The organism is Streptomyces sp. NPDC002888 (assembly GCF_042888465.1).
Taxonomy (GTDB): Bacteria; Actinomycetota; Actinomycetes; order Streptomycetales; family Streptomycetaceae; genus Streptomyces.
In genome coordinates this window covers 1-113075 of sequence record NZ_JBIAPU010000030.1, presented here as the reverse complement: position 1 = coordinate 113075, position 113075 = coordinate 1, and the positions used below count along the sequence as shown (strand labels likewise).

Genomic DNA, 113075 nt, shown 5'->3' with positions numbered 1-113075 from the left:
GTCCGCGACCGGCGCCAGCGCCCCGATCCACAGCTCGGCGGTCACCTCACGCACCCACCCGCGCCGCTCCAGCTCCGCACACAGCAGCTCCTGAGAGCCCTCGGCGCCGGTCGCCGTCTGGACGTAGGCGGGCAGGCCGCGTTCGCCGTACCAGCGGGTGACGGAGGCGAGGGCCTCGTCGAGCGGCAGCCCGGGGTCACCGAGCGGCAGCACCGAGTTGGCCCGCCGGGTGAATCCCTCGGCGGCCCGCAGCTCCCACTCCCCGAGCCGCTCGCTCTCCACCGGCAGCCAGGCCCGCGCGGCGACCCGGGCGAGCTCCTCGTAGGAGGCGGCGGGCCCCCGGCGCCGCGCCGGGGCCGCAGGTACGACCTTGCCCGCGACCAGCGACGACTCCGGGATGAGGACGCTCGCCCCGTTCTTTCGTGTGATCACCAGCACACCGCTGTCCCATGATGTGAGAACACCCACCGTGTCGGTGAACTTCTCCGTTGACGCACCAGGTTCACTCAAGCACCGTACGGAGACTCGTTTACCCACGTCAGCAGCGGTGATACGGACCTCGAGGCGTCCGGTGGCAGAGATTTCCACAGGTCAGTTCACCCCTCCTGTTCGGATCATGCCCAAGAACGGAGATACTAGGGGCGGGCATCGACGACGCCGCGCTCCCGCGCGCCAGGCGGCGGAGCCTATGGAGGCCCGCCGGCGCCCTATCGAGGAGGAACGACAGCGTGACCTACGTCATCGCGCAGCCTTGTGTCGACGTCAAGGACAAGGCGTGCATCGAGGAGTGCCCGGTCGACTGCATCTACGAGGGCCAGCGGTCCTTGTACATCCACCCGGACGAATGCGTCGACTGTGGTGCCTGTGAGCCGGTCTGCCCGGTTGAGGCGATCTTCTACGAGGACGACACTCCCGAGGAGTGGAAGGACTACTACAAGGCGAACGTCGAGTTCTTCGACGAGCTGGGCTCCCCCGGCGGTGCCAGCAAGCTGGGGCTGATCGAGCGCGACCACCCCTTCATCGCCGCGCTGCCGCCGCAGGCCGAGTAGGCCCAGGAAGCGGCCCCGCATGCGCCGCCTCGGTCCCGTACGGCCTGATCGCTCGTGATCACCGCCGTACGGGACCGAGGCGTTTGCCGTACGTACAGAAAGTGAGCCACCCGTGTCCGCAGTCTCCGACCGCCTCCCGACCTTCCCCTGGGACAAGCTGGCGCCGTACAAGACCACGGCCGCCGCCCACCCGGACGGCATCGTCGACCTCTCCGTCGGCACCCCGGTCGACCCGGTGCCCGAGCTGATCCAGAAGGCGCTGATCTCGGCGGCCGACTCCCCGGGTTACCCGACGGTCTGGGGCACGCCCGAACTGCGCGACGCGATCACCGGCTGGGTCGAGCGCCGGCTCGGCGCCCGTGGGGTCACCCACCGCCACGTCCTGCCGATCGTCGGCTCCAAGGAACTGGTCGCCTGGCTCCCCACCCAGCTGGGCCTCGGCCCCGGGGACAAGGTGGCTTACCCGCGCCTGGCCTACCCCACGTACGAGGTCGGCGCCCGCCTCGCCCGAGCCGACTACGAGGTCTACGACGATCCGACGGACCTGGACCCCTCGAACCTCAAGCTCCTCTGGCTGAACTCACCGTCCAACCCCACGGGCAAGGTTCTCTCGAAGGAGGAGCTGACCAGGATCGTCGCCTGGGCCCGCGAACACGGCGTGCTCGTCTTCTCCGACGAGTGCTACCTCGAGCTCGGCTGGGAGGCCGACCCGGTCTCCGTCCTCCACCCGGACGTCAACGGCGGCTCCTACGACGGCCTCGTCTCGGTCCACTCCCTCTCCAAGCGCTCCAACCTGGCGGGCTACCGCGCGGCCTTCCTCGCCGGTGACCCGGCGGTGCTGGCGCCCCTCCTGGAGATCCGCAAGCACGGCGGCATGATGACGTCGGCGCCCACCCAGGCGGCGGTCGTCGCGGCCCTCGGCGACGACGACCACGTCCGCGCCCAACGCGACCGCTACGCCACCCGTCGCACCGCCCTCCGCGCCGCCCTCCTCGCCCACGGCTTCCGCATCGAGCACAGCGAGGCCAGCCTCTACCTCTGGGCCACGAGGAACGAGTCCTGCTGGGACACGGTGGCCCACCTGGCCGCCCTGGGCATCCTGGTGGCACCGGGCGACTTCTACGGCGAGGCAGGCGCCCAGTTCGTACGAGTGGCCCTGACAGCGACGGACGAACGGGTGCGGGCAGCGGTGGAGCGCCTCAAGTGACCCGCAACCGCTGAAACAGGCCCCGACCCCAGCACACGCACCCCAAAAGGCGACGGGGCCCAGGAAGCATCCTGAACCCCGTCGTCCGCGCGAAATGGCGGTCAGCCGCCCAGCGGCAGCCCACCCGGCAGGCCGCCACCCGCACCCTTCGTGAGGGAGCCCGTCGGCAGCCCGCCCTTCGTCGCCGTCGAGGTGGTGTCCCCGAGGACGTCCCCGGCGGAGCCGGCCGCCTCGCCGACCGTCTTCTGCGCGGTCGGCGTCGCCTTCTTCAGGGCCTTGCCACTGGTCTTGCCCGCGGCGGGAACCGCCTTCTTGACCGCCTTGCCGCCGGTGTCGCCCGCGAGCCCGGTGACGTGCTGCGTCGCACCGTCGAGGGTGCTGCCGGCGCTCGCCGCGTCCAGGGCGGTGGCCCCGAGGTTCGGGGTGGCGGGCAGTTCGGGAGCCGCGCTCGCGGAGCCGGCCGCACCGACCCCGGCGGCCGCTCCCGCTGCGACGATCAGCGCGGCACGGGCGATCCGACGGGTCAGGGGGAGGGACATGATGCTCCTTTGACGGAAGAGAACGTTGACGTGTCCGACCTCGGACGCAGTGACTACCGCTCGAACTCCGTGAAGGTTGCGGCGTCCCAACGTAAAGAGTTGGTAATGCGCCGCATGGTCGGCTGCGGATAAAAACGGGCAAAGAACATCCGACGCGAAAATCTGCTGAATCCTTACGGCCCCTTGTTCTCAAGGGTTCCGACGAAGAAGGGGCTGGGCGCGCGACACCCCGTGCACCCCGCCGCCCAGGTAACCCCTCCGGGGGAGGACCCGTACTACTGTGCGGTCACGATCCGCACGGAACCCGCGCCGGCCCCCGCCGACTGCCCCGCCCCGGCCGCATCTTCCGCAGGGGGCGTCCGCCACCGGCTGTCGGTGTTCCCGGCGGTCCACTCCCGGCCGGCGTACGAGACGCGCTCGATGTGCAGCGCGGAGGCGTTGGCCACCGCCCAGTGCGCCAGCTGCCAGCCCCGCTCCCGCGGGCTGCGCCCGGACGCGTCCTTCGGGTCCTCGGGCACCGGCACGGTCACGGTGCGCCCGTCGGTCCTGGCGGTCGGGGCGGTGCTCGCCGTCGGCGTGGGCGAGGCCTTCGCCCCCACCTCGGCGCCGGCCTCCTGCACCGCACCCTGCCCGAAGTCCCGCACGAGCGCCGCGCGCACCGCGTCCGGCCCGTCGGTCGGGGTGGCGCCGGGGCGCCCCGCGCAGGTCAGCGTGGCCGCCGCCTGGCCGGTGAGGGCGGCGGCGAGCAGCGTGGCGTCCGGCTCGTGCTTGGCGTACGCCTCCGGGTAGCCGCTGCGCTGCACACGCTGCGCGGCGACGGTCAGGGGGAGACGGGTGTAGTCGCGGACCTTGGCGAGGTGCTCGTAGAAGATGTCCGCCGAGTAGATCGGGTCCATGATCTCGCTCGGGGTGCCCCAGCCCTGCGAGGGCCGCTGCTGGAACAGTCCCAGGGAGTCGCGGTCGCCGTGGTCGATGTTGCGCAGGCCCGACTCCTGGATCGCGGTGGCGAGCGCGATGGTCACCGCCCGTCGGGGCAAGCCGAGGTTGGTGCCGACCGCCGCTATCGTCGCCGCGTTCACCGCCTGCTCGGGCGAGAACTCGTAGGTCCCGGCGCCCTGGACGGAGACGACCTTGCAGCCCGGATCGCCCGCGCCTCCGGTGACGTACTGCACCGCGAGGTAACCGGCTACCGACGACAGGGCGACGAACGCCGCCCCGTAACGGAGGAGGCGGCCGCGGCGTTTGGGGGAGGGGGACGGCTCTGGCACGCGTACAAGGTACTGGAGAGTACGGTGCCCGCAGAGCAAGGTGAGGACCGTGTGCGCAGGCTTGGCGCGTTAGGGTCGGTGCCATGGCCGACACCACGCTTGACCTCACGCTGGATGCCGCCGCGCTCACCGCGCGTCTCGTCGACTTTCCCTCGGAGAGCGGCAACGAGAAGCCGCTCGCGGACGCTGTCGAGAACGCCCTGCGTGGGCTGCCGCACCTGACGGTGCACCGGTTCGGCAACAACGTGATCGCCCGGACGAACCTGGGGCGGCCCGAGCGTGTGATCCTCGCCGGCCACATCGACACCGTCCCGATCGCGGACAACGTCCCCTCCCGGCTCGACGAGGACGGCGTCCTGTGGGGCTGCGGCACCTGTGACATGAAGGCGGGCGTGGCGGTGCAGCTGCGCATCGCGGCGACGGTCCCGGCCCCCAACCGCGACCTGACCTTCGTCTTCTACGACAACGAGGAGGTCGCCGCCGACCTCAACGGCCTCAAGCACGTCGCCGAGGCCCACCCGCAGTGGCTGGAGGGCGATTTCGCGGTCCTGCTGGAGCCGTCGGACGGCCAGGTGGAGGGCGGCTGCCAGGGCACCCTGCGCGTGCTGCTGAAGACGAAGGGCGAGCGGGCCCACTCCGCGCGCGGCTGGATGGGCTCGAACGCGATCCACGCGGCGTCCCCCATCCTGGCCCGGCTGGCCTCGTACGAGCCGCGTTACCCCGTGATCGACGGCCTGGAGTACCGGGAGGGCCTCAACGCGGTGGGCATCAGCGGCGGAGTGGCCGGGAACGTGATCCCCGACGAGTGCGTGGTGACCGTCAACTTCCGCTACGCGCCCGACCGGACGCCCGAGGAAGCCATCGCGCATGTCGAGGAGGTCTTCGCGGACTGCGGGGTGACCGAGTTCGTCGTGGACGACCACAGCGGGGCCGCCCTGCCCGGACTCTCCCATCCGGCCGCGGCGGCCTTCATCGAGGCGGTGGGCGGCACCCCGCAGCCGAAGTACGGCTGGACGGACGTCTCGCGCTTCTCGGCACTGGGCGTTCCGGCGGTCAACTACGGCCCCGGCAACCCCCACTTGGCGCACAAGCGGGACGAGCGGGTGGACACGGCGAAGATCATTGGGGGGGAGGAGCGCCTGCGCGCCTGGCTGACGGCGTGACGGCGCTTCACGGCAGACATGCGGACGTCCCCCGCACGTAACCCGCGTAGATCTACGCTGAGGTCGAAAGAGGCAAGCGGAGGGAGCTCACATGGCTACCGGTAACCCCGAGGGGAAGAAGCGGCCGCCGGAGGAACAGCGCCTGGGACCGGTCCTCCGGAGACGCGGTCAGGTCACGGCGAGCACGACGGACCAGCGCCTCCTGGACGCGGGCGGCCCGTCGGACTGGGTGCACACGGACCCCTGGCGGGTACTGCGCATCCAGTCGGAGTTCATCGAGGGGTTCGGCACGCTCGCCGAACTCCCCGCCGCGATCAGCGTGTTCGGCTCCGCCCGGACCTCGGTGGAGTCGCCGGAGTACGCGGCGGGCGTCCGCCTGGGCAGCGGCCTGGTCGAGGCGGGCTTCGCGGTCATCACGGGCGGCGGCCCCGGCGCCATGGAGGCCGCCAACAAGGGTGCGAGCGAGGCGGGCGGCATCTCGGTCGGGCTCGGCATCGAGCTCCCCTTCGAGCAGGGGCTCAACCCGTACGTCGACATCGGCCTGAACTTCCGTTACTTCTTCGTGCGAAAAATGATGTTCGTAAAGTACGCACAAGGGTTCGTGGTCCTCCCCGGCGGTCTCGGCACGCTCGACGAACTCTTCGAGGCCCTCACCCTCGTCCAGACCCAGAAGGTGACCCGCTTCCCGATCGTCCTGTTCGGCACCGACTACTGGGGCGGCCTCATCGACTGGCTCAAGAACACCCTGGTCACCCAGGGCAAGGCCTCCGAACAGGACCTCCTCCTGTTCCACGTCACGGACGACGTGGACGAGGCGGTGGCCCTGGTCTCCAAGGAGGCGGGCAGGTAGGCCCCGGTCACGCCAGCCCGCGTCGGGCCACCGCCGGTGGGCGGTGGCCCGCGATCGTCGCGACCATGTCCAGCACCTGACGGGTCTCCGCCACCTCGTGCACGCGGTACACCTGGGCCCCCAGCCACGCCGACACCGCGGTCGTCGCGAGCGTGCCCACCACGCGTTCCTTCACCGGCCGGTCCAGCGTCTCCCCGACGAAGTCCTTGTTCGACAGGGACACGAGCACGGGCCACCCCGTGGCGACCATCTCGTCCAGCCGCCGGGTGGCCTCGAGGCTGTGCCGTGTGTTCTTCCCGAAGTCGTGCCCGGGGTCGATCAGCACCGACTCCCTCGGCACCCCCAGCGACACCGCCCGCTCGGCCAGACCCACCGTCACGCGCAGGATGTCGGCCATCACGTCGTCGTACGTCACCCGGTGCGGCCGAGTCCGCGGCTCCGCGCCGCCCGCGTGGGTGCACACCAGCCCCACCCCGTACCGCGCGGCGACCTCCGCCAGCCGCGGGTCCACCCCGCCCCACGCGTCGTTCAGCAGGTCCGCGCCCGCCTCGCAGACCGCCTCGCCGACCTCGGCCCGCCAGGTGTCCACGCTGATGACGACGTCGGGGAAGCGCCGCCGCACCTGAGCCACGAAGCCGACCGTCCGCCGTGTCTCCTCCTCGGCGGTCACCTCTTCGCCGGGCCCGGCCTTGACCCCGCCGATGTCGATGATCGCGGCCCCCTCCGCCACCGCCTGTTCCACGCGCGCGAGGGCCGGCTCGTCGCGGAACGTGGCCCCCTGGTCGTAGAAGGAATCCGGGGTCCGGTTCACGATCGCCATGATCACCGGCTCGTGCGGCTCGAATTCCCGCCTGCCCAGCCTGAGCATCCCGTGTGCACTCTCCTAGTACGACCTGTGGTTCGTCCTGCTCTTCGCCCGCCTGAGACCCTAACTGTCAGACGCGCATGGCACGATCGGACCCTGACACATTCGCCTTTCGAGCACACAGAGCGTGGGGCCTCAAGCCATGGTTATGTTCCTGTTCCTGGTCGTCGCGCTCGCCGTCGTGGTCGCCGCGGTGACACTCGCCGTGGTGGGCGGCGGCGAGGGTACCGGCCCACTGCCCGAGGCCGCGCCCCAGCGGCTGCACGATCCGCTGCCCGTGGACCGCCCGCTCAACCGCGCCGACGTCGACCACCTCCGCTTCCCCCTCGCCGTCCGCGGCTACCGCATGGACGACGTCGACGACGCGCTCAACCGCCTCGCCGCCGAGCTCGCGGAGAGAGACACCCGCATCTCCGACCTGGAGTCCGCGCTGGCCGGCGCCCAGGCCGCCGCGCCCCACGTCTCCATGGAGAAGCCCGCGCCGGAGGACCACCAGTGAGCGACGGCGCCGCCCTCGCGGGCCCCGACGGCGCGCTGCGCTGCCCCTGGGCACTGTCCACGCCGGACTACGTGACGTACCACGACGAGGAGTGGGGCCGCCCGGTCCACGGCGACGACGCCCTCTACGAACGCCTCAGCCTGGAGGCCTTCCAGTCCGGCCTGTCCTGGATCACCATCCTGCGCCGCCGCTCCGGCTTCCGTACCGCCTTCGCCGACTTCAAGATCGCCTCGGTCGCCGCCTTCACCGACGAGGACCGCGAGCGCCTCCTCGGCGACCCCGGCATCATCCGCAACCGCGCCAAGATCGACGCGACCCTCGCCAACGCGCGCGTCCTGGCCGAGTGGTCCCCGGGCGAACTCGACGAGCTCATCTGGTCGCACGCCCCCGACCCGGCCAACCGCTCGGTTCCGAAGACCCTGGCCGACGTCCCCGCGATCACTCCCGATTCGACGGCCCTCTCCAAGGCCCTGAAGAAGCGGGGCCTGCGGTTCGTGGGCCCCACGACGGCGTACGCCCTGATGCAGGCGTGCGGGCTGGTCGACGACCACTTGGCGACCTGCGTGGCGAGGAGCGCCCCTTAAGGGGCGCGGGGCCGTATCGAATCCGGCTCCGCCGCGTGGGCGCGAACAACCACAACGAACCCGCAGCCCCCAACGGCGCTCCAGCCCCCGAACTCAGCGGCCCAGGTACTTCGGCTTCTCCTTGTTCACAAAGGCCTGCACCGCAATCCCATGGTCCTCCGAGGCCCCCGCCCGAGTCTGCAACTCGTCCTCCTTCTCCAGCGTCTCCGCCAGCGAGTGGGAGAACCCGAACGCCACCGCCTCCTTGATCGCCGCGTAGGCGACCGTCGGCCCGGCGGCAAGCTCGCGCGCGACCTTCTCGGCCTCCGCGCGCAGTTCCGCCGAGGGCACGATCCGGTTGGCGATGCCCAACTCGTACGCCTCCTGCGCAGCAATACTGCGCGGGAAGAGCAGCAGGTCGGTCGCCCGGCCGGGCCCGATCACCCGCGGCAGGGTCCACGAGACGCCCGAGTCGGCGGTCAGCGCCACCCCCGCGAACGACGTGTTGAAGGCAGCCGTGTCCGCCACCACCCGATAGTCCGCAGCGAGCGCGAAACCGAAGCCGGCGCCTGCCGCGACGCCGTTCACCCCGGCGACAACGGGCTTCGCCATCTCCGTCAGCGCCCGCACGACCGGGTTGTAGTGCTCCTTGACCGTGCTCATGACCTGTCCCGAGCCCTCGGCCAGCAGCCCGATGTGCTCCTTGAGGTCCTGACCCACGCAGAACGCCCGGTCCCCGGCAGCCGTCAGCAGCACCGCCCGTACGGCGTCGTCGTCCGCCGCCGCGCGGACCGCGTCGCGGAGGGCGACCTTGGTCGCGACGTTCAGCGCGTTCATCGCCTCGGGGCGGTTCAGCGTGATCGTCGCGAGCCCGTCGTTCACCTCGTAGAGCACGGTGTCGGCCATGGGGTATCCCCTCCGATGTCACGGTTTCGACGTACTGGTCAGTACGTCGTCTGTACGAAGGAACAGCATGGCGGAGTTCGCCGTCCGCAGCCCGGACCGGACGTGTGACCTGCGTCAAAGAGTTCTCGAAGGTTTTTGCTCCGCCGAACTCGGTGCGGCCGCGCAGTATCGCAGTCACATCGCCGAATTGAGTGGTTTTGGTCGCGCGCGTTGCCCAAGCGATGCCGACTGATGTTGGTCATCGGGTCCTGAGATGCGGGATAATGGCCTGGAAGCAATGTGTTCGATGCCGGTGTCGCGTGTCCCCGCTGGACTGCGCGTGCCCTTCGGGGGCCGTCGGCCTTGACGATGAGCTGGTTTCAGGAAGGGGAACGAGCATGGCGGCCATGAAGCCGCGGACGGGCGATGGTCCGCTCGAGGTGACCAAGGAGGGGCGGGGCATCGTCATGCGCGTTCCGCTCGAAGGCGGCGGACGGCTCGTCGTCGAGCTGACTCCCGACGAGGCCGACGCCCTCGGCGACGCCCTCAAGAAGGTTGTCGGCTGACGCGCAAGCGACCATACCCTTTTCAGTGCCCCGGCATCGTATTTCGATGCCGGGGCGGCTGATTTTCGGGACTTCTCGAACGTTTCCGGGGCTTTTCAGCGCCGCGAGGCCCTTATCGCTTGACCGCGCACAGCAGACCGTCACCCACAGGGAGCAGTGACGGCACCAGTTCCTGACTCTCGCGCACCGCGCGCAGCAGCTCCCGGATTCTTATGACCTCCGTGGGCTGCGGGCCGGAGTCCACCGTGCGGCCGTTGGTGAAGACGCCCTCGAAGACGACCAGCCCACCGGGGCGTAGAAGCCGCAACGATTCAGCGAGGTAGTCGAGGAACTCCAGGCGGTCGCCGTCGCAGAAGACCAGGTCGTAGCCCGCGTCCGCGAGCCGGGGCAGTACGTCGAGCGCGCGGCCGGGGATGAAGCGGGCGCGGTTGCTGGCGAAGCCGGACGCGCGGAAGGCCTGCCGGGCGAACTGCTGGTGTTCCGGCTCCGGGTCGACGGTCGTCAGGACGCCGTCCGGCCGCATGCCGTGCAACAGGTGGATGCCGGAGACGCCGGTACCGGTACCGATCTCCGCGACCGCCTTCGCGTCCACGGTGGCGGCGAGCAACCGCAGCGCTGCGCCCGTGCCGGGCGACACCGAGCGCAGCCCTGCCTCGCGGGCCCGGTCACGGGCCCAGTGCAGCGCTTCGTCCTCGGCGACATAGGCGTCGGCGAACGCCCAGCTCGTCTGCCGGTTGGCGGTAATGACCCTCTCCCGTCCCCGTGGTTGCCTGGGCGTGACTGTATCCGTTGCCGTCGGGAACCCGCAGATGGGACCGGGCGTTTAGAAGGGTGGGAGAGACGACGGGGGGACACAGTTGGATCACGACGACGGGCGGGGCGCCGAGCAAGTGCTGACGCAGCCGCATGAGCCGTATCAGCACAGATCAAATTCTCGTAAAACCGCTTATCCGGAGCTAACGGGCGAGGTGGCTATGGTAGGGGCTCCACTGGACACCACCAGAGCCGACAGGGGAGGTGCGGCCGCGCCTGTGGATCGGGGAGGAGTGCTGCGGCGCTTCCTCGGATCGGCAGGTAGGCCGAAATCCGTGAACAACACCGCTGCTGACCACAGCCACGCCGCTGACCAGACCCAGACCGCGACCTTCTCCACCGACGCGGACGGGCAGGCGTGGACTCCGCCCACCTGGGAGGAGATCGTCAGCATGCACAGCGGGCGGGTCTACCGGCTGGCGTACCGCCTCACCGGCAACCAGCACGACGCCGAGGACCTCACCCAGGAGGTCTTCGTCCGCGTCTTCCGCTCCCTGTCGACCTACACGCCGGGGACCTTCGAGGGCTGGCTGCACCGCATCACCACCAACCTCTTCCTCGACATGGTCCGCCGCAAGCAGCGCATCCGCTTCGACGCCCTCGGCGAGGACGCGGCGGAGCGACTGCCCAGCCGCGACCCCTCCCCCCAGCAGGTCTTCAACGACGCGCACTTCGACGCGGACATCCAGCAGGCCCTCGACACCCTCGCGCCCGAGTTCCGCGCCGCGGTCGTCCTGTGCGACATCGAAGGACTTTCGTACGAGGAGATCGCCGCGACCCTCGGCGTCAAGCTGGGCACGGTCCGCTCCCGTATCCACCGCGGCCGCTCCCAGCTGCGCAAGGCCCTGGCGCACCGCTCGCCCGAGGCCCGCGCCGAGCGCCGCTCCTTCGTGCCCCGTGTCCCCGCACTGGGGGGAGGGGGCGCGACCGCGTGAACGGATCACGGCCGAAACCCGGCGAGGGGCACCTCGCGGAACAGCATCTGGGAGACCGGCTCTCCGCCCTGGTGGACGGAGAGCTCGGTCATGACACGCGTGAGCGCGTCCTGGCCCATGTGGCCACCTGCCCGAAGTGCAAGGCGGAGGTCGACGCACAGCGCCGGCTGAAGAACGCCTTCGCGGAGGTCGCCCCGCCCACTCCCTCCGAGAGCTTCCTGGCCCGTCTCCAGGGGCTGCCCGGGGGAGGTGATCCGGACGGCGGTGGCTCGCCGCTCGACGGGGGAGGCTTCGGCGCGTTCTCCGGACAGCCCGAGGCCGGCGGGATCTTCGGAGTGAGACGCAGAGACCATTTCGAGTTCGGCTATGTCCCCGCCCGCGGGCACGGCTCCGTCCTGGCGCCCTCCTCCCCGGACCGCGGCTTCCGCATCCACGCCGTGGGGCGCAACGACGCCGAGCGCTCGCGCGGGATGCGGTTCGCCTTCGTCGCCGCCGGGGCGGTGTCGCTGGCCGCGATCGCGCTGGGCGGCATGACCAGCGGCGTCCCCGCGGACACGGAGGCGCGCGGCGGCTCCGGTGGAAGCAACGTGACGCCTGCGCGGACCCAGGGCACCGGGACCGCGGCGGTGCCCGAGACGGTGCGTCGCCGCGCGGTCGGCCCCCTGCTCGCCCAGGGCGGACAGGGCGGCCAGGGCGAGACCCCGGTGGCCCCGACGGAGGTCTCCGCGCCCCTGCTGCCCGGTGTGCCCTCCCCGGCCCCCGGCCAGCAGCACGAGGGCACGCTGCACGCACTCACCGCACCCGTGGTGGCCGGCGCGGCCGCGATGTCCCCTCTGATACGTCCGCTCACCCCGCCCCCGCCGATCGCCCTGACCGCGTGGACCCCGGCCCCCGAGGCCACGGCCCCTGCCCTGCTCGCCGCACCCGTCCCCGACGCGACCTCCGCTCCCTCGTCGCCCTCCGACCAGGCCCGCTGACCCGGCCCCTGCCGCGACACCCCGGGAACCTGGTTGAATCCAGGGTGAGCTGCGTCCAAGACACTCCGTCGGGCGCGCCGAGCAGATCATCTGCGGCCACCGCCGACGTGCCGTGCCGTGGCCAGCTGTGGGGAGAGCATGAACGAGGACACCTCCGGTGAGGTGACACCGCGAGACCCCTTCGGGGAGCGGGCCGACGACGAAGGCGACTACGAGCTGAGCGAGCCCTCGGCGCGTGTCGGCGCGGGGGCAGGCCTCGCCGCGAGTGATCCGCCGTCGGGTCCTGGCGTTGGTGTTGAGGGGGCCTCCGGTGACGAGGGCGAGGGCGACTACGTGCTGAGTGTGCCCTCGGCGCGCAGGGGCGCAGGCGACGAGCGTGACGCCGATTACGAGTTGACTCGGCCGTCGGTGGGTTCGGTGGGTTCGGAGGGTGGAGCCGAGCCGGTCGTCGGCGAGGAGGGCGACCAGGCGCCGACCGGGTCGCGTGCGGAGGCTGCTGCTGCTGCGGTCGCGTCGGCCGGTTCCGCCGTTGCGTCGGCTGCCGAGCGGCCCAAGCCCCTGCACGACCCCGACCCCTACAGCACCCCGCCGTACGGCGAGCCCGGCCCCTGGGCCTCGGCGCCGCCGGTGCAGCACCCGGCGGCTCCCCCGGCGCAGGGCACGGTGGCAGCATCGGCTGGAATGGTCGACCAGCAGCACGGCACCGGGACGCCGGCGCCCGGCGTCGCTGCCGCGCCCGCCCCGCACACCTCCGCTCCAGCAACCCTCGTCCAGCAGCAGGGCACCGAGACATCGGCGCCCGCTGCCGCTGGCGCGCCTGTCGCGCATCCGTCCGTTCCAGTGGCCCCCGGCCGGCAGCACGGCACCGGGGCACCCGCGCCCGCTGCCGTGCCCGCCCCGCATCCCCCTGTTCCCGTGGCACCCGGCCTTCCGGTGGGTCAGAGCGGCACCCCTGTCACCTCGCCGTCCCCCGCTGTCGTCCCGACTGCCGACGCGTTCGCCCAAGGCGCCCCGGCGTCGGCGGCACCGGACACCGCCGCCGACCCCTGGCAGCGCTACGACCCGTGGTCCGCGACACCGCTCGCCGGTGCCCCCCTCCAGCAGACCGGGGCCGTTGTGCTCAGTCGGGAGCAGCGGCGTAGGCGGGGGAGGAGGGCGCTCGTCGTTGGGGCTGCCGTGTTGGCGCTCGTGGCGGGCGGCATCGGTGGGGTCGTGGGGGCGTATCTGGAGCGCAACGGTGGGGTCGGGAGTGTGGAGTTGCCGCAGGCCGCGGCGGAGCCGGCCGGGCGGGCGCCGGACAGTGTCGCCGGGATCGCCGCGCGGGCGCTGCCCAGCGTGGTGACCCTGCATGTCAGCGGCAGTGAGGAGCAGGGCACCGGGACCGGCTTCGTGCTGGACAGCCGGGGGCACATCCTCACCAACAACCATGTCGTCGAGCCCGCCGGGGACGACGGGAAGATCACCGTCGTCTTCAACGGGGGCGAGACCGCCAAGGCCGAGGTCGTCGGACGCGACAGCGGATACGACCTCGCGGTCGTGAAGGTGACCGGGGTGAAGGGGCTGAAGCCGCTCCCGCTCGGCAACTCCGACAGCGTCCAGGTCGGTGACCCCGTCGTCGCCATCGGCGCCCCCTTCGACCTGGAGGGCACCGTCACCTCCGGCATCATCAGCGCCAAGGAGCGCCCCATCACGGCGGGCGGCGAGACCGGCGACGCGAGCGACGTGTCGTACGTCGACGCCCTGCAGACCGACGCCCCGATCAACCCCGGCAACTCCGGCGGACCCCTGCTCGACTCGCGCGCCCGCGTCATCGGCATCAACTCCGCCATCCGCTCCGCCGACGACGGCTCCGACACGGAAGGCGGCCAGGCCGGCTCCATAGGACTCGGCTTCGCCATACCCGTCAACCAGGGCAAACGCGTCGCCGAGGAGCTGATCAACACCGGCAAGGCGACCCACCCGGTCATCGGCGTCACCCTCGACATGGACTACACCGGCGACGGCGCCCGTATCAACACCAAGGGCCACGACGGCGGCCCCGCGGTCAACGCGGGCGGCCCCGGCGACCGGGCCGGACTCGAGGCGGGCGACGTCGTCACCGAGGTCGACGGCCAGCGCGTCCACTCCGGCGAGGAACTCATCGTCAAGACGCGCGCCCACCGCCCCGGCGACCGCCTGGAGCTGACCGTCGAACGCGACGGCAAGGAGAGGACGGTCTCGCTCGTGCTCGGATCCGCGGGCAGCTGAGCAGCGATTGACAGAAACCTCACAGGTGGCGGCCGAAACACGCCCCGACAAGGCAAACAACGCGAAAAACCGGTCGGCCGCCCACACGTGGACAGCTCGGGACGGTACCGGTCGGACAGGTGCGACAGGTACCGTGGACCCGGCCCGGACATCGCAAGGAGCTTCAGGTGTTCAATGACATAGGACCGCTCGAGCTGATTACGCTCGTTGTCCTTGCCGTGCTCGTCTTCGGTCCGGACAAACTCCCGAAGGTCATCCAGGACGTCACGCGGACGATCCGCAAGATCCGCGAGTTCTCGGAGAGCGCCAAGCAGGACATCCGGACGGAGCTCGGCCCGGAGTTCAAGGACTTCGAGTTCGAGGACCTCAACCCCAAGACGTTCATCCGCAAGCAGATGGACAACGACGAGCTGGGGCTCAAGGAGATCCGCAACGGCTTCGACCTGAAGAAGGAGATGGCCGAGGTCACGGACGCCGTCCACGGCCGCGAGTCGGAGTCGTCGGCCTCCGCCTCGTCCTCCTCGTCCCCTTCCTCCGATTCCTCGCCCGACCGTGTCGACATGTCCAAGAAGCCGGAGGAGCCCGGCAAGGACGACCGCCCGCCCTTCGACGCGGACGCCACCTGAGCGACGTACCCACACCGAAGAGCCGCACGTCAAAGACGTGCGGCTCTTCGCGTACGTGACGCGTTTCATACGGTGTCATGGCCGCGCACGGCGTGAACGCGCTGTCGGAGCGACCCACGCGCCGGGCGGTTGCCCCGCAGCTCGGAGCGGGGTGGATATGCTGCCGAGTTGTTGTGCGGGCCGTACGCGAACCAGCGACGCCGCCCGAAGGGGGGCGGGCCGCTTCGGTCCGACGAGAGCGAGGAGGCGTCCGGGCACATGGAGACGACAAGTCAGGCAGTCGCGCAGGCGCCGGCCGCGGAGGGCGGACAACAGGTCCCCTCCGCCCGGCGCACCGTCGATGGCTACCTGCTGGCGCCCTTCCCGTGGTACGGCCTCGACGAGGCCTTCACGGGGCCGCGCTGGCTGATGCAGGTCGGGACGGCGGCCGACGGGGCCGTGGAACACGGTTCCGTCGGGCACGGTGACGAACCCTCCGTACGCAACGAGTCGACCGCGGAGGACCGGGAGAAGTTCGCGGTCGTGGTGACCGTCGCCGCGAATCCCGTGCGGCGCAGCGCGGACGGTACGGGGCTGCTGGAGGCCACGTCGGTGTCCTCGGCGGCGTGGCTCGCGGGTGTGGGGCTGCTGTCCTTCACCTGGCCCGGGCAGATGGACCACAGCTTGCGGGACGACTGGCTGGAGCAGCAGACGGAGACGGCGTGGGCGCTGGCCGACGACCTGGCCGGGCCGGAGTGGTCGACGCTGTCCCTGCCGGTGGACGGGGTGCCGACGTCGTTCCACTACCGGGAGTCCGAGTTCGGGTGGGTGCTGGCCGGTTCCACCGAGCAGGGCGTGCATGTGGGGGCGTACGGGAGAGGGATGAGCGCGTACGGCCTCGGGTTCGCCATGATCAAGGACATCGCCGCGTACGCGTAGGACTCGCGCACACAGAGGACCGCGTACGCATGGCCGACGCATACGCATAGCCCGTGAAAAGGGGCGCCTCGATTCCCGGCGCCCCATTGCCTCCCGTCACCGCTGTCGTTGTTGCTCCCGTGAAGTGTTCTGCGCGCGGGGGAGGAATCAGTGGCGGCGGGTGAGCCCGTGCTGCGCATCCGCGGGGTGCGCAAGAGCTACCGGGGCCGCCCGGTCCTGCGAGGGGTGTCGCTGGACCTGTTTCCAGGGCAGCTGGTGGGAATCGTGGGCGAGAACGGGGCCGGCAAGAGCACGCTGCTGCGCATTCTGGCCGGGGACCTCGCGGCCGACGGCGGCGCGGTCGAGCGGGTGGACGTGCTGGGCAGTTGCCCGCAGGACGCGGTGCTGCACGGGGCGTTCTCCGTCGAGCAGCACCTGCGGTTCTTCCAGGCCGCATACGGTCTGGACAGCCTGGACAGGGCCTTCGAACTCCTGGAGCAGTTGAACTGCGGCGGCTACCGGGACGAGCGGGTGGAGGCGCTCAGCGGCGGCACCCGCCAGAAACTCAACCTGGTCCTGGCGCTGATGCACGATCCGCGGGTGCTGCTCCTGGACGAGCCGTACCAGGGCTTCGACTGGGAGACGTACCTGCGGTTCTGGGACCTGGCGGCGTCCCTGCGTGACCGGGGCTGCGCGGTCCTGGTGGTCTCCCACCTCGCCTACGACGTCTCCCGTCTGGACGCCCTGTACCGCCTCCGGGAAGGAGCGCTGCACGAGGCGGAGCGGACCGGGGCGGAGAGGGTGCCGGTATGAGGTCCTGGTGCTCCCGCTTCCGTACCGCCCTGCGGTTCGCGCTGGTCGAGCAGGCCCGTAACCGTCTGGCGCTGCTCATGCTCGTGCTGTTCGTCCCGCTGTGGACGGGCCTGGCCTTCACGGTGGTGGCCCGTACCCCGTTGCGGTTCCGGATCCGTTCGGTCGCGCGCTCGGTGGTCATGGACGGCAACATCCTGCTTCAGATCGACGGCGCTCTCCAGGCCCTCTCGCTGGTCGTCGCGTTCATGATGTTCGTCGCCACGGCCCGCTCGGCACTCTTCGACCGGCGTCTGGTGCGCGCCGGGTATCCCCGGTCGGCCCTGGCGCTGGCGAAGTGCGTCTCGCTCGTCCTGGTGGCGGTGCTGGTGGCCGTCTACACCACCGCGTGGATGCACCTGTTCTGGCGTCCGGAGCAGCCCGTCGTGTTCGCCGCGGGGATGTTCACCGGCGCTCTGACCTACGGCGGCATCGGAATCGTGCTGGCGGCCGTGCTGCGCAGCGAGCTGGCCGGCATGTTCCTCGCGATCATGATCAGCTCGATCGATCTGCTGCTGCAGAACCCGCTGATCAACCCGGACGCTGACAGCCCGGTCGTGCGCTTCCTGCCGGCCTATGGAGCGGTGCAGAGCTCGGTGGCGGCCGGTGGCCTGACGGTGGTGCCGTTGAGCTGCCTGCTGCTCGGTGCGGGCTGGGCCGTGGGCATGGCGGCACTGGGCATGGCCGCCTTCGCCGTCCGCACCCGCACCCACCACGCGCGTACGGCCGCGGCGGCCCCGGAGGCGGTGCCGGTGCCGTGACCGTCCCTTCGTGCGCGCAGTCGCGCTGGGCGTGCCTGGTCAGCGACGGCTTCGAGCCCAGGAACTGGATGCTGCTCCTGGCCCCGCTGCTGGGCTGGCACGCCGACGCGTGGCCGGGCGTCGGCTGGGGATTGTTCGCGGCGGTGTTCACCGCGGTGCTGCCCACGCTGATCCTGGGATTCGGCGAGCGCCGCGCGTACTGGGGCGACCGGCACGTACGGCTGCGGCAGGACCGGCTCGTGGCCGCCCCCGGCATCATGGCCTCGGTCCTCACCGGCACCGCCCTGCTCCACGGGCTCGAAGCGCCCGCCGAGGTGACGGCCCTGGTGACGGCGATGCTCGCGGTCCTGTTCGTACTGCTGCTGATCACCTTCTTCTGGAAGGTGTCGGTGCACTCCGCGGTCGCCGCCGGCGCCCTCGCCGTCCTCACATCGGCCTTCGGCCCCTGGATGCTGGTGCTCTCCCCGCTGGTCCCGTTGATCGGCTGGTCCCGTATCCGGTTGCGCTGCCACACCGTCGGCCAGGTGGTCGTCGGAGCGCTCGCCGGCGCGGCGGTCAGCGCCCCTGTCTTCGACCTCCTCCAAGGGCAGGCATGAGTCGGTTCCCGCATCCCAGCCCCGCCGATCTCGTCATGCGCACGGTCGAGGAGCTCGCCGAGCACCCGGACGCCAACGCGACCGTCGGGGTGGTGCTGCACCTGACCGGTGCCGTGCCCGATCCGGCGGGCCTGCGCGAACACGTGGCCGGCCGCCTCACCGGCCTGCCCTGTCTGACGCACCTCCTGTCCGGCGACGGACCGACGGCACGGTGGGTTCCCGCCGCCCCGGACCTGGCCCGGCACATCGGCGAACGGCGCGTCGGCAGTGAACCGGAGGATCTGGAGGCCGCCGTACGGGTCCTGCTGCGCGAGCCCCTGCCCGAGAGGGCGCCGGCCTGGCGCATGGTCCTTCTGCACGGTCACGCCCCGGACGGGTTCGCGCTGCTGTACCTCACCCATCACGCGGTCCAGGACGGTGGCAGCATGGCCGCGGTGATGGAGGCGCTGTTCGGAGATCCACTGGTGTCCGGGCAGCCCTCAGCGGCCGTCGCGCGGGACGTCTCCCGCGCGCCCCGGCCCCGCCTGCGCCACCTCCCGCGCAGCGCGGCGCGGCTGCTCCCCCAGATGCGGGGCCACAAGCTGTGGCAGTCCCCGTCGAGGCCGCTGTCCAGCCGCCGCGACACGCTGTGGACCCGGCTCCCCTCCGCACGGCTGCGCACAGCGGCCCGTGCCGGTGACGCGAGCACCAACGACGTCTGCCTCGCCGCCCTGGCGCACGCGGTCGCGGGATGGGCCGAAACGGCATGGCCCCGCGCCGCCAAGGTGCCGCTCCCGGTCATGATCCCCGTCAACCTGCGCACCCCGAAGGAAGCGACCGCTCCGGGAAACCGGCTGTTCCTGACGCGGGTCGACCTCCCGGGCGGCGCCATGCCCCCGGGAGAACGGCTGGCCCGCACGCGCGCGGTCACCGCGCCCCTGAAGTCCGCCGAGCACAAGGCCCTCCTCCGGGCGGTCCTCACCCACCTCCCTCGGTGGCTCTTCGCTCGCCTCGTGGCCGTGAGCACCGCTCCGAGGCGGCTCACCGTCTGCGTCTCGTACTTCGTGATGCGTCGCCGTCTGCACTACGGCGACGCGGTCGTGCACGGCATCGACGGCGTCATCTGCTGTCCGCCCGGTGTCCCTCTCGCCGTCGTAGTCCTCGCCTACGAGGACGTGGTCAGCGCGTGCTTCCGCATCGACACCGCCCTCCCCGGGGCAGAAAGCCTGCCGACGCGCTGGCGGCAGGCCGTGGCGGACCTGGCGGGCAGCGCGTCGTAGACGAGGCCACCCAAAGACCGGGCCACCCAAAGACCAGGCCACCCAAAGACCGGGCCACCACGGCCCGGGGCCGGTCACATGGTCCGGTCGACGCTCCACAGCGGCAGGCGTTCGAAGAAGGCGACCGCCTCCGCGCGCCACCGTGACCGCCAGCCGGCGGCCACCACGGAAGCCTGTTCCGCGTGACGGCGCATGTCGGCCCGCATCCCGGCCGCCACACCGCGGTTCTCGGCGATCTCTCGGACGGCGGCGACGGTCTCCGGGGTGCACGTCGGGTCCCCGAGGGCGGCCTCCACCACCGTGCGCTCGGTGCCGTCGACGGCGGACAGCAGGGCGCTGACGGTGTAGCTGTGCCTCCCCTCGCGGAGGTCGGTGCCGGTCGGCTTGCCCATGACGGCCGCGTCCCCGAACAGGTCCAGATAGTCGTCGCGCATCTGTCCGCAGATGCCGACGAGCCGCGCGTAGCGGCGCAGTTCCGGCTCGAAGAGTGCCGGGTCTTCACCTGCGGCCAGGAGCCCCAGCTGCAGTGGCGCCAGGAGGCTGTACCGGGCGGATTTGTAATCGGCCACACAGTGCAGGACGTCCTCGTCCGGGGCCGTGCCGCCGAAGTCGCGTTCCAGGTCGATGATCTGGCCCACGTAGGTGTCCGTTGCCGCCCGTGTCTGCACCTCGACCATGGACTGACGCAGCGCGGCGGGCAGCTTGGCGTCCAGGAGCACCCGCAGGGACAGGGCCAGAGCGAGGTCGCCCGCGAGCAGGGTGAGGCCGAGCGATGCCTGGCGGTGGCGGGGGAACCGCTCGCGGTAGGCGTAGTAGGTGGACGGGCCTCCCCGTCGGGTGGGGCTGTCGTCGATGAGGTCGTCGTGGACCAGGGCGTGCGTCTGGAAGAGTTCGATGCTCAGCGCCGCGGCGTCCAGCCCTTCGACCGGCTCGGCGGTCACCAGCCGAGCCGCCTCGTTCAGCAGGACGACCCGCATCCGCTTGCCGCCGCGCAGGGACAGATCCCGCAGCAACTCCACGCACTCCGGCGTGAAACGGCTGAACGTCGGCGCTTCGAGCCCGGCGCTCAGCGTGGCGAAGTACTCCTCGAAGAGCGTGTTGAACCGGCGCTCGTATCCGGCGACGCGCTCCAGCACCTGTTCGGTCATGACGAGGTCCTCCTGGTCGGGGATGGGGGGCACGCTCAGCGTGGCGTCAGGAGGTGTACCGCGTGGCGGTCACCGCGAGATCGCGCAGAGCACGGTCCGCGGCCTCCGGAAAGGCGGCCGCGTCCAGTGCACGCAGCACCTGCTCGTAGCGGGAGGTGATCATCCGCTCGGCGTGCTCCCGAGCGCCGGACGCCTCCAGGACGGCCCGCACCTCGGCCGCCTCACGCTCGCCCAGATCGGGCCGGCCCACCAGTCGGCGCAGCCGCTCTCGCCGGACCGGGTCGGCGCGCTGCAGACCGAGTGCCAGAAGCACGGTCCGTTTGCCTTCCCGCAAGTCGCTCAGGCCCGGCGCGCACCTGCCGTCCGGGCTGCCGAAGACGTCCAGGAGATCGTCCCTGATCTGGAACGCCTCCCCCAGGGGCAGGCCCAGCCGCGTGAAGACGTCCAGGGTGGCCTCTCCGGCCCCGGCGACGGCGGCCCCCAGCTGGAGGGGCCGCTCGACGGTCGCGGTGGCGGTCTTGTAGCGGATGATCTCCAGGGCCGCCTCGATGTCGTCGGCGCTGCGGCCGGTGCCCATCACATCCAGGTACTGGCCGTACATGACCTCTTCCAGCATCGCGTCGTACAGTCCGTGCACCACGCGATGCCGGCCGGTGTCGAGCCGGGCGGTGTGCAGCAACTCCTGTGCCCACATCAGGGCGAGGTTTCCCACCAGCAGCGCGCCGCCCGCGCCGAGGCGCGCGGCGCGCTCGTCGTCGCCGAGCCGCGCGCGCATCGCGCGGTGGACGGCCGGGCGGCCGCGGCGGCTGGCCGAGTCGTCCATGATGTCGTCGTGGATGAGGGCGAACGCCACGAACAGCTCCAGGGACGCCGCCACCCGCAGCACCGCGGCACGGTCGGTGTGTCCGCCCGAGGCGTGCCAGCCCACCACGCACAGCAGCGCCCGGATCCGTTTGCCACCGGAGGCCAGGAAGTCGCGCACGGTGCGCACCACCTCGGGCGGGTGCCCACGGCCGGCTGCCGTCCTGGCCTTACCGGCGAGGAAGTCCTCCAGCACCGCGTCGACCTGCTCGCGCACCGCGCCGAGATCGATCCCGCGTGTCACCCGTGTGCTCTGCATGCCCGGTCAAACGATCAGGACCCGCAGGGAACACGCGATATCTGGTTGAGAACGCCCGGCTCAGAACTTGTTCTTCGGGGTGATCCCCAGCGACAGTCCCGACAGGCCGCGCTGGCGTCCGCCGAGCTTTCCGGCGATCGCAAGCAGTGCCGAGCCCGCCGGGGAGTCCGGGTCCGTCAGGACGACCGGCTTGCCCTCGTCGCCGCCCTCGCGGAGGCGGACGTCGATGGGGATGTTGCCGAGGACGGGGACGGACGTGCCCGTCGTGCGCGTCAGCCCGTCCGCCACCGCCTGGCCGCCGCCCGTGCCGAAGACGTCGACCATCTCGCCGCAGTGCGGGCAGGGCAGGCCGGACATGTTCTCGACGACGCCGACGATCTTCTGGTGGGTCTGGACGGCGATGGAGCCCGCCCGCTCGGCGACCTCGGCGGCGGCCTGCTGCGGGGTCGTCACGACGAGGATCTCGGCGTTCGGAACGAGCTGCGCCACGGAGATCGCGATGTCACCGGTGCCGGGCGGCAGGTCCAGGAGCAGGACGTCCAGGTCGCCCCAGTACACGTCCGCCAGGAACTGCTGGAGCGCGCGGTGCAGCATCGGGCCGCGCCAGACGACCGGGGCGTTGCCCGGGGTGAACATGCCGATCGAGATGACCTTCACGCCGTTCGCGGACGGCGGCATGATCATGTTCTCGACCTGGGTGGGCCGGCCGTCGGCGCCCAGCATGCGGGGCACGGAGTGGCCGTAGATGTCGGCGTCGACCACGCCGACCTTCAGGCCGTCGGCCGCCATCGCCGCCGCCAGGTTCACCGTCACCGACGACTTGCCGACGCCGCCCTTGCCGGAGGCGACCGCGTACACGCGCGTGAGGGAGCCGGGCTTGGCGAAGGGGACCTCGCGCTCGGTCTGGCCGCCGCGCAGGGCGCTCGCCAGCTCCTTGCGCTGCTCGTCGCTCATCACGTCGAGCGTGACGTCGACGCGGGTGACGCCCTCGACCGCGGAGACCGCGTCCGTCACCCGCTGTGTGATCGTCTCGCGCATCGGGCAGCCGGAGACCGTCAGGTACACGGTGACCGCGACCGCTCCGTCCGCCCCGATGTCCACCGACTTGACCATCCCGAGCTCGGTGATGGGTCGGTTGATCTCGGGGTCGTTCACCGTCGCCAGTGCTTCGCGCACCGCGTCTTCCGTAGCCATAGGACGATGGTACGGCGCCGTACCGGGCCGTAGGGAAGGCCGTCAGCGGTCGTCTGCGTCACGTCCGTGCGACCGTTCCGCCGGGAATACGACATGGCCGTCCCGGCGCCCCTCCAGCTCCTTGACGAGATCCTGGAGTTCCGAGCGGATCCAGTCGCGCGTCGCGACCTCCCCGAGCCCGATGCGCAGCGTTGCGATCTCCCGGGTCAGGTACTCGGTGTCCGCGATCGACCGCTCGTTCTGTTTGCGGTCCTGTTCGAGGTTGACGCGGTCGCGGTCGTCCTGCCGGTTCTGCGCGAGGAGGATCAGCGGGGCCGCGTAGGAGGCCTGGAGCGACAGCATCAGCGTCAGGAAGATGAACGGGTACTCGTCGAAGCGCAGGTCGTGCGGCGCGAAGATGTTCCACACCACCCACAGGATGATGACGAACGTCATCCAGACGATGAACCGTCCGGTGCCCAGGAAGCGCGCGATGCGCTCCGACAGCCGGCCGAAGGCCTCCGGGTCCCACTCGGGCACGATCCGGCGGCGCGGGGGGCGCGGCTGGTCGAGGCGGGGCCGCGTACGGTTCGTCGCGGTGGCGCCCGCCGGGGTGCGCTCGCGGGTGCTCTCACGCTCAGGTGCCATCGGTCACACCCCCCTCGTCCAGGTGGAACTCCGTCTCCCGCCAGTCCTCCGGCAGCATGTGGTCCAGTACGTCGTCCACGGTCACCGCGCCCAGCAGCGACCCGGACTCGTCGACGACGGGCGCCGCGACCATGTCGTACGCCGCGAAGAACCCGGCGACCACGGGCAGCGCCGCGTCCGGCTCCAGGGGCTGCAGGTCGTCGTCGATGATCGAGCTGACCAGGGTGTACGGCGGGTCGCGCAGCAGGCGCTGGAAGTGGACCGTGCCGAGGTACTTGCCGGTGGGCGTGTCGTCGGGCGGGCGGCAGACGTAGACCTGGGCGGCGAGCGCGGGGGACAGGTCGGCGTTGCGGACCCGGGCGAGGGCGTCGGCGACGGTCGCGTCGGGCCGCAGCACGATCGGCTCGGTCGTCATCAGACCGCCCGCGGTGTGCTCCTCGTACGACAGCAGGCGCCGCATGTCGGCCGCGTCGCCGGGCTGCATCAGGTTCAGCAGCCGCTCCTGCTCGTCCGTGGGCAGCTCCGAGAGCAGGTCGGCCGCGTCGTCGGGGTCCATGGCCTCCAGGACGTCGGCCGCGCGTTCCTCCTTCAACTTGCCGAGGATCTCGATCTGGTCGTCCTCCGGGAGCTCCTCGAGGACGTCGGCGAGGCGGTCGTCGTCGAGGGCGGCGGCGACCTCGGCGCGGCGCTTGGGGGAGAGGTGGTGCAGCATGTTGGCGAGGTCGGCAGGGCGCAGCTGCTCGAAGGTGGCGAGCAGGCTCTCGGCGCCCTGCCCGTGCTCCTCCAGGGAGAAGCCGGTGACGGCCGACCACTCCACGGTCAGCGTCTCGCCCCTGCCGCGCCGGAACGCGCCGGGCTTGCGGCCCTTGCGCACGAAGACCCGGTCGATCTCCCACTCCCGACGGGCCGGCAGCTGCTGCACGGACAGGTCGAGGACGGTGACCTCCGCACCGGTCTCGACGAGCGTGACGCGCCGGTCGAGGAGTTCGCCGAAGACGAGGCGCTCGGTGGGCCGCTGTTCGAAGCGGCGGACGTTGAGCACCCCGGTGGTGATGACCTGTCCGGACTCGATGCTGGTCACCCGGGTCATGGGCAGGAAGATGCGGCGCCGCGTGGCGAGTTCGACGACCAGTCCGAGCATCCTCGGCGGCTTCCGCCCGACGCGCAGCATGACGACCAGATCGCGGACGCGCCCCACCTGGTCGCCGTTCGGGTCGAAGGCGGCGACACCGGAGAGGTGCGAGACGAAGATCCGGGGGGCGCCGGCTGCCATGGCTGTGCTTCCTTTTCGTACCGCGTTTCGGTGGTTGGGTTCCTTTTCCGTATTGCCTGCTCGGGTGGGCTTCAGGCTAGCCCGTCCCGATCGGAAACGCCCTGGTGGCCGGTCCGGACGGTCTGACTCCGCCGGCACCCGCAGACCCCGGTACGCTGCCGTACGCCGTTCAGGACACCCCCGCAGAGAGGCAGCACCACCTGTGACTGCGATTCCCCAGGGCCGTACTCGCCGGGCCGCACTGGTGGGCGCGATGTGCGCGCTGGTCGTGACGGGAACGGGACTGACGGGCTGCAGCGAGGATCCGGACGCCGGGACGAACGGGGTGGGCAAGCTGCCCGCCGCGCAGATCCAGTCGAAATCCCGGGCCGCCGCGGAGGCGGCCCCGGCGGTGCGCCTGTCGGGAAGCGTGGTCACCAGCGGGCGCACGTACAAGCTCGACATGCAGTTGAAGGCCGACGGCGGCAGTGGCTCGGTCACCGCGCAGGGCGCCGAGTTCCAGCTGCTGCGCATCGGCGAGGAGCTGTACCTGAAGGCCAGCGCGGAGTTCTGGAACCACCAGGACGGCAAGGACGGCAAGGGCGACGCCGACGGTTCGGACACGGCGGCCGCGGGCAAGCTGGGCGGCAAGTACGTGAAGGTGCCGCAGGGCGACCCCTCGTACAAGCGGTTCAGCGGTTTCACGGACAAGGACGTCCTCCTCGACGGTCTGCTGACGCTGCACGGCACGCTGGGGACGGAGGGCCGCCACGAGCAGACGGGCGTCCGCACCATCCGCGTCACCGGGGACAAGGGCTCCGGCGGCACGCTGGACGTGTCCCTGGAGGGCACGCCGTATCCCCTGCTCCTGGTGCGGGCCGGGGGCGCGGGCACCCTGACCTTCTCGGACTGGGGCAAGGACTTCACCCTGACCGAGCCGGGGAAGGACGAGACGGTCGACTACGGCAAGCAACTGCCCACGTCGTGACCGCCTATCCCCGTTTGCGCTTCTTCATCAGCAACCTCACAAGCCCCGCGGGGATCTCTCGACGCGTCGTCGCCGACGTCGGCATCGGGGCCTCGGCGAGAGAGCCGTCGGGCAACGGCAGTGTCCCGCCCGTGGGTTCCAGGCGGAGCACCCGGCACTCGCGCGCCCAACGCTCCGTCATGGCCTCCCCGTCGGGCGCGTTGAGGCGCTTGCCCTTGAGCTCGGCGACGGCGGCCTCCCAGGCCTCGGAGCCCGGCGCGAGCTGAACGACCTTCGCCGTCCAGGACACCAGCCGGCCGCCCTTGTCCTTGCTGCGGACCGTCACCTCGGCCTCGGACCCGTCGGCCAGCCCGGGCAGCGGCTGCTCCTCGGACCCGTCGCCGACCAGGCAGGCCGCGCCCTCGTGCCACACGTGCCACAGCGCACGCGCGGCCGGAGCCCCGGCACCCCGGACCCAGATGAGGCCGGACTTCTTCGTGGCCTCCTCGACGAGGGCCCGGTCGAGCAACGCACTTGTCATGGGCTCAGCCTAACCAGGCGCTCTCAGAGCCAGCCGTTGCGCTTCAGGGTGCGGTGGATGCCCAGGCAGATCACGCCGGTGATCATCATGATCGCCGGGTAGCTGTACCGCCAGTGCGTCTCCGGCATGTAGTCGAAGTTCATGCCGTACACCCCGCACACCATCGTCGGCACGGCGATGATCGCGGCCCAGGACGTGATCTTGCGCATGTCCTCGTTCTGCGCCACGGACGCCTGCGCGAGGTTGGCCTGGAGGATGGAGTTCAGGAGCTCGTCGAAGCCGACGACCTGCTCCTGGACGCGGGCGAGGTGGTCGGCGACGTCCCGGAAGTACTTCTGGATGTCCGGGTCGATCAGCCGCATCGGACGCTCGCTCAGCAGCTGCATGGGCCGCAGCAGCGGCGACACCGCCCGCTTGAACTCCAGGACCTCGCGCTTGAGTTGGTAGATCCGGCCGGCGTCCGTGCCGCGCGGGGTGCCCTTGCGGCCCGGCGAGAACACCTCCGTCTCCACCTCGTCGATGTCGTCCTGCACCGCGTCGGCCACCGCGATGTACCCGTCCACGACGTGGTCGGCGATGGCGTGCAGCACGGCCGAGGGGCCCCTGGCGAGCAGCTCGGGGTCGTCCTGGAGCCGGTGCCGCAGCGCCCGCAGCGAGCCCTGCCCGCCGTGCCGGACGGTGATGAAGAAGTCCCGGCCGGTGAAGCACATGACCTCGCCGGTCTCGACGACCTCGCTGTTGGCGTCGAGCTGGTCGTGCTCCACGTAGTGGATGGTCTTGAACACCGTGAAGAGCGAGTCGTCGTAGCGCTCCAGCTTGGGGCGCTGGTGCGCCTGCACCGCGTCCTCCACGGCGAGCGGGTGCAGCCCGAACTCGCTCGCGATTCCGGCGAATTCGGCCTCGGTCGGCTCGTGCAGGCCGATCCACACGAAGCCGCCGTCGCGGCGCACCTGGCGCATCGCCTCGTGCGGGGTGAGCGGCCTGTCGGTGTGGATGCGGCCACCGTCGCGGTAGACGGCGCAGTCGACGACGGCCGACGGCGTTCCGGGGGCGCGCGTGGTGTCGTAGACGCCGGTGTCCTTGCGCAGGGAGATACGGGACGGGCGGACCACGGCACGCAGGTCGCGGATCATCGACATCGCAGGCTCCTTCGTACGGGCAACGAAAGGCCGCCGGGGGAGACGGGTGGAACTACCCGGAATGGGGACGTCCTGACTGCGGATGTTTGGCACGTCCACAAAGCGGGGAGCACCGCACCGTCGCGGTGGCGAGCTTCGTTACTGCTGCAGATCAGACAGATCAGATAGATCAGGCAAAGCGAAACGAAGTGCTCTTCCGCACGAAGACGCGAGCGTGAAAGGCGGCGATCAGCCGGAGCAGCTGCATCAGTGGCCGGAAGAGCGAGTGGTACTGCCAGGTCGACTTCGATCCATGACAGCCCCACCTCCTCCAGCCGGTCCCTCGTAAGGGAGTCTCAGCGGCGTCGGGACTGATGGCGACGCTTCTGCGTGCTGCCCCGAACCACCGGGCAAGAGTATCAGCAGACAGAAGTGTCAAGGCGTTGCTTTGCCCGCTACTGGCAAGTTCTATGCTCGCGACATGGCTGATGTTCTTCCTCTGGTAGAGGCCCGTTTGCGCACCGCGCTGGGCGAGCCGGACGCGCGCGCCGGGGTCACCTTCCTCGGCACGGACCGGATCGAGCTGCTGCGCTTCCAGGAGGGGGACGTCGTCCGTTACGCCACGCTCGGCATGTCCGCGCAGCCCATGGCGGACCCCACCGCGATGCTCGCCGACCCGGTCAAGGGCCCCCGCGCCGAGCTGGTCCTCTCCGTCCGCGCGGGCCTCGCCGACACCGACAAGGTGCTCCGCCCGCTCGCCGTGCTCGCCGCGTCGCCACAGGTCGAGGGGGTGATCGTGGCCCCCGGTGCGTCTCTCGACGTGGGTGAGCCGCTGTGGCCCGGCGCCCCGTTCACCTCCGTCCTCGTCGCCGAGCCCGGCGGTCTGGTGGAGGACCTGGAGCTCGACGAGCCCCTCGACCCCGTACGGTTCCTGCCGCTGCTCCCGATGACCCCGAACGAGGCCGCGTGGAAGCGCGTGCACGGCGCCCAGGCCCTCCAGGAGCGCTGGCTGACGAACGGGACGGACCTGCGGGATCCGTCCCGCAGGTCCGTACCGCTCGACTGACGCCGCGTGAGCAAGGTCACCAACCGGTGGCCGGAAAGCGTCAGTTGGCGAAGACGGCGATCCCGTCCTCGGTCGCGTGCTTCGGCTCCAGCTCTTCCACGTCGTGCGTGAGGGCCTTCTGCCGTACGACGACCACGACCGCGCCCGCGACCGCGGTGACCGCCGCGACCACGAACGGCATGTGGATGTCGCTCCACTCCTCGATCTTCGGCGCGAAGTACGGCGCGGCCGCCGCGGCGAACCACCGCACGAAGTTGTAGCCCGCGCTCGCCACGGGCCGCGGCGCGTCCGAGACCCCGAGGGCCAGCTCGGTGTAGACGGTGTTGTTCACGCCGATGAAGGCGCCGGACAGGATCGTGCAGACGACGGCGGTCGTGTGGTCGCCGTATCCGAGGACGAGCACGTCGGCGGCGAGCAGCACCAGCGAGCCGCCGAGCACCTTCAGCGAGCCGAACCGCCGCTGCATGCGCGGCGCCACGATCACCGAGAAGACGGCGAGCAGCACACCCCAGGCGAAGAACACCGCACCCGACTTGTACGGGGTCATGTTCAGCACGAACGGCGTGAAGGCCAGCACGGTGAAGAACGTGTAGTTGTAGAAGAACGCCGAGATCGCCGCGGAGGCGAGTCCGCCGTGGCCGAGCGCCTTGACCGGGTCGAGCAGCGAGGTCTTGCGGGCCGGCCTGGGCTGTTCCTTCAGGAACGCCGTGATGCCAAGGAAGCCGACGGCCATCAGGAACGCGGTGCCGAAGAACGGGTAGCGCCAGTTGGCGTCCCCGAGCAGCGCGCCCAGCAGGGGGCCGCACGCCATGCCGAGGCCGAGGGCGGACTCGTACAGCAGGATCGCGGCCGCGCTTCCGCCGGCCGCCGCGCCGACGATCACCGCGAGGGCGGTGGAGACGAAGAGGGCGTTGCCGAGTCCCCAGCCGGCCCGGAAGCCGACGAGTTCGGCGACCGAGCCCGACGTGCCGGCGAGACCCGCGAAGACCACGACGAAGGCGAGGCCGAGCAGCAGGGTCTTCCGGCCGCCGATGCGGCTGGAGACGAAGCCGGTGACCAGCATCGCGATCGCGGTGATCAGGAAGTAGGAGGTGAAGAGCAGGGAGACCTGACTGGGCGTGGCGTTCAGGCCCTGGGCGATGGACGGCAGGATCGGGTCGACGAGTCCGATGCCCATGAACGCGACGACGGACGCGCCGGCCGTCGCCCACACCGACTTGGGCTGCCGCAGGATGCTGCCGGTTGTGGCGTCGGTTCCGGTGTCGGTTCCGGCGTCGGTTCCCGGGTCGAAGGGGTCCATTGCTTCTCCCGTCACGACGAAGTAGTTGGTATATACACACGATAAGTTAGATTGCCTAAATAATGCAAGCTACATGTAGTTTTTCCTGGTGAACGCGTTCCGTCCGGACGGGTGATCGTCCTTGACGTGAGCGTGCCGGGGTAGGACCGTGGGGGCCTATGAGGGGCGAACCCAGTTGCCCGAAGTGTGGTGGCCGGGTCAGGGCTCCCGGACTCTTCGCCGATTCCTGGCAGTGCGATGTGCACGGGACGGTGCATCCGCTGCAGCCCGTGATCCCGCCCAGCGTCGAGGCCCTCAGTGTCGTGGTGCATCGCACGCAGGTGCCCATCTGGATGCCGTGGCCGCTGCCGGTCGGCTGGCTGTTCACGGGCGTGGGCTACGCGGGAGACGACCGCAGCGGCGGCCGTGCCACGGCAGTGGCCTGCTCGGGGCCCGGACCGCTCGGCGGCATGGGCGAGTTGATCCTGGTCGCCGAGGAGCTCGGCGTCGGCCTCGGCGCGCGGTACGCGGGCATGGACGGGCCGGACCCGGGACCGTACATGAACGTCGAGAAGCCACCCCAGGTCAAGGTGCTCGCCGCGGGGCGTCCGACGCCGCTGTGGCATGTCGCCGATGCGCCGGACGACCGCGCGGTGTTCGCGGGGGAGGCGCGCGGGTTGTGGCTGTGGGCGGTGGTGTGGCCCGAGCAGTCGGGGTTGCTGATGTACGACGAGCTGGTGCTGACGGATCTGCGGGACGCGGGCGCGGAGTTGGAGCTGGTGCCGTGCGGGGCGCTGTCGCCGCGCTTGCTCAAACCGTAGAGGGCCGGGTGTGTGGAGGCCGTGGTTGTCTGCGGCCGGTCGTGGATTGATCGCGCCCACGCGGCGGAGCCGCATATGGATACGGCCCCGCGCCCCTCGGGGAGTTGTATGTAGGGGGCGCTACGTGGTTGCGGGTGTGACAGGAAGGGTGAAAATCCGGTTATCCTTGAGCGTCCCCTTCTGTCCCGTCGCCGTTTGGAGTTCGTGTCGTGCGTATCGATCTGCACTGCCACTCCACGGCGTCCGACGGTACGGACACCCCTGCTGAGCTGGTGCGGAATGCGGCCGCTGCCGGGCTGGACGTCGTCGCGCTGACCGACCATGACACGACCCGGGGGTACGCGGAGGCCATCGCCGCGCTGCCGGAGAGGCTCACGCTCGTCACGGGCGCCGAGCTGTCCTGTCGTCTCGACGGCATCAGCATGCACATGTTGGCGTACCTCTTCGACCCGGAGGAGCCCGCTCTGCTCGCCGAGCGCGAGTTGGTGCGGGACGACCGGGTGCCGCGGGCGCGGGGCATGGTGGCCAGGTTGCAGGAGCTGGGTGTGCCGGTCACCTGGGAGCAGGTGGCGCGGATCGCGGGAGACGGTTCGGTCGGGCGCCCGCATGTGGCGACCGCGCTCGTCGAGCTCGGTGTCGTACCGACCGTGAGCGATGCCTTCACCCCGGACTGGCTGGCCGACGGCGGCCGGGCCTACGTCCCGAAGCACGAGACCGACCCCTTCGAGGCGATCCGGCTGGTCAAGGGCGCCGGCGGAGTCGTGGTGTTCGCGCACCCGGCCGCCGCCAAGCGGGGGCGTACGGTGCCGGAGTCGGCGATCGCCGAGATGGCCGCCGCCGGTCTTGACGGCATCGAGGTCGACCACATGGACCACGACGCCGACGCGCGGGCGCGGCTGCGGGGGCTGGCCAAGGAACTGGGGCTCCTGACGACCGGCTCCAGCGACTACCACGGCAGCCGCAAGACGTGCGTGCTCGGTGAGTACACGACGGACCCCGAGGTGTACGGGGAGATCACACGGCGGGCGTTCGGGGCGTTCCCGGTGCCGGGAGCCGGCGGGGTCTGAGGCTCACCTCCGCGCGTCCACGTTCACCTTTACCAGCAAGGCCCCTGTACTGATGTTCGACGTCGCCGTCTTCGGCTCCCTGTTCCTCACCCTCTTCGTCATCATGGATCCCCCCGGGATCACCCCGATCTTCCTCGCGCTCACCGCCGGACGCCCCGGCAAGGTGCAGAAGCGGATGGCGTTCCAGGCCGTCTGTGTCGCGGGCGGCGTGATCACCGTCTTCGGACTGCTCGGGCACCAGATCCTCAACTACCTGCACGTCTCCGTGCCCGCACTGATGATCGCGGGCGGACTCCTGCTCCTGCTGATCGCCCTCGACCTGCTCACCGGCAAGACGGACGAGCCGAAGCAGACCAAGGACGTCAACGTGGCGCTCGTACCGCTGGGCATGCCGCTGCTGGCGGGGCCCGGCGCGATCGTGTCGGTCATCCTCGCCGTGCAGAAGGCCGACAGTGCCGCCATGCAGGTGTCGGTGTGGACGGCGATCCTCGCCATCCATGTCGTGCTGTGGCTGGTGATGCGGTACTCGCTGCTGATCATCCGGGTCATCAAGGACGGCGGGGTCGTCCTGGTGACGCGGCTCGCGGGCATGATGCTCTCCGCGATCGCCGTGCAGCAGATCATCAACGGCGTCACCCAGGTGATCCGGGGCGGCTGAGCCCCGTTCCGGGGGAGACGCGCAGAGCCCCCGTACGGCGTCGGTGCCGTGCGGGGGCTCTGAAGTCTGCCGTGAGGGACCCGTGCGTTACGAGGCCGTGGTCGTGGCCGGGCGGATCCAGAGGCGCTGCCCGATGGCGGCGGCCTGCTGCACGATCCGGTTGACGGAGGCGGCGTCCACGACGGTGCTGTCCACGGGCGTGCCGTCGACGTCGTCGAGTCGCATGATTTCGAAGCGCATGGCTTCTCCCTTCGTCTGGTCATCCTCCTGCGGAGAACTACTGAGGACTGCTGAGAACTGCTGGGGAACGGCTGGTACGACGTTCTGTAGTAGTCAACGGGTTGCGTGTTACAAACATTCCCTACGCTAAGGAAATTTTTCGAACGTCTAACTACCGACCGGTAAGTGAGCTGGGGAGACTGACCGGGACCGGTTGTGTTCGCAGCGTGACCGCCGGGACAATGGAGGTGATGAACGACGACCTGGCGGCCCTCACCGCCCGCATCGACCGCACGAACGAGCTGCTTCAGCGCATGCTCGCCGAGGTGGCCAAGACACCCTCGACCCACGCGATCTTCGTCGACGCGGGATACCTCTACGCTGCCGCGGGCCGACTCATCGCCGGGACCGAGGACCGCCGCGCCTTCGACCTGGACGCCGAGGGCCTGATCGAGGCCCTCATCGACCGGGCGCGCACGATCTTCGCGGACAGCCGGCTGCTGCGGGTCTACTGGTACGACGGGGCGAGACGCCGCATCCACACGGCGGAGCAGCAGTCCATCGCGGAACTGCCTGACGTGAAGGTCCGGCTGGGCAACCTCAACGCCAACAACCAGCAGAAGGGCGTCGACTCCCTGATCCGCACGGACCTCGAGTCCCTCGCACGCCACCGCGCCATCAGCGACGCGGCCCTCCTCGGCGGCGACGAGGACCTCGTCTCGGCGGTGGAGGCGGCGCAGGGGTACGGCGCCCGGGTCCACCTCTGGGGCATCGAGGCGCCCGAGGGCCGCAACCAGGCGGAGCCCCTGCTCTGGGAGGTCGACAGCCAGCGCACCTTCGACCTCGACTTCTTCAAGCCGTACGTGTCACGGCGCACCGCCGCCTCCTACGAGGCGTCCGGCGCAACCCGGCCGACCCGCGAGGACGTGCGCTTCGTGGGTGCGCAGATCGCCGCGAAGTGGCTGTCGGCGCGCGGCAGGGAGGCACTGGTGGAACTGCTGCCCGGCCATCCCTACCTGCCTGGCTCCGTCGACCAGGACCTGCTGGTCGAGGCGGAGGGCATCCTGAGTTACTCACTGCGCGGCCAGGCGGACCTGCGGCGGGCGCTGCGGGACGGGTTCTGGGGGCACTTGCAGACGCAGTACTAGGGCCTGTCCGGCGGATCAGGTCGCAGGGAAAGCGACGGGGCCTTATCCGCGCGGGTGAGCGGGGTCTGGTGCGTCCAGCTGCAAGGCGGAGGAGGGAGTCGACGCGGAGCGTCGGCGAGTGACGACAACGTCGCAGATGGGCGTGCCAGGCCCCGCGTCTGCGGCATGATCCGCCGGGCAGGCCCTAGGGGGCTGTGCCGGCCTTGTCCCAGAAGCCTGCGAGGGCGTGGGCGGTCGGGAGGGGCTGGTCCAGGTTCGGTGAGTGCTCGGCACTCGGTACGACCGTCCGGTGCGCCCTCAGTTGTACGGCCATGTCGTCGAGGACGGTGACCGGCCAGGTGTCGTCGCGAGCGCCGGACAGCACGTGGAACGGCAGCGGTACGGCGGCGAGTTCGGAGACCCGGTTCGGCTCGACGCACAACTGGCGGCCGGTGGCGAGGAGTTGCGCGGGCTTGTGGGCGAGCCAGCGTTGGCGCAGCTGTTCCACACGGCCGTAGCCGCGGGCGGGGCCGCCGACCTCCTCGGGCGGTCCCATGGCCAGGATGGCCTCCCACACCTCGGCCATCGTCATCACGGCGAGCGCGTCGTGCAGCAGTTTCACGCGCTGTTGCTGGGAGTCGGAGATCTGGGCGGGGCCGGAGGCGATGAGGGTGAGCGAGACGAACGGGGAGTGGTCGAGGAGTACGGCGGCGCGGGCGATCTGGCCGCCGAGGGAGTGCCCGACGAGATGCAGTGGGGAGCCGAGGGCGGCGGCCTGCGCGAGCACGTCCCGCGCCAACTCGCCCTGCGCATACGCCGATTCGTCCTCCGCCGGCCCGTCGGACTCGTGCTGCCCCCGTCCGTCCAGGGCGATGCTCCGGTACCCGCGCTCCGCGAGCGGCTCGTGCATCCGGTGGAAGTCCTCCTTGCTGCCGGTGAACCCGGGCAGCAGCAGGGCGACTCCCCTCTGCTCGATACCGGGGACCGCAGGGGCGTCGACGACGGCGAAGTCACCGCGGTCCGTGCGCAGCTGGTAAGCGCGTGCGCCGGGGGGCGGGGCGGAGGCGGTGAACGTGGTCACGGGGTGAGGTTAGCGGAGGGGACGCGTGTCCCGGGTCGGTTGGCGAAGTGGCCGACGGCCGGTGGAATGCCGACGGCCCGGTCCACGTGAGGTGGACCGGGCCGTCGGACGGTGTGCTCAGCTCTCCGCAGCCTCCGCGGTGGCGGTCGCCTTGCGGGTGCGGCGGCGGGGCTTGGCCTCCGTACCCTCGGCCGTCTCCACGGCGGTCTCGGCAGCGGCGGCGGTCTTCCGCGTGCGGCGCGGTTTGGCCTCCGGCTCCTGCGTGGCCTGTGCCGGGATCTCGGCGGCCGTTGTGGTCGCCGGTGCGGCGGCCTTGCGGGTGCGGCGGGGCTTGGCCTCCGTGCCTTCGGCCGTCTCCACGGCGGTCTCGGCAGCGGCGGCGGTCTTCCGCGTGCGGCGAGGCTTGGCCTCGGCGGCCTGCTCCGGCGCCTCCACAGTGGCGGTCGCCTTGCGGGTGCGGCGGGGCTTGGCCTCCGTACCCTCGGCCATCTCCACGGCGGTCTCGGCAGCAGCCGCGGTCTTCCGCGTGCGGCGCGGCTTGGCCTCCGGCTCCTGCGCGGCCTGTGCCGGGATCTCGGCGGCCGTCGTGGTCGCCGTGGTCTCCGGTTCGGCGGCCTTGCGGGTGGTGCGGCGGCGCGGCTTGGCCTCCGTGGCTTCCGCGGTGTCCACGGCCGTCTCCGCAGCGGCGGTTGCCTTACGGGTACGACGGCGCGGTGCGGGCTCCGCCGTCTCCGGGGTGGCCTCTGTCGTGCCTTCGGCGGTGTCCACGGCGGCCTGGGCGACCGTGGCCTTGCGCGTGCGGCGCGGCTTGGCTTCCGTGGCCTCGGCGGTGTCCACGGCGGCTTCGGCAGCGGCCGCGGTCTTCCGCGTGCGGCGCGGCTTGGCCTCGGTGGCCTGCTCCGGTGCCTCCGCGGTGGCGGCTGCCTTACGGGTCCGACGGCGCGGTGCGGGCTCCGCCGTCTCCGGGGTGGCCTCTGTCGTGCCTTCGGCGGTGTCCACGGCGGCTTCGGCGGCAGCCGCGGTCTTCCGTGTGCGGCGCGGCTTGGCTTCCGTGGCCTCGGCGGTGTCCACGGCGGCTTCGGCGGCAGCCGCGGTCTTCCGTGTGCGGCGCGGCTTGGCCTCCGTGGCCTCGGCGGTTTCGGCCGACGTTTCGGCGGCGGGCGTCGCCTTGCGGGTGGTGCGGCGGCGCGGCTTGGCCTCCGTGGTTTCCACGGTGTCGACGGCCGTTTCCGCAGCGGTGGTTGCCGCCGACGGCTCCGTGACGGGGGCCGGCGTCTCGGCCGGGGCGGTCGCAGGCGCCGTAGCCGTTTCCGTCTCCGCGGACCTGCGGGTGCGGCGGCGGCGCGGCTTCGCCGGGGTTTCGGCGGCGTCGAGGGCCGTGCCCTCGGCCGTCGCCACGGCTGCTGCCGCGGCCTCGCCGACCGTCGGCTCCGCGGCCACCGGCGCCTGTTCCACGGCCACCGGCGTCTGCTCGGCCGACGCCCCGCTGCGCGTACGGCGACGGCGGCGCGGGGTGCGGGGCGCGGTCACGCTCTCCGCGGTGGTCCCGCTGTCCGCTGTGGTCTCCACCGGCGTCGCGGTGCCGGCCGGGGCCGACGTCGCGTCCAGCGGGGTGCCGTTGCGGGTGCGACGGCGACGACGCGGCGTACCGGCCGGACGCTCGCGGTCGGCGGTGCGGGACTCGTTGCCCCGGCCGCGGGACTCGCCGCCCCGGCCGCGGGACTCGTTGCCCCGTCCACCGCGACCGCGTCCACCGCGGCCGCCCGGCTCGCCCAGGTCCTCCAGCTCCTCCGCGTCGAGGCCCGCGCGGGTGCGCTCGGCACGCGGCAGGACGCCCTTGGTGCCGGCGGGGATGTTCATCTCCTCGAAGAAGTGCGGGGAGGTGGAGTACGTCTCCGGCGGGTCGTTGAAGTTGAGCTCCAGCGCCTTGTTGATCAGCTGCCAGCGCGGGATGTCGTCCCAGTCGACGAGCGTGATCGCGATGCCCTTGGCGCCCGCACGGCCGGTACGGCCGACGCGGTGCAGGTACGTCTTCTCGTCCTCGGGGGACTGGTAGTTGATGACGTGCGTCACGCCCTCGACGTCGATGCCGCGGGCGGCGACGTCGGTGCAGACGAGCACGTCCACCTTGCCGTTGCGGAACGCCCGCAGGGCCTGCTCGCGGGCACCCTGGCCGAGGTCGCCGTGGACCGCGCCCGAGGCGAAGCCGCGCTGCTGGAGCTGGTCGGCGAGGTCCGCCGCCGTCCGCTTCGTGCGGCAGAACACCATCGCGAGTCCGCGGCCCTCGGCCTGCAGAATGCGCGCGACCATCTCGGGCTTGTCCATGTTGTGCGCGCGGTACACGTGCTGCGCGATGTTCGCGACGGTCACGCCCTCGTCGTCCGGCGCGGTGGCGCGGATGTGCGTGGGCTGCGACATGTACCGGCGGGCGAGACCGATGACCGCGCCCGGCATGGTCGCCGAGAACAGCATGGTCTGGCGCTTCGGCGGAAGCATGTTGATGATCTTCTCGACGTCGGGCAGGAAGCCCAGGTCGAGCATCTCGTCGGCCTCGTCGAGGACGAGCGCCTTGATGTGCTTGAGGTTGAGCTTCTTCTGGCCCGCGAGGTCCAGCAGACGTCCCGGGGTGCCGACGACGACGTCGACGCCCTTCTTGAGGGCCTCGACCTGGGGCTCGTAGGCGCGGCCGCCGTAGATGGCGAGAACGCGCACGTTGCGCACCTTGCCCGCGGTCAGCAGGTCGTTGGTGACCTGCTGGCACAGCTCGCGCGTGGGGACGACGACGAGCGCCTGCGGGGCGTCGGTGAGGGCCTCGGGCTGCGCACGGCCGGCCTCGACATCGGCGGGGACGGTGACGCGCTCGAGAAGCGGGAGGCCGAAGCCCAGCGTCTTGCCGGTGCCGGTCTTGGCCTGGCCGATGACGTCCGTGCCCGACAGGGCCACGGGGAGCGTCATCTCCTGGATGGGGAAGGGGGTGGTGATGCCGACGGCTTCAAGGGCCTCGGCGGTCTCGGGAAGGATTCCGAGCTGTCGGAACGTAGTCAGGGTGCTGCCTCTTCTGTGTGGGCGGTGCGAGGCGAGCGCGGGGGTCGTGTCAGGACCGTGCCGGGGGGGACGTCGGCTGCCATTACGGTCTGGCCGTAAGGGCACGGGACCACGCCGACGCTCTAGCGCTCGAACCGCTGAGGGGTGCCCCTCCGATCGTCGTACGCACAGTGCCGTACGGTCAGGGAGGGCTGTCGGGTCGGAGCCGATCGGGCCACCGACCGGGCATCCTCATACGTGCGGCCCGTCGAATACTCGGCAGGCGCATTACCACCATACCCCGGATTCGCGCATATGCGATGGCCGATTCGGTCACGTAGTCGTCGTCACACCGATTCGCGTAGTCGTGGTCACAGTGATTGACCAGGGACTTCCGAGGCCTGGGGAGCGGACTATTGTGCGCTATATGACGACGCCTGACAACACCTCTGACGCTCCCGCCGAACACACCGCAGTGGCCGCCCAGGACTGGGCGACGGCCTCCGCCGATCCGCAGTACCGGGCCGCGGTCGTCGACCTGCTCGGAGCGCTCGCGTACGGCGAACTCGCGGCGTTCGAGCGGCTGGCGGAGGACGCCAAGCTGGCGCCGACGCTGGAGGACAAGGCGGAGCTGGCGAAGATGGCGTCGGCCGAGTTCCACCACTTCGAGCGGCTGCGGGACCGGCTGGCGGAGATCGGCGAGGAGCCGACGCGGGCGATGGAGCCGTTCGTCGCCGCGTACGACGGCTTCCACAAGCAGACGGCGCCCTCGGACTGGCTGGAGGGGCTCGTCAAGGCGTACGTCGGCGACTCGATCGCCAGCGACTTCTACCGCGAGGTCGCCGCCCGGCTGGACTCCGACAGCCGCTCCCTGGTGCTGGGCGTGCTCGACGACACCGGACACGCCAGCTTCGCCGTCGACCGGGTGCGCTCCGCGATCGACGCCGACCCGCGCGTGGGCGGGCGGCTCGCGCTGTGGGCGCGGCGGCTGATGGGCGAGGCGCTCTCGCAGTCCCAGCGGGTGGTCGCCGACCGGGACGCGCTGTCGACGATGCTCGTGGGCGGCGTCGCGGACGGCTTCGACCTCGCCGAGGTCGGCAAGATGTTCTCCCGGATCACCGAGGCCCACACGAAGCGGATGGCGGCGCTGGGACTCGCGGCCTAGCCGCGTCGCCTGTGCCTACGCCGGCGCCGAGCGCCGGCGGAGTCGCCCCGACGGGCGCAGCAGGAGTGAGAGCGACGCCGTGGCGACGATGGCGGCGCCGGTGAGGTTGAGCAGGAAATTGCCGGGGTCCAACGCGCTGTGCGTGAGGAAGGCGCCGAAGAGGCCCCCGGCGACACCGGTCGCCAGCACCAGTGAGCGAGTGGGCAGACGGTGCGACAGTCGGTGCACCGCCGTCGCTGCCAGGGCAAGACCGATCACAGCGGAGGCGAGCGCTTCCAACAACATCATGGGGGGTCCCTCCCACACGGGCGGCCGTGCAATGCGGTCGTCGTCCGTCTTACCCCTGACCTGCGGAATCCAATCATCACCTGTGGGCGACTTGTGCTCCATCTGTGCGGGAGACGCGAAAAGGGCCCGGCGACTGTCCGTCGCCGGGCCCTCCTCGTGCACGTGCCTAGAGCGCGCCGAAGCCCACCTTGCGCGGGGCCGGCTCGCCGAGCTCGACGTAGGCGAGGCGGTCCGCCGGGACCAGGACCTTGCGGCCGTGCTCGTCCACGAGGCTCAGCAGCGCCGACTTGCCGGCCAGCGCCTCGGAGACCGCCCGCTCGACCTCCTCGGCACTCTGACCGCTCTCCAGAACGATCTCGCGGGGCGCGTGCTGCACGCCGATCTTGACCTCCACGGCTATGTCCCTCCGACGGTCATGAAGTGCGCGACTACCGCGCCGTACGCAGCACACATTAGCCCGGTGAGGGGACGTCCACCCTCCGCGCCGGAACGCCAGGAGCGAACAGCCGACGGGAACAAACCCCCGGTGCGGCCTTCCTCAGTGGTGCTGGTCGATGCCGTGCAGCGGGAAACCCGCGATACCGCGCCAGGCCAGGGACGCCAGCAACTGCACCGCCTGGTCGCGCGGGACGCTGCGGTCGCTGTGCAGCCAGGAGCGGGCCACGACCTGCGCGAGGCCGCCCATACCGGAGGCGAGGAGCATCGACTCCGCGCGCGAGAGACCGGTGTCCTCGGCGATGACGTCGCAGATCGCCTCGGCGCACTCGGTGGTGACCTTGTCGACGCGCTCACGCACCGCGGGCTCGTTCGTCAGGTCCGACTCGAAGACCAGGCGGAAGGCGCCGCCGTCGTCCTCGACGTACGCGAAGTACGCGTCCATCGTCGCCCGCACGCGCTGCTTGTTGTCGCTCGTCGACGCCAGCGCGCCGCGCACCGCCTGGATCAGTGACTCGCAGTGCTGGTCCAGCAGGGCGAGATAGAGGTCGAGCTTGCCCGGGAAGTGCTGATAGAGCACCGGCTTGCTGACCCCGGCCCGCTCCGCGATGTCGTCCATCGCGGCCGCGTGGTAGCCCTGCGCCACGAAAACTTCCTGCGCGGCGCCCAGCAACTGGTTCCGTCGGGCACGGCGCGGCAGGCGCGTGCCTCGCGGGCGTGCTGCCTCTGTCTGCTCGATGGCTGTCACGCCGCCTCCCAAAGTCGTCCACATGCGGTCTGCGCCGCGCCGCCATCGTACTTTTCGGTAACCGCCCTGTGCGCGGTGTGAGCGCAGAATTTCACGGACCGGACGGGGACGAAAGCGGTACAGAGGGTTTCAAGCAGAGGTGGACAGGGCAAAGCGGGCCTCGTTCCTGATCGGCCGGCTTCCGGCGGAGGTCGTCATCGGAGGTCGTCAGCGGTGGTGGTCAGCGGTAGTCGTCCTCGTCGAGGGAGACGACTCGCGCCTGCTCCGCGAGGTCGGCCTCGTTGGCGCGGGCCGGGTCCACGCTCTCGAGGGGGTCGTCGCGGTTCGGTGTGACGTCCGCGTGCTGCTCGGCGGCGTCGTGCTCCGGTGCCTCGACGTCGAACTCCGGGGCGTCTTCGTCCTTGAACTCCTCGAACGTCTCCGGGTCGGTCGGGTCGACGGCCATGGTGGGCTCCCTTCTACGAACGTCCCTGGGAAAAACAGGGGCCACATGCGGGTGCCCTCTGTACGAGCCTAGGAGACACCCGATGCGGACGCTATGCGATGTCCACGCCATCTGTGATGGCGAACACATGAACCACGACGTGATCGTCTCGTAACATTGCCGCATGTCTTCGACCGAGTTGCCCCCCGTATCGGCCACCGTGCTTCCGAGGGTGTCACCCGTCAGGGTCGGAGACGGCGAACGGCTCAGGTCCGTCGCGCTGCCGGGAGTCACCCTGTCGGTGCGGTCGAGGCCACCCGCGCGCGAGGGCCTGCCGCCCGCGCTCTACGTCCACGGCCTCGGCGGTTCCTCGCAGAACTGGTCGGCGCTGATGGAACTGCTCGACGGGGTGGTCGACGGCGAGGCGGTCGACCTGCCGGGCTTCGGCGACTCCCCACCCCCCGACGACGGCGACTACTCGGTCACGGGCCACGCGCGCGCGGTCATCCGCTGTCTCGAGGCCGCCGGACGCGGCCCCGTCCACCTCTTCGGCAACTCGCTCGGCGGCGCGGTCACCACCCGCGTCGCCGCCGCCCGGCCCGACCTCGTCCGGACGCTCACGCTCGTCTCGCCCGCGCTGCCCGAGCTGCGCGTGCAGCGCACCGCGGTGCCCACCGGGCTGCTCGGAGTGCCCGGGGTGGCCGCGTTGTTCACCCGGTTCACCAGGGAGTGGACGGCCGAGCAGCGGGTCCGCGGTGTCATGGCGCTGTGTTACGGAGAACCCGGGCGGGTGTCGGCGGAGGCGTTCGGCTACGCGGTCGAGGAACTGGAGCGGCGGCTGCAACTGCCGTACTTCTGGGACGCGTTGACGCGCTCTGCGCGCGGGCTCGTCAACGCGTACACCCTGGGCGGCCAGCAGGGGCTGTGGCGCCAGGCCGAGCGGGTCCTCGCCCCCACGCTCCTCATCTACGGCGGCAGGGACCAGCTCGTCGGCTTCCGCATGGCCCAGAAGGCCGCCCGCACCTTCCGCGACTCCCGCCTCCTCACCCTGCCGAACGCGGGGCACGTGGCGATGATGGAGTACCCCGAGACGGTGGCGACGGCGTTTCGTGAGCTGCTCGCCGGCACGTCGGACGGGGCCGGTGCCCCGCACGGGGACGGCTCCCGTGCGGCGGCCGAGGCGTCGAGCAGCACGAGCGCGGGGAGCTGAGGCGCGGCGTGGGACGCCACAGTCGACGGGGGCCCGCCCCCAGGAGCGGCTCCAAGGGTGACGGCGCGGACATAGCCGGGCGGGATCGAATACCGGGGCCCGCCGCGGGACGGCAGGAGCCGCCCACGAGCGGGACATCGGGGTACGGCGGGCCGCGGCTGCCGGACGGCACGCCCGCGCACGGCGTGCCGAGATTCGCCGACGGCACCCCCGCCCAGGGCGTCCCGCACGTGCGTGGCGGGCACCCCGAGCAGCGTGAATCCGGGGGCGGCTGGGGTGATTCGAGGCCGCGTTCCGGAGGCGGGGGGCCCGTCATACCCCGTCAGCGTCGGGCAAAGGGGCCGCGGCAGGACTACCTCGACGCCTTCGGCGAGGGCGACGACGCCTTCGCGTCGCGTGACCGGACCTCCGCACTCGCATCGGATCCGTACTCCTCCGCCACCGACTGGGACGCGGCCGTGCGGGCCGGTGAGCGCACCGCCGCCGACGACGCTCCGCCCACCGGCGGGCGCGCTTCGGGAAAGGGCACCAAAGGGCGTACGTTCACCGGCATCGCGGCCGCCGCCGTCACGACCGTGCTGGCCGTCGTCGTGGCGGGGCAGGTCACACAGGGCGGCGACGAGGCCCGGACGCAGTCCGCCACCGACCAGGCCAGGGACGCCCGCGGCTCCACGGCCGGCGTCGACGGGCCGGCCGACCCGTCCGCGTCCCCCAGCGCCACGCTGACGTACGACCAGAAGATGGAGATCACGTACCCGCTCGGCGCCAAGCTCAAGGGCTCGGGGAAGTTCGACGCGGTCCCCGGTTTCGACAAGGCGCCCGGCAAGGGGCAGAAGTACACCTACCGCGTGGACGTGGAACAGGGGCTCGGGCTCGACGGCGAGCTCTTCGCGCAGGCCGTGCAGAAGACGCTCAACGACGACCGGAGCTGGGCGCACAACGGCGCCCGCACCTTCGAGCGGATCTACTCGGGCAAGCCCAACTTCGTGATCACCCTGGCCAGCCCCGGCACCACCGCCGAGTGGTGCGCCAAGTCCAGTCTCGACATCACCGAGGACAACGTCTCGTGCGACTCGGCCCTCACCGAGCGCGTGATGATCAATGCCTATCGATGGGCGCAGGGGTCGACGACGTACGGTGACCAGATTCACGCGTACCGACAGATGCTGATCAACCACGAGGTCGGCCACCGGCTCGGCTACGGCCATGTGACCTGCGACAAGGACGGCGAACTCGCGCCGGTCATGCAACAGCAGACGAAGTTCCTCGACCACAACGGGATCCACTGCAGGCCCAACGCCTGGGCCTTCCCCGGGAGTTGACAGAGGGACGCTGATCTCACATTGACATGCGCAGAAAGTTCGACCATATTTCTGCGCATGTCGCCCCGTCACGCCTCCCTTCGCGCCGCCATCGAGCTGGCGCTCATCGGCGTGACCCCGCTGTGCGTGGCCGACATTCTCTGTAGCTGACGCCCGCCCCTGGCGTTCGCGTCGCGACCTTCACCTCTTCCGTGACTCGGTCACGGTCTTCTCGACGGTTCTTCCGACGGCCTGACGCCCGGGCAGACGTCTGTTCATTTTCGTCTCACTCCTCGTCAATTCGTCTCACCATTCGAGAGGTCGTCTCCGATGCGTCAATCGTCCCTCATAGCGCGCCGCGTGGCCGCGGCATCCGTCAGCCTGGTCGTGGCAGCGGGCGCCGCCGCCTGCGGGCCGGAGGACAACGATGCCAAGGGCAGCAGCGGTGGCGACTCCACGCCCCACAAGGGCGGCACCCTCTCGATCCTGAACTCCAACCCGCAGGTGGACTTCGACCCGGCCCGCCTGTACACCTCCGGCGGCGGCAAGGTGCCCTCCCTCGTCTTCCGTACGCTCACCACACGCAACCGCGAGAACGGTGCGGCCGGCGCCAAGGTCGTCCCGGACCTCGCCACCGACACCGGGCGCCCCAACAAGGACGCGACCGTGTGGACGTACACCCTGAAGGAGGGCCTGAAGTACGAGGACGGCACGCCGATCACCTCGGCCGACATCAAGTACGGCATCGAGCGCTCCTTCGCCGCCGAACTCTCCGGCGGCGCCCCCTACCTGAGGGACTGGCTGGTCGGCGGCGCCGGCTACCAGGGCCCCTACAAGGACAAGGGCGGGCTGGACTCCATCGAGACGCCGGACGCGCGGACCATCGTCTTCCACCTGAACAAGCCCGAGGGCGAGTTCCCGCTCCTGGCGACGCAGACGCAGTTCGCGCCCGTCCCGAAGGCCAAGGACACGGGCACGAAGTACGAGCAGCACCCGATCTCGTCCGGGCCGTACAAGGTCGTCAAGAACGAGAACGACGGTGAGCGGCTCACCCTGGAGCGCAACACGTACTGGTCCGCCTCGACGGACGCCGAGCGCAAGGCGTACCCGGACAAGATCGACGTACGGTCCGGGCTCGACTCGTCCGTGATCAACCAGCGGCTGTCCGCGTCCCAGGGCGCCGACGCCGCCGCCGTCACCACGGACACCAACCTCGGCCCGGCCGAGCTCGCCAAGGTCACCGGGGACAAGGACCTCGCCGCCCGCGTCGGCACCGGGCACTTCGGCTACACCAACTACATCGCGTTCAACCCGAACGTGAAGCCGTTCGACGACATCAGGGTGCGCCAGGCGATCTCGTACGCCATCGACCGGTCGTCCGTGGTCAACGCGGCCGGCGGGTCGTCGCTGGCCGAGGCCGCGACCACCTTCCTGCCGAACCAGAAGTCCTTCGGGTACACGCCGTACGACCTGTTCCCGGCGGGTAGGGCGGGCGACCCGGCGAAGGCCAAGGAACTGCTGGCTCAGGCGGGTCACAAGAACGGGCTCACCGTGACCCTCACCCACTCCAACAGCAAGGACTTCGAGACCAGCCCCGAGATCGCGACCGCCGTCCAGGACGCGCTCAAGAAGGCCGGCATCACCGTCAAGCTGCAGGGTCTGGAGGAGAACGACTACTCCGACAAGATCCACAACGCGAAGACCGAGCCCGGCTTCTTCCTCGCCCACTGGGGTGCCGACTGGCCCTCCGGCGGTCCGTTCCTGGCGCCGATCTTCGACGGCCGACAGATCGTCAAGGACGGCGCGAACTTCAACACGGGCTTCCTCAACGACAAGTCGGTCAATGACGAGATCGACGCGATCAACAAGTTGACGGACCTTGACGAGGCCGCCAAGCGATGGGGTGCACTGGACAAGAAGATCGGTGAGCAGGCGTTGACCGTCCCGCTGTTCCACCCGGTCTACAAGCGGCTGTACGGCAAGGACATCCGCAACATCGTCATCAGCGACTGGGACGGCGTCCTGGACCCCTCGCAGGTCGCGGTGAAGTGACGTCGTGAGCGAGGCACTTCTCGCCACCCAGACCCCCGGGACGGAAACCGCCGTCCCGGGGGCCTCGGGGGCCCGTCAGTTCTGGCGGCGGCTGCGAGCGCAGCGCGCCGCCCTCGTCGCGGCGGCCGTCGGCGCGCTGCTCGTCCTGGTCGCGCTCGCCGCGCCGCTGCTCACGGCGATCGAGGGCCAGGACCCCACCGCCTACCACCCGTCGCTCATCGACTCCGCGCGCGGAGGCGTGCCGGTCGGACCCCTCGGCGGCATCAGCGGCGACCACTGGCTCGGCGTGGAACCGCAGACCGGCCGCGACCTGTTCGCGCGCCTGGTGTACGGCGCGCGGGTCTCGCTCGGGGTCGCGTTGGCGGCGACCGTCGTCCAGGTCACCATCGGTGTCGTGGTCGGTGTCGCCGCCGCGCTCGGCAATCGATGGGTTGATCAACTGCTGAGCCGCATCACCGACATCATCGTGGCCCTGCCGCTGATGATCATGTCGTTGGCGCTGCTCGCCATCGTGCCGTCGAGCTTTCCGCGGCCCGTGCTGGTCGCCCTCGTCATCGGCCTGATCGCCTGGGGCAACATCGCGAAGATCGTGCGCGCGCAGACACTCACCCTCAAGGGCCTCGACTACGTCTCCGCCTCCCGGCTCAGCGGCTGGGGCACCTGGCGGGTCGCCCGCCGCGAACTGCTGCCCGGGCTCGCCGCGCCCGTCATCACCTACGCCGCGATCCTCGTCCCGCAGAACATCACCGTCGAGGCCGCGCTGTCCTTCCTCGGCGTCGGAGTGAAACCGCCGACCCCCTCGTGGGGGCAGATGCTCACCGCCGCCGACGTCTGGTACCAGGCCGCGCCGCAGTACCTGCTGCTGCCGGCGGGTGCCCTGTTCGTGACCGTACTGGCGCTCACCGTCCTCGGTGACGGCGTCCGCACGGCCCTCGACCCGCGCGCGGCCTCCCGGTTGCGCGTCGGAACGGGCCGCAGGCGGGAGACCAAGGCCGACGCCTCGGTCACGAAGGCCGACGCCTCGGTCGCGAAGGCCGACACCTCCGCCCCTGAGGGAGGTGCCTCGTGACCGGCTTCACGGGCTTCGTCCTGCGCCGCGCCCTCGGCATGGTGATCACTCTGTTCGCCATCTCGGTGATCGTCTACGTCGTCTTCTACGTCACCCCCGGCAACGTCGCCCAGATCACCTGCGGCCCGCGCTGCTCACCCGCCCAGGTACAGCAGGTCGCGCAGCAGCTGCACCTCGACGACCCGTTGTACGTGCGCTACTGGCACTTCCTGCAGGGCATCTTCGTCGGCCAGGACTACTCGACGGGCACCTCGGTGCAGCACTGCTCAGCGCCCTGCCTCGGCCTGTCGTACCAGAGCGACCAGCAGGTCACCGAGCTGATCCTGGCGAAGCTGCCGGTCAGTCTGTCGCTGGTGTTCGGCGCGATGGTCGTGTGGCTGGTCCTCGGCGTCGGCACCGGCGTGCTCTCGGCGTGGCGGCGCGGCCGGCTCTCCGAGCGGCTGCTGACCGGCATCACGCTCGCGGGCGTGGCCACGCCCGTCTTCGTCATCGGCCTGGTCCTCATGATCGTCGTCTGCGGCGAACTGGAGCTGCTGCCCTTCCCGCAGTACGTCGCCCTGACCGACGACCCCGAACAGTGGGCGTGGAACCTGCTGCTGCCCTGGCTCTCGCTCGCCCTCATCGAGGCCGCCGCGTTCGCCCGGCTGACCCGGGCGTCGATGCTGGAGACGCTCGCCGAGGACCACATCCGGACCTTCCGGGCGTACGGCGTCGGCGAGCGGTCGATCATCGGGCGGCACGCGCTGCGCGGGGCGTTCGCCCCGGTCATCGCGCTGAACGCCAACAACTTCGGGGGCGCGGTCGGCGGCGCGGTGCTCACCGAGACACTCTTCGGCCTGCCCGGCATCGGACAGGAACTGGTCCACGCCGTCAACGTCGTCGACCTCCCCGTGGTCGTCGGCATGGTCCTGGTCATCGGGTTCTTCGTGGTCGTCGCCAACGCCGTCGCCGACGTGCTGTACGCGGTGGCCGACCGACGGGTGGTGCTGACATGAGTCTCGTCGAAATCACTGATCTCACGGTCGAGTTCGGCGAGCTGCGCGCCGTCGACGGACTGTCCTTCACGCTGGAGCAGGGCGCCGCCCTCGCCCTGGTCGGCGAGTCCGGCTCCGGCAAGTCCACGGTCGCCTCGGCCCTGCTGGGGCTGCACCGCGGTACCGGCGCGCGCGTCGGCGGCTCGGTCCGCGTGGCCGGCACCGACGTGCGGGCCGCGTCCGACGAGGAGTTGCGGCGGCTGCGCGGCGGGAAGGCCGCCATGGTCTTCCAGGACCCGCTGTCGTCCCTCGACCCGTACTACGCCATCGGCGACCAGATCGCCGAGGTGTACCGCGTGCACGCGCGCGCGTCGCGGCGAGCGGCACGCGCGCGTGCGGTCGACGTACTGGACCGGGTGGGCATTGCGGACGCGGTACGGCGATCCCGGTCGCGCCCGCACGAGTTCAGCGGCGGCATGCGTCAGCGGGCCCTGATCGCCATGGCGCTGGCCTGCGAGCCCGACCTGCTCATCGCGGACGAGCCGACGACCGCGCTCGACGTGACCGTCCAGGCCCAGATCCTCGACCTGCTGCACACGCTGCGCGAGGAGAGCGGCATGGGGCTGCTGCTCGTCACCCACGACGTGGGCGTCGCCGCCGAGAGCGTCGACGAGGTGCTGGTCATGCGGCACGGGCGGACGGTCGAGCACGGGCCGGTGAGGGAGGTGCTCGGGACGCCGTCGGAGGCGTATACGCGGGAGCTGCTGGGGGCGGTGCCGCGGGTGGACGCGGCGCGGGTGGCCGGGGTGCCGAAGGGGGCTCAGGAGGCCGAGAGTTCCGCGGGCGCGTTTGGGGAGGTCGTTCTGGAGGCGACCGGGCTCAGGCGTGAGTTCGGGCGCGGGAAGCGGGCGTTCACGGCCGTGGACGACGTTTCGCTGACGATCCACCGGGGCGAGACCCTCGGCATCGTGGGCGAGAGCGGCAGCGGCAAGACGACGCTGGGCCGCATGCTGGTCGGGCTGCTGGAGCCCACGGCCGGGGAGATCCGCCTCGACGGCCGTGCCCGGTCCGGGGTGAACCCGGCCGTGCAGATGGTCTTCCAGGACCCCGTCTCCTCGCTCAACCCCCGCCGCAGCGTGGGCGAGTCGATCGCCGATCCGCTGCGGGCCCGCGGGGAGAAGGACGAGGGGCGCGTACGCGGGCGCGTACGGGAACTGCTGGAGCGCGTCGGGCTCGAAGGGGCGCACTACGACCGCTACCCGCACGAGTTCAGTGGCGGACAGCGTCAGCGCGTCGGTATCGCGCGGGCGCTCGCGGCCGACCCGCGCGTCATCGTGTGCGACGAGCCGGTCTCCGCACTCGATGTCACGACCCAGGCGCAGGTGGTGGCCCTGCTCGCCGAACTGCAGCGCGAACTCGGACTCGCACTCGTCTTCGTCGCGCACGACCTCGCCGTGGTACGCCAGGTCAGCGACCGGGTCGCGGTGATGCGGCGCGGCCGGATCGTCGAGGAGGGCCCCGCCGACGAGGTCTACGAGTCGCCCCGGGACCCGTACACGAAGCAGCTTCTGGCCGCCGTGCCGGCCCTCGACCCGTCCGTCGCGGCCCAGCGCCGGGCGAAGCGCCGGGAGTTGGCGGTGGTGTGAGAGACGGTGAGAGGCATGGCGCGCGCATCTGCGCAGTTCGGAAGTGACGTTTCGAGCAGCCCGGATGTGACTTTTCGTGTGCGGTTGATCTCCTAGCGCGACGGAACGCGACCTGCACGGGAAAGTTACGACCGTTCACCCCTTTTGGTGGCGTGATGGACAACCGTCCGTCGCGCCACCGCCTTGTCCGCATACGTTCTTCCCGCTGCGAGCCGCCGGGTCAACGGCGGCTCCCCTAACGAGAGATCGGGGGTGCACTCGTGCGCATCGGACTGCTTACGGAGGGTGGCTATCCGTATGTGAGCGGTGACGCCGGACTCTGGTGCGACCGGCTCGTGCGCGGGCTCGGGCAGCACGAGTTCGACATCTACGCGCTCAGTCGCAGCGAGCGTCAGGAGGACGAGGGCTGGGTCTCGCTGCCGCCGCACGTCGACCGGGTGCGCACCGCGCCCCTCTGGGCGGCCGAGGACGACGGGGTGGCGTACGGGCGCCGTGCGCGCCGCAGGTTCGCGGAGTCCTACGGCGAGTTGGTTGCCGCGCTGTGCCAGGGGGGCGCCTCGGACTCCTCCGCCGATTCGTCGGGTGCCGAGGCGGACCGTTTCGGCAACGCGCTGTACGGACTTGCCGAACTCGCCCGTGACGAGGGCGGGCTCGTGGGCGCACTCCGGTCCGAAGGCGCCGTGCGCACCCTGGAACGCGGCTGCCGCGCGCCCGGCGCACTGCGCACCACGCGCGAGGCGCGCGTACCTGAGCTGCTCGCCGTCGCCGGACACCTCGAACGCGCCCTGCGCCCCCTCTCGCTCGACTGGTACGAGGACGACGGCCTCGGCGCGGTCGACCTCTGCCATGCCACGTCCGGCGGTGCGGCGGCCCTGCCCGGACTGCTCGCCCGGCACTTCTCGGGCGTACCCCTGCTGGTGACCGAGTACGGGGTGCGGTTGAGGTCGCACTATTTGGCTTCCGGCGCTGTGGCCGGCGGCGCCGGGTCGTCCGGTGGGGCCGGGGCGTCCGGTGGGGCCGGGGCGTCCGGTGGGGCCGGGTCGTCCGGTGGGTTCGGGGGGACCGATGGGGCCGGTGGTTCTGGTGGATCCGGTAGATCCGCTGAATCCGCGCCCGCCGTACGCGCCCTGCTCGCCGCCTTCCACGGCAGGCTGGCCGCCGAGGTGTACCGGCAGGCGGCGTGCATCACCCCCGGCAACGCGCACGCCCGCCGCTGGCAGGAACGCTGTGGCGCCGACCGTGCGAAGCTGCGCACCGTCCACCTGGGCATGGACGCGTCCCGCTTCACGGAGGTCGGCGAGTCACCGGACTCCGCCGACCCGAACACGCTGCTCTGGGTCGGCCGGGTGGAGCCCACCAAGGACCTGGTGTCGCTGCTGCACGCCTTCGCGGAGGCCCGCAAGGAGGAGCCGAAGGCGCGGCTTCGGATCGTCGGCGCCCCCGCCGGAGCCGAGGGCGCGGCCTACCTCGGGCACTGCAAGGCGCTGGCCGCGCAGCTCTTCCCGGACGAGGCGGCGGGCCCGCACGCCGTGGGCGACAACCCGGTGTCCTTCGAGGAGATCGGCGGCCCGGAGGCCCCGACGCTCGCCGAGGCGTACGCGTCCGGTGCGGTGATCGTTCTGTCCAGCGTCGTCGAGGGCTTCCCGATCGGCCTGGTCGAGGCAATGTTCTGCGGCCGGGCGACGGTGTCGACCGACGTCGGCGCGGTCGTGGAGGTCATCGGCGGCACCGGGCTGGTCGTGCCCCCGCGCAACCCGCGGGCGCTCGCCGAGGCGTGCGTGGCGTTGTTGCGCGATCCCGAGCGCCGTGCACGCCTGGGCGCCGCCGCGCGCGCCCGCGCGCTCGAACTGTTCACCGTCGAGCAGAACATCGCGGCATTTCACAGCATTTATCTGGAGATCGTCTCCCGCTGCCCGGTCACCCGCGTCGTCCTCGACGACACCGGCGACCCCCGGCCGTTCGCCGTCCCCGCCGAGGCCCACCTGCCCGGCCGCTGGGCCGACCAGGCATCGCGCGTCACCGCGGGCGGCGCCACGGCCGGGAGCCACGCGGTGGAGGTGACGCGATGAACGGCGGTGCGACGGAGGACGGCGAGGGACTGAGCCGGGCCGGGGTGCCCGCGCGTACTGGGGAGTGGGACGCGGGGGCGGAGGGGGTGGTCGTGGAGGAGACGGCTGTGAGCGAGACGGCTGTGAGCGAGACGGCTGTGAGGGAGACGGCTGTGAGCGAGATGGCTGTGAGGGAGACGGCTGTGAGGAAGGCGGGGGTGGTGGCGTCCGAGGTTGGGGTGAGCGAGGCGACCCCCGCCCGTAAGCCCGACGTCGGTTCGTCCCGCCGTGGCGCCGTCGATCCCGTCAAGGCCCTGATGCACCGCCACCGCGAGCTGTGCGAAAGGGCGGTGGACCCCCTGGAGATCGCCGCCGGCCTGGAGGCGCACGGCGTCACCGACCGGACCGCGGCCCGATTCCGCCACCGGGACGTCTTCTCGCTCGCGGAGGAGATGTACGCGCGCATCCCGCGAGACGGCGAAACACCCCCGTGCCCCCCGGCCCCCGCCGCCGCCCGCCCCCGCGTCGGCCGAGCCCTGCTCACCCTCCTCCCCGGCGCGCTGTGCGCCGCGACGATCGCCGGCGTACGCCTCACCCAGGGGCAGTCGCGCCTGATCGTCGCTGCCGCGGGCGTGCTAGCCGTCGCCCTGGGGCTGCGCGCGGCCCTACGCCGTGGGCCCCTGGGACCCCGACAGGGCACGTACGCCGGTCGGCGCGCCTCCGGCGTCTGGACCTGCTGGCTCCTCGCCTACGCCGCCCTCGGCGACGGCCTGCTCCGCGCCGCCCTCGCCGGAGGCCCCGACGGCCTGCCCACCAGCGTGCCGGACGGCCCCTGGCCACTCGCCACCGTCCCGACGGCCGCCCTCACCCTCGCCTGCGCGCCCGCGGCCTGGACGACCCACCTCTTCGCCGTCCGAGCCCGACGCAAACTGGCCGCCAGCCGCGGCCTGGAGGAGTTCGCCACCTCCGTACGACCGCTGCTGTTCGGCACGTTCGCCCTGTACCTGGGCGCGCTGACGGTCCTGCTCGCCCTCTGCGCGGCGGTCCTGGACGAACCCGCCTCCTACACGTCGGTCCTGACCTTGGGCGCCCTCCTCCTGCTTGCCCGCCTCCTCGCCGTCCACGGCTTCGCCCACGCCCCGGCGGTCGTCCTGGCCGCCACCGTCACGGCCGAGGCGGTCGCCCTCGCCTCTGTCTTCGCGAGCCGCCTGCCCGGCTGCGCCGCCCTGGCCGTCCCCGTAGAGACCCTCGTGGAGGTGTGGGGCCCTGTCGGCGTCCCTGCCCTCGCATGCGGAGCGGCCACCCTCACTCTCCTGATCCATGCGGCCCGCACCCTGACCCGGGCCTCGGCCCACGCCCACGCGGACCGGCCATGGTGACCCGACGGCCGGCTCTCGAGCCGTCGCCGCCCGCCCCGTCGGCAGACAACCGCAACAACCGCGATAACCGCGACACCCATGAACACCTGTAAGGAGACTGCCAGATGACCACCTCCCGACCCGGCGCCACCGGAGCCGCCGGAGCGCAGACCCCGGGAGCCGCACCCACGACGGGAGCCGCACGATGAGGGTCCTGCTGATCGGAGCCAACGGCTACCTCGGCCGCTTCGTCGCCGACCGCCTGCTCGCCGACCCGGCCGTCCAGCTCACCGCGCTCGGCCGCGGCGACGACGCCGACGTCCGTTTCGACCTCGCGTCCGGCAGCCCCGGCGCGCTCACCCGCTTCCTCGACGCGGTCCACCCCGGCGTCGTCGTCAACTGCGCCGGTGCCACCCGCGGCGGCGCCCGCGATCTGACCCGGCACAACACCGTCGCCGTCGCCACCGTCTGCGAGGCCCTGCGCCGCAGCGGCTGTGGCGCCCGTCTGGTGCAGATCGGCTGCGGTGCCGAGTACGGCCCGAGCCAGCCCGGCTCCTCCACCGCCGAGGACGCCGTCCCCCGCCCCGGCGGTCCGTACGGCGTCAGCAAACTCGCCGCCACCGAACTCGTCCTGGGTTCCGGACTGGATGCCGTGGTCCTGCGGGTCTTTTCACCCGCCGGACCTGGCACCCCCGCCGGCTCCCCGCTCGGCCGCCTCGCCGAGGCCATGCGCCGCGCCATTCAGTCCGGCGACGGCGAGCTCAAGCTCGGCGGACTCGGCGCCCAGCGCGACTTCGTCGACGTACGCGACGTCGCCCGCGCCGTGCACGCGGCCTCGCTCTCCGCCGCGCAGGGCGTCATCAACATCGGCTCGGGCCGCGCCGTCCGCCTGCGTGACGCCGCCGCGATCCTCGCCCGCGTCGCCGGGTACGCCGGCGCCCTCCACGAACTCGACGGCCACCACGGCCCCCTGCGATCGACCATCGGGCACCCGCGCTCCGAGTCGGACCACACGGCCCCCGTCGCGTATCCGTACCCCGATGGCTGCGGCAGCTGGCAGCAGGCCGACGTGCGCACCGCGCGCGACCGGCTCGGCTGGCGCCCCCGGATCAATCTCGAGGAGTCCCTCGCCGACATCTGGATGGAGGCGGCATGCCGTATCTGACCAGTTCGGCAGCGGGCGCCGCGAGCACCGACGTCCGCCTCGGCTTCGGCGTCCCCGGCTTCGCACACCCGCTCGTCGCTCCGGCCGAGTGGGGCGAACTCACCCGTCCCGGCACCCCTCTGCACTGGGTGGTCCTGAACGTGGCCGAGGGCCCCGGCGTCCGCCCCGACCCGCACTGTCTGGAGGCGTCCGGGCGGCTCCGCAACGCGGGCGTCCGCGTCCTCGGGCACCTCGACATCGTCCACGGCACCCGCGCCTTCGCCGAGGTGGTCTCCGACGCGCAGCGCTACCTCGACTGGTACCAGGTCGACGGCTTCTTCCTGGACCACTGCCCCGCCGAACGCGACACGCTCCCCGAGATCCGCAGGACGGTGAGCACGCTGCGCACCCTCCGCGACGGCGCCCACATCGTCCTCGGCCACGGCATCCACCCCTACCCGGGCTACGCCGAGAACGCCGACCAGTTGGTGACCTTCACGGGCCCCTGGAGCGACTACCGCTGGTCGCAGGTGGCGGAATGGACCGCCGACTACCCACCCGACCGCTTCTGCCACTTCGTCCACGGCATGCCCCGCGGCCACCTCGACGAGGCGCTGCGCGTCGCCCGCTGGCAGGGCGCGGCGACGATCTACTTCACCGACCGCGGCGGCGACCACACCGACCCCTGGGAGACCATGCCCGGCTACTGGGACGAAATCGTCTCGCGGATCGGAACGGGTGTCTCGGAATGAAGAAGCCCATGGCACTGTTACACGGAGAACAACCGTAGTGATTGACCGACCAACGGAGTCCCCGTGTCGTTGCCACCCCTGGTCGAGCCCGCCGCCGAGCTCACCGTAGACGAGGTCCGCAGGTACTCCCGCCACCTGATCATCCCCGACGTCGGGATGGACGGGCAGAAGCGGCTGAAGAACGCCAAGGTGCTCTGTGTGGGCGCCGGCGGCCTGGGCTCGCCGGCGCTGATGTACCTGGCCGCGGCGGGCGTCGGCACGCTCGGCATCGTGGAGTTCGACGAGGTCGACGAGTCGAACCTGCAGCGCCAGATCATCCACAGCCAGTCCGACATCGGCCGCTCCAAGGCCGCGTCCGCGCGCGATTCCGTCCTGGGCATCAACCCCTACGTGAACGTGGTCCTTCACGAGGAGCGGCTCGAGGCCGACAACGTGATGGACATCTTCAGCCAGTACGACCTGATCGTCGACGGCACGGACAACTTCGCGACCCGTTACCTGGTCAACGACGCGTGCGTGCTGCTGAACAAGCCGTACGTGTGGGGCTCGATCTACCGCTTCGACGGCCAGGCCTCCGTCTTCTGGTCCGAGCACGGTCCCTGCTACCGCTGCCTTTACCCGGAGCCCCCGCCCCCCGGCATGGTCCCCTCCTGCGCCGAGGGCGGCGTCCTGGGCGTGCTGTGCGCGTCCATCGGCTCCATCCAGGTCAACGAGGCCATCAAGCTCCTCGCGGGCATCGGCGAGCCGCTCGTCGGCCGCCTGATGATCTACGACGCCCTGGAGATGCAGTACCGCCAGGTCAAGGTCCGCAAGGACCCGAACTGCGCGGTCTGCGGCGAGAACCCGACCGTCACCGAGCTCATCGACTACGAGGCCTTCTGCGGCGTCGTCTCCGAGGAGGCCCAGGAGGCGGCCGCCGGCTCGACGATCACTCCCAAGCAGCTCAAGGAGTGGATCGACGACGGCGAGAACATCGAGATCATCGACGTCCGCGAGATCAACGAGTACGAGATCGTCTCGATCCCCGGCGCCAAGCTGATCCCGAAGAACGAGTTCCTCATGGGCACCGCCCTGGCGACCCTGCCCCAGGACAAGAAGATCGTCCTGCACTGCAAGACGGGTGTCCGCAGTGCGGAAGTCCTCGCGGTCCTGAAGTCCGCGGGCTTCTCCGACGCCGTCCATGTCGGCGGCGGCGTGATCGGCTGGGTCAACCAGATCGAGCCCGACAAGCCGGTGTACTGAGCCTCGGCTCGTCCCGCTCTCCCGTCGGCGGGGGCTTCGCGCACCACGAGTGCCCGAAGCCCCCGCCGCGGTCATGAGCAGACCTTGCCGTCCTTCGGCACCGTGCCCTTGAGCAGATACGCGTTGACCGTGGAGTCGACACAGTCGCTGCCACTGCCGTAGGCACCGTGTCCCTCGCCCTTCCATGTGAGCACCACACCGACGTCCTTGCCCAGTTCGTCCGCCATCCTGCGGGCGCCCTCGTAGGGCGTCGCCGGGTCGCCGGTGTTGCCGACCACCAGGATCGGCGCCGCACCCGGCGCGCTCACTTCCGGGGTGTCGTACTGCCCGGCCACCGGCCAGTCGTGGCACCAGCCGGCCGTGTCCCAGGCCAGGAAGTCGCCGAAGACGGGCGAGATCTTCTCGAACGCGGGCAGTCGCTTCTTCGTCTCCGCCAAGGTCGGCCGCTGCTTGTCGTCCAGGCACGATATGACCCGCTGCGCATGAGTCGTCGTGCCGTAGCGCCCCGACGCGTCCCGCTCGTTGTAGCCGTCGGCCAGCGTCAGCAGCCCGGAGCCGTCTCCTTCCTCGGCCGACTTCAGGGCGCTGGTCAGGCTCGGCCAGCCGGCCTCGCTGTACAGGGGCAGGACGATGCCGGTGACCGCGAGGGTCTGCGTCAGCTTGCGGCCCGACGACGTCGGCAGCGGCTTGGCGTCGATCCGCTTCAGCAGGTCGGCGATCTTGCGCGTGCCCTGCTGCGGGTCCTGGCCGGTGGACTTCAGGTAGTCGTTCAGCGCGCGCTGGAAGCCCTTGGCCTGGTTCTCGGCGTGGCCCACGGTGTCGGCGCCCGGGTCGACCACCGCGTCGAGGATCAGCCGCCCCACGTTCTGGGGGAACAGGTGGGCGTAGACGCCGCCGAGTTCGGTGCCGTAGGAGATGCCGAAGTAGTGCAGCTTGTTGTCGCCGAGGACCTGGCGCATCAGGTCCATGTCGCGGGCGGTGTCGGTGGTGGACACGTGCGCCATCCGGTCCCCGGCGTCCTTCTGGCAGCCCTTGCCGAAGTCGGTGGCGTCCTGGAAGTACGCCTGCTCCTCGGCCGCGGTGTCCGGAGTGGCGTCGATCTTCTCCTCGGCGGCCTGGATCTCCTTGTCGCCGCGGCAGCGGATCCCGCCCCGGGCGCCGACACCGCGTGGGTCCCAGCTGACCAGGTCGTACCGCTCGTGCAGCTGGGAGACCGTCGACGCGTACGACGGCATCGAGGAGACGCCGGAGCCGCCGGGGCCGCCGAAGTTGAACAGCAGTGAGCCGACGCGGTCGTCGCCCCGGGCCTTGGTGCGGATCAGCGCGAGTTCGATCGTCCTGCCGTCCGGCTTCGCCCAGTCCAGCGGTACCTTCAGCTCCGCGCACTGCCAGCCGCTGCCCGGCGCGGGGGAGTCCTCGGTCGCCCTGCACCGCCCCCAGTCGAGCTTCTGCGAGGTCAGGGACGAGGGCAGGGCCTTGGTCCCGTTGCCCGACGACGGCGCGGTGGCCGACGGCCGGTCGCTGTCCCTGCCCTTCCTCCCCTTGCCGTTCTTGCCGTCGGACGACGAGCCGCCGCTACAGCCCGTCACCAGCAACGCGGCGGCGGCGCCCAGCGCCGTCCACCGGACGAAACGACCCATACCATTCCCCCCTTGCAAGCCGTCCGCGCTTCGGTCGCAGACGGCGGTCAGGCCATAGTAGGCGGACGGCCCGCCGCCTGCCGAAGCCTGTGGATAACCCTTTGACCTGCATATTTACCCCGGTCGGCTGGATCAAGTCAGGAGCAGACGGTCCCGGCGGCCGGAACCTTCCCGTCCAGCAGATAGCCGTTCACCGCGCCCTGCACGCACTTGTTCTTGCTGTTGTACGCGCCGTGCCCCTGCCCCTTGTACGTCAGCTCGACCCCGACGCCCGGCCCCAGGGCGTCGACCATCTTCTTCGCGCCCTCGTACGGTGTGGCCGGGTCGCCGGTGTTGCCCACGACGAGGATCGGTGCCGATCCGGGCGCGCTGACGTCGGGGTGGTCGGCGGCGCCCGGCACGGGCCAGTCGGTGCAGCTGGCCAGGCCCCAGGCCAGGTAGTCGCCGAACAGCGCCGAGGCGGCCCGGAAATCGGGCAGCTTCTCCTGCACGTATCCGGTGCTGTAGCGAGGCTTGTCGTCGGCGCAGTTGATGGAGACGCCGGCGGCGGTGATGTTGCTGTACTCGCCGTTCTCGCTGCGCCCGTTCAACGAGTCGGACAGCAGCATCAGGATCGTGCCGTCCCCGTCGTACGCCTGTTCCAGCCCCTCGGTGAGGTACTGCCAGAACTCCTTGGAGTAGAGCGACTGGGCGATGCCGCTGGTCGCGGCGGTCTGGGTCAGCTCACGGGGGAAGACGCCCGGGATGGGCTTGGTGTCGAGGTCCTTGAGCAGTCGGGCGATCCGGTCCTTCACGTCCTGCGGGGTGTCGCCGACCGGGCAGTCCTTGGTCTGTGAGGTGCAGTCCTCGGCGAAGTTGTCGAGCGCGCGCTGGAAGCCTCTGGCCTGCCCCAGCGAACCCTGCTCGGGCGTCTGCGTCGGGTCGACGACCGCGTCGAAGACGGCACGGCCCACGTTCTGGGGGAACAGGTGGGCGTAGACGCCGCCGAGTTCGGTGCCGTAGGAGATGCCGAAGTAGTGCAGCTTGTCGTCGCCGAGGACCTCGCGCATCAGGTCCATGTCACGGGCCGTGTCGGTGGTGGGCACGTGCGGCAGCAGCTTCTTGGAGTTGTCCTCGCAGGCCTCGTTGAACTCCTTGGTGGTGTCGACGAACTCGGCGCGCTCGGTGGCGTCGTCGGGCGTCATGTCCTGCTGGAAGTAGGCGTCGAGCTGCTGGTCGTTCTCGCAGAGGACCGGGGCGCTGCGGCCGACGCCGCGCGGGTCGAAGCTCACCAGGTCGTAACGGGTGCGCAGAGCCGCGTAATCCTCGCCGAAGGCGGGCAGCGTGGTGACGCCGGAGCTGCCGGGGCCGCCGAAGTTGAACACCAGCGAGCCGATCCGCCTGCTCGCGTCGCCGCTCGCCTTCGCCCGGATCAGCGCGATCCCGATCGTGTCGCCCCTGGGCTTGTCCCAGTCGAGGGGCGCCTTGAGGGTGGCGCACTGCCACGGGTCGCCGTCCGGCAGGGGTGACGGCGCGTCACCGCCGCCCTCCGCCTGGGACGGGGCCGGGCAGTCCTTCCAGCTCAGCTGTTGGGCCGACAGATCCTCGTCGCCCGCGCCGTTTCCGCAGGCCACCGCCAGGGAGGACAGCAGAACGGCGACGGCGGTCAGAGCGGCGGCCCGCAGGCGGGAGGGCTTCGGCATGCTCCCATCCTGCGGTCGGGCCGGGCAGGCCGCGCGGGACGCGGGCCGTCCGAGGTATGGCCGCCGTCGTCAGAGGGCGCCCTTGCGGGTCAACTGGTTGAAGGCCAGCCAGCCCGGCAGCACCGGAATCCACAGGGTCAGCAGCCGGAACAGCAGGACCGCGGGCGCCGCGACCTCCTTGGGCAGCCCGACGGCGATCAGCCCGACCGTCAGGGTCGCCTCGACCGCGCCGACTCCGCCCGGTGTCGGGGCGGCGGATCCGAGCGCGTTTCCGGCGAGGAAGACCACGGCGACGCTGGCGATGCTGAGGTTGGTCGAGTCGTCGCCGAACGCGCGGATCGACGCGTCCAGGCACATCACGAAGCAGGCGGTGAGCAGCAGCATGCCGCCGATGCCGGTGATCAGCTTCTGCGGCCGCTGGAGCACGTCCAGCATGCGCGGAACGACACCCGCGAACAGCGACCTCACGCGTGTGGAGACGAACTTCCGCAGGAACGGCACCGAGGTCACCACGAGCACCAGCACCGCCACCGTGAGGAGGCCCGCGATGACCGTCCGGGACGGCGACAACGACGGTGTCTTCTCGGTGCCGGTCAGATAGCCGAAGGAGAGCAGCATCAGGATGTGACAGCCGAGCCCGAACAACTGGGAGGCGCCCACGCTGGCCACCGCGAGTCCCGGCCGCACCCCCGAGCGCTGGAGGAAGCGCGTGTTGAGGGCGACGCCGCCGACGGCCGCCGGCGCGACGATCTTCACGAACGACCCGGCGACCTGCGCGGCCACCGTGCGCGGGAACGGCACCCGCTCCGGCACGAACCCCAGCAGGCTCATCGCCGCGGCGACATAACTCAGCGCCGAGAACAGCACGGCCGCGGCGACCCAGCCCCACTCGGCGTTGGCGACGAGCGGACCGAACTCGATGTGGGTGAGCTGCGTCAGCAGGAAGTACGCGCCGATGGCACCGGCCATGAAGCTGATCAGCGTGCGCGGCCGGACCCGCTCCAGGCGGGCCGGCTCGACCGGCGCCTGCGGCCTGATCCGGAGCACCTGGTGCCGGATCTGCGTGAGCAGATCGTCCTCGCGCGCCTCGTCCAACGCCTCGTCGAGGGCCCGCTTCTCGGCCCGCGCCTCCGCGCGTACGGCCTTCTTGTCGGCCTTGTCGCGTACGGGGGCGGCCTCGTCGTCCCCGGCCGTCTCCAGGCGGGCCTGCTTGGCCTGCCGGGACGCCTCCAGGACCGCGTCGCGCTCGCGCTGGGCCCGCTCCCGGGCCAGTTTCCGCAGCGTCGCGCGCGTGGAGCGGCTCAGGGCGATGGGCTGGAGCATCGGCAGACAGCCCGCCACGGCATCGGGGCCGAGCACGGCCACCGCCGCGTCCACGGCGCGCTCGGCGCCCACGCGCAGGCCCAGCGTCGCCAGCAGCTGGGAGATGTCCATGCGCAACAGCAGGTCACCGGCCGCGATCTCGCCGACGCGCAGGTCGGTGAGGATCACCGTGCCGGAACGATCCACCAGAATCGCGTCGCCCACGAGCCGGCGGTGCGCGATGCGCCGGGACTGCAGGGCCCGCACCTGGTGCCAGGTGTCCCGCAGCAGTTCGTCGGTGATCTCCTCGTCCGCCAGCGAGTCGAGGGTGCGACCCCCGGTGTGCTCGTAGACGAGCATCACGGCGTCGGGACCGAGTTCGGAGGTCGCGATCAGCTTGGGCGCGTTGGCCCCGGCAGCGATGGCCGCGTAGGCGAGCAGCGCCTCCTGCTCCAGGGCCTGGCGCAGCGACTGCAGGCTGCTGCGCGTGGCGAAGCCGCGCAACGTCAGATTGCGCCACGCGCGGTAGAAGAAGCCCTGAGCCTGCTGCTCACGGTCGACCACCGTCACGTCCAGCGGCGCACCGTCCTCGAGAGTGACGAAGTAGCGCCGACCACGGTCGCCGGTCTCCGGGGTGTCCGCCAGCTCCTCGCGCGCCGTGCTCACCGGGTGGAAGCCGACGTGCCGCAGCCCCGCCATCAGCGTCCGTCCGGTGGGACGCACGTTGGGCGAGCCGACCGCGTACAGCGTGCCGTAGGCCACGGTCCAGCCGATCAGCACCGTCAGGATGATCGAGAACGGTGTGGTGTAGCCGGTGACCAGCATGGAGAAGGCGTCGAGGAGCAGCACGATCCACAGCACCGCGCGCCAGCGCGGTCTGCGCGACATGCCGACGGCCGTCATGTACGCGATGACCGGGGCGAGGTAGCCGTGCACCGGGTCGGTGAGGGCGTGGATGTCGCCGGGGGAGGGCTGGGTCAGCGCTTCCTGGATCGAGTCGGGGGCGGCCTTGGCGACCCACAGGTCGGTGGCCAGGGTCACACCGTGCGCGAGGACGGCCGCGAGGACACCATCGGCGATGCGCAGCCCGTCGCGCTTGATCAGCCGCTCGATGGCGAACGCGACGGGCACCAGCAGGATCGCGATGCTGGAGGCCAGCCCCGCGATCTTGATCAGCAGGTCGGGCGCCTGTCCGGTGCCCTTGTTGATGTCCTGTTCCAGACCCGAGGTGGTGCCGTGCGCGAACGCGGCGATCCCGAGGAGCACGACGACCGCGAGGACACCGACCAGGAGCCGCATCAGGTCGGAGGGACGGTGCACGCGCGCGGGGAGCAGTGGTTCGTCGCCCTCGACCTCGTCGGCGTGCGCCTCGTCCACGAAGGAGGTGTCAGCCTGCTTCTCGACCGGGGCGTTCGCGTCGGCGACGCCCTGCTCGCCCGCCTTGGGCCTGTCCGGGCGCGACGCAGCGGCAGAGGAGCCCTCCGTGTTCTCGGAATGCGCACCCTGCTGCTTCATCGTCTCTTCTTGATCTCGTATCACCGATCACCGCCCGCACGATGGTGGCATGCTCCACCGACACACGGGGGCATCAGGGTGCAAACGCGGGGGCGCACAGTCTGCCTGAAGCGCCGCTCCCGGGCGAGGTTCACGCACCGTCGCGAGCGCGTCACATTGTCGGTGGGGTGGGGCAGGATGGGGCGGATGAGTGAGCAGAGTCATCCGGGCGACGCCCGCGCGGAGTACGCGGACGCGCTCCCCGAGTACGCCGAGCGCGTCCTCGAAGTCGCCGAACTGATTCCGCCGGGCCGTGTCATGACGTACGGGGACGTCGCCGAGTGGCTGGAGGAGGGAGGCCCGCGCCAGGTCGGGCGGGTGATGGCCCTCTACGGCGGAGCCGTCCCGTGGTGGCGCGTGGTGCGCTCCGACGGTGTGCTGCTCCCCGGCCACGAACTTCGGGCACTGGGCCACTACCGCGCGGAGGGCACGCCCCTGAGGGAGGCGAGCAGGGCAGCCGAGGGCCACCTGCCCCGCCTCGACATGCGGCGGGCGCGATGGGACGGCGGCGAACGCGCGACGGGTCACACCTGACAGCTTCCGCCATCGGACCGGGCCGGGGGGAGCCTGTGGTCCGTACGGGGGAGATGGGGCACGTCCGCGGCATGACGTACGTTCGTGGGGCGAGGGAATCGCGTGGCGTACGCGCCCTGTGGGACTGCCGGGAAGAAGGGGAAGCCTGCTTCCGGGCCGCCCGTCGGCGTAGCGTCGGCTGCACGTGTCCCTCTCACCCCGCGGTCACCGCCCTCACCGCACGGCGGCCCGCCCCCGGCGCTCGCGCCGGCAGCGACAAGCCCATGCACACCCACCAGGACCGGCGAACCACGTGAGCTCCTCTTCCTCCACCAGGCGCCTGTCGCACCCCCAGGTGCGACAGGGGAACCGTGGCGCTTACCGACTGGTACGTACCCCGCCGGCCCGCGTCGACCCCCCTCGTTTGGACGCCGCGCAGCGCGCCGTGGTTGACCACACATCCGGCCCGCTGCTCGTTCTCGCAGGTCCGGGCACCGGCAAGACCACCACGCTCGTGGAGTCCGTGGCGGCCCGCGTCGCCCGTGGCGGTGACCCCGCGCGGATCCTCGTGCTGACGTTCAGCCGCAAGGCGGCCGTCGAACTGCGCGACCGCATGGCACTGCGCACCGGAGCCGCCCGCGCGCCCCAGGCGACCACCTTCCACTCGTTCTGTTACGCCCTGGTCCGCGCCCACCAGGACACGGACCTGTTCGTGGAGCCGCTGCGGCTGCTGTCCGGCCCCGAGCAGGACGTGACCGTCCGCGAGCTGCTCGCCGGCCAGCCGGACCTGGAACGGCTCGGCCTGGCGCACGTGCGCTGGCCGGACGAACTGCGGGCCTGCCTGACCACCCGCGGTTTCGCCGACGAGGTCCGGGCGGTCCTCGCCCGCAGCCGTGAACTGGGCCTGGGACCGGACGCCCTGGACGCCTTCGCCCGCCGCACGGGCCGCCCCGACTGGCGTGCCGCGGCCGCCTTCCTCGCTGAGTACCTCGACGTGCTCGACCTGCAGGGCGTGCTCGACTACGCGGAACTGGTCCACCGCGCGGTCCTCCTCGCCCGCCGCCCCGAGGTCGCCGAGCAGCTCGCCGCCCGGTACGACGCCGTGTTCGTCGACGAGTACCAGGACACCGACGCGGCCCAGGTACGGCTGCTGCACGCCCTCGCCGGCGGGGGGCGCACCCTGGTTGCCTTCGGCGACCCCGACCAGTCGATCTACGCCTTCCGGGGCGCCGACGTGAACGGCATCCTGGACTTCCCCGGCGCCTTCCCGCGCGTGGACGGGCGTTCCGCCCCCGTCGAGGTGCTGCGCACCTCCCGCCGCTCCGGCGCCGCGCTGCTGGCCGCGACCCGGCTGCTCACCCAGCGCATGCCGCTGACCCGCCTGCCGGCCGATAAGGTGCGCGCCCACCGCGAGCTCGCTCCCGTACGGGACGGCGGCAGCGTGGAGGCCTACACGTATCCGACGTCGGGCACGGAGCTGGACAACATCGCCGACATCCTCCGCCGCGCCCATCTGGAGGACGGCGTCCCCTGGGGCGAGATGGCCGTCCTGGTACGCGCCGGATCGCGCACGATACCGACGCTCCGCCGCGCCCTCACCGCGGCCGGCGTGCCTCTGGACATCGACGGCGACGACCTTCCCCTGCGTCACGAACCGGCGGTGGCGCCCCTGCTGACGGCGCTGCGGGCGGTGGCCACGGCGGCGGCTACGACGGTAGGCGGTGACCAGGAGCAGGAGCAGGAGCAGGAGCAGGAGGGGGAGCCTGAGCGGGAAAGGGAGTCGGACACCTGCTGGCTCGACACCGAGACCGCCCTCACCCTCCTCGCCTCGCCCCTCGCCGGCATGGACGCCGCCGATCTGCGCCGCCTAGGGCGCGCCCTGCGGGAGGAGGAGCGCACCGCGGGCAACCCGCTGCCGCCGCCCTCGGACGACCTGCTCGCGCGGGCGCTGGCCGAACCGGAGCGCCTGGTCGCGCACGACCCGACGTACGCGCGCGGAGCCCAGCGTCTCGGCGCGCTGCTCGGCAAGGCACGTGAGCGCCTCGCCGGCGGCGGCACGGCCGAGGAGGCGCTGTGGGACCTGTGGGAGGGCACACCGTGGCCCACCCGTCTGGAGCGGGCGGCCCGGCGGGGCGGCGCGGCCGGGCGCAACGCCGACCGTGACCTCGACGCCGTGTGCGCGCTCTTCGCGACGGCGGCCCGCGCGGAGGAGCGCGTCGGTGGCCGGGGCGCCCTGAACTTCCTGGAGGAGATCGACTCCGAGGACATCGCCGCCGACACCCTCACCCGGCGCGCCGTACGCCCCGACGCCGTCCGCCTGATGACGGCGCACCGCTCCAAGGGCCTCCAGTGGCGCCTGGTCGTCGTGGCGGGCGTTCAGGAGGGACTGTGGCCGGACCTGCGCCGCCGCGGCTCCCTCCTGGAGGCCGACCGCATCGGCCGCGACGGACTCGCCGAACCGCTCACCCCGGGCGCGCTGCTCGCCGAGGAACGCCGCCTGTTCTACGTGGCCGCCACGCGCGCGCGTGAACGCCTCGTCGTCACCGCGGTGAAGGCACCCGCCGACGACGGCGACCAGCCCTCCCGCTTCCTCACGGAACTCGGAGTCGAGCCCAAGGACGTCACCGGCCGCCCCCGCCGCCCCCTGTCGGTCGCCGCGCTCGTCGCCGAACTGCGCGCCACGACGGTCGACCCGCACGCGTCCGACGCCCTCAGGGAGGCGGCGGCACGGCGGCTGGCCCGGCTCGCCGCGCTCGCCGACGAGGACGGGCGCCCGCTGGTGCCGTCCGCGCACCCCTACCGCTGGTGGGGCATGTTCGAGCCGACCGAGAGCAAGGTGCCGCTGCGCAACCGGGACCAGCCCGTCGTGCTGTCCGGCAGCGCCCTCGACCAACTCGCCAACACCTGCGCCCTGCAGTGGTTCCTGGGCCGCGAGGTGAAGGCCGACGCCCCCGCGACCGCCGCCCAGGGCTTCGGCAACGTGGTCCACGTCCTCGCCGACGAGGTCGCCTCCGGGCACACCCCGGCGGACCTCGCCGTCCTCATGGAGCGCCTCGACTCCGTGTGGAACGCGCTCGCCTTCGACGCGCCGTGGAAGTCGCAGCAGGAGAAGGAACACGCGCGCGTGGCGCTCGAACGCTTCCTGCGCTGGCACGTCATGGACCGCGCGGGGCGCACCCCGGTGGCGAGCGAGCACGACTTCGACGTCACCCTCGAAGCGGGTGACTACGAGGTACGCATCCGCGGCCAGATGGACCGCGTCGAGGCGGACGGCGAGGGCCGGGCCTACGTCGTCGACTTCAAGACCGGCAAGCAGGCGCCCAGCGCCGCCGAGGTGGACCGCCACCCCCAGCTCGCGGTCTACCAGCTCGCCGTGCGCGAGGGAGCCGTCGACGACGCCTTCGACGGCGTACGGCCCGAACCGGGCGGCGCCGAACTCGTCCAGCTGCGGCAGGGGGCGGCCAAGCGGGACGGCGGCGAGACCCTGCCCAAGGTGCAGGCGCAGGAGGCGCAGGAAGGCGCGGCAGGGGAGTGGGTCGGCGAGCTCCTGGCCACCGCCGCCGGAAAGGTGCTCGAGGAGCGGTTCGCGCCGACCACCGGCCAGCACTGCACCCACTGCGCGTTCCGGGCGTCGTGCAGCGCTCGGCCCGAGGGGCGGCACGTGGTCGAGTGACGCGAGTGTCAGTGGCCGCCACTAGCCTTTCCGACATGTCCGCCCCTCTCTCCGATCCCGAGCAGCTCAAGGAGCTCCTCGGGATCCCGTTCACCCCCGAGCAGATGGCGTGCGTCGTCGCGCCCCCCGCTCCCCAGGTGATCGTGGCCGGAGCCGGATCGGGCAAGACGACGGTGATGGCGGCGCGCGTGGTGTGGCTGGTCGGCACCGGTCAGGTCGCCCCCGAACAGGTCCTCGGCCTGACCTTCACCAACAAGGCCGCCGGTGAACTCGCCGAACGCGTCCGCAAGGCGCTGATCAAGGCGGGCGTCACCGACCCCGACGTCATCGACCCGGACAACCCGCCGGGCGAGCCGGTGATCTCCACGTACCACGCCTTCGCGGGCCGCCTCCTGACCGACCACGGCCTGCGCATCGGCCTCGAACCGACCTCACGCCTGCTCGCCGACGCGACCCGCTACCAGCTCGCCGCGCGTGTCCTGCGCGAGGCCCCCGGCCCCTATCCGGCGCTCACGCGATCCTTCGCCGACCTGGTCAGCGACCTCCTCGCCCTCGACGCCGAGCTCGCCGAACACCTCGTACGGCCCGAGGAACTGCGCAGCTACGACGCCGAACTGCTGCTCAGCCTGCAGAGCGCCAAGCTCACCAACGCCGACCTGCGCAAGGTCCCCGAGACGGCCGCCGCCCGCCGGGAACTCGCCGCGCTGGTGCTGCGCTACCGGGCCGCGAAGCGCGAGCGCGACCTGCTCGACTTCGGCGACCAGATCGCCCTCTCCGCGCGGCTCGCGGGCCTGCCGGAGGTGGGCCACGTCCTGCGCGACGAGTTCCGCGTGGTGCTCCTCGACGAGTACCAGGACACGTCGGTGGCCCAGCGCGTCCTCCTGGCGGGCCTGTTCGGCGACGGCACCGGACATCCCGTGACCGCCGTCGGCGACCCCTGCCAGGCGATCTACGGCTGGCGCGGCGCCTCCGTCGCCAACCTCGACGACTTCCCCGAGCACTTCGCGCACGCCGACGGCCGGCCCGCATCCCGTCAGGCCCTCAGCGAGAACCGCCGCAGCGGCGGACGCCTCCTCGACCTCGCCAACGGCCTCGCCGAACCCCTCCGCGCGATGCACGCGGGCGTGGAGGCCCTCCGCCCGGCCCCCGGCGCCGAACGCGACGGCCTGGTGCGCTGCGCGCTCCTGCGCACCCACGCCGAGGAGATCGACTGGATCGCCGACTCCATCGCCCACCTGGTCGACACCGGCAAGGCCCCCGGTGAGATCGCCGTCCTGTGCCGCACCGCGACCGACTTCGCGGAGATCCAAAGCGCGCTGGTCGCCCGGGACGTCCCCGTCGAGGTGGTGGGCCTGTCCGGGCTGCTGCACCTGCCCGAGATCGCCGACCTCGTCGCCGTCTGTGAGGTCCTCCAGGACCCTGGCGCCAACGCCTCCCTGGTCCGCCTGCTGACCGGCCCGCGCTGGCGCATCGGCCCGCGCGACCTCGCCCTCCTCGGGCGACGCGCCCGGTTCCTCGTCGCCCACGCGCGCGCGGACGACGCCGACGACCCCGACCGCCGGCTCGCCGAGGCCGTCGAGGGGGTCGACCCGGCGGAGGTGATCTCGCTCGCGGACGCCCTCGACACGTTCCTGGAGACACCCCTGTACGACACCGGCGGCGCCGACGACGACGGACTGCCCTTCTCGCCGGACGCCCGCGTGCGGTTCGCCCGCCTCGCCGCCGAACTGCGCGACCTGCGCCGCTCGCTCTCCGACCCGCTGATGGACGTCCTGCACCGCGTCCTCGCCGTCACCGGCCTGGAGGTCGAACTGTCGGCGTCACCGCACGCCCTGGCCGCCCGTCGCCGCGAGACCCTGTCGAACTTCCTCGACATCGCCGCCTCCTTCGCCGCCAACGAGAGCGAGACGAGCCTGCTCGCCTTCCTCGGCTTCCTGCGCACCGCCGCCCAGTACGAGAAGGGTCTCGACAACGCCCTCCCCGGCGGCGAGAACACCGTCAAGGTGCTCACCGCGCACAAGTCCAAGGGCCTGGAGTGGGACGTCGTCGCCGTCCCCGGTCTGGTCACCGGCACCTTTCCCAGCAGCCAGGGCCGCGAGAAGTGGACCGCCCAGGCCAAGGTGCTGCCGCACGAACTGCGTGGCGACGCCGACACGCTGCCCGACATCGGGGCGTGGGACTCGCGGGGCCTGAAGTCCTTCCACGAGGAGATGAAGGAACACCAGCACACCGAGGAACTCCGTCTCGGCTACGTCACCTTCACCCGCCCCCGCTCTCTCCTGCTGGGCTCCGGCCACTGGTGGGGTCCCACCCAGAAGAAGCACCGCGGGCCGTCCGACTTCCTGCTGGCCCTGTACGAGCACTGCGTGGCCGGCCACGGGGAGATCGAGGCCTGGGCGGACGAGCCCGAGGAGGGCGAGGAGAACCCGGCCCTGAACCGGGCGGGCGCCGACCAGGTGTGGCCCCTGCCCCTGGACGCCGCCGCGCTGGCCCGCCGCCGCGCCGCCGCCCAGACCGTCCTGGCCCACCTGGAGGACCTCGCCTCCCACGAGGACGGCCACCCCGCGGCCACTCACGACCCGGACACCTACGACGACCCGGAATGGCCACCGCCCCCGCAGGACGACGAGCCGCCGTACGACGAGGCGGACCCCTTCGACGAGCCCGCCTACGACGAGGCTGCCTACGCGGAGCCCACCTACGACGAGCCTGGAGACCCCTTCGACGAGGACACCCCCGCCTGGGACACAGAGCCCACCCACCGCCCCACGGTCCCGCACCAGGCAACGGCACCCGAACCACCCGCCGCTCCGTCCCCCGCGCGCCACCCCGCCGAGCCCGGCCGGGCGCGCCTCACACCGGAGGAAGCCCGCGCCATCGCGTCCTGGGACCGCGACCTGGACGCCCTCGCCGGCGAGCTTCTGCGCGCCCGCCAGGGCGTCACCGACGTCGCCCTGCCGACCACGCTGACCGCGTCCCAGCTGCTGCGTCTGGCCGCCGACCCGGACGGGTTCGCGCAGGAACTCGCGCGCCCCATGCCGCGCCCTCCGCAACCCGCCGCACGCCGGGGCACCCGCTTCCACGCCTGGGTCGAGGCCCGCTTCGAAGCGCTGACGCTGCCCATGCTGGAGCCGGAGGAGCTGCCCGGCAGCGAGGCCGAGATCGCCGACGAGCGGGATTTGGAGGCCCTCAAGGACGCCTTCGAGCGCACCGAGTACGCGCACCGCACGCCCCACCGCGTCGAGGCCCCCTTCCAGATCGAGATCGCCGGCCGCGTCGTACGGGGCCGGATCGACGCCGTCTACAAGGAGGGCGCCGGCAAGACGGCGACGTACGAGATCGTCGACTGGAAGACCAACCGTGCCCGCACCGCCGACCCGCTCCAGCTCGCCCTGTACCGCCTCGCCTGGGCCGAGCAGCGGGGCGTGCCCCTGGAATCGGTCACGGCCGCGTTCCTGTACGTCCGCAGCGGCGAGGTCGTACGGCGGGACGACCTGCCGGGCCGGGCCGCGCTGGAGCGGCTGCTCCTGGACGAGCCGTCGTGTGACGAACCGCCCAGCGAGGATGTCGGTCAGGGCCGATAGGCTCGTGACCATGAGCCAGACCCCGGACAGCGCTGTCCGTACGTACATCGAGCGGCACCGTGCCGCCTTCCTCGACGACCTCGTCGAGTGGCTGCGCATCCCGTCCGTGTCGGCCCAGCCCGACCACGCGCCCGACGTACGACGCAGCGCCGACTGGCTCGCCACCAGCCTCAAGGAGACCGGCTTCCCGGCCACCGAGGTCTGGGAGACACCTGGCGCCCCCGCCGTCTACGCGGAGTGGCCCTCCGGCGATCCCGAGGCGCCCACAATCCTCGTCTACGGCCACCACGACGTGCAGCCCGCCGCCCGCGAGGACGGCTGGCACAGCGAGCCCTTCGACCCCGTAGTCCGGGACAACCGCCTCTACGCGCGCGGGGCGGCCGACGACAAGGGCCAGGTGTTCTTCCACACCCTCGGCGTGCGCGCCCACCTCGCCGCCACCGGCCGCACCGCCCCGGCCGTGAACCTCAAGCTGCTGATCGAGGGCGAGGAGGAGTCCGGCTCCCCGCACTTTCGCGCCCTCGTCGAGGAACACGCGCAGCGGCTGGCCGCCGACGCCGTGGTCGTCTCCGACACCGGCATGTGGTCCGAGGACACCCCCACGGTGTGCACAGGTATGCGGGGCCTGGCCGAGTGCGAGATCCGGCTCCACGGCCCCGACCAGGACGTCCACTCCGGCTCCTTCGGCGGCGCCGTTCCCAACCCGGCGACCGCCGTGGCCCGGCTGGTCGCCGCCCTGCACGACGAGCACGCGCGCGTGGCGATCCCCGGGTTCTACGACGGCGTCGTCGAGCTCACCGACCGCGAGCGCGAACTCTTCGCCGAGCTGCCCTTCGACGAGGAGCGGTGGCTGCGCACCGCCAAGTCCCGCGCCACCCACGGCGAGGCCGGGCTCACCACCCTGGAGCGCATCTGGGCCCGCCCCACCGCCGAGGTCAACGGCATCGGCGGCGGCTACCAGGGCGCCGGCACCAAGACGATCATCCCGTCCTCGGCGATGGTGAAGCTGTCCTTCCGGCTGGTCGCGGGCCAGGACCCCGACCAGGTCGAGAAGGCCGTCCGCGCGTGGGCCGCCGCACAGACGCCCGCGGGAATCCGCGCCGAGATCAGCTTCAGCCCCGCCACGCGCCCGTGCCTGACCCCCCTGGACCACCCGGCCCTGCAGTCCGTGGTCCGCGCCATGGGCCGCGCCTTCGAGACGCCCGTCCGCTTCACGCGCGAGGGCGGCTCGGGACCCGCCGCCGACCTCCAGGACGTCCTCGGCGTCCCTGTCCTCTTCCTGGGCATCTCCGTCCCGTCCGACGGCTGGCACGCCCCGAACGAGAAGGTCGAGCTGGACCTGCTCCTCAAGGGTGTCGAGACCAGCGCGTACCTGTGGAGCGACCTCGCGGAGAACTGGCGTCGTGCTCCCTGACCGATCCGAGCCGCACCTGGCGGCATCACGCGCGGGGCACACTGGAAAGGCCGCCCCGCCCGCCCAGGACCCGCCCGCCCAGGACCCGCCGGACCCGGTCGCCTCCTGCCGTACGTCCCGCTGAACCGCCCGCCGAAAACAATCCGTGCCACCGGGGGAGATGCAAATACCCGTGACCGCCTGGACCGACCACACCGCCGACCGACCCATCTCACTCACCGCGCCCAGCGGCATCGACCGGGCCGCCCACCACCGGCTCGACGAGGCCTGGCTCGCGGCGGCGTGGAGCCACCCCTCGACGCGCTGCTTCGTGGTCTCAGGCGGCCAGGCCCTCATAGACGAGACGCCCGACGGCCGGACCGAACTCGTCATGACCCCGTCCTTCGAGGCCCCCCTCACCGAGGCGCACCGCTACTTCCTGGGCATCGACGAGGACGGCGTCAGCTACTTCGCTCTCCAGAAGGACGGGCTGCCCGGCCGCATCGACCAGTCCGCGCGCCCGGCCGGTCTGCGCGAGGCGGGCCTGCTGCTGTCGCAGCGCGACGCGGGTCTGATGGTGCACGCGGTCGGCCTGGAGAACTGGCAGCGCACGCACCGCTTCTGCTCCCGCTGCGGCGAGCGCACGGTCATCGCCGCGGCCGGTCACATCCGCCGCTGCCCGGCCTGCGGCGCCGAGCACTACCCGCGCACCGACCCGGCCGTGATCATGTCGGTCACCGACGACGACGACCGCATCCTGCTCGGCCGCCAGGTCCACTGGCCCGAGGGCCGCTTCTCCACGCTCGCCGGCTTCGTCGAGCCCGGGGAGTCCATCGAGCAGTCGGTGCGCCGCGAGGTCTTCGAGGAGGCCGGCATCATCGTCGGCCAGGTCGAGTACGTCGCCAGCCAGCCCTGGCCCTTCCCGTCCAGCCTCATGCTGGGCTTCCTGGCCCGCGCCACCTCCACCGACATCACCGTCGACGGCGACGAACTGCACGAGGCCCGTTGGTTCTCCCGCGACGAACTGCGCGCCGCCTTCGAGTCCGGCGAGGTCCTGCCGCCGTACGGCATCTCCATCGCGGCCCGCCTGATCGAGATCTGGTACGGCAAGCCGCTGCCGACGCGCAGCATCTGATGTGGTGTGACACACAACACAAAAAGGGTGGCCGTTCCTGAGAGGGAACGGCCACCCTTTTTCGCGGTTCTACGGCGGTGCGATCACACGCCGATCTTCTGCTTCACCTGAGCCAGCGAAGGGTTCGTCAGCGTCGAGCCGTCCGGGAAAAGGATGGTCGGAACCGTCTGGTTTCCGCCATTCGCCTTCTCCACGAACGCGGCGGACGCCGGGTCCTGCTCGATGTTGATCTCGTTGTACGCGATGCCTTCGCGGTCCATCTGGCTCTTCAGCCGACGGCAGTAGCCGCACCACGTGGTGCTGTACATCGTCACAGTGCCCGACATGTATGTGTCGCTCCTTCGGCGGCTCGGGGTGCGTGGTCGCAGAGGTGGAACATACGTGAAGGGGCCGCCATTCCCGTGGGCGCCCTCGGGCGGACGTGACGCCTGCCGCATCGACGTGACGCCTGCCGCATTAGTACGACTGCGGGTGGCTCCCTGTGGACAACCGGCTCACCCTTCCCAGGCGACCTGGCAGCATGGCTGTGTGACAGCAGCAACGCACTCCACGCTCTTCCCGCAGGCACCGGACTCTGCCGACGCGGTGCTCGAAGGGCTCGACCCCGAGCAGCGCGAGGTGGCCACCTCCCTGCACGGCCCGGTGTGCGTGCTGGCGGGCGCCGGCACCGGAAAGACCAGGGCGATCACCCACCGCATCGCCTACGGCGTACGCGCGGGGATTCTCCAGCCGTCCAGCGTGCTCGCCGTCACCTTCACCAACCGCGCCGCCGGAGAGATGCGCGGGCGGCTGCGCCAGCTCGGCGCGCAGGGCGTCCAGGCCCGCACCTTCCACTCCGCCGCGCTGCGGCAACTGCAGTACTTCTGGCCGAAAGCGATCGGTGGCTCCCTGCCCCGGCTCGTCGACCGCAAGATCCAGCTCGTCGCCGACGCGGCCGCCGCCTGCCGCATCCGGCTCGACCGGGGCGAGCTGCGGGACGTCACCGCCGAGATCGAGTGGTCGAAGGTCACCCAGACCGTCCCCGCCGACTACGCGGCGGCCGCCGCCAAGGCCGGCCGGGAGACGCCCCGCGACCCCGCCGAGATCGCCCAGTTCTACTCCGTCTACGAGGACCTCAAGCGTGACCGCGGCGTCATCGACTTCGAGGACGTCCTGCTGCTGACCGTCGCCGTCCTCCAGGACCGGCACGACATCGCCGAACAAGTGCGCGCCCAGTACCAGCACTTCGTCGTCGACGAGTACCAGGACGTCAGCCCCCTGCAACAGCGTCTGCTGGAGCTGTGGCTCGGCGACCGGGACAACCTGTGCGTGGTCGGCGACGCCAGCCAGACGATCTACTCGTTCACCGGGGCGACCCCCGACCACCTCCTCGACTTCCGCACCCGCCACCCCGGTGCCACCGTCGTCAAGCTGGTCCGCGACTACCGCTCCACCCCGCAGGTCGTCCGCCTCGCCAACGGCCTGCTCGGCCAGGCCCGCGGCCGCGCCGCCGACCACCGGCTCGAGCTGGTCTCCCAGCGCGCCCCGGGGGCAGAGCCCGTCTACGCCGAGTACACCGACGAGCCGGCCGAGGCAGAGGGCGCCGCCCACCGGATCCGTGAACTCGTCGACGCGGGCGTCCCGGCCGGAGAGATCGCCATCCTGTTCCGCACGAACTCCCAGTCGGAGACCTACGAACAGGCCCTCGCGGATGCCGGAGTGCCCTACCAGCTGCGCGGTGCGGAGCGGTTCTTCGACCGGCCCGAGGTGCGCAAGGCGGGTATCGCCCTGCGTGGCGCGGCCCGCTTCGGCGGCAACGACTCCCTCCTTGCCGACGCCGTCGACCTGCCCTCCCAGGTGCGTGCCGTGCTCTCGGGGGAGGGCTGGACCCCGAGGCCCCCGGCCGGCTCCGGTGCGGTCAGGGAGCGCTGGGAGTCACTGGCCGCGCTGGTGAACCTCGCACAGGACTTCACCGCCGCCAGGCCCGGCGCCACCCTCGCCGATCTGGTCGCCGAACTCGACGAGCGGGCGAACGCCCAGCACGCCCCCACCGTGCAGGGCGTCACCCTCGCCTCGCTGCACTCCGCCAAGGGCCTGGAGTGGGACGTCGTGTTCCTGGTCGGGGTCGCCGAGGGCATGATGCCGATCACCTACGCCAAGACCGAGGAGCAGGTCGAGGAGGAGCGCCGCCTGCTCTACGTCGGCGTCACCCGCGCCCGCGAGCGGCTGCACCTCTCCTGGGCGCTGTCCCGCTCGCCCGGCGGCCGCCCCAGCCGCCGCCCCAGCCGCTTTCTGGACGGGCTGCGCCCCGGCTCGGCCGGTGCCGCCGGCCGCAGCGGCACGGCCGCCTCCGGGGGCGTCGAGCGCGGCTTCGCCGGCAAGGGGCCCACCGCCGTGCCGCGGCGGACGCAGCGGGCCCCGGCCCGGTGCCGGGTCTGCGGGCGCACCCTGACCGACGCCGGCGAGATGAAGCTGATGCGCTGCGAGGACTGTCCCTCCGACATGGACGAGGGCCTCTACGAGCGTCTTCGCGAGTGGCGCGCCGATCAGGCGGAGCGCAGCGGGCAGCCCGGGTTCTGCGTCTTCACCGACAAGACCCTGATGGCGATCGCCGAGGCCGCTCCCGACGACCCGGGTGATCTGGCACGAATCCCAGGGGTCGGAGTGCGTAAGCTCAACCGCTACGGGGCCGATGTTCTGGCTATCTGCGCAGGCGGAGAACCCGGAGAGGACGATCGACGGAGCTGACGCGAACTCGTCGAAAAAATAGTTTGCGCATGCCCCAGCAATCCCCATAGGTTCTTAGCCACGGGGACGGAGGCCTTCTCGAAGGCCCCGATTCCGTGCTGTACTTGCATACCCGCGTGGACTGGTTCACCCCAGTCCCTGAGACGCCGAGAGGAGGCGATTCCAGTGATCAGCATCAAGACGAGCTCCATCAGCACCGCCAAAGTGACCGATCGCTCGGTCGTCTCCACGTGCATGCTCGGCGCCTCCGGCCTGGGCACCGGTCTGTCCGGCATTCCTGCCGTGCGTCCGGCGTCCGCCCTGTCTCTCTCGGGCCTTCCCGTCCGTGAGCGCAATGAGCGCAATGAGCGACCGACCAAGGCACTGGAAACGGCAGTAGCGGCACAGGCGCAGGCCTATGCCTCTACGGCGACCGGTGCCGGATTCCGGAAGCAGACGACGCAGCACCACCTGATGTGGGCCTTCCGTGGGCCAGAACCCTGGAGTGATCCAGCCTGATCGTCGATCAGGCCGGCGCCTTCAGGGCCGCGGAACCCCACCCGGGATCCGCGGCCCTTCTGTTTTCCCCGAACGGGGACGACGGAGTGAAGGGGCCTCGGGACAAGAAAAGAACCCGGTACCAGCCGCCACCCGGTCCAACAGGACCGGAAACGACCAGACGAGGAAGACGAACCGTGCAACTCGAAGCGCACGCCCCGTCCGTACCGCCTTCCGAAACGATCCCCCCGCCCGGCCTCACGGAGGACTCCACCTTGACCCCGCTCACCCCGCTCACTCCGCTCACCGCACTCACCGCGCTCGACGACGCCATCGAGAACCTCGGCGTACCCGTCCCCTGCCGTTCCTACGACCCGGAGGTCTTCTTCGCCGAGTCGCCGGCGGACGTCGAGTACGCCAAATCCCTCTGCCGGACCTGCCCGCTGGTCGAGGCCTGCCTCGCCGGCGCCAAGGAACGGCGTGAGCCCTGGGGCGTCTGGGGTGGCGAGCTGTTCGTCCAGGGTGTTGTCGTCGCCCGGAAGCGGCCGCGTGGTCGCCCGCGCAAGAACCCGGTCACGGCATGAACACCGCAGGAACGATCGACCGCCCCCTCACGCACGACCCCAAGAAGCAGGCCCCGATGAAGCCGTCCACCAGCGAGCCCGCCGGCTCCGCGACTGAAGACGTCACCACCACCGACGCGAACGACTCGCGTCAGAACAGGACCCGAGAGATGCAACTCATCCCAGAAGCCCTGGCTCGTGCGCATATGCACGAGCGACTGCACGAGGCTGAGCGGGAACGCCAGGCCGTGCGCCTGGCGACCGCCCGCCGGATGCAGCGCCGGGCCGAGCGCGCCTCGATGCGCGCCCGCCGCGCGCTCGCCATGGCGGTCATGCAGTAGCCCTTCACCCACCTGAAGCGGTGGCCTCCCGGCCCAGGGAGGCAGAGCTCTCTCCGCGGGGGCCGGTCCGACCGAACGGACCGGCCCCCGCGGTGCGTTGTGCGTGCCGACCAGCCGATGGAGCGGGAGCGGCGCTATGGTCGCCAAGGTGACGAGTCTTCCCGGAGGCAGTGCCGACGACGGCTCCGCGAAGGAGCCCCACCCCCTCGTGTGCGCCCGCTGCGGTACCCCGGCCGAGGGCCCGCCGCCCGTCACCTGGACCTGCTCCGTGGAGAACGGCGTCCGCCGCTACTTCTGCGAGGCCTGCGCCCGGGAGCACCTCAGGGCGATCGAGGGGCGGCTGGACTCGAGCTGGTGGTGACGGCTGCGGCCGCCGGGCGTCATGCCTGCGCCGCCGAATCCTCCTCGCCCAGGTCCTCGCCCAGCTCGTCCTCCGGCACGAATCCGGGCAGCCACTCCTGCAGTTCCTCGCGCATCCGCACCGTCGCGCCGAGCTGGCACAGCACGCCGATGGTGCTCAGCGTCACCCGGTGTATGAGGAGGTACGCCGGGGGCAGGTTGAGGCGCTTGCCCAGCTGGTAGGCGGGGGAGCGGGGGTCGGCGATGCGGGCCGCCTGGCTGCGCATCCAGCCGCGGGTGAAGGTGAACTCGTCGACCCGGGCCGGCTCGATGATCGGCAGGAGGTAGTCGAGGACCGCCTCGGGGTCCAGGTCGATGGTCTCCTTGACGAACCCTTCGGTGCACAGGAGCTCGTAGACGGCTTCCGCCTCGCCGTCGAGCGTCATGCGCAGGGAGTCGCCGATGGGCGTCGGCAGGCCGCCCGGCAGGCGGTCGACCGTGCCGAAGTCCAGGACGCCCAGACGCCAGGCGTCCTCGTCGTCCGGTCCGCCGGGCAGGAGACGGAAGTTGCCCGGGTGCGGGTCGGCGTGCAGGAGGCCGGTGCGGGCAGGGCCGGAGAAGAGGAAGCGGGCCAGGAGCTGTCCTGCGCGATCCCGCTGCTCCTGGGTGCCGTCGGCGATGATCTCCGACAGCGGGATGCCGTCGATCCACTCGGTGACCAGGACCTGGTCGCACTGGTGGACCACCGCCGGCACCACGACGTCCGGGTCGTCCGCGAACTCCTCGGCGTGGACCTGCTGGGCCTGGGCCTCCAGGGCGTAGTCGAGTTCTTCGGAGACACGGTCCCTGAGCTCGGAGATCAGGGGCTTGATGTCCATGCCCGGGATGAGCGGGCCCAACAGCCGGGCGAAGCGGCTCAGCTGGTTCAGATCGGACAGCAGGGCGTCACCCGCGCCCGGGTACTGCACCTTGACCGCCACCTCGCGGCCGTCGTGCCACACGCCCCGGTGGACCTGGCCGATCGAGGCCGCCGCGGCCGGCTTGTCCTCGAACTCCAGGAACAGACTCTGCCAGTCCTCGCCGAGCCGCTCCGCGAGCACGGAGTGCACCGTGCGCGTCGGCATCGGCGGCGCCGCCTCCTGAAGCTTGGTCAGGGCCGCGCGGTAGGGCCCCGCGACTTCCTCGGGCAGCGCCGACTCGAAGACGGACAGCGCCTGCCCGAACTTCATCGCGCCGCCTTTCAGCTCGCCGAGCACCTTGAACAGTTGCTCCGCGGTGCGCTGCTGCAGCTCGCGGCCGACGAGCTCCGCCGACTCGCCCACGATCCGTTTGCCGAGCCCCCAGGTGGCCCGCCCGGCGAAGCCGAGCGGAAGCGCGGCGAGCTTGGCGGTCCGGGTGACCGCCTTCCGGGGAAGATCAGACATGCGCCCTCCAAGTCCCAGCCGGCCGCGCCGCGCCTGCCTTACGGCATAACTCCGTTGACGGCCGTTGCCCCGCCATTGTCGCGTGTGGGCCCCCGGTCTCCGAAGGGTGTTCTCCCTCAGCTTCTTCCTCGGCCCCTTCTTCAGCTTCTTCCTCGGTTTTTCGAGCGGCCCCGCAGGGGCATGCGGGGTGCGCCCAGACCGGCCGCGCGTGCCACTGGAGGCCCGGCACCGAGACCTCCCAGCGGGCGCCCGCGCTCGACGGCAGATGACCGTCCAGGAAGGCGAGCGCGTGCGCCGCGGCCAGTCCGGCGACGGTCGTGGCCAGCGTCAGGTCGCAGGGGCGCACCTGGCGCGGCTTCCCGGAGCGCCACTGCGCGACCAGCCGCGGCCAGGTCGGGTCCCGGTCGGCGCGCCCCTCGTGCAGACAGCCCGCGCAGCCCGTCTCCCCGGGCAGGACGAAGGGGCCGACCACACCGGTTCCCTCCACGACGCCCGTATAGAGGTGCGGTGTGCCGGAGGAGATGAGGGGAGCGGCGCTGGACGGGCACGGTGTGTGCACGGCGACGTCGTCCCGTGGGGCGAGGACCACCAGGGAGAAGCCCGGGTCAGCCTCCTCGGGCCGCGGGCGGGTGCCGTGGCGGGGTGGCCGGTCGGGGGCGGCCCGGCGTACCGCACGGCAGGCGGCCTCGTCCCGGCGCTCGCCGACGGCCTCGGCGGGCAGCCCGCCCGGTGCGACGTCCCACGGCTCGACCCGGCCGCCGTCGCGCACGTCGACCTCGCCGACCCCCGCTCCGGCCAGCAGCGAGGCCAGGACCGCGCCCACTCGGCCCGCGCCCCTGACCTGCACCCGCAGGGAGCGGCGGGCGGCGAGCCGGGCGATCGCGTCGCCCGGTTCGTGCGTGGTCAGGGAGAGTGAGGCGAGGTCCGGGCGGAGCCGGTCGAGGGCCTGCTTCCTGCGGCGCAGGGCGTCGGCGGCGGCCCCGCCTCCCTTCGCGTCGTCGAGGAGCCCCGCCCGCGCCAGCCGCTCCACCAGCGTGTCGGCACGGCCGTCCGGCAGGCCCACGCGGCGTCCCTCCTCGCGCAGCAGCGCCATGCCACGGGTGCCGTTGAGCAGGTCGAGGAAGTCGCCCGTGGCCCGGTCCATCGGGCCGAGTGTCATCGCGTGCGCCGGAGTCATCCCGAACTGCACGGTGTCGAGGTCGCGCCAGCCGCGCCGCAGCGCGGGTTTCACCGTCGGATGCATATGTGTCCCCCGTAGCCCTGGTAACTCCCCGTGAGCCGACGGAGCGGGGGCGTGGGGGCGTCCTCGCCCCGCCGGCGAGTGCCAGCATGCCCGGCCGGGCCGATGGGCGTCGGAAGTTGTCCACAGGCTGTGGGGATTCTTCGTACGAATCACTCCTCGTATCGGTCGTACTCATCAAACGCACGGTGGGCGATCAGAATCGAAACATTCCGGACCGGGACTTCCCCGTGTGCAGCGGGTAACGTCGGGGCGTGCCCGCCGAACCTCTGCACAGCGCCGGAACGCCACAGCGCAGCGCGACGAGCCAGCCGCCCAGCGGCTCGGGGGCGAGCGCGATCGAGGTGCGCAGGAGTGCCCGGCGCCGCCGGACGGTCTCCGCGTACCGCGAGGGCGATCGCACCGTCGTGCTCATCCCTGCCCGAATGTCCGAGGCGGAGGAGCAACGCTGGGTGAGCGTCATGCTCGACAAGCTGGCCGCCCAGGAGAGCAAGCGGGCGCTCGGCGACTCCGAGCTGGCCGAGCGCGCCGAGCGGCTGTCGGCCCAGTACTTCGCCGGGCGGGCCCGGCCCACCTCGGTGCGCTGGGTCACCAACCAGAACACCCGCTGGGGCTCGTGCACCCCGGCCGAGGGCAGTATCCGCCTCTCGCACCGGCTCCAGGGCATGCCCGAGTACGTCATCGACTACGTCCTCCTGCACGAGCTCGCGCATCTGCTCGTGCCCGGACACGGGCCGCGTTTCTGGCGGCTGCTCGAGGCGTATCCGCGGACCGAGCGGGCCCGCGGTTACCTCGAGGGGGTGGTCGCCGCCGACCGGCTGCCTGATCCGCCCGGCGCGCGCGACGACTGACGTCACGCGCGCGTGGGCACGTCGTCCCGCGCTCGGCTTTCGCCCGTGTCGCCGCTGATCGCGGGTTGTGTACCGGGTCTGTACCGACTTCGTGCGATGTCCGAGTTTGCCGTTAGCCTTGCGCGACGCACTCACATTCGGGATGGGGGACGGTCGTTACGCATGGCCAGGGAATTCCAACGCGGCCACAAGGCCAGGATCAGTGACCTCACCGCGGGCACGGATCTGTACGTAGGCGTGCAGATCTCCGGCCCCGGGCTGACCTTCGACATCAGCTGCTTCGGTCTGGACGCCGACGAACGGCTCTCGGACGACCGGTACTTCATCTTCTTCAACCAGCCGAAGTCCCCCGAGGAGTCCATCCAGCTCCTGGGTGCGCAGGCGGGCGACACGGAGTCGTTCCGGGTCACCCTCGACCGGATCCCGGCGCAGATCCAGAAGCTGTCGTTCACGGCGACCCTCGACGGCGCCGGTCAGCTCTCGCAGGTCGGCCCCGGATACATCCGCATCGTCGCAGGCGGCGAGGAGGTGGCCCGGTACTCCTTCGACGGCTCTGAGTTCTCCACGGAGCGGGCCGTGATGCTGGGCGACTTCTACCTCAAGGACGTCTGGCGGTTCGCGGCCGTCGGACAGGGCTTCGACGGCGGCCTCGACGCGCTGCTGAAGAACTTCGGCGGTGAGGTGGCCGAGGAGGAGACCCCCGCGGCCCCGCAGCAGCAGGCCGGCGCCGCTCCCGGCTTCGCCCCGCCCGCGTTCGGCGCCCCGGCCACCCCGGCCCCGGCCCCCGCGCCTGCCCCGCAGCAGCCGCAGCCCGCCGCACAGGGCTTCGCGCCTCCGCCCGGCGCCACTCCGCCCCCCGCGCCCACGCCCGTGCACGCCGCGCCGACCATCATCGCGCCCATGACCCCGCCCGGCAGCGCCCCGGTGCCGCCCCCGGCTCCCGCCCCCGCTCCCTATGGCCAGCCGCCCCAGCAGCCGTACGGCCATGCCCCCGCCCCGAGCGCCCCGCCGCCCCCGGGCTACGCCCAGCCTCAGGCACCCCAGGCCCCGACGCCCCCGCCCAGCTACGGACAGCAGCCGACGCCCCCGCCGGGCTACGGGCAGCAGCCCCCCTTCGGGCAGGTCCCCGGCCAGCAGACCGGCGGTTACGGAGTGCCGCAGGGCGCGCCCCAGGGCGCCGGTGTCACCGCCGCGCTCCAGCAGTTCAAGGAGACGCCGACCGGACAGCGCTGGACGCAGCAGAACAAGAAGCTCGTCCGCGTCGACCTCGGCATCGGCGGTCAGCCCGTGCTGGCCCGCCAGGGCAGCATGGTGCTCTACCAGGGCAAGGTCGACTTCAGCTACAAGGGCGCCGGTTTCTCCGGCCGGATCGTGGGCAACGCGACCGGCCAGGAGATGCAGCTGATGCGCTGCACCGGCCAGGGACAGGTCTTCCTCGCCGAGAACTCCACGATGCTGCACCCCATCGAGCTCCAGGGCGACGGCATCTGCGTCTCCGCCGAGAACGTCCTCGCCTTCGACGAGAGCCTCCAGTACGAGGTCCGCCGCATCGAGGGCCACGGCATCCCGGGCGGCGCGCTGTTCACGATGCTGTTCCAGGGGACCGGCACGATCGTCGTGAAGACTCACGGCACGCCCGTCGTGCTGCCCGTCACCCCGACGACCTTCGCCGACTGCAACGCCGTGGTCGCCTGGTCGGCCGCCTCCCAGGTCGTCGTCTCCAGCCAGGTGCGGATGCGCCGTAACGCCTACCCGGGCGACACCGGTGAGAGCGTCAACCTCCAGTTCCGGGGCGCGCCCGGCAACTTCATCGTCGTCCAGCCGTACGAGGTCTGAGGGAGCCCGTCATGAACCAGCCGCTCGCGGGCTATGCCCCCGCACCCGTCACCGCCCGCATGGAGAACCACGGCAACCACATGCTGAAGGTCGCCATGCAGACCGGAAACGACCTCTTCGCGCGCGTGGGCTCGATGGTCGCCTACGAAGGGTTCGTCCAGTACGAGCCCAACCCGCCGGCCGTGCGCCAGATCGCGAAGGACTGGATGACCGGCGAGGGCGCGCCCTTGATGAAGTGCACCGGCGACGGCCTGCTCTACCTCGCCGACTACGGGGCGAACGTCGTCGTGATCAACCTCAACGGCGACGGTATCTCCGTCAACGCCACCAACCTGCTCGCCTTCGACGCGCACCTCACCTGGGGCGTCGAGCGGGTGAAGGGCCTGGCGAAGTTCGCCGGGCAGGGCCTGTGGAACACCAAGATCTCCGGGCAGGGCTGGGTCGCGCTGACCTCCCGGGGCAAGCCCATCGTCGTCGACTGCGGCGGCGGCGAGAACGAGACGTACGTCGACCCCGACGCGCTCGTCGCCTGGTCCCCCAACCTCAAGGTCAAGGGCAAGCGCAGCTTCAAGGCGCAGTCGCTGATCGGCCGGGGCAGCGGCGAGGCCTACCAGATGGCCTTCTCCGGTGAGGGCATCGTCGTCGTCCAGCCCAGCGAGGACAGCACCGACCGCCTCCGGGTCCGGGGCTGAGGGGGAGCCAGAAACGCCATGCAGAGCCCGCTTTTCGCCTACAACGACCAGCAGACCCAGGAGCGCTGGAGCCTGCAGAACAAGCAGATGCTCCGCGTCACCCTGGAGGGTCACGACGACATCCTCGCCCGCAAGGGCACCATGGTGGCCTACCAGGGCCTCGTCGAGTTCGACGCCGAGTACCAGAGCAACCAGCAGGGACGCGCGCGTGCGCACACCGGTGAGGGCCTCGACCTGATGCGCTGCCACGGGCAGGGCACGGTCTACCTCGCCAACCTCAAGCAGCACGTCCACCTGGTGGACGTGGAGCAGGACGGGCTGACGGTCGACAGCAGCTACGTCCTCGCGATGGACTCCTCGCTGCACCACGAGGTCATCGCCGTCGACAGCCTGTACGGCATCTCCGGCTCAGGGAAGTACCAGCTCAACATCACCGGCCGCGGCAGGGTCGCCCTGATGACCTCGGGCGCGCCGCTGATGATGCAGGTCACGCCCGACAAGTACGTCAACTGCGACGCCGACGCCATCGTCGCCTGGTCCACCGGGCTGCGCGTGCAGATGCAGGCCCAGACGCACTCGTCCGGGGTGTGGCGGCGGCGCGGCAACACCGGTGAGGGCTGGGAGCTCAGCTTCATGGGCACCGGCTTCGCACTGGTCCAGCCGAGTGAGCTGCTGCCGCCGCAGAACGCCCAGATCGGCTCCGGCCTGGCCGCGCAGTACGGCATGGGCCAGAACGGGGCCCGCGGGCAGAACCAGGGCAACGTCTGGAGCTGATCGCTCCGCCGGCAGGTCGTGAGCCGGCTGCGGAACATCTGTGGCCGGTCGCGCAGTTCCCCGCGCCCCTGACGGGGCGCGGGGAACCGCGTTCAGAGCCTTGCCCGGGTCGCCTCCAGCAGGCGTACGACCGAGTCGTCCGCGACGTCCGCCACCTCGCCGTAGGCGAACCACCGCAGGTCCAGGGACTCGTCGCTGATGGTCTCCACGGCCCCGGCCGGAGCGAGCGCCGCGTACTGCACGTCCAGATGCCAGGCGCAGGGCGTCAGATGCCGGTCGAGCCGCACCGGGCCGCCGGGCAGCAGCGTGAGCCCGGCGATGCCCGACTCCTCGGTCCCCTCCCGCAGGGCCGCCGACGCCAGTGTGGCGTCGCCCGGCTCGCAGTGGCCGCCCATCTGGAGCCACATCCGCAACTTCTTGTGGAGAGTCAGCAGGACCCGGCCCCGCTCGGGGTCGATCACCAGCGCGCTCGCCGTGATGTGCCCGTCGGCGCAGGCCTTCCACATGCCGTCGGGGTGCTCCGCCAGGTGGTCCAGATAGGTCTGGCGCAGCTCTCCCTGGTCCTCGTAGCCCTTCAGTACGAGGACCGCGTCGTCGTGGAGGCTCACTCGGTGTCGTCGCCCTTGCTGTCGCCCTCGTCCTTCTTCCTCAGGTCGGGCTTGTCCGCCGCCTCGCCGAGCATCTTGTCCAGCTCGGAGAAGTCCAGCTGCTCGCGGTGGACGAAACCGTCCGGGTCGTCCAGGTCGGACGCCGTCGGCAGCATGTCCGGGTGGGCCCACAGGCCGTCACGGCCGTCGACACCGCGCGCGTCGGTGAGGGAGGCCCACAGACGGGAGGCGTCGCGCAGCCGGCGCGGGCGCAGTTCCAGACCGATCAGCGTGGCGAACGTCTGCTCCGCCGGACCGCCCGTGGCACGACGGCGGCGCAGCGTCTCGCGCAGCGCGTCCGCCGACGACAGACGCGGCTTCGCGGCCGCGTGGACCACCGCGTCCACCCAGCCCTCGACCAGAGCCAGGGCCGTCTCCAGACGGGCCAGGGCGGCCTTCTGCTCGGGCGTGTCCTCGGGCTGGAACATGCCCTGCTGGAGGGCGTCCTGCAACTGCTCCGGATTCTGCGGGTCGAACTGGCCGACCACGTCCTCCAGCTTGGCCGTGTCGACCTTGATCCCGCGCGCGTATCCCTCGACCGCGCCGAACAGGTGCGAGCGCAGCCACGGCACGTGCGCGAACAGGCGCTGGTGGGCGGCCTCGCGCAGAGCGAGGTACAGCCGCACCTCGTCCTGCGACACGCCCAGGTCCTTGCCGAACGCCTCGACGTTCACCGGGAGCAGGGCGGCCTTCCCGGCCGGGCCGAGCGGCAGGCCGATGTCGGTCGATCCGACGACCTCGCCCGCGAGGACGCCCACGGCCTGCCCGATCTGCGTGCCGAACATGGCGCCGCCCATCGAGCGCATCATGCCGATCAGCGGGCCGGCCATTGCCTGCATCTCCTCCGGCAGGACGTCACCCATGGCCGCGCCGACGCGCTCGGCGACCGGGTCGACGAGCTCCTTCCACGCGGGCAGGGTCGCCTCAACCCACTCCGCGCGGCTCCACGCGACCGTGGAGGCGGCACCGGACGGCAGGGACGTCGCGTCGTCCAGCCACAGGTCGGCCAGGCGGACGGCCTCCTGGACCGCGGTGCGTTCGGAGGCGCCGACACTGGCGTCCTTGGTGCCGTCGGCGGTCCCCTGGGAGACCGTCTGGCGGGCGATCTGCTTGGCCATGTCCCAGTTCACCGGGCCGCCCTCGTAGGAGAGCATCTGGCCCAGCTGCTGGAACGCGGCGCCCAGGTCGGTGGGGTTCAGGGAACCGAACATGGCAGCGAGCGGGTTGTCCGCGCCGGGGCCGCCAAAGCCTCCGGCACCGGGCAGACCGCCGAAACCGAACGGGTTGGCAGGTCCCTGACCACCACCGCTCTGCTGGTCCTTCTTCTTGCCCTCGTCGCCGTCGTCCGGCTCCTCCGGCGGAAGGCCGAATCCGAATGGGGTGTCACTCACGGGAATCCTCGGCTGGTAAGGCCGCCGGTTCTCTCCGACGGCGCGACTGCCCGACAACACCACCCAGCGTAGACACCACGAGCCGTTCGGGCCTCGGTGCGTCGCCGAGTCACGGCCTGCGGCAGGATGGATGCCACCTGGTACGTACGCGTCACTCGCGCTCGTACTGAAGACAACCGCTGGAGACGCCCGGTGAGTTCCCCAGATCCGCAGGTTCGCGCAGCGCGAAACCCCTCAACCAGTCCGGCCATCCGCGGGCCCGTCATCGCGGTCACCGGTGCCGCGTCCGGCGTCGGCGCGCTGCTGACCGAGCGGCTCGCCGCGTCGGAGGAGGTCAAGCAGGTCATCGCCATCGACGAGCGCAGGGGCGAGTGCGCGGCCGCACAGTGGCACATTCTCGACGTGCGTGATCCGGCCATCGCCGAGAAGCTGCGGGGCGCGGACGCCGTGGTGCATCTGGCGCTCGACCTGGACCTGGGGTCCGACGCTTCCGCCCGGACGGCCTACAACGTGCGGGGGACGCAGACCGTGCTCACGGCCGCGGCCGCGGTCGGCGTGCACCGCGTGGTGCTGTGCACGTCTTCGATGGTCTACGGGGCGCTGCCGGACAACGAGCTGCCGCTGTCCGAGGACGCGGAGCTGCGGGCGACCGCGGAGGCGACCGGGGTCGGGGACCTCCTGGAGATCGAGCGACTCGCGCGGCGGGCTCCGCGGGCGCATCCCGGGCTCAATGTCACCGTGGTGCGGCCGGCGGTGCTGGTCGGGGGCACGGACACCGCGCTGACCAGGTATTTCGAGTCGCCTCGGCTGCTCGTGGTGGCCGGGTCGCGGCCGGCCTGGCAGTTCTGTCATGTCGAGGATCTGGTGGGGGCGCTGGAGTACGCCGTCCTGGAGAAGGTCGAGGGGGAGCTGGCCGTCGGGTGTGACGGGTGGCTGGAGCAGGAGGAGGTCGAGGAGCTCAGCGGGATCCGGCGGATGGAGCTGCCGTCGGCTGTGGCGCTGGGTGCGGCGGCTCGGTTGCACCGGATCGGGCTCACGCCGTCTCCGGCGGGGGATCTGGCCTACACGATGTATCCCTGGGTGGTGAGTGGGAGCCGGCTGCACGACGCGGGGTGGCGGCCGCAGTGGACCAACGAGGAGGTGCTCGCGGAGCTGCTGGAGGAGGTCTCCGGGAGACATACGGTCGCGGGGCGGCGGTTGGGGCGGAAGGACGCGACGGCCGCGGGGGCCGCGGGGGCGACGGTCGCGTTGTTGGGTACGGCGGCTGTGGTGCGCAGGGTTCGGAAGGCTCGGCGGCGGATCTGAGGGCGGCGCTGTCCTGGGCGTTCCTCGAGGAGGTGCCCGGCGCTCGGGCTGGGCGGGGGCGGGTCGCGCAGCCCGGCGCTGACGGGGGCCGTCCGCGCCCACCCGTGCCGCCTGGGGGCACCTCCCAGGCCCTCAAGGCACTGGGGGAGGCACGACTGCCCGCGGGGAGGGACGACGTGCTGAGTGCCGCCTGTAGGACGCGCTCCAAACGGGCGCCCGCGCGTGCCTGGTGATAGTGCTATTACCCCTCCTCGCGCGCGTGCGGCACGATGGACCCATGGCATCCAGGAACGATCACCCGGGCGAGCAGGTCGCCGAGGATCCCGTCAAGCTCATCGGAATTCGGGAGACGCCCCTCTCCGTGGACGAGGTCTTCCGGGCCGTCGGGGACGACGCCGCCGGGGGGACCGCGTTGTTCGTGGGGACCGTGCGGAACCACGACGAGGGTGCCGACGTCGACGAGCTCGGGTATTCGTGTCACCCCAGTGCCGAGGCCGAGATGCGGCGGATCGCGGAGAAGGTGGTCGCCGCGTACCCGGTGCGGGCGCTGGCGGCCGTGCACCGCGTGGGGGACCTGAAGGTCGGTGACCTCGCCGTGGTCGTCGGTGTGTCGTGCCCACACCGGGGCGAGGCCTTCGAGGCATGCCGGAAGCTGATCGACGACCTCAAGCACGAGGTGCCGATCTGGAAGCACCAGAAGTTCTCCGACGGCACGGAGGAGTGGGTCGGCGCCTGCTGAGCCGGCCACAGGCATCCCTCCGGTTGCGTAACCGCACCCCTGGCATGAGCGTTGTCAGTGCGGATGGTTAATCTGCTGATCAGTCAGTTGCGGTCGCTCAATCGGGGTTGGGAGGTCGGTATGGCGGCGCTCGCCTGGTTGCTGATTCCGCTGATGGCTGCGATCGGCGCCGGAGCGTGGGGGAGTTGGGCGAACCGGACCCGCAAGGCTCGCGGCGACGGTCCGGAGCTCGACGGATACGCCCGTTTCCGTGCTGCCATGGAGAAGCCCCACTCCGGCACGTGACGGCGCCGGACGGGGGCCACCGGGGGGCGGCCCTGACGGTGCGCTGACAGAACCGTCCCGTACTGTCGAGGCATGCCACGCCGCACCGCGACGATGCTCGCCTCCACCCTGATGCTGATCGCGCTTTTGTGCGCGGGAGTGTTCATCCCCGTGCCGTACTCGGAGATGTCCCCGGGGCCCACGGTGAACACGCTCGGCGATCACGACGGCGAGCCGGTGCTGCAGATCTCCGGGCGCAAGACATACGCGGCGAGCGGCCACCTCAACATGACCACCGTGCGGGTCACCAGCGCCGACTACCGGATGAACCTCGTCGAGGCCGTCTACGGGTGGCTCGCGCACGACAACAAGGTCGTGCCGCACAACACCCTCTACCCGGACGGCAAGACCGAGGAGCAGTCCACCCAGGAGAACGCCGAGGAGTTCAGCCAGTCCCAGGAGAGCGCCAAGGTCGCCGCCCTGAAGGAACTCGGCGTCCCGGTGAAGTCCTGGGTGATCGTCTCCACCGTCGGCAAGGGGACACCGGCCGAGGGCAAGCTGCACGCGGGTGACGTGATCAAGGCGGTGGACGGTACGGCGGTCAAGGTGCCCGACGACGTCGCCAAGCTGGTGACCGAGCACAAGCCCGGTGACGACGTCGTCTTCACGATCGTGCCGGCCAAGGAGCAGGCCGCCGCGGAGAAGCAGAACAAGACGCCGACCCGTACCGAGGACGTCAAGATCACCACCACGACCTCGAACGACGAGGGTGCCAAGCGCGCCATCGTCGGGATCTCCGCCGGGACCGACCACACGTTCCCGTTCACCATCGACATCAAGCTCGCCGACGTCGGCGGACCGAGCGCCGGTCTGATGTTCTCGCTCGGGATCTACGACAAGCTCACCCCGGGCGACCTCACCGGCGGCAAGTTCGTCGCGGGCACCGGGACGATCGACGACGACGGCAAGGTCGGACCGATCGGCGGCATCGAGATGAAGACCGTCGGCGCGCGCAGCAAGGGCGCCCAGTACTTCCTCACGCCCGCCGACAACTGCGCGTCCGCCGCCAAGGACACCCCCGCGGGCCTGACGCTGGTCAAGGTGAACACCATCGAGGACGCCCTCGGCGCCCTCAAGGACATCCGCGACGGTGACACCGCCGGCCTGCCGAAGTGCACCACCAAGGGCTGACCGGCAGGCCTGCGTACGGCGACGGAGGTGCTCCTCACCACAAGGAGCACCTCCGTCGTCGTACCCGAAGTCCTCAGTCGTCGAAGGTGGCCGCCAGCGCCTGCGCGAGGCTTGGTACCAGGTCGGAGCCGGTGAGGACCTCCGTGGGGGCGTCCTTCTCACGCAGGCGCAGGGCCGAATCTCGCGCGCCGTCCCGCAGGACCGCGACCGTCATGCGGACCTCCTGGCGGTCGGGGTGCTCGGCGACCCACTGAGCGAGCTTCTTCTCGTTCAGTCCCTCCGGGACCTGGGCCTCGGCGGACGGCGGCAGCATCAGGCGCTCCACGGTGAGGGCACAGCCGACCACCGCGTCGGGCCAGGCGATCGTGCCCAGGAACTCGTCGAGCGCCTTGTCCGTTGGAACTTCGTCCTGCTCGATCGGGGTGAGACCGGCGGTCTCTTTCTCGTCGTCCCCCAGACCGAGCTGGGCCGCGAGCGCGGGTTCCTGGACCCGCAGCCGTGCGGTGTCGACGAGGGCGAAGAGGCGGGCGGGCTGGTCCCAGCCGAGGCCGGAGGCGTACTCGTCGATCTCGAGTACGGCCCGGGTGAGTGGGCTCGCTGCCATGGGAGTGTTGGACATGGTCACAATCCTGCCTCGTTCCCACCCGGAATCGGGAACCGAGTAAACGGTGAGTAAGTTGCATAGGTGTGGGCCCACGATCACGGGGGGCCACGGACGGTCCACGAACACGCGGACCTGACGAATCGACAGCGAACTTCGAGGGGCGCACCTTGGCTTTCCAGATGCCGGACCGCGGCGGAGGCCCGACAGGGCCGCGGATGAGAGTGGGCCGCCCGTCCCGGCGTGTCCGGACCCTGCTCATGACGCTCGGCGTCCTTGCCGTACTCGGCATGGCGTTCACCATGTTCGCGGGCTTCTGGACGGACTGGCTCTGGTACCGCTCGGTGAAGTACTCCTCCGTCTTCACGACCACGCTGTGGACCAAGATCGGGCTCTTCTTCGTCTTCGGTCTGCTGATGGCCCTCGCGGTCGGCTTCAACATCTGGCTGGCCCACCGGCTGCGCCCGCCGCTGAGCGCGATGTCGATGGAGCAGCAGAGCCTCGACCGGTACCGCATGGGCATCGCGCCGTACAAGAAGTGGCTGCTGCTCGGGATCACCGCCCTGGTGGGCCTGATCGCCGGCGCCTCGGCGTCCGGCCAGTGGCGCACCTGGCTGATGTGGGTCAACGGCGTCTCCTTCGGGCAGAAGGACCCGCAGTTCCACCTCGACGTCTCCTTCTACGCCTTCGACCTGCCCTGGTACCGGTTCCTGCTCGGCTTCGGCTTCGCCGCCGCGATCCTGTCGGTGATCGCCGCCGCGCTGACCCACTACCTCTACGGCGGGCTGCGCATCACCAGCCCGGGCGCCCGCGCCACCGCCGCGGCCACCGGCCACCTGTCGGTGCTGCTCGGCATCTTCGTCGCCCTGAAGGCGGTCGCGTACTGGCTCGACCGGTACGGCCTCGCGGTCAAGTCCAGCGACTTCAAGGCGACGGACAACTGGACCGGCCTGAGGTACGTCGACGCCAACGCCTACCTGCCGGCCAAGACGATCCTGTTCTGCATCGCCGTGATCTGCGCCCTGCTGTTCTTCGCCACCCTGTGGCGGCGCACCTGGCAGCTGCCGGTGATCGGCTTCGGCCTGATGGTGCTCTCCGCGATCCTCATCGGCGGGCTGTACCCGGCGATCGTGCAGAAGTTCCAGGTCCAGCCGAACGAGCAGGCCAAGGAAGCGCCGTACGTCGAGAAGAACCTCAAGGCGACGCGTGAGGCGTACGGCATCGACGGCGCCAAGGTCACCGAGTACTCGGGCAAGGGCAGCACCGAGGACAAGACCAAGCTGCGCGACGACGTCGACGCCACGGCGAGCATCCGCATCATGGACCCGAACATCGTCTCGCCGACCTTCCAGCAGCTCCAGCAGATGCGGAAGTACTACGCGTTCCCGAACAACCTGGACGTCGACCGCTACAGCAAGGACGGCAAGGACCAGGACACGGTCATCGGTCTGCGCGAGCTGAACCTCGCCGGCGTCGACAAGCAGAACTGGATCAACAACCACTTCCGCTACACCCACGGCTATGGCGTGGTCGCCGCCAAGGGTGCGACCGCCGACGCCGAGGGCCGCCCGGTCTTCACCGAGTCCGACCTGCCCTCCAAGGGCGACCTCCCGACGTACCAGCAGCGGATCTACTACGGCGAGAAGACGTCGACGTACTCGATCGTCGGCGGTCCCCAGAAGGAGATCGACTACTCCGACGACAACGGCGAGAAGACCACCACCTACACGGGCAAGAGCGGCGTCAACCTCTCCAACCCCGTCAACCGGGCCGCGTACGCGGTGGCGTTCGGCGAGCCGCAGATCCTGTACTCCGGTGCCATCGGCGAGGGTTCGCGGATCCTGTACAACCGCACGCCGAAGGAGCGCGTCGAGGCGGTCGCTCCGTGGCTGACCATCGACGGTGACGCCTACCCGGCGGTCGTGAACGGAAAGATTCAGTGGATCGTCGACGCCTACACCACCACCAACGGATATCCGTACGCCTCCCGTACGACCCTCGGTGACACGACGGCCGACTCGCTGACCGCGACCAACAACTCGCGTGCGGTGGTGGCCCAGCAGAACCAGGTCAACTACATCCGCAACTCGGTGAAGGCGACCGTCGACGCGTACACCGGCGACGTCAAGCTCTACCAGTGGGACACCAAGGACCCGGTCCTGAAGACCTGGATGAAGGCCTTCCCCGGCACGGTGAAGCCCAAGACCGACATCTCGTCGTCCCTGATGGCCCATCTCCGGTACCCGCAGGACCTGTTCAAGGTCCAGCGCGAACTACTCTCCCGCTACCACGTGAAGGACGCGACGACGTTCCTGAGCGGCAGCGAGGTGTGGCAGGTGCCGGACGACCCGACCAACAAGTCGGGCAACGCGGTGCCGCCGTACTACCTGAGCATGAAGATGCCCGACCAGGCGCAGCAGGCGTTCTCGCTGACGACGACGTTCACGCCGAACGGCCGGGACAACCTCAGTGCGTTCATGTCGGTCGACGCCGAGGCGGGCACCGGTGACTACGGCAAGATCAGAATTCTGAAACTGCCGACCAGTACCACCGTCGACGGACCCAAACAGGTCCAGAGCCAGTTCAACTCCGAACAGGACATCGCCGAGTCCATCAGGCTGCTGAGAGGCGGCGACTCGGAGGTCGAGTACGGCAACCTGCTGACGGTGCCCCTCGACGGAGGACTGCTGTACGTGGAGCCTGTCTACGTACGCGGTGGTGGACTCAAGTACCCGCTGCTGCGGAAGGTGTTGGTGACGTACGGCGGCACCACCGCCTTCGAGGACACGCTCGACGAGGCCCTCAACAAGGTCTTCGGAGCGGAGGGTGCGACGCCCCAGCCACCGGACGAGGGCGGTACGAAGCCACCGCCGGCGTCGGACAACCCGACGGTCCAGGAGGCGTTGAACGACGCCCAGAAGGCCTTCGAGGACGGCCAGAAGGCCCTGGAGGCCAAGGACTGGACGAAGTACGGCGAGGCGCAGAAGGACCTCGAGGACGCGCTGCAGCGGGCCGAGGACGCGCAGGCCGAGGCCGACAAGAAGGCCGGCAGTGGCAAGGGCACCAGCAGCCCGAGTCCGAGCGCCACTCCCGGCGGCAAACCGAGCAGCAGTCCCAGCGGTAAGCCGAGCAGCAGCCCCAGCGGCTGATCGGAAAAGCAGCAGGTGATCGAAAGCCCCCCGCGCCGTGATACGGTTGTTGAACAACGGCGCGGGGTGGAGCAGCTCGGTAGCTCGCTGGGCTCATAACCCAGAGGTCGCAGGTTCAAATCCTGTCCCCGCTACTGAAGTCGACGACGAGTCGTGCGACAGCGAAGGCCCGGATCCTCAAGAGGATCCGGGCCTTCGTGATGTGCGAACGCATGTGCCGCGCCCGCCGACGGTCGTGCCGCTGTGGGGAGTTGAGCGAACTGTGTTTGACTTGTCTCTCTGTGGGCATGTCGACAAAACGCTGAAGTGACCTCACTGGCTGCGGTATACGAGGTGTACCCAGGTTGCAGGTGGTGCGACGATGGACGTTATGGGGGACAAGGCAACTCTGTTCGAGACAGGGCGATTTGTGCAGCCTTCCATGGGGGAGGAAATCCGGGACGAAACCGGGCAGACCGCCGAGGAGGCGGCTGAGGAAGCAGCCGAGGAGGTTCGTCAGAGACTCGCGGCGGAGGCCGGCGACGTCGAGGCGATGAGCGTCCTCGGCAGCATGTTGCTGCGCCGCGGCGATCTCGACGCAGCCGAGCCCCATCTGCGTGCCGCCACCGCAGCCGGTGACCGGGCCGCGGCCAACAACCTGGGAGTCCTCCTTCACCAGCGGGGCTACGCCGACGACGCCGCCGGATGGTGGCGGATCGCCGCCGTCGCCGGCTCCGCCGCGGCCGCACACGCCCTCGGCCGCCACCACCGCGAGCGCGGGGACGAGCCGGCCGCCGAGTACTGGCTGCGCCAGTCCGCCGAGCAGGGGCACGCGCTCGGCGCCTACGCGCTCGCCGACCTGCTGGAGCACCGCGGGGACGAGCGGGCCGAGCGGTGGATGCGGGCTGCGGCCGAGCGGGGTCACCGTGAGGCGGCCTACCGGCTGGCGCGTGCGCTCGACCGCAGAGCGGGGCGTGCGGGCGAGGCCGGGGCCGACGACAAGGGCTTCCTGGACGAAGCCGAGCAGTGGTACCGGCAGTCCGCCGCACGCGGGCACAGACGTGCCGCGCTGCACCTCGGGACGATCCTGGAGAAGCGCGGGGAGCTCAAGGAGGCCGGGCGCTGGTACCTGACCTCCGCCAAGGAGGGGGAGGCGCGGGCCGCCTGCGCGCTCGGGTTCCTGCTGCGGGACGCCGGGGACAGCGAGAGCGCCGCCGTGTGGTGGCTGCGGGCCGCGCAGGACGGCGACGGCAACGCGGCGAACGCCCTGGGCGCGCTGCACGCCGAGCGGGGCGAGACGCAGACCGCGGAGCGCTGGTACCGGGCCGCGATGGACGCGGGCGACGTGAACGGCGCGTACAACCTCGCGCTGCTCTGCGCCGAGCAGGGCCGGACCACGCACGCCGAGCAGTGGTACCGGCGCGCGGCGTACGCCGGGCACCAGGAGGCGGCGAACGCGCTGGCGATCCTGCTGCTGCAGGGCGGGGACACGACCGGCGCCGAGCCGTGGTTCTCCAAGGCGGCGGAGGCGGGCAGCGTCGACGCGGCCTTCAACCTGGGGATCCTGTACGCGGGGCGCGGTGAGGACGAGGCCGCGCTCGGCTGGTACGAGCGGGCGGCTGCCGCCGGGCACACCGAGGCGGCGTTGCAGGTCGGGATGGCCCGGCTGCGGGACGGGGACGAGCAGGCGGCGGAGCGGCATCTGCGGTGCGCGGCGGGGGGCGGCAGCGCGGAGGCGGCGTACCGGCTGGCCACCGTGCTGGACGCGCGGCGACCGCCGGCGTCCACCCATGAGCTCGGGGAGTCGGTGCACGAGAAGACCGAGTGCGAGGAGTGGTACGAGCGGGCGGCTTCCCAGGGGCATCGGCGGGCGCAGGTGCGGGTGGGGATGCTGGCCGCGGCGCGGGGTGATGTCGTCGAGGCGGCTCGGTGGTACCGGAATGCGGCCGAGGCCGGGTCGCGGAACGGGGCGTTCAATCTGGGGCTGCTGCTGGCTCGGGAGGGGAGTGAGCCGGAGGCGGCGGTGTGGTGGACGCGGGCGGCTGACGCCGGGCATGGGCGGGCGGCGCTGCGGCTGGCCCTGGTCTACGCGCGTCGGGGTGAGCTGGCGGAGGGGCAGCGGTGGGCCGATCGGGCGGTCGGGCTGGGGCCGGCGGAGGTGGCTGAGCGGGCGGCGCGGTTGCGGGACGCGTTGCGGGAGGAGCTGTCGGCGTGAGCTGCCGGGTAATCGATTTGCTTCTCTGTGCGTCCTTCACGTAACGTTGCATTCATCGACGCGGGGTGGAGCAGCTCGGTAGCTCGCTGGGCTCATAACCCAGAGGTCGCAGGTTCAAATCCTGTCCCCGCTACTGAAGGCCGAGGGCCGGAATCCGAAAGGGTTCCGGCCCTCGGTGCGTGTGGTCGACAGAAGGTCACGTCAGCGAAGAGCCGGCCCAGCGCAGAGCCGGGTCAGCGAAGAGCCAAGTCAGCGAAAAGCCCCGGCGCCCTTGAGTGGGTGCCGGGGCTTTTTCGGTAGCTGAGCGGAGCGGGCTAGGCCGCCGCGCAGTTCGGGCAGATGCCGCGGTACGTGACCTCGACGTCCGAGACCGTGAAGCCGAAGCGCTCGGAGTCGGGGAGGTCGGCCAGCGGGTTGCCGCCGGGGTGGACGTCGCGGATCGCGCCGCACTGGGCGCAGACCAGGTGGTGGTGCGGACGGTGCGCGTTCGGGTCGTACCGCTTCGCGCGCTTGTCCGTGGCGACCTCGAGCACCTCGCCGAGGGAGACCAGCTCGCCCAGCGTGTTGTAGACGGTCGCCCGGGAGATCTCGGGCAGCTTGGCGACAGCCCGAGAGTGGACCTCGTCGGCCGTCAGGTGGACGTGTTCGCCGTCGAGGACCTCGGCCACGACGCGCCGCTGCGCGGTCATTCGCCAGCCGCGTCCGCGCAGCCGTTCCAGAAGGTCACTCATGCCGACCAGCCTAACAGCTAGGGGGACAAGAATCCGAACGGGTGTGACTTTGGACTCCTAGCTGTTTTAGACAAAGTCTACTTCGAGTGGGGCGCTCAGACCGGCGCGTGCTGTCGCACCGGCACCCAGCAGCGGATGATGTCGCGGACGGAGACGATGCCGGCCGGTTCGCCGCCGTCCAGGACGATGAGGTGGCGGAAGCCGCCGTGGGTCATGGCGTGCGCGGCCTCCTCCAGGGTCCAGGACGGGGTGGCGAACACGACGTTGTTGGTGGTGTGGGCATGGGTGCGCTCCGTGTCCGGGTTCTGGCCGAGGCCCACGGAATTGAGGATGTCGCGTTCGGTGAGGATGCCGATCCCGCCGGCATCGGGGTCGAGGACCACGGCCGCGCCCACCCGGCGGGCGGACATCAGGGCGGCGGCCTGGCGGAGGGTGTGGGCGGGTCCGATGGTGAGGACCACCGTGCTCATGGCGTCGCGGACGAGCATGGGTTCCGAGTCACCTCCTGGAATCCCTGAACTCGTTCAGGGATTCACAAGTTCACAAATGAGGGTCCTCTCAGAGTGGCAGGTAAAGCAGAGGTCAACAAGAGGGCGTGCGCGGCCGATCGAGGGCGCGCATGCTCACTCCGTGCTTCTCACTGGCGCGGGTTGAGATACCCCAGCAGCTCGTCGTGGAGCAGGCCGTTCGACGCGGCCGCGTCGCCGCTGTGCGGGCCCGGGCGGCCGTCGAGTCCGGTGAAGGTGCCGCCGGCCTCCGTCACGATGATCGCGTTCGCCGCCATGTCCCACAGGGACAGCTCGGGCTCGGCGCACACGTCGACGGAGCCCTCGGCGACCATCATGTACGGCCAGAAGTCGCCGTACGCGCGCGTGCGCCACACCTGGCGGGTCAGGTCGAGGAAGCCGTCCAGGCGGCCCTGCTCCTCCCAGCCGCTCAGCGAGGAGTACGAGAACGAGGCGTCCGCAAGCTCCGAGACGCGAGAGACGTGCAGGCGGCTCGCGGAGGACAGGCTGCGGCCACCGAAGGCGCCGTGCCCCTTCGCGGCCCACCAGCGGCGGTTCAGGGCGGGGGCGGAGACGAGGCCGACGACGGGCTGGTAGCCGCCCTCTCCCGCCTCCATCAGGGAGATGAGGGTGGCCCACACGGGAACGCCACGCACGTAGTTCTTCGTGCCGTCGATCGGGTCGATGACCCAGCGGCGGGGGCCCGTGCCCTCGACGCCGTACTCCTCGCCGAGGATCGCGTCCCGGGGCCGGGCGCGCTTGAGGTGGCCGCGGATGAGTTCCTCCGCCGCCTTGTCCGCCTCGCTCACCGGAGTCAGGTCCGGTTTGGTCTCGACCTTGAGGTCGAGGGCCTTGAAGCGGTCCATGGTGGTGGCGTCCGCGGCGTCCGCGAGGACGTGCGCGAAGCGGAGGTCGTCGAGGTAGTCCGGCATGTAGGGAACGGTATCTGCCGGGGGTGACGGGGGCTACAGGGGGCCGAGGTGCCCGTGAAGGCGCGAGGTGCGCGGGTGGGCGGTGGTGCGCAGGCGCCCGGGCCGGGGCGCGTCGCCCGGAAGGGGCGCGCCCCCGGTACCGGAGGGAACCGGGGAGCCGTGCCCGGGTGGCCCACGGAGGCAAGCGCCGTCAGGAGAGGCGCGAGAGGGATGCATGCTCGCGGCCCGGTCGGGCAGATGTGCCCACGATGTGCCACCCGTTGACCTCCCGCGTGCGCCCGCCCGAAGGCGCCCCCCAATGCCCTCGCGAACCCTTGACAGTGCCTCGGTACGCGTCAAATCTGGGCGCAGAGTCGCTCGCCCCGGGGAGGCGATGATGCCTGCAGCGCGGGAGTCCCTGTTGGATGCCGCTTTCGCGGCACTGGAGGGTCGGGCGTGGTCCGCCGTACGGATGGTGGACGTCGCCGCGGCGGCCGGGGTGTCCCGGCAGACGCTGTACAACGAGTTCGGCAGCAAGGAAGGGCTCGCGCGGGCGCTCGTCCGCAGGGAGGCCGACGGCTACCTCGTCGGGGTCGAGCGTGCGCTCACCACCTCCGCCGACGCCCGGGACCGGCTGACCGCGACGGCCGAGTGGACCACGTCGGCCGCCCGCGAGAACGCGCTGGTACGGGCCATGCTCACCGGCTCCTGGAACGAGCGGCTGCCCTCGCCGACGCTCTCCGGGGTGCCCTCCTCCTCGGTCGTACCGGCGCAGCGGCGCGCCGACGGCCCGCTGCCCTCGCCCGCGGACTTCGTGGCGATGGTCCGCGACCGTGCCGTGGCCGTGATCACCGGTCCGAGTGCCGGTCCCGGCGCGGCCAGGACGCAGTCCGCCGACCTGGCCCGCTCCTGCGAACTCGCCGTCCGGCTCGCCCTGTCCTGCGTGGCGGCACCGCCCGGCGAGGGCGGGGTCGCGGACCTCGTACGCGGCGCCCTGCACCGCCAGCCGGTCTGAGCGCCCCGGCCCTCTTTCCGCGAGGGCTCGGATCTCAGCGCTCGGATCTCAGCCCTCGGATCTGAGCGCTGAGATCTCAGTGCGACGACCCCGACAGCTGAAGCCCGATCACGCCGACGACGACCAGGCTGATCGAGATGATCTTCAGCGTCGACACCAGGTCGCCGAGGAAGATCATTCCGTAGATGGCGGTGCCCGCCGCGCCGATGCCCGTCCACACGGCGTAGGCGGGGCCCACGTCGAGCTTCCTCAGGGACAGGGTCAGCAGACCGAAGCTGCCGAGCGCGAAGACGGAGAAGGCGACGGTCGGCCAGAGTCGCGTGAAGCCGTGCGACAGCTTCAGACAGACGGCGAAACCGGTTTCGAGCAACCCGGCCACTATGACCAGCAGCCACGCCATGTGCTGTCCTCCCGTACCGTCAACGTCCGGTGACCGCTTCGTCGTGTTTGGGGCGGGCCTGGATCCGACCCGGTGCGATTATGCCCTTACCGGACCTGGGGCAAGACAAACAACGCGGAGGTCAGTCGCCTTCCTTGCGCTCCCGTGTCGCCAGCAGCCGGCGCAGCGAGTACAGCCGGGCCGGATCCGCGTGTCCCTCGGCGACCCACTCGTCCAGCGCGCAGTCCGGCTCGTCGTGACTGCAGGCGCGCGGGCAGCCCTCCGTGCCCGGTACCAGGTCGGGGAAGGCGTGGATGACACGGGTCGGGTCGATGTGGGCGAGGCCGAAGGACCGTACGCCCGGTGTGTCGATCACCCAGCTGTCCGTGCCCGACAGGGGCAGCGCCAGCGCCGATGTCGTGGTGTGCCGGCCGCGGCCCGTCACCGCGTTCACGTGGCCCGTCGTACGGCGGCGGTCCTCCGGCACCAGCGCGTTCACCAGGGTCGTCTTGCCCACGCCCGAGTGCCCCACGAACGCTGTCATCCGGCCGTCGAGGTGTTCGCGGACCCGGTCCGCCGCGTCCTTGCTCTCCAGCTCCTCACGGCTGGTGACGACGTAGGGGATGTCCAGGTGGCCGTACAGCTCGAGGAGCTTGTCCGGTGGGGCCAGGTCCGACTTGGTCATCACCAGCAGGGGTTCCAGACCGCCGTCGTAGGCAGCGACCAGGCAGCGGTCGATGAGGCGGGGGCGCGGCTCGGGGTCGGCCAGGGCCGTGACGATCGCCAGCTGGCCGGCGTTGGCGACCACCACACGTTCGAACGGGTCGTCGTCGTCCGCCGTGCGGCGCAGCAACGACGTGCGCTCCGCGATGCGGACGATCCGGGCGAGGGTGTCCTTCTGGCCGGACAGATCACCGACGAGGGCCACCCGGTCGCCGACCACCGCGGCCTTGCGGCCCAGTTCACGGGCCTTCATCGCCAGTACGATCCGGTCCTCGACCAGACAGGTCAGGCGGCCCCGGTCGACGGTGAGGACCATGCCCTCGGCGGCGTCCTCGTGCTTGGGGCGGATGTTCGTACGCGGTCGGTTGCCCTTGCGGTTCGGGCGCGAACGGATGTCGTCCTCGTCGGTGTGCTTGCCGTAGCGACGCATGGCGGAAGTCCCTAGGCCCCGAGCATCCCGGCCCACAGCTCGGGGAAGTCCGGCAGGGTCTTCGCCGTCGTCGCCACGTTCTCGATCCGCACCCCCTCGACCGCCAGGCCGATGATCGCGCCGGCCGTCGCCATGCGGTGGTCCTCGTACGTGTGGAAGACCCCGCCGTGCAGGGGGCGCGGGCGGATGTGCAGGCCGTCGGCCGTCTCGGTGACGTCACCGCCGAGCTCGTTGATCTCCTTGGTCAGCGCGGCCAGCCGGTCCGTCTCGTGCAGCCGCAGATGGGCCACGCCCCGCAGCGTCGAGGGGGAGTCCGCGAGGGCCGCGACCGCCGCGATGCCCGGGGTCAGCTCGCCGACGTCGCCGAGGTCCACGTCGATGCCGTGGATCGCGCCGGAGCCGCTGAACTCCAGGCCGTACTCCGTCAGCGAACAGGAACCGCCCATTTCGGTGAAGATTTCCCGCAGCCTGTCACCCGGCTGGGTCGTCCGGGCCGGCCAGTCCGGGACGAGGACCTTGCCGGCCGTCACCAGCGCCGCCGCGAGGAACGGCTGGGCGTTGGAGAGGTCCGGCTCGATCGTCAGGTCCCGGCCGAGCAGCGCGCCCGGCGTGACCCGCCAGACGTTCTTCTCGCCACCCGACTCCGGGGTGTCCACCTGGGCGCCGACCGCGCGCAGCATGTCCACCGTCATCCGGATGTGCGGCATCGACGGCAGCGTCGAGCCGATGTGGCGGACCTCCACGCCCTGGTTGAAGCGCGGGCCCGACAACAGCAGGGCGCTCACGAACTGCGACGACGAGGACGCGTCGACCTCGACCGGGCCGCCGTCCAGCGCCCCGCCGCCGTGCACCGTGAGCGGCAGCGCGCCCCGGCCGTCGTCGTCGATCCGGGCACCCAGGACACGCAGCGCGTCGATGACGCCGTTCAGGGGACGCTCGTACGACCTCGGGTCGCCGTCGAAGCGGACGGGGCCGTCGGCCAGCGCGGCGACGGGCGGGAGGAAGCGCATGACCGTGCCGGCGTTGCCGACGTCGACGGTGGCCGGGCCGCGCAGGCCCGCGGGGATGACGCGCCAGGCCTCGCCCGTGCCGTCGGGGCCCACCCCTTCTTCGATCTCGACGCCCATCGCGCGCAGGGCGCCGGCCATCAGGAGGGTGTCGCGGGAGCGCAGGGGGCGGCGCAGCCAGCCCGGCTCGGAGGCGAGGGAGGCGAGGACGAGGGCGCGATTGGTGACCGACTTGGACCCGGGCACGTGGACCGTCGCGTCGACGGCTCCGCTCGCGTGCGGGGCGGGCCAGAGGGCGGTTTGTGCGTCGTTCGGGGCCATGGGCCCCACTTTAGTGGTCGGGGGTCGTTCGGGTGCGGCGCCGTTGGGGCTGGTCGCGCCCACGCGGCGGAGCCGCATATCGATACAGCCCCGCGCCCCTGGACGCTGCCCCTTCGGGGCGCGTCATACCTCCAGCAGCCAGCGGCCCCCACCTATCAGCGAGCACAGGCTCACCGCGTGGAACAGGAACAGCCACAAGCCCGCCGGTGTGTGCGTCAGCCTCGACAGCTGGTCCGCGTCCGAGTCGCCCGCGCCTCCCCTCGACCTCTTCGCCTGCAGCTCGAAGGCCGGGCGTACTCCCCCCAGCAGGAGGAACCACACCGCCGCGTAGGCGAAGGCCGCCTGGACCTGGGGGCCGGTCAGCCAGGACACCAGCACGAACGTGGCGCCGGTGACCAGGACCGTGAGGGCGCCGTAGGCGTTGCGGATCATCACCAGCATCGCCATGAGGAGAGCGGTGGCCAGCCACAGGAGGAGGGTGATGTGGCCGGCCGCGAGGAGGGCGGCGCCGCCCAGGCCGAGGAGTGGGGGAGCGGTGTAGCCGGAGGCCGCGGTGAGGATCATGCCGATGCCGTGCGGCTTGCCGCGGCTGACGGTGAGGCCGCTGGTGTCGGAGTGCAGGCGTATGCCGGTCAGGGTGCGGCCGGTGAGCAGCGCGACCAGGCCGTGGCCGCCCTCGTGGGCGATGGTGATGGCGTTGCGGGAGAGGCGCCACAGATTGTGCGGGACGACCAGGGCGAGCGCGGCGGCCAGGGTGGCCAGCACCACCCAGAGGTCGGGGTCGGGCTGGGTGCCGACGAGACGGTCCCACAGGTCGGGCAGCGCGGTGGCGGCGGTGCTGTCCATGTTGTGCGGTGGCTCCCTCTCGGCGAGATCAATAGGGGTCGGCGCGGAGCGCCGTCGTTGGGGGGTGGTGGTCGGGTGACGGGTGGGCCTGGCAGTGTGGCACGTATGTGCGGACGGTATGCGGCCAGTCGTGGGCCCGAGGATCTCGCAGGAACCTTTGAGATCGAGAAGTGGGAGCCGGAGGAAACCCTGGCGCCCGACTACAACGTGGCTCCGACCAAGGAGGTCTACGCGGTCCTCGACCGCCCTCTGAAGGACGTCGACGACAAGCGCCCGGTTCGCCAGCTGCGGAAGCTGAAGTGGGGGCTGGTCCCGTCCTGGTCGAAGACCCCCGAGGGCGGCGCCCGGATGATCAACGCGCGCGCGGAGACGGTGCACGAGAAGCCGTCGTACCGCCGTGCCTTCGCCGCCCGGCGCTGCATCATCCCCGCCGACGGCTACTACGAGTGGGTCACCGGCACGCAGGAGCGGGACCTGGAGGTCGAGGGGAAGAAGAAGAGGCCGCGCAAGCAGCCGTACTTCGTGCTTCCGGCCGACGGGTCGGTCTTCGCGATGGCCGGTCTGTACGAGTTCTGGCGGGACCGCACGCTGCCCGACGACCATCCGCAGGCCTGGTGGGTGACGTGCTCCGTCATCACCACGGAGGCCGAGAAGTCGCCGCTCGCGGTGGCACCGGCCGACGGGCCGCACGCGCTGGCCGACATCCACCCGCGCATGCCGCTGATGCTGACGCCGGACCGCTGGGACGCCTGGCTCGACCCGTCCCGCACGGACCCGGACGGCCTGCGTGAGCTGCTCGCCCCGCCGCCCGAGGGGATGATGCGGGCCTACCCCGTGACGACCGCCGTCAGCAACGTGCGCAACAACGGGCCGGAGCTGCTGAAGGAACTGGAGGGGCCCGAAGAGGGCACACTCTTCTGATGTGACGGACGTGAGTGATGTGACGAAGGTGACCAGCGAGATCCGCCGCGCGACCATCGAGACGGATGCCGGTGCCGCCCGCATCACCTGGCACCCGGCGAAGAAGGCACGACTGGTGCTCGCGCTGAGCCACGGCGCCGGCGGCGGCATCGAGGCGCGCGACCTGCGGGCCCTGGCGGCCGAGCTGCCCGGGCACGGAGTGACGGTCGCCCTGGTCGAGCAGCCCTGGCGGGTCGCCGGGAAGAAGGTGGCGCCGGCCCCGAAGACGCTGGACGTGGGCTGGCGCGGGATCTGGCCGGCGCTCGCCGGGCCGGGACTGCCCGTGATCTCCGGCGGGCGCAGCGCGGGCGCCCGCGTGGCCTGCCGCACCGCGACCGAGCTCGGCGCGCACGCCGTCCTCGCCCTCAGCTTCCCGCTCCACCCGCCCGGCAGGCCGGAGAAGTCCCGCGCCGACGAACTGCTCGGCGCCGGGGTCCCCACCCTCGTCGTCCAGGGCGGCAACGACCCGTTCGGCAAGCCGGAGGAGTTCCCTGAGGGGACGTACGAACTGGTCGAGGTGCCGTACGGCGATCACGGCTTCGCCGTGCCGAAGAGGGCGGACATCGGACAGGACCGCGCCCTGGAGATCATCACCGCCGGCGTCGTGCGGTGGGTTTCGTCACTCGCGTAGGGGTGGGGAATGCAGGGTGGCCGATCACTGTTGAGGCGGACAGAAGTGCTGGCAGACCAGCGCCGACGTCGTAGGAGAGGGAGTCCGCCGCATGGGTTCGACCATCTGCCCGAGCCGCACCAGCCGCGCCGACCTGGACTGGTCGGTGCTGCACGCGGCCAAGACCGCCCCTATTCGGGCGGCGGCGGGGGCGGATCGTGTTCTATCCTCCGATTCGAGTGGGGCCGGTCTCGGTCTCACGAGAAATCTTGAGGAGGTGGGTCCGGTCACTGGGACCGACGCAGGGACCGACAACGGCCAGGCGGAGCTGCCCGAGGGCCGGGGCGACAGCGCGGAGTCCAACGCGGAGCGCAGCGCGCGCTTCGAACGGGACGCGCTCGAATTCCTCGACCAGATGTACTCGGCCGCGCTGCGCATGACGCGCAACCCGGCCGACGCCGAGGACCTGGTGCAGGAGACGTACGCCAAGGCGTACGCGTCCTTCCACCAGTTCCGTGAGGGCACCAACCTCAAGGCGTGGCTGTACCGGATCCTCACCAACACGTTCATCAACTCGTACCGCAAGAAGCAGCGCGAGCCCCAGCGCAGTGCGGCCGAGGAGATCGAGGACTGGCAGCTCGCACGGGCCGAGTCGCACATGTCGACGGGTCTGCGCTCCGCCGAGTCGCAGGCGCTCGACCACCTGCCCGACTCGGACGTCAAGGCAGCACTCCAGGCGATCCCCGAGGAGTTCCGCATCGCCGTCTATCTCGCGGACGTCGAGGGCTTTGCGTACAAGGAGATCGCGGACATCATGGGGACACCCATCGGTACGGTGATGTCCCGGCTGCACCGGGGCCGCCGTCAACTGCGCGGCATGCTCGAGGACTACGCCCGCGAGCGCGGACTGGTCCCGGCGGGCGCCGGAGAGTCGAACGAAGCGAAAGGTTCGGGCTCATGAGCTGCGGAGACCCGCACGAGACGGACTGCAGTGAGGTCCTCGACCACCTCTACGAGTTCCTCGACCGCGAGATGCCGGACATCGACCGCGACAAGTTCCAGCACCACTTCGAGGAATGCTCGCCGTGCCTCGAGAAGTACGGCCTGGAGCAGGCCGTGAAGAAGCTGGTCAAGCGGTGCTGCGGGCACGACGACGTGCCGACCGACCTGCGGGCCAAGGTCATGGGGCGGATCGATCTGATCCGCTCCGGCCAGACCGTGCCCGAGCACGACGTGACGGCCGCTCCGGCCACCCCCGTCACCCCGCAGGAGTCCTGAACTCCCGGGAACCGGCGGCCGTAGGCCGTCACCCGAACGTAGTAATCCGCGGGTGATACGCCCGCGCACCTCCCCCCGGCCGCCCTAGGCTCCCAGCCTGGTAGGGCACCGTCATGCCGGGGGAGGGCGATATGGAGGCTGTGCCGGCACGGGCACGTGTGTACGTCGTCGCTGCAGCCCTGGCCGCCCTCCTCTGCCTGCTGCCCCCGCCGACGGCGTCCACACACGCGTGGGCGGTCCTGTTGCTCGCCGCGCTGTACGCCGGCTGCGAGCAGGTCGCCCGGCGGCGCTTCGCAGGCACCTTCTACCCCGTCCTGCTGGCCGCGGCCTTCCTGCTGCCGCCGTCCGCCGCCGCACTCGTCCCGCTGCCCGGGGCACTGCTCTCCCACGTCGAGGCGCGCCCCTTCCTGCTGCGCCGCGTATGGCGCGCCGCCCGGCTGGTCCTCGGCGTGTGGACAGCGGCCCGAGTCCACGAGGCGCTCGACGGCTGCACCGCTGTCGGCACCTCCGACTTCCCGTACGCGCTCGGCCCGGCCGGCGCGGCCGTCCTGGTGTTCTGCCTGGTCCTCGCCCTGCTGGACGGCGGGATCCTCGCCCTGGCCGAGAAGGCGCCGGTGCGGCGGGCGTGGCGCGGGCTGCTCCCGCGGTCGCTGGCGCCGGTCGGGGTGCACGGGACGGCCGGACTGATGATGGCCGTGCTGTGGCGCAGTCCGTACGGGCCCGTCGCCGCGCTGCTCGTGCTGTTGCCGATGGGCGTGTCGTGGTGGGTGTACGCCCAGTACCACCGGGAGCGGGCGGCCCACCGGGCCACCATCCGGGCGCTGGTGCAGGCCGTCGACATCAAGGACGGCTACACCCGCGGGCACAGCGAGCGGGTCGGGCAGGCGTCCGTGCTGATCGCGCGCGAGCTGGGCATGGACGAGGAGCGGGTGGAGGTCCTCCGGTTCGCCGGGATCCTGCACGACGTGGGGAAGCTGGGGGTGCCCACCCGGCTGCTGCGCAAGGACGGCCCGTTGACGCCCGAGGAGCGGCGCGTGATCGAGCTGCATCCCGAGTACGGGCACGAGATCGTGCGCGGGATCTCCTTCCTCGGCGAGGCCCGGACGGCGGTGCTGCACCACCACGAGCGGCTGGACGGCAGTGGCTACCCGTACGGACTGGTGGGCAGTCAGATCCCGGAGTGCGCACGGGTGGTCGCCGTCGCGGACGCGTTCGACGCGATGACGTCGACGCGCTCGTACAGCAGGGCCCGGCCGGTGTCCACGGCGCTGGAGGAGTTGGAGCGGTGCGCGGGGACGCAGTTCGATCCCCGTATGGTGTCCGCCCTCGTCCGTGCGGTGAGCAGATCCGGCTGGCATCCTGCAGTGACGGCGGACGAGCCCGCCCGGCCCGGTGACCGTCCGCAGGTCTCCAGCCTGCCTGGAGGGCGCCGATGACCCGGCATCGGTGTCCTGTGTCCCTCCCCGTCATCCACACCGCCGCCGCCCTCGTCGCCCTCATCTCCCTCTGCGTCACCTTCCGCAGCGGCATCCACGAAGGCGCCCTCGCGCTCGCCTTCGGGCTGCTCGTCACCGTCGGTGAGCTCACCCGGTGGCGCGGGCGCGTGCGGGAGATCGCGCCGCTCGGGGCCGCCGGGGCGCTGGCGTACGCGCTGCTCGGGGAGAACGCGGGTCTGCCCACGCACCACGGCGTGTCCCAGTCCGTCGTCGTCGTGCTCGCCGCCTCCCTGCTCGGCAGCGTGCCGCACATCGCACAGGGGCGGAGTCCGACGCTCGACCACCTGGCGCGGCGGGTGCTGACCGTCGGGTTCGCCGCCGTCTGCTTCCAACCCCTCGCCCACAGCGGCACGTTGGCCGGGGGGCCCGCCCACGCCCTGCTGCTGCTCGCGCCGCTCACCCTCACGCTCCTGTGCGACACCGTCCTCGCCGCCGCGCTGGCGCACGCGCGCACCGGCTGGCCGTTCGGGCCGCTGCTGCGGGACGAGCTGCGCGCCACCCTCGGCATCGGGTCGGCCGTGTGCGCGACCGGCGCCGTGATGGCCCTCGCGGTGGCCGTGGCGGGGCTGTGGGCCCTGCCCGTGTTCTCGCTGCCGCTGCTCCTCACCCAGCTGTCCCTGCGCCGGTACGCCGCCGTGCGGGCCACCTACCGGCAGACCATCGCCTCCCTCGCCCGCGCCACCGAGATCGCCGGGTACACCCCGGCCGGGCACGCCCTGCGGGTCGCCGCCCTCAGCCAGGCCGTCGGCCGGGACCTGGGCCTCACCGAGCCCGAACTCACTGTGCTGGAGTACGCGGCCCTCATGCACGACATCGGCCAGCTCAGCCTCGTCGACCCGGTGCCGGCGGGGTCCACCGCCGCGCTGCCCGTCGAGGAGCAGCGGCGGATCGCGCTCCTCGGCGGGGCCGTCGTACGGCAGACCGGGGTGGACCCGCAGGTCGCCGTCGTCGTGGAGCGGCAGGCCGACCCGTGCCGGGAGCAGCCGCCGGCCGCGCGGATCGTGCGGGCGGTGAACGCGTACGAGGAGAAGGCGCGGGACGCCGGGCCGGGAGGGCCGCTGAAGGCCCTGGAGGAACTGCGGCTGGCCACCGCCGACGACTACGCGCCCGAAGTCGTGGAAGCACTGGCCCGGGTTCTGTCGCGGGGCTGTCTTACCCTGCCCGGAGTGGGGTAACCCATGGGTAATGAGCGCCCTTCCAGCCGTACGTGGTTGGATGCGAAGGAGAGAGAGTGTTTGGGGGCACTGGCCAGCCCACACCACGGAACTGGCAGGCGGGAATCGTGAGGATCTTCGGCAAGGGACGGCACCGGCCCTCCGCCTCCTGGCGGCAGGCCACCGACCGTGCGTTCACCCTGATCGGTGATGGTCGGTACGAGGACGCCGGCGCGTTGTTGACACGTGCCGCCGATCTGGAGCCGTGGCTGTCGGAGTCCTGGTTCAACCTCGCCCTGCTGCACAAGTTCCGGCACGACTGGGAGCAGGCCCGGGCGGCGGGCCTCAGGGCCGTGGCGCTGCTCGACCGGGAGACCGGGGCGCCGGACTGGTGGAACGTCGGCATCGCGGCGACCGCCCTCCAGGACTGGCCGCTGGCCCGGCGCGCCTGGCAGGCGTACGGGTTGCACGTGCCGGGCGGAGCCACTACTTCGGGTGAACCCCTCGGCATGGATCTCGGCAGCGCGGCGGTGCGGCTGTCGCCGGAGGGCGAGGCGGAGGTCGTGTGGGGGCGCCGGCTCGATCCCGCGCGGATCGAGGTGCTGTCCATTCCGCTGCCGTCCTCCGGGCGCCGCTGGGGGGAAGTCGTGCTGCACGACGGCGTCCCGCACGGGGAGCGGACCACGTCGGCCGGGCACGCGTACCCGGTGTTCGACGAGATCGAGCTGTGGGCGCCGTCGCCCGTGCCGACCTGGGTGGTGCTGCTGGAGGCGGCGACGGAGGCGGACCGGGACGCGCTGGAGGAGCTCGCCGCGGACGCGGGGTTCGCCGCGGAGGACTGGTCGTCGTCGGTGCGGTTGCTGTGCCGGATGTGCTCGGAGTCGCGGATGCCGTCGGACGAGGGCGACGGTGAGCATCTGGATCCGCATGATCACAGCGAGCCCGGGCATCCGGGGCCGCTGGGGCATCGGACGGACGGGCAGTTGTGGGTGCCGGAGCGGGAGTGCGGGGTGGCTGCGCCGGCGTCGCTGGTTCGGGGGTTGTTGGACGGGTGGGTTGCGGACAGCCCGGATTCCAGGGATTGGCGGGATTTGGAAGAGGTTTGCTAGGACCGTGGGCCAGTGCGGCTTCGTTGTGGCTGGTCGCGCCCACGCGGCGGAGCCGCATATCGCACTGGACCGCGCCCCTATGGGGCGCGCTGCACGTACCCTGTATCAGCATTAACCCCCCGTTTTTCTGAGGAAGGCTTTCGTCGGTCATGGCGCAGCAGGACACCGATCAGCAGCACGTGGGCGTGCTCCCCGTGGACGACGAGGGCTTCGTCATCGACACCGAGGAGGCGGAGGAGCGCGAGCAGGCATACCGCGAGCGCGGGACCTCGCGGCCGATCACGGTCGTCGGGAACCCGGTGCTCCACAAGGAGTGCAAGGACGTCACGGAGTTCGGCGACGAGCTGCTGAAGCTGGTCGACGACATGTTCGCCTCACAGCGCACCGCCGAGGGCGTAGGTCTCGCCGCCAACCAGGTCGGGGTCGACCTGAAGGTCTTCGTCTACGACTGCCCCGATGACGACGGTGTGCGGCACGTCGGCGTGGTCTGCAACCCGAAGGTCGTGGAGCTGCCCGCGGACAAGCGCCGGCTGGATGACAGCAACGAGGGGTGCCTGTCGGTGCCGACCGCGTACGCGCCGCTCGCGAGGCCCGACTACGCCGAGGTGACCGGGCAGGACGAGAAGGGCAACCCGATCAAGGTGCGGGGCACCGGCTACTTCGCGCGGTGTTTGCAGCACGAGACCGATCACCTCTACGGGTACCTGTACATCGACCGGCTCTCCAAGCGTGAACGCAAGGACGCGCTACGGCAGATGGCCGAGAACGAGCCCCGCTACCCCGTGGTCGCGAACGACTGAGGTCACACAAGCCCCGTACGCACGGCGTCTGTTCAGGTTGCCCTGACCGAACAGGCGCCGTTCGTGTGTCCGTCGCACGTTCGATCGTTTCTCCTCCTGTAGTGATCCAGAACCAGTCAGGCAAGGGGGCGTCTCGGCACTGTGGGGTAGTGAATGGTGCAAATCCGTTCCCAGAACGGTCAGTTGTAGGGCTGAATGGGGAGCGGAGATACGCAACGGCGCACGCCCGGTACAGCGGGAGGGGCGCGCGACCACTGGCGGCTGAGAGGGGTAGTTCGTGCCTGCTTTCCCACACAGCACCACTTACAGCACCACTTACGGCACCGCATACAGCACCACTTCGACGGCGACGGTGGTGGCGGTCCCACCCTCGCTCTCCCTTCCGGTGATCGAGACCGCCTTTCCTCGGCAACTCCATGAGTATTGGCCGGAGCTTCAGGAGAAGACCCGTACCTGGCTCCTGGAAAAACGGCTGATGCCCGCGGACAAGGTGGCGGAATATGCCGATGGACTGTGCTACACCGACCTCATGGCGGGGTACTACCTGGGAGCCCCGGACGAGGTGCTCCAGGCGATAGGGGACTACAGCGCATGGTTCTTCGTCTGGGACGACCGCCACGACCGCGACATCGTGTACGACCGCCCAGCCGCCTGGCGGCGGCTGAAGGCGAGGCTGCATCGAGCACTCGACTCCCCACGGTCTCATCTGCACCACGAGGACCCGCTGGTCGCCGGGTTCTCCGACAGCATGGTGAGGCTGTACTCGTTCCTGCCCCGGTCCTGGAACGAGCGGTTCGCCCGGCACTTCCACGAGGTGATCGAGGCCTACGACCGGGAATTCCACAACCGCCGCGAGGGGATCATCCCGACGGTTGAGGAATACCTCGCCCTGCGCCGGCTCACGTTCGCGCACTGGATATGGACGGATCTGCTGGAGCCGAGCGCGGGATGTGAACTTCCGGACGCCGTGAGAAAGCACCCGGCATATCGCCGGGCGGCGCTGCTGAGCCAGGAATTCGCCGCCTGGTACAACGACCTCTGTTCGCTCCCCAAGGAAATAGCGGGCGACGAGGTGCACAATCTCGGAATCAGTCTCGTCACCCATGAGGGACTGACTCTGGAAGAGGCGGTCGAGGAAGTCCGACGGCGGGTCGACGAGTGCATCACCGAATTCCTCCTCGCCGAACAGGAGACCTTACGGTTCGCCGACGGCCTCGACGACGGCACGGTGCGGGGAAAGGAATTGGGCGCCGCCGTGCGAACCTGCCTGGCAAACATGCGGAACTGGTTCAGTTCCGTCTACTGGTTCCACCACGAGTCCGGCCGTTACATGGTCGACAGCTGGGACGACCGGTCCACGCCCCCGTACGTCAACAACGAAGCGGCAGGTGACGAATGACCGTCGAGTCTGTGAAGCCCGTGGAACCCCGGATGTCCGAGCTGCGGGAGCCGCCCCTCGCGGGCGGTGGCGTTCCGCTTCTCGGCCACGGCTGGAAGCTGGTGCGCGACCCGCTGGCGTTCATGTCCAAGCTGCGCGACCACGGTGACGTCGTCCGCCTGAGGCTCGGCCCGAAGACGGTGTACGCGGTCACCACCCCCGCCCTCACCGGGGCGCTCGCGCTGAGCCCCGACTACAAGATCGACGGGCCGCTGTGGGAATCCCTGGAGGGCCTGCTCGGCAAGGAGGGCGTGGCCACGGCCAACGGCCCCCGGCACCGGCGCCAACGCCGCACCATCCAGCCCGCCTTCAAGCTCGACGCGATCCCCGCGTACGGGCCGATCATGGAGGAGGAGGCACATGAACTGACCGAGCGCTGGAAGCCCGGCGAGACGATCGACTGCACCTCCGAGTCGTTCCGCATCGCCGTACGCATCGCGGCCCGCTGTCTGCTGCGCGGCGAGTACATGGACGAGCGGGCCGAGCGGCTGTGCGTCGCCCTCGCCACCGTCTTCCGCGGTATGTACCAGCGGATGGTGATCCCGCTCGGGCCGCTGTACCGGCTGCCGCTGCCGGCCAACCGTGAATTCAACCGCGCCCTGGCCGATTTACATCTCCTCGTCGACGAGATCGTCGCCGAGCGCCGCGCATCCGGTCAAAAACCGGACGATTTGCTGACGGCATTGCTGGAGGCGAAGGACGACAATGGCGACCCCATCGGGGAACAGGAGATCCACGACCAGGTCGTCGCGATACTCACCCCCGGCAGCGAAACCGTCGCGTCCACGATCATGTGGCTGCTCCAGGTCCTCGCGGAACACCCGGAACACGCGGACAAGGTGCGCGCGGAGGTGGAATCGGTGACGGGGGGCCGTCCTGTGGCATTCGAGGACGTCCGCAGGCTCACCCACACCAACAATGTCGTCGTCGAGGCCATGCGACTGCGCCCCGCCGTATGGATTTTGACGCGACGGGCGGTCACCGACACCGAACTCGGCGGGTATCGCATTCCGGCCGGGGCCGACATCGTCTACAGCCCCTACGCGATCCAGCGCGACGCGCGTTCCTACGCGGGCCACCACGACTTCGACCCCGACCGCTGGCTCCCGCAGCGGGTGAAGGACGTCCCGAAGTACGCCATGAGCCCTTTCAGTGTGGGCAACCGCAAGTGCCCGAGCGACCACTTCTCGATGGCACAGCTGTCGCTGATCACGGCGGCCGTGGCGACGCGGTACCGCCTGGAGCAGGTGCCCGGCTCCAACGACGCGACCCGGGTCGGCATCACGCTGCGCCCGCACCGGCTGCTGCTGCGACCGGTGCCGAGGTGAGGCGTCAGGCGGCCTCCGGCCCCCGGAACGCGCGCCGGTAGGCGTTCGGGGTCGTGTCCAGCACTCGTACGAACTGGTGGCGCAGTGCGGCCGCGGTACCGAACCCCGTTCGACCGGCGATCGCGTCCATCGTCTCGTCCGTCGCCTCCAGCAGCTGCTGGGCCAGCAGCACGCGTTGCCGCAGAAGCCAGCGGTAGGGAGTGGTGCCGGTCTCCTGCTGGAAGCGGCGGGCGAAGGTGCGCGGGGACATGTGGGCGCGGGCGGCGAGCTGCTCGACGGTGACCTCCTCGTGAAGGTTGCGCTCCATCCACACGAGCACCTCACCGACCGTGTCGCAGGAGGAACGCGGCAGCGGCCGCTCGATGTACTGGGCCTGACCGCCGTCGCGATGCGGCGGTACGACCATCCGCCGGGCGATCCTGCCTGCGACCTCCGGCCCCTGCTCCTTGCGCACGATGTGCAGACAGGCGTCGATACCGGCGGCGGTGCCGGCCGAGGTGATCACCGGGTCGGCGTCGACGTACAGCACGTCCGGCTCGACGATGGTCCGCGGATAGCGCCGGGCCAGCTCCTCGGCGTGCCGCCAGTGCACCGCGCAGCGGCGGCCGTCGAGCAGCCCGGCGGCCGCCAGCACGAACACCCCCGAGCACACGCTCAGTACCCGCGCGCCCCGGTCCACGGCCGCGCGCAGCGCCTCCAGCAGTGCCGGTGGATAGGTACGAGCCGCATAGGTGTCCCCGGCCGGTACGGCGATCAGGTCGGCGCTCTCCAGCCGCTCCAGGCCGTGCTCCAGCAGCACGGAGAAGCCCGCGTGGGTGGTCAGCGTCGGCCCCTCCGCCGAGGCGACGGCGAAGTCGTAGACCGGCAGGCCCTCGTCGCTGCGGTCGATGCCGAACACCTCGCAGACGACACCCAGTTCGAAGGGGTGCACGCCGTTGAGGAGGATGGCGGCCACGTTCTTCAGCATGCCGCCAGTGTGCCCCGACAGTGGCAGGAATTTGAAGGTGTGCGGCAGTCCTGCCACTGTCATGAGTGTCACGGGCGCACGATGCTTACCTCATGAACGAACTCAGCGAACTCATCACGGTCCTGGCCATGTTCCTTCTCCTCGCGGGTCCGGGGGGGGGGGGGGGGGGGGGGGGGGGCGGCGGCGCCCGGGGGGGGGGGGGGGGGGGGGGGGGGGGGGGGGGGGGGCCGGGGGGGGTGGGGGGGGGGGGGGGGGCGGGGGGGGTT

Annotated in this window: 105 protein-coding genes and 2 tRNA genes (1 of these 107 running past the window's edge); 69 read left to right on the top strand and 38 right to left on the bottom strand. The window is 71.2% G+C overall.

What is annotated here, in order from left to right; genetic code table 11:
* A protein-coding gene (locus tag ACFYWX_RS37255) for a GNAT family N-acetyltransferase (RefSeq protein WP_389429286.1) crosses the window boundary here: on the bottom strand, positions 1-588 show its 5' portion. Its footprint begins 504 nt before the window's first position; only the first 588 of its 1092 coding nucleotides appear in the window; its start codon is at positions 586-588; its stop codon lies off the left edge, out of view.
* A gap of 140 nt (positions 589-728) precedes the next feature.
* Here ACFYWX_RS37255 and fdxA point away from each other — a divergent pair, with 140 nt between their 5' ends.
* Positions 729-1049 carry a ferredoxin gene (gene fdxA, locus ACFYWX_RS37250; RefSeq protein ID WP_030929316.1) on the top strand — a complete coding sequence of 107 codons (321 nt, stop codon included), beginning with the start codon at positions 729-731 and terminating at the stop codon, positions 1047-1049.
* Positions 1050-1161: 112 nt separating this feature from the next.
* A complete protein-coding gene (locus tag ACFYWX_RS37245) occupies positions 1162-2256 on the top strand; it encodes a bifunctional succinyldiaminopimelate transaminase/glutamate-prephenate aminotransferase (RefSeq protein WP_389429285.1) in 1095 nt (364 codons plus the stop codon).
* Between the two features lie 101 nt (positions 2257-2357).
* Here the strand turns inward: ACFYWX_RS37245 and ACFYWX_RS37240 are convergent, their stop codons facing one another.
* Both ACFYWX_RS37240 and ACFYWX_RS37235 read right to left on the bottom strand, forming a co-directional pair.
* Positions 2358-2795: an ATP-binding protein gene (locus ACFYWX_RS37240; RefSeq protein ID WP_389429284.1), complete on the bottom strand. Its 438-nt coding sequence runs from the start codon at positions 2793-2795 to the stop codon at positions 2358-2360.
* A gap of 275 nt (positions 2796-3070) precedes the next feature.
* Positions 3071-4063, bottom strand: a complete 993-nt coding sequence (locus ACFYWX_RS37235; RefSeq protein ID WP_389429283.1) for a heavy metal transporter — start codon at positions 4061-4063, stop codon at positions 3071-3073.
* Between the two features lie 83 nt (positions 4064-4146).
* Here ACFYWX_RS37235 and dapE point away from each other — a divergent pair, with 83 nt between their 5' ends.
* Positions 4147-5226: a succinyl-diaminopimelate desuccinylase gene (gene dapE / locus ACFYWX_RS37230; RefSeq protein WP_389429282.1), complete on the top strand. Its 1080-nt coding sequence runs from the start codon at positions 4147-4149 to the stop codon at positions 5224-5226.
* 91 nt (positions 5227-5317) lie between these two features.
* Entirely contained in the window at positions 5318-6076 is a 759-nt protein-coding gene (locus ACFYWX_RS37225; protein WP_389429281.1) for a TIGR00730 family Rossman fold protein, read from the top strand.
* Positions 6077-6083: 7 nt separating this feature from the next.
* Here ACFYWX_RS37225 and folP read toward each other — a convergent pair whose 3' ends face one another.
* Positions 6084-6944 carry a dihydropteroate synthase gene (gene folP / locus ACFYWX_RS37220; RefSeq protein WP_389429280.1) on the bottom strand — a complete coding sequence of 287 codons (861 nt, stop codon included), beginning with the start codon at positions 6942-6944 and terminating at the stop codon, positions 6084-6086.
* Between the two features lie 145 nt (positions 6945-7089).
* Between folP and ACFYWX_RS37215 the strand changes: the two genes are divergently transcribed.
* Positions 7090-7440, top strand: a complete 351-nt coding sequence (locus ACFYWX_RS37215) for a DivIVA domain-containing protein (protein ID WP_389429332.1) — start codon at positions 7090-7092, stop codon at positions 7438-7440.
* Positions 7437-8024 carry a DNA-3-methyladenine glycosylase I gene (locus ACFYWX_RS37210; RefSeq protein WP_389429279.1) on the top strand — a complete coding sequence of 196 codons (588 nt, stop codon included), beginning with the start codon at positions 7437-7439 and terminating at the stop codon, positions 8022-8024. Before ACFYWX_RS37215 ends, ACFYWX_RS37210 begins: the two co-directional genes overlap by 4 nt.
* A gap of 93 nt (positions 8025-8117) precedes the next feature.
* On the opposite strand, the gene ACFYWX_RS37205 is transcribed toward ACFYWX_RS37210, so the two are convergent.
* Complete coding sequence (locus ACFYWX_RS37205) at positions 8118-8909, bottom strand: enoyl-CoA hydratase/isomerase family protein (RefSeq protein WP_389429278.1); 792 nt, start codon at positions 8907-8909, stop codon at positions 8118-8120.
* Positions 8910-8976: 67 nt separating this feature from the next.
* Here ACFYWX_RS37205 and ACFYWX_RS37200 point away from each other — a divergent pair, with 67 nt between their 5' ends.
* Together ACFYWX_RS37200 and ACFYWX_RS37195 are read left to right on the top strand one after the other, a co-directional pair.
* Positions 8977-9141 (top strand): hypothetical protein, encoded by a 165-nt coding sequence (locus ACFYWX_RS37200; protein ID WP_389429277.1) that lies wholly within the window; start codon positions 8977-8979, stop codon positions 9139-9141.
* Positions 9142-9286: 145 nt separating this feature from the next.
* On the top strand, positions 9287-9454 hold the full coding sequence (locus tag ACFYWX_RS37195) for a DUF3117 domain-containing protein (protein ID WP_003966491.1): 168 nt from the start codon (positions 9287-9289) through the stop codon (positions 9452-9454).
* Positions 9455-9566: 112 nt separating this feature from the next.
* On the opposite strand, the gene ACFYWX_RS37190 is transcribed toward ACFYWX_RS37195, so the two are convergent.
* On the bottom strand, positions 9567-10265 hold the full coding sequence (locus ACFYWX_RS37190) for an O-methyltransferase (RefSeq protein ID WP_389429331.1): 699 nt from the start codon (positions 10263-10265) through the stop codon (positions 9567-9569).
* Positions 10266-10500: 235 nt separating this feature from the next.
* Between ACFYWX_RS37190 and sigE the strand changes: the two genes are divergently transcribed.
* The 9 genes from sigE to ACFYWX_RS37145 all read left to right on the top strand — a co-directional run bounded on the left by sigE (position 10501) and on the right by ACFYWX_RS37145 (position 19414).
* Positions 10501-11202, top strand: coding sequence for an RNA polymerase sigma factor SigE (gene sigE, locus ACFYWX_RS37185; protein WP_389429330.1), 702 nt, complete (start codon positions 10501-10503; stop codon positions 11200-11202).
* Entirely contained in the window at positions 11199-12179 is a 981-nt protein-coding gene (locus ACFYWX_RS37180; RefSeq protein WP_389429276.1) for a zf-HC2 domain-containing protein, read from the top strand. Before sigE ends, ACFYWX_RS37180 begins: the two co-directional genes overlap by 4 nt.
* Before the next feature lie 138 nt (positions 12180-12317).
* Positions 12318-14426 carry a S1C family serine protease gene (locus ACFYWX_RS37175; RefSeq protein WP_389429275.1) on the top strand — a complete coding sequence of 703 codons (2109 nt, stop codon included), beginning with the start codon at positions 12318-12320 and terminating at the stop codon, positions 14424-14426.
* A 167-nt stretch (positions 14427-14593) separates the two neighbouring features.
* A complete protein-coding gene (locus ACFYWX_RS37170; protein ID WP_389429274.1) occupies positions 14594-15052 on the top strand; it encodes a sec-independent translocase in 459 nt (152 codons plus the stop codon).
* 258 nt (positions 15053-15310) lie between these two features.
* Positions 15311-15970: a hypothetical protein gene (locus ACFYWX_RS37165; RefSeq protein ID WP_389429273.1), complete on the top strand. Its 660-nt coding sequence runs from the start codon at positions 15311-15313 to the stop codon at positions 15968-15970.
* A gap of 150 nt (positions 15971-16120) precedes the next feature.
* Positions 16121-16762: an ABC transporter ATP-binding protein gene (locus tag ACFYWX_RS37160; protein ID WP_389429272.1), complete on the top strand. Its 642-nt coding sequence runs from the start codon at positions 16121-16123 to the stop codon at positions 16760-16762.
* Positions 16759-17559, top strand: coding sequence for an ABC transporter permease (locus ACFYWX_RS37155; RefSeq protein ID WP_389429271.1), 801 nt, complete (start codon positions 16759-16761; stop codon positions 17557-17559). The genes ACFYWX_RS37160 and ACFYWX_RS37155 overlap by 4 nt, the downstream gene beginning before the upstream one ends.
* Complete coding sequence (locus ACFYWX_RS37150; protein WP_389429270.1) at positions 17556-18155, top strand: hypothetical protein; 600 nt, start codon at positions 17556-17558, stop codon at positions 18153-18155. Before ACFYWX_RS37155 ends, ACFYWX_RS37150 begins: the two co-directional genes overlap by 4 nt.
* Positions 18152-19414: a wax ester/triacylglycerol synthase domain-containing protein gene (locus tag ACFYWX_RS37145; RefSeq protein ID WP_389429269.1), complete on the top strand. Its 1263-nt coding sequence runs from the start codon at positions 18152-18154 to the stop codon at positions 19412-19414. Before ACFYWX_RS37150 ends, ACFYWX_RS37145 begins: the two co-directional genes overlap by 4 nt.
* 74 nt (positions 19415-19488) lie before the next feature.
* On the opposite strand, the gene ACFYWX_RS37140 is transcribed toward ACFYWX_RS37145, so the two are convergent.
* The 5 genes from ACFYWX_RS37140 to ACFYWX_RS37120 are packed head-to-tail and all read right to left on the bottom strand — an operon-like array spanning position 19489 to position 24776.
* Positions 19489-20562, bottom strand: coding sequence for a polyprenyl synthetase family protein (locus ACFYWX_RS37140; RefSeq protein ID WP_389429268.1), 1074 nt, complete (start codon positions 20560-20562; stop codon positions 19489-19491).
* Between the two features lie 46 nt (positions 20563-20608).
* Positions 20609-21682, bottom strand: a complete 1074-nt coding sequence (locus tag ACFYWX_RS37135) for a polyprenyl synthetase family protein (RefSeq protein WP_389429267.1) — start codon at positions 21680-21682, stop codon at positions 20609-20611.
* Between the two features lie 60 nt (positions 21683-21742).
* A complete protein-coding gene (locus ACFYWX_RS37130; protein ID WP_389429266.1) occupies positions 21743-22876 on the bottom strand; it encodes an Mrp/NBP35 family ATP-binding protein in 1134 nt (377 codons plus the stop codon).
* Between the two features lie 42 nt (positions 22877-22918).
* On the bottom strand, positions 22919-23503 hold the full coding sequence (locus ACFYWX_RS37125) for a DUF1003 domain-containing protein (RefSeq protein ID WP_389429265.1): 585 nt from the start codon (positions 23501-23503) through the stop codon (positions 22919-22921).
* Positions 23493-24776, bottom strand: a complete 1284-nt coding sequence (locus tag ACFYWX_RS37120) for a magnesium transporter MgtE N-terminal domain-containing protein (protein ID WP_389429264.1) — start codon at positions 24774-24776, stop codon at positions 23493-23495. The genes ACFYWX_RS37125 and ACFYWX_RS37120 overlap by 11 nt, the downstream gene beginning before the upstream one ends.
* Before the next feature lie 202 nt (positions 24777-24978).
* On the opposite strand from ACFYWX_RS37120, the gene ACFYWX_RS37115 reads away from it, so the two are divergent.
* Positions 24979-25743 (top strand): hypothetical protein, encoded by a 765-nt coding sequence (locus tag ACFYWX_RS37115; protein WP_389429263.1) that lies wholly within the window; start codon positions 24979-24981, stop codon positions 25741-25743.
* Positions 25744-25747: 4 nt separating this feature from the next.
* Here ACFYWX_RS37115 and ACFYWX_RS37110 read toward each other — a convergent pair whose 3' ends face one another.
* Together ACFYWX_RS37110 and ACFYWX_RS37105 are read right to left on the bottom strand one after the other, a co-directional pair.
* Positions 25748-26263, bottom strand: coding sequence for a hypothetical protein (locus ACFYWX_RS37110; RefSeq protein ID WP_389429262.1), 516 nt, complete (start codon positions 26261-26263; stop codon positions 25748-25750).
* Between the two features lie 23 nt (positions 26264-26286).
* Complete coding sequence (locus ACFYWX_RS37105; protein WP_389429261.1) at positions 26287-27402, bottom strand: magnesium and cobalt transport protein CorA; 1116 nt, start codon at positions 27400-27402, stop codon at positions 26287-26289.
* 460 nt (positions 27403-27862) lie between these two features.
* Here ACFYWX_RS37105 and ACFYWX_RS37100 point away from each other — a divergent pair, with 460 nt between their 5' ends.
* On the top strand, positions 27863-28447 hold the full coding sequence (locus ACFYWX_RS37100) for a suppressor of fused domain protein (RefSeq protein WP_389429260.1): 585 nt from the start codon (positions 27863-27865) through the stop codon (positions 28445-28447).
* 40 nt (positions 28448-28487) lie between these two features.
* Here the strand turns inward: ACFYWX_RS37100 and ACFYWX_RS37095 are convergent, their stop codons facing one another.
* Complete coding sequence (locus ACFYWX_RS37095) at positions 28488-29747, bottom strand: MFS transporter (RefSeq protein WP_389429328.1); 1260 nt, start codon at positions 29745-29747, stop codon at positions 28488-28490.
* A gap of 158 nt (positions 29748-29905) precedes the next feature.
* Here ACFYWX_RS37095 and ACFYWX_RS37090 point away from each other — a divergent pair, with 158 nt between their 5' ends.
* The 3 genes from ACFYWX_RS37090 (at position 29906) to ACFYWX_RS37080 (ending at position 32272) form a co-directional block, all read left to right on the top strand.
* A complete protein-coding gene (locus ACFYWX_RS37090; protein WP_389429259.1) occupies positions 29906-30547 on the top strand; it encodes a DUF6758 family protein in 642 nt (213 codons plus the stop codon).
* A gap of 209 nt (positions 30548-30756) precedes the next feature.
* Entirely contained in the window at positions 30757-31614 is an 858-nt protein-coding gene (locus ACFYWX_RS37085; protein ID WP_389429258.1) for a PHP domain-containing protein, read from the top strand.
* Between the two features lie 52 nt (positions 31615-31666).
* Positions 31667-32272, top strand: coding sequence for a MarC family protein (locus ACFYWX_RS37080; RefSeq protein ID WP_389429257.1), 606 nt, complete (start codon positions 31667-31669; stop codon positions 32270-32272).
* 87 nt (positions 32273-32359) lie between these two features.
* On the opposite strand, the gene ACFYWX_RS37075 is transcribed toward ACFYWX_RS37080, so the two are convergent.
* Positions 32360-32512, bottom strand: a complete 153-nt coding sequence (locus tag ACFYWX_RS37075) for a hypothetical protein (RefSeq protein ID WP_389429256.1) — start codon at positions 32510-32512, stop codon at positions 32360-32362.
* Positions 32513-32742: 230 nt separating this feature from the next.
* Between ACFYWX_RS37075 and ACFYWX_RS37070 the strand changes: the two genes are divergently transcribed.
* Positions 32743-33639, top strand: a complete 897-nt coding sequence (locus tag ACFYWX_RS37070) for an NYN domain-containing protein (RefSeq protein WP_389429255.1) — start codon at positions 32743-32745, stop codon at positions 33637-33639.
* 184 nt (positions 33640-33823) lie between these two features.
* On the opposite strand, the gene ACFYWX_RS37065 is transcribed toward ACFYWX_RS37070, so the two are convergent.
* Together ACFYWX_RS37065 and ACFYWX_RS37060 are read right to left on the bottom strand one after the other, a co-directional pair.
* Positions 33824-34699 (bottom strand): alpha/beta fold hydrolase, encoded by an 876-nt coding sequence (locus ACFYWX_RS37065; RefSeq protein WP_389429254.1) that lies wholly within the window; start codon positions 34697-34699, stop codon positions 33824-33826.
* 117 nt (positions 34700-34816) lie between these two features.
* A complete protein-coding gene (locus ACFYWX_RS37060; protein WP_389429253.1) occupies positions 34817-37654 on the bottom strand; it encodes a DEAD/DEAH box helicase in 2838 nt (945 codons plus the stop codon).
* Positions 37655-38150: 496 nt separating this feature from the next.
* Between ACFYWX_RS37060 and ACFYWX_RS37055 the strand changes: the two genes are divergently transcribed.
* Complete coding sequence (locus tag ACFYWX_RS37055) at positions 38151-38888, top strand: ferritin-like fold-containing protein (protein WP_389429252.1); 738 nt, start codon at positions 38151-38153, stop codon at positions 38886-38888.
* A 15-nt stretch (positions 38889-38903) separates the two neighbouring features.
* On the opposite strand, the gene ACFYWX_RS37050 is transcribed toward ACFYWX_RS37055, so the two are convergent.
* The 4 genes from ACFYWX_RS37050 to ACFYWX_RS37035 all read right to left on the bottom strand — a co-directional run bounded on the left by ACFYWX_RS37050 (position 38904) and on the right by ACFYWX_RS37035 (position 40804).
* Positions 38904-39173: a hypothetical protein gene (locus ACFYWX_RS37050; RefSeq protein ID WP_389429326.1), complete on the bottom strand. Its 270-nt coding sequence runs from the start codon at positions 39171-39173 to the stop codon at positions 38904-38906.
* A gap of 169 nt (positions 39174-39342) precedes the next feature.
* Positions 39343-39570 carry a DUF3107 domain-containing protein gene (locus ACFYWX_RS37045; protein ID WP_037674258.1) on the bottom strand — a complete coding sequence of 76 codons (228 nt, stop codon included), beginning with the start codon at positions 39568-39570 and terminating at the stop codon, positions 39343-39345.
* A gap of 144 nt (positions 39571-39714) precedes the next feature.
* A complete protein-coding gene (locus tag ACFYWX_RS37040) occupies positions 39715-40359 on the bottom strand; it encodes a TetR/AcrR family transcriptional regulator (RefSeq protein ID WP_389429251.1) in 645 nt (214 codons plus the stop codon).
* 220 nt (positions 40360-40579) lie between these two features.
* Positions 40580-40804: a hypothetical protein gene (locus ACFYWX_RS37035; RefSeq protein WP_389429250.1), complete on the bottom strand. Its 225-nt coding sequence runs from the start codon at positions 40802-40804 to the stop codon at positions 40580-40582.
* Positions 40805-40967: 163 nt separating this feature from the next.
* Between ACFYWX_RS37035 and ACFYWX_RS37030 the strand changes: the two genes are divergently transcribed.
* The 12 genes from ACFYWX_RS37030 (at position 40968) to moeZ (ending at position 55579) form a co-directional block, all read left to right on the top strand.
* Positions 40968-41993, top strand: a complete 1026-nt coding sequence (locus tag ACFYWX_RS37030) for an alpha/beta fold hydrolase (protein WP_389429249.1) — start codon at positions 40968-40970, stop codon at positions 41991-41993.
* Positions 41994-42001: 8 nt separating this feature from the next.
* Positions 42002-43315: a DUF3152 domain-containing protein gene (locus ACFYWX_RS37025; protein ID WP_389429248.1), complete on the top strand. Its 1314-nt coding sequence runs from the start codon at positions 42002-42004 to the stop codon at positions 43313-43315.
* A gap of 57 nt (positions 43316-43372) precedes the next feature.
* Positions 43373-43465 (top strand): Ms4533A family Cys-rich leader peptide, encoded by a 93-nt coding sequence (locus ACFYWX_RS37020; protein ID WP_389429247.1) that lies wholly within the window; start codon positions 43373-43375, stop codon positions 43463-43465.
* Positions 43466-43624: 159 nt separating this feature from the next.
* On the top strand, positions 43625-45346 hold the full coding sequence (locus tag ACFYWX_RS37015) for an ABC transporter substrate-binding protein (RefSeq protein WP_389429246.1): 1722 nt from the start codon (positions 43625-43627) through the stop codon (positions 45344-45346).
* Between the two features lie 4 nt (positions 45347-45350).
* A complete protein-coding gene (locus ACFYWX_RS37010; protein ID WP_389429245.1) occupies positions 45351-46415 on the top strand; it encodes an ABC transporter permease in 1065 nt (354 codons plus the stop codon).
* Positions 46412-47410: an ABC transporter permease gene (locus tag ACFYWX_RS37005; RefSeq protein WP_389429244.1), complete on the top strand. Its 999-nt coding sequence runs from the start codon at positions 46412-46414 to the stop codon at positions 47408-47410. The genes ACFYWX_RS37010 and ACFYWX_RS37005 overlap by 4 nt, the downstream gene beginning before the upstream one ends.
* Positions 47407-49035: a dipeptide ABC transporter ATP-binding protein gene (locus ACFYWX_RS37000; protein WP_389429243.1), complete on the top strand. Its 1629-nt coding sequence runs from the start codon at positions 47407-47409 to the stop codon at positions 49033-49035. The genes ACFYWX_RS37005 and ACFYWX_RS37000 overlap by 4 nt, the downstream gene beginning before the upstream one ends.
* 260 nt (positions 49036-49295) lie before the next feature.
* On the top strand, positions 49296-51104 hold the full coding sequence (locus ACFYWX_RS36995) for a DUF3492 domain-containing protein (RefSeq protein WP_389429242.1): 1809 nt from the start codon (positions 49296-49298) through the stop codon (positions 51102-51104).
* Positions 51101-52462: a hypothetical protein gene (locus tag ACFYWX_RS36990; protein ID WP_389429241.1), complete on the top strand. Its 1362-nt coding sequence runs from the start codon at positions 51101-51103 to the stop codon at positions 52460-52462. Before ACFYWX_RS36995 ends, ACFYWX_RS36990 begins: the two co-directional genes overlap by 4 nt.
* 184 nt (positions 52463-52646) lie before the next feature.
* Positions 52647-53606: an NAD-dependent epimerase/dehydratase family protein gene (locus ACFYWX_RS36985; RefSeq protein ID WP_389429240.1), complete on the top strand. Its 960-nt coding sequence runs from the start codon at positions 52647-52649 to the stop codon at positions 53604-53606.
* Positions 53594-54337 carry a spherulation-specific family 4 protein gene (locus tag ACFYWX_RS36980; RefSeq protein WP_389429239.1) on the top strand — a complete coding sequence of 248 codons (744 nt, stop codon included), beginning with the start codon at positions 53594-53596 and terminating at the stop codon, positions 54335-54337. The genes ACFYWX_RS36985 and ACFYWX_RS36980 overlap by 13 nt, the downstream gene beginning before the upstream one ends.
* A 63-nt stretch (positions 54338-54400) precedes the next feature.
* Complete coding sequence (gene moeZ, locus ACFYWX_RS36975) at positions 54401-55579, top strand: adenylyltransferase/sulfurtransferase MoeZ (RefSeq protein WP_389429238.1); 1179 nt, start codon at positions 54401-54403, stop codon at positions 55577-55579.
* A gap of 71 nt (positions 55580-55650) precedes the next feature.
* Here the strand turns inward: moeZ and ACFYWX_RS36970 are convergent, their stop codons facing one another.
* The 3 genes from ACFYWX_RS36970 to ACFYWX_RS36960 form a co-directional block, all read right to left on the bottom strand.
* Positions 55651-57219, bottom strand: a complete 1569-nt coding sequence (locus tag ACFYWX_RS36970) for an alpha/beta hydrolase (protein WP_389429237.1) — start codon at positions 57217-57219, stop codon at positions 55651-55653.
* A gap of 137 nt (positions 57220-57356) precedes the next feature.
* Positions 57357-58901, bottom strand: coding sequence for an alpha/beta hydrolase (locus ACFYWX_RS36965; RefSeq protein WP_389429236.1), 1545 nt, complete (start codon positions 58899-58901; stop codon positions 57357-57359).
* Between the two features lie 69 nt (positions 58902-58970).
* Positions 58971-61718, bottom strand: coding sequence for a lysylphosphatidylglycerol synthase domain-containing protein (locus ACFYWX_RS36960; RefSeq protein ID WP_389429235.1), 2748 nt, complete (start codon positions 61716-61718; stop codon positions 58971-58973).
* Between the two features lie 186 nt (positions 61719-61904).
* Between ACFYWX_RS36960 and ACFYWX_RS36955 the strand changes: the two genes are divergently transcribed.
* From ACFYWX_RS36955 to nudC, 5 genes are all read left to right on the top strand, one after another.
* A complete protein-coding gene (locus tag ACFYWX_RS36955) occupies positions 61905-62291 on the top strand; it encodes an MGMT family protein (RefSeq protein ID WP_389429234.1) in 387 nt (128 codons plus the stop codon).
* Between the two features lie 292 nt (positions 62292-62583).
* On the top strand, positions 62584-65943 hold the full coding sequence (locus ACFYWX_RS36950) for an ATP-dependent helicase (protein ID WP_389429233.1): 3360 nt from the start codon (positions 62584-62586) through the stop codon (positions 65941-65943).
* A 35-nt stretch (positions 65944-65978) separates the two neighbouring features.
* Positions 65979-69527: a UvrD-helicase domain-containing protein gene (locus ACFYWX_RS36945; protein ID WP_389429232.1), complete on the top strand. Its 3549-nt coding sequence runs from the start codon at positions 65979-65981 to the stop codon at positions 69525-69527.
* 10 nt (positions 69528-69537) lie between these two features.
* The gene (locus ACFYWX_RS36940) at positions 69538-70941 is read left to right on the top strand and encodes a dipeptidase (protein WP_389429231.1); all 1404 of its coding nucleotides are present in this window, start codon (positions 69538-69540) and stop codon (positions 70939-70941) included.
* A 172-nt stretch (positions 70942-71113) separates the two neighbouring features.
* Positions 71114-72055: an NAD(+) diphosphatase gene (nudC, locus tag ACFYWX_RS36935; protein ID WP_389429230.1), complete on the top strand. Its 942-nt coding sequence runs from the start codon at positions 71114-71116 to the stop codon at positions 72053-72055.
* An 83-nt stretch (positions 72056-72138) separates the two neighbouring features.
* Here nudC and ACFYWX_RS36930 read toward each other — a convergent pair whose 3' ends face one another.
* Positions 72139-72381, bottom strand: coding sequence for a mycoredoxin (locus ACFYWX_RS36930; RefSeq protein WP_389429229.1), 243 nt, complete (start codon positions 72379-72381; stop codon positions 72139-72141).
* A gap of 145 nt (positions 72382-72526) precedes the next feature.
* Between ACFYWX_RS36930 and ACFYWX_RS36925 the strand changes: the two genes are divergently transcribed.
* The 5 genes from ACFYWX_RS36925 (at position 72527) to ACFYWX_RS36905 (ending at position 76524) form a co-directional block, all read left to right on the top strand.
* Complete coding sequence (locus tag ACFYWX_RS36925) at positions 72527-74782, top strand: ATP-dependent DNA helicase UvrD2 (RefSeq protein ID WP_389429228.1); 2256 nt, start codon at positions 72527-72529, stop codon at positions 74780-74782.
* Between the two features lie 165 nt (positions 74783-74947).
* A complete protein-coding gene (locus ACFYWX_RS36920) occupies positions 74948-75280 on the top strand; it encodes a hypothetical protein (protein WP_389429227.1) in 333 nt (110 codons plus the stop codon).
* Positions 75281-75456: 176 nt separating this feature from the next.
* On the top strand, positions 75457-75843 hold the full coding sequence (locus ACFYWX_RS36915) for a WhiB family transcriptional regulator (protein ID WP_389429226.1): 387 nt from the start codon (positions 75457-75459) through the stop codon (positions 75841-75843).
* Positions 75840-76163, top strand: coding sequence for a hypothetical protein (locus ACFYWX_RS36910; RefSeq protein ID WP_389429225.1), 324 nt, complete (start codon positions 75840-75842; stop codon positions 76161-76163). The genes ACFYWX_RS36915 and ACFYWX_RS36910 overlap by 4 nt, the downstream gene beginning before the upstream one ends.
* A 148-nt stretch (positions 76164-76311) precedes the next feature.
* A complete protein-coding gene (locus ACFYWX_RS36905) occupies positions 76312-76524 on the top strand; it encodes a hypothetical protein (protein ID WP_389429224.1) in 213 nt (70 codons plus the stop codon).
* Positions 76525-76543: 19 nt separating this feature from the next.
* Here the strand turns inward: ACFYWX_RS36905 and ACFYWX_RS36900 are convergent, their stop codons facing one another.
* Both ACFYWX_RS36900 and ACFYWX_RS36895 read right to left on the bottom strand, forming a co-directional pair.
* On the bottom strand, positions 76544-77926 hold the full coding sequence (locus ACFYWX_RS36900) for an ABC1 kinase family protein (RefSeq protein ID WP_389429223.1): 1383 nt from the start codon (positions 77924-77926) through the stop codon (positions 76544-76546).
* Complete coding sequence (locus tag ACFYWX_RS36895) at positions 77919-79169, bottom strand: TOMM precursor leader peptide-binding protein (RefSeq protein ID WP_389429222.1); 1251 nt, start codon at positions 79167-79169, stop codon at positions 77919-77921. Before ACFYWX_RS36895 ends, ACFYWX_RS36900 begins: the two co-directional genes overlap by 8 nt.
* A gap of 251 nt (positions 79170-79420) precedes the next feature.
* Here ACFYWX_RS36895 and ACFYWX_RS36890 point away from each other — a divergent pair, with 251 nt between their 5' ends.
* From ACFYWX_RS36890 to ACFYWX_RS36875, 4 genes are all read left to right on the top strand, one after another.
* A complete protein-coding gene (locus tag ACFYWX_RS36890) occupies positions 79421-80017 on the top strand; it encodes a M48 family metallopeptidase (RefSeq protein ID WP_389429221.1) in 597 nt (198 codons plus the stop codon).
* Between the two features lie 162 nt (positions 80018-80179).
* Positions 80180-81853, top strand: a complete 1674-nt coding sequence (locus tag ACFYWX_RS36885; RefSeq protein WP_389429220.1) for a TerD family protein — start codon at positions 80180-80182, stop codon at positions 81851-81853.
* A gap of 11 nt (positions 81854-81864) precedes the next feature.
* A complete protein-coding gene (locus ACFYWX_RS36880; RefSeq protein WP_389429219.1) occupies positions 81865-82545 on the top strand; it encodes an AIM24 family protein in 681 nt (226 codons plus the stop codon).
* Between the two features lie 18 nt (positions 82546-82563).
* The gene (locus ACFYWX_RS36875) at positions 82564-83319 is read left to right on the top strand and encodes an AIM24 family protein (RefSeq protein WP_389429218.1); all 756 of its coding nucleotides are present in this window, start codon (positions 82564-82566) and stop codon (positions 83317-83319) included.
* Between the two features lie 92 nt (positions 83320-83411).
* Here the strand turns inward: ACFYWX_RS36875 and ACFYWX_RS36870 are convergent, their stop codons facing one another.
* On the bottom strand, positions 83412-83927 hold the full coding sequence (locus ACFYWX_RS36870) for an NUDIX hydrolase (RefSeq protein WP_389429217.1): 516 nt from the start codon (positions 83925-83927) through the stop codon (positions 83412-83414).
* Entirely contained in the window at positions 83924-85357 is a 1434-nt protein-coding gene (locus tag ACFYWX_RS36865) for a zinc-dependent metalloprotease (protein ID WP_389429216.1), read from the bottom strand. Before ACFYWX_RS36865 ends, ACFYWX_RS36870 begins: the two co-directional genes overlap by 4 nt.
* 192 nt (positions 85358-85549) lie before the next feature.
* Between ACFYWX_RS36865 and ACFYWX_RS36860 the strand changes: the two genes are divergently transcribed.
* The 4 genes from ACFYWX_RS36860 (at position 85550) to ACFYWX_RS36845 (ending at position 88856) form a co-directional block, all read left to right on the top strand.
* Positions 85550-86662: an SDR family oxidoreductase gene (locus tag ACFYWX_RS36860; protein WP_389429215.1), complete on the top strand. Its 1113-nt coding sequence runs from the start codon at positions 85550-85552 to the stop codon at positions 86660-86662.
* A gap of 277 nt (positions 86663-86939) precedes the next feature.
* Positions 86940-87401, top strand: a complete 462-nt coding sequence (locus ACFYWX_RS36855; protein WP_389429214.1) for a molybdenum cofactor biosynthesis protein MoaE — start codon at positions 86940-86942, stop codon at positions 87399-87401.
* Between the two features lie 63 nt (positions 87402-87464).
* Positions 87465-87686 carry a hypothetical protein gene (locus tag ACFYWX_RS36850; RefSeq protein ID WP_389429335.1) on the top strand — a complete coding sequence of 74 codons (222 nt, stop codon included), beginning with the start codon at positions 87465-87467 and terminating at the stop codon, positions 87684-87686.
* A gap of 72 nt (positions 87687-87758) precedes the next feature.
* Positions 87759-88856: a PDZ domain-containing protein gene (locus ACFYWX_RS36845; RefSeq protein ID WP_389429213.1), complete on the top strand. Its 1098-nt coding sequence runs from the start codon at positions 87759-87761 to the stop codon at positions 88854-88856.
* A 73-nt stretch (positions 88857-88929) separates the two neighbouring features.
* Here ACFYWX_RS36845 and ACFYWX_RS36840 read toward each other — a convergent pair whose 3' ends face one another.
* Positions 88930-89475, bottom strand: a complete 546-nt coding sequence (locus ACFYWX_RS36840; RefSeq protein WP_389429212.1) for a PPA1309 family protein — start codon at positions 89473-89475, stop codon at positions 88930-88932.
* Between the two features lie 164 nt (positions 89476-89639).
* Between ACFYWX_RS36840 and ACFYWX_RS36835 the strand changes: the two genes are divergently transcribed.
* The 4 genes from ACFYWX_RS36835 to ACFYWX_RS36820 all read left to right on the top strand — a co-directional run bounded on the left by ACFYWX_RS36835 (position 89640) and on the right by ACFYWX_RS36820 (position 94933).
* Positions 89640-92606 carry a UPF0182 family protein gene (locus tag ACFYWX_RS36835; RefSeq protein ID WP_389429325.1) on the top strand — a complete coding sequence of 989 codons (2967 nt, stop codon included), beginning with the start codon at positions 89640-89642 and terminating at the stop codon, positions 92604-92606.
* Between the two features lie 60 nt (positions 92607-92666).
* Positions 92667-92740: transfer RNA gene (locus tag ACFYWX_RS36830), tRNA-Met, on the top strand.
* Between the two features lie 227 nt (positions 92741-92967).
* On the top strand, positions 92968-94800 hold the full coding sequence (locus tag ACFYWX_RS36825) for a sel1 repeat family protein (RefSeq protein WP_389429211.1): 1833 nt from the start codon (positions 92968-92970) through the stop codon (positions 94798-94800).
* A 59-nt stretch (positions 94801-94859) separates the two neighbouring features.
* Positions 94860-94933, top strand: a tRNA-Met gene (locus ACFYWX_RS36820).
* Between the two features lie 181 nt (positions 94934-95114).
* On the opposite strand, the gene ACFYWX_RS36815 is transcribed toward ACFYWX_RS36820, so the two are convergent.
* From ACFYWX_RS36815 to hisN, 3 genes are all read right to left on the bottom strand, one after another.
* Positions 95115-95531 (bottom strand): Fur family transcriptional regulator, encoded by a 417-nt coding sequence (locus ACFYWX_RS36815; RefSeq protein WP_389429210.1) that lies wholly within the window; start codon positions 95529-95531, stop codon positions 95115-95117.
* Positions 95532-95626: 95 nt separating this feature from the next.
* On the bottom strand, positions 95627-96019 hold the full coding sequence (locus ACFYWX_RS36810) for a cyclic nucleotide-binding/CBS domain-containing protein (protein ID WP_389429209.1): 393 nt from the start codon (positions 96017-96019) through the stop codon (positions 95627-95629).
* Positions 96020-96168: 149 nt separating this feature from the next.
* The gene (gene hisN / locus ACFYWX_RS36805) at positions 96169-96969 is read right to left on the bottom strand and encodes a histidinol-phosphatase (protein WP_389429208.1); all 801 of its coding nucleotides are present in this window, start codon (positions 96967-96969) and stop codon (positions 96169-96171) included.
* A 373-nt stretch (positions 96970-97342) separates the two neighbouring features.
* On the opposite strand from hisN, the gene ACFYWX_RS36800 reads away from it, so the two are divergent.
* On the top strand, positions 97343-97963 hold the full coding sequence (locus ACFYWX_RS36800) for a TetR/AcrR family transcriptional regulator (protein WP_389429207.1): 621 nt from the start codon (positions 97343-97345) through the stop codon (positions 97961-97963).
* A gap of 76 nt (positions 97964-98039) precedes the next feature.
* Here the strand turns inward: ACFYWX_RS36800 and ACFYWX_RS36795 are convergent, their stop codons facing one another.
* The 4 genes from ACFYWX_RS36795 to ACFYWX_RS36780 all read right to left on the bottom strand — a co-directional run bounded on the left by ACFYWX_RS36795 (position 98040) and on the right by ACFYWX_RS36780 (position 101669).
* A complete protein-coding gene (locus ACFYWX_RS36795) occupies positions 98040-98363 on the bottom strand; it encodes a DMT family transporter (protein WP_389429206.1) in 324 nt (107 codons plus the stop codon).
* Positions 98364-98484: 121 nt separating this feature from the next.
* Entirely contained in the window at positions 98485-99495 is a 1011-nt protein-coding gene (gene rsgA / locus ACFYWX_RS36790; protein WP_389429205.1) for a ribosome small subunit-dependent GTPase A, read from the bottom strand.
* 11 nt (positions 99496-99506) lie between these two features.
* Positions 99507-100823 carry a 3-phosphoshikimate 1-carboxyvinyltransferase gene (aroA, locus tag ACFYWX_RS36785; RefSeq protein WP_389429204.1) on the bottom strand — a complete coding sequence of 439 codons (1317 nt, stop codon included), beginning with the start codon at positions 100821-100823 and terminating at the stop codon, positions 99507-99509.
* A 123-nt stretch (positions 100824-100946) separates the two neighbouring features.
* Positions 100947-101669, bottom strand: a complete 723-nt coding sequence (locus ACFYWX_RS36780) for a M50 family metallopeptidase (RefSeq protein WP_389429203.1) — start codon at positions 101667-101669, stop codon at positions 100947-100949.
* Positions 101670-101774: 105 nt separating this feature from the next.
* Between ACFYWX_RS36780 and ACFYWX_RS36775 the strand changes: the two genes are divergently transcribed.
* From ACFYWX_RS36775 to ACFYWX_RS36730, 10 genes are all read left to right on the top strand, one after another.
* Positions 101775-102590, top strand: coding sequence for an SOS response-associated peptidase (locus tag ACFYWX_RS36775; RefSeq protein ID WP_389429202.1), 816 nt, complete (start codon positions 101775-101777; stop codon positions 102588-102590).
* Positions 102591-102600: 10 nt separating this feature from the next.
* Positions 102601-103260, top strand: a complete 660-nt coding sequence (locus ACFYWX_RS36770) for an alpha/beta family hydrolase (RefSeq protein ID WP_389429201.1) — start codon at positions 102601-102603, stop codon at positions 103258-103260.
* A gap of 256 nt (positions 103261-103516) precedes the next feature.
* Positions 103517-104200 (top strand): RNA polymerase sigma factor SigR, encoded by a 684-nt coding sequence (sigR, locus tag ACFYWX_RS36765; protein WP_389429323.1) that lies wholly within the window; start codon positions 103517-103519, stop codon positions 104198-104200.
* On the top strand, positions 104197-104517 hold the full coding sequence (rsrA, locus tag ACFYWX_RS36760; protein WP_389429200.1) for a mycothiol system anti-sigma-R factor: 321 nt from the start codon (positions 104197-104199) through the stop codon (positions 104515-104517). The genes sigR and rsrA overlap by 4 nt, the downstream gene beginning before the upstream one ends.
* Positions 104518-104648: 131 nt before the next feature.
* Positions 104649-105953, top strand: a complete 1305-nt coding sequence (locus ACFYWX_RS36755; protein ID WP_389429199.1) for an HD-GYP domain-containing protein — start codon at positions 104649-104651, stop codon at positions 105951-105953.
* Entirely contained in the window at positions 105950-107188 is a 1239-nt protein-coding gene (locus tag ACFYWX_RS36750) for an HD-GYP domain-containing protein (protein WP_389429198.1), read from the top strand. The genes ACFYWX_RS36755 and ACFYWX_RS36750 overlap by 4 nt, the downstream gene beginning before the upstream one ends.
* A gap of 107 nt (positions 107189-107295) precedes the next feature.
* Positions 107296-108276, top strand: a complete 981-nt coding sequence (locus ACFYWX_RS36745) for a tetratricopeptide repeat protein (protein WP_389429197.1) — start codon at positions 107296-107298, stop codon at positions 108274-108276.
* A 149-nt stretch (positions 108277-108425) separates the two neighbouring features.
* A complete protein-coding gene (def, locus tag ACFYWX_RS36740; protein WP_389429196.1) occupies positions 108426-109076 on the top strand; it encodes a peptide deformylase in 651 nt (216 codons plus the stop codon).
* Positions 109077-109353: 277 nt separating this feature from the next.
* Entirely contained in the window at positions 109354-110475 is a 1122-nt protein-coding gene (gene cyc1, locus ACFYWX_RS36735) for an epi-isozizaene synthase (RefSeq protein WP_389429195.1), read from the top strand.
* The gene (locus ACFYWX_RS36730; protein WP_389429194.1) at positions 110472-111842 is read left to right on the top strand and encodes a cytochrome P450; all 1371 of its coding nucleotides are present in this window, start codon (positions 110472-110474) and stop codon (positions 111840-111842) included. Before cyc1 ends, ACFYWX_RS36730 begins: the two co-directional genes overlap by 4 nt.
* A gap of 4 nt (positions 111843-111846) precedes the next feature.
* Here ACFYWX_RS36730 and ACFYWX_RS36725 read toward each other — a convergent pair whose 3' ends face one another.
* On the bottom strand, positions 111847-112809 hold the full coding sequence (locus ACFYWX_RS36725; protein ID WP_389429193.1) for a helix-turn-helix domain-containing protein: 963 nt from the start codon (positions 112807-112809) through the stop codon (positions 111847-111849).
* Between the last annotated feature and the right edge of the window lie 266 nt (positions 112810-113075).

Coding starts and splice junctions, on each gene's coding strand:
- ACFYWX_RS36900 (WP_389429223.1), bottom strand. CDS start 77,926: ATGTCTGATCTTCCCCGGAAGGCGGTCACCCGGACCGCCAAGCTCGCC.
- ACFYWX_RS37215 (WP_389429332.1), top strand. CDS start 7,090: ATGTTCCTGTTCCTGGTCGTCGCGCTCGCCGTCGTGGTCGCCGCGGTG.
- ACFYWX_RS36835 (WP_389429325.1), top strand. CDS start 89,640: ATGCCGGACCGCGGCGGAGGCCCGACAGGGCCGCGGATGAGAGTGGGC.
- ACFYWX_RS36940 (WP_389429231.1), top strand. CDS start 69,538: ATGAGCCAGACCCCGGACAGCGCTGTCCGTACGTACATCGAGCGGCAC.
- ACFYWX_RS37110 (WP_389429262.1), bottom strand. CDS start 26,263: ATGACAAGTGCGTTGCTCGACCGGGCCCTCGTCGAGGAGGCCACGAAG.
- ACFYWX_RS36965 (WP_389429236.1), bottom strand. CDS start 58,901: ATGCCGAAGCCCTCCCGCCTGCGGGCCGCCGCTCTGACCGCCGTCGCC.
- rsgA (WP_389429205.1), bottom strand. CDS start 99,495: ATGCGTCGCTACGGCAAGCACACCGACGAGGACGACATCCGTTCGCGC.
- ACFYWX_RS37080 (WP_389429257.1), top strand. CDS start 31,667: ATGTTCGACGTCGCCGTCTTCGGCTCCCTGTTCCTCACCCTCTTCGTC.
- rsrA (WP_389429200.1), top strand. CDS start 104,197: ATGAGCTGCGGAGACCCGCACGAGACGGACTGCAGTGAGGTCCTCGAC.
- ACFYWX_RS36845 (WP_389429213.1), top strand. CDS start 87,759: ATGCCACGCCGCACCGCGACGATGCTCGCCTCCACCCTGATGCTGATC.
- ACFYWX_RS37060 (WP_389429253.1), bottom strand. CDS start 37,654: ATGACGCTCCCCGTGGCCCTGTCGGGCACGGACGTCATCGGCCAGGCC.
- ACFYWX_RS36780 (WP_389429203.1), bottom strand. CDS start 101,669: ATGGACAGCACCGCCGCCACCGCGCTGCCCGACCTGTGGGACCGTCTC.
- ACFYWX_RS37225 (WP_389429281.1), top strand. CDS start 5,318: ATGGCTACCGGTAACCCCGAGGGGAAGAAGCGGCCGCCGGAGGAACAG.
- folP (WP_389429280.1), bottom strand. CDS start 6,944: ATGCTCAGGCTGGGCAGGCGGGAATTCGAGCCGCACGAGCCGGTGATC.
- ACFYWX_RS37090 (WP_389429259.1), top strand. CDS start 29,906: ATGAGGGGCGAACCCAGTTGCCCGAAGTGTGGTGGCCGGGTCAGGGCT.
- ACFYWX_RS37055 (WP_389429252.1), top strand. CDS start 38,151: ATGACGACGCCTGACAACACCTCTGACGCTCCCGCCGAACACACCGCA.
- def (WP_389429196.1), top strand. CDS start 108,426: ATGGCGCAGCAGGACACCGATCAGCAGCACGTGGGCGTGCTCCCCGTG.
- ACFYWX_RS37195 (WP_003966491.1), top strand. CDS start 9,287: ATGGCGGCCATGAAGCCGCGGACGGGCGATGGTCCGCTCGAGGTGACC.
- ACFYWX_RS36945 (WP_389429232.1), top strand. CDS start 65,979: ATGTCCGCCCCTCTCTCCGATCCCGAGCAGCTCAAGGAGCTCCTCGGG.
- ACFYWX_RS36725 (WP_389429193.1), bottom strand. CDS start 112,809: ATGCTGAAGAACGTGGCCGCCATCCTCCTCAACGGCGTGCACCCCTTC.
- ACFYWX_RS37165 (WP_389429273.1), top strand. CDS start 15,311: ATGGAGACGACAAGTCAGGCAGTCGCGCAGGCGCCGGCCGCGGAGGGC.
- ACFYWX_RS37105 (WP_389429261.1), bottom strand. CDS start 27,402: ATGTCGATGATCCGCGACCTGCGTGCCGTGGTCCGCCCGTCCCGTATC.
- ACFYWX_RS36910 (WP_389429225.1), top strand. CDS start 75,840: ATGAACACCGCAGGAACGATCGACCGCCCCCTCACGCACGACCCCAAG.
- hisN (WP_389429208.1), bottom strand. CDS start 96,969: ATGCCGGACTACCTCGACGACCTCCGCTTCGCGCACGTCCTCGCGGAC.
- ACFYWX_RS37140 (WP_389429268.1), bottom strand. CDS start 20,562: ATGACCGAACAGGTGCTGGAGCGCGTCGCCGGATACGAGCGCCGGTTC.
- ACFYWX_RS37030 (WP_389429249.1), top strand. CDS start 40,968: ATGTCTTCGACCGAGTTGCCCCCCGTATCGGCCACCGTGCTTCCGAGG.
- ACFYWX_RS37205 (WP_389429278.1), bottom strand. CDS start 8,909: ATGGCCGACACCGTGCTCTACGAGGTGAACGACGGGCTCGCGACGATC.
- ACFYWX_RS37120 (WP_389429264.1), bottom strand. CDS start 24,776: ATGGCAGCCGGCGCCCCCCGGATCTTCGTCTCGCACCTCTCCGGTGTC.
- ACFYWX_RS37020 (WP_389429247.1), top strand. CDS start 43,373: ATGTCGCCCCGTCACGCCTCCCTTCGCGCCGCCATCGAGCTGGCGCTC.
- ACFYWX_RS37125 (WP_389429265.1), bottom strand. CDS start 23,503: ATGGCACCTGAGCGTGAGAGCACCCGCGAGCGCACCCCGGCGGGCGCC.
- ACFYWX_RS37200 (WP_389429277.1), top strand. CDS start 8,977: ATGGCGGAGTTCGCCGTCCGCAGCCCGGACCGGACGTGTGACCTGCGT.
- ACFYWX_RS36960 (WP_389429235.1), bottom strand. CDS start 61,718: ATGAAGCAGCAGGGTGCGCATTCCGAGAACACGGAGGGCTCCTCTGCC.
- ACFYWX_RS36855 (WP_389429214.1), top strand. CDS start 86,940: ATGGCATCCAGGAACGATCACCCGGGCGAGCAGGTCGCCGAGGATCCC.
- ACFYWX_RS36880 (WP_389429219.1), top strand. CDS start 81,865: ATGAACCAGCCGCTCGCGGGCTATGCCCCCGCACCCGTCACCGCCCGC.
- ACFYWX_RS36775 (WP_389429202.1), top strand. CDS start 101,775: ATGTGCGGACGGTATGCGGCCAGTCGTGGGCCCGAGGATCTCGCAGGA.
- ACFYWX_RS36875 (WP_389429218.1), top strand. CDS start 82,564: ATGCAGAGCCCGCTTTTCGCCTACAACGACCAGCAGACCCAGGAGCGC.
- ACFYWX_RS37050 (WP_389429326.1), bottom strand. CDS start 39,173: ATGTTGTTGGAAGCGCTCGCCTCCGCTGTGATCGGTCTTGCCCTGGCA.
- ACFYWX_RS37070 (WP_389429255.1), top strand. CDS start 32,743: ATGAACGACGACCTGGCGGCCCTCACCGCCCGCATCGACCGCACGAAC.
- ACFYWX_RS37130 (WP_389429266.1), bottom strand. CDS start 22,876: ATGGCTACGGAAGACGCGGTGCGCGAAGCACTGGCGACGGTGAACGAC.
- ACFYWX_RS36795 (WP_389429206.1), bottom strand. CDS start 98,363: ATGGCGTGGCTGCTGGTCATAGTGGCCGGGTTGCTCGAAACCGGTTTC.
- ACFYWX_RS36985 (WP_389429240.1), top strand. CDS start 52,647: ATGAGGGTCCTGCTGATCGGAGCCAACGGCTACCTCGGCCGCTTCGTC.
- ACFYWX_RS37075 (WP_389429256.1), bottom strand. CDS start 32,512: ATGCGCTTCGAAATCATGCGACTCGACGACGTCGACGGCACGCCCGTG.
- ACFYWX_RS36970 (WP_389429237.1), bottom strand. CDS start 57,219: ATGGGTCGTTTCGTCCGGTGGACGGCGCTGGGCGCCGCCGCCGCGTTG.
- ACFYWX_RS36850 (WP_389429335.1), top strand. CDS start 87,465: ATGGTTAATCTGCTGATCAGTCAGTTGCGGTCGCTCAATCGGGGTTGG.
- ACFYWX_RS36750 (WP_389429198.1), top strand. CDS start 105,950: ATGACCCGGCATCGGTGTCCTGTGTCCCTCCCCGTCATCCACACCGCC.
- ACFYWX_RS37145 (WP_389429269.1), top strand. CDS start 18,152: ATGAGTCGGTTCCCGCATCCCAGCCCCGCCGATCTCGTCATGCGCACG.
- dapE (WP_389429282.1), top strand. CDS start 4,147: ATGGCCGACACCACGCTTGACCTCACGCTGGATGCCGCCGCGCTCACC.
- ACFYWX_RS37155 (WP_389429271.1), top strand. CDS start 16,759: ATGAGGTCCTGGTGCTCCCGCTTCCGTACCGCCCTGCGGTTCGCGCTG.
- ACFYWX_RS36825 (WP_389429211.1), top strand. CDS start 92,968: ATGGACGTTATGGGGGACAAGGCAACTCTGTTCGAGACAGGGCGATTT.
- ACFYWX_RS36980 (WP_389429239.1), top strand. CDS start 53,594: ATGCCGTATCTGACCAGTTCGGCAGCGGGCGCCGCGAGCACCGACGTC.
- ACFYWX_RS36885 (WP_389429220.1), top strand. CDS start 80,180: ATGGCCAGGGAATTCCAACGCGGCCACAAGGCCAGGATCAGTGACCTC.
- ACFYWX_RS36800 (WP_389429207.1), top strand. CDS start 97,343: ATGATGCCTGCAGCGCGGGAGTCCCTGTTGGATGCCGCTTTCGCGGCA.
- ACFYWX_RS37095 (WP_389429328.1), bottom strand. CDS start 29,747: ATGGACCCCTTCGACCCGGGAACCGACGCCGGAACCGACACCGGAACC.
- ACFYWX_RS37000 (WP_389429243.1), top strand. CDS start 47,407: ATGAGTCTCGTCGAAATCACTGATCTCACGGTCGAGTTCGGCGAGCTG.
- ACFYWX_RS37100 (WP_389429260.1), top strand. CDS start 27,863: ATGGCTGATGTTCTTCCTCTGGTAGAGGCCCGTTTGCGCACCGCGCTG.
- ACFYWX_RS37135 (WP_389429267.1), bottom strand. CDS start 21,682: ATGCAGAGCACACGGGTGACACGCGGGATCGATCTCGGCGCGGTGCGC.
- ACFYWX_RS37175 (WP_389429275.1), top strand. CDS start 12,318: ATGAACGAGGACACCTCCGGTGAGGTGACACCGCGAGACCCCTTCGGG.
- ACFYWX_RS36755 (WP_389429199.1), top strand. CDS start 104,649: ATGGAGGCTGTGCCGGCACGGGCACGTGTGTACGTCGTCGCTGCAGCC.
- ACFYWX_RS37240 (WP_389429284.1), bottom strand. CDS start 2,795: ATGTCCCTCCCCCTGACCCGTCGGATCGCCCGTGCCGCGCTGATCGTC.
- ACFYWX_RS36730 (WP_389429194.1), top strand. CDS start 110,472: ATGACCGTCGAGTCTGTGAAGCCCGTGGAACCCCGGATGTCCGAGCTG.
- ACFYWX_RS36815 (WP_389429210.1), bottom strand. CDS start 95,531: ATGAGTGACCTTCTGGAACGGCTGCGCGGACGCGGCTGGCGAATGACC.
- ACFYWX_RS36810 (WP_389429209.1), bottom strand. CDS start 96,019: ATGCTCGTCCGCGACGCCATGAGCACGGTGGTCCTCACCATCGGACCC.
- ACFYWX_RS36930 (WP_389429229.1), bottom strand. CDS start 72,381: ATGTCGGGCACTGTGACGATGTACAGCACCACGTGGTGCGGCTACTGC.
- ACFYWX_RS36895 (WP_389429222.1), bottom strand. CDS start 79,169: ATGCATCCGACGGTGAAACCCGCGCTGCGGCGCGGCTGGCGCGACCTC.
- ACFYWX_RS37035 (WP_389429250.1), bottom strand. CDS start 40,804: ATGGCCGTCGACCCGACCGACCCGGAGACGTTCGAGGAGTTCAAGGAC.
- ACFYWX_RS36955 (WP_389429234.1), top strand. CDS start 61,905: ATGAGTGAGCAGAGTCATCCGGGCGACGCCCGCGCGGAGTACGCGGAC.
- ACFYWX_RS36990 (WP_389429241.1), top strand. CDS start 51,101: ATGAACGGCGGTGCGACGGAGGACGGCGAGGGACTGAGCCGGGCCGGG.
- ACFYWX_RS37015 (WP_389429246.1), top strand. CDS start 43,625: ATGCGTCAATCGTCCCTCATAGCGCGCCGCGTGGCCGCGGCATCCGTC.
- aroA (WP_389429204.1), bottom strand. CDS start 100,823: ATGGCCCCGAACGACGCACAAACCGCCCTCTGGCCCGCCCCGCACGCG.
- ACFYWX_RS36840 (WP_389429212.1), bottom strand. CDS start 89,475: ATGTCCAACACTCCCATGGCAGCGAGCCCACTCACCCGGGCCGTACTC.